This window comes from Pseudomonas sp. DF5 (genome assembly GCF_058148225.1).
In genome coordinates this window covers 1-115,343 of sequence record NZ_JBYVYM010000006.1, presented here as the reverse complement: position 1 = coordinate 115,343, position 115,343 = coordinate 1, and the positions used below count along the sequence as shown (strand labels likewise).

99 protein-coding genes, 2 tRNA genes and 1 pseudogene (1 of these 102 running past the window's edge) are annotated in these 115,343 nt (G+C 60.2%); 45 read left to right on the top strand and 57 right to left on the bottom strand.

The window, feature by feature from the left end; translation table 11 throughout:
• The 15 genes and pseudogenes from AC30D7_RS07860 to ureC form a co-directional block, all read left to right on the top strand.
• Positions 1-286: the 3' end of an ABC transporter ATP-binding protein gene (locus AC30D7_RS07860; protein ID WP_490133641.1), read on the top strand. 503 nt of this gene lie to the left of the window's left edge; the window shows 286 of its 789 coding nt (coding positions 504-789); its start codon lies off the left edge, out of view; its stop codon occupies positions 284-286.
• Positions 283-1,220 (top strand): annotated as a pseudogene (locus AC30D7_RS07855) (ABC transporter substrate-binding protein). The gene AC30D7_RS07860 and the pseudogene AC30D7_RS07855 overlap by 4 nt, the downstream one beginning before the upstream one ends.
• The gene (locus AC30D7_RS07850) at positions 1,217-2,227 is read left to right on the top strand and encodes a FecCD family ABC transporter permease (protein WP_086944057.1); all 1,011 of its coding nucleotides are present in this window, start codon (positions 1,217-1,219) and stop codon (positions 2,225-2,227) included. The pseudogene AC30D7_RS07855 and the gene AC30D7_RS07850 overlap by 4 nt, the downstream one beginning before the upstream one ends.
• Positions 2,228-2,754: 527 nt before the next feature.
• Positions 2,755-3,120, top strand: a complete 366-nt coding sequence (locus AC30D7_RS07845; RefSeq protein ID WP_490133640.1) for a DUF6124 family protein — start codon at positions 2,755-2,757, stop codon at positions 3,118-3,120.
• 323 nt (positions 3,121-3,443) lie between these two features.
• Complete coding sequence (urtA, locus tag AC30D7_RS07840; RefSeq protein ID WP_019582247.1) at positions 3,444-4,709, top strand: urea ABC transporter substrate-binding protein; 1,266 nt, start codon at positions 3,444-3,446, stop codon at positions 4,707-4,709.
• A 160-nt stretch (positions 4,710-4,869) separates the two neighbouring features.
• Positions 4,870-6,372, top strand: coding sequence for an urea ABC transporter permease subunit UrtB (urtB, locus tag AC30D7_RS07835; protein ID WP_490133639.1), 1,503 nt, complete (start codon positions 4,870-4,872; stop codon positions 6,370-6,372).
• Complete coding sequence (gene urtC, locus AC30D7_RS07830; protein WP_490133638.1) at positions 6,372-7,451, top strand: urea ABC transporter permease subunit UrtC; 1,080 nt, start codon at positions 6,372-6,374, stop codon at positions 7,449-7,451. Before urtB ends, urtC begins: the two co-directional genes overlap by 1 nt.
• Complete coding sequence (gene urtD, locus AC30D7_RS07825) at positions 7,448-8,317, top strand: urea ABC transporter ATP-binding protein UrtD (protein WP_018928448.1); 870 nt, start codon at positions 7,448-7,450, stop codon at positions 8,315-8,317. The genes urtC and urtD overlap by 4 nt, the downstream gene beginning before the upstream one ends.
• 139 nt (positions 8,318-8,456) lie before the next feature.
• On the top strand, positions 8,457-9,155 hold the full coding sequence (gene urtE, locus AC30D7_RS07820; protein WP_019582243.1) for an urea ABC transporter ATP-binding subunit UrtE: 699 nt from the start codon (positions 8,457-8,459) through the stop codon (positions 9,153-9,155).
• 31 nt (positions 9,156-9,186) lie between these two features.
• Entirely contained in the window at positions 9,187-10,026 is an 840-nt protein-coding gene (locus tag AC30D7_RS07815; protein ID WP_490133637.1) for an urease accessory protein UreD, read from the top strand.
• 156 nt (positions 10,027-10,182) lie between these two features.
• A complete protein-coding gene (gene ureA / locus AC30D7_RS07810) occupies positions 10,183-10,485 on the top strand; it encodes an urease subunit gamma (protein WP_007937143.1) in 303 nt (100 codons plus the stop codon).
• A gap of 9 nt (positions 10,486-10,494) precedes the next feature.
• Positions 10,495-11,028, top strand: coding sequence for a GNAT family N-acetyltransferase (locus AC30D7_RS07805; RefSeq protein WP_018928451.1), 534 nt, complete (start codon positions 10,495-10,497; stop codon positions 11,026-11,028).
• 6 nt (positions 11,029-11,034) lie between these two features.
• Positions 11,035-11,568: a GNAT family N-acetyltransferase gene (locus AC30D7_RS07800; protein ID WP_490133636.1), complete on the top strand. Its 534-nt coding sequence runs from the start codon at positions 11,035-11,037 to the stop codon at positions 11,566-11,568.
• Positions 11,568-11,873, top strand: coding sequence for an urease subunit beta (locus AC30D7_RS07795; RefSeq protein ID WP_008146494.1), 306 nt, complete (start codon positions 11,568-11,570; stop codon positions 11,871-11,873). The genes AC30D7_RS07800 and AC30D7_RS07795 overlap by 1 nt, the downstream gene beginning before the upstream one ends.
• 143 nt (positions 11,874-12,016) lie before the next feature.
• The gene (ureC, locus tag AC30D7_RS07790) at positions 12,017-13,717 is read left to right on the top strand and encodes an urease subunit alpha (protein ID WP_490133635.1); all 1,701 of its coding nucleotides are present in this window, start codon (positions 12,017-12,019) and stop codon (positions 13,715-13,717) included.
• Positions 13,718-13,784: 67 nt separating this feature from the next.
• On the opposite strand, the gene AC30D7_RS07785 is transcribed toward ureC, so the two are convergent.
• Entirely contained in the window at positions 13,785-18,704 is a 4,920-nt protein-coding gene (locus tag AC30D7_RS07785) for a dermonecrotic toxin domain-containing protein (protein ID WP_490133634.1), read from the bottom strand.
• Positions 18,705-18,943: 239 nt separating this feature from the next.
• Between AC30D7_RS07785 and AC30D7_RS07780 the strand changes: the two genes are divergently transcribed.
• Entirely contained in the window at positions 18,944-20,071 is a 1,128-nt protein-coding gene (locus tag AC30D7_RS07780; protein WP_490133633.1) for a sensor histidine kinase, read from the top strand.
• A gap of 164 nt (positions 20,072-20,235) precedes the next feature.
• Here AC30D7_RS07780 and AC30D7_RS07775 read toward each other — a convergent pair whose 3' ends face one another.
• A complete protein-coding gene (locus AC30D7_RS07775; RefSeq protein WP_018928457.1) occupies positions 20,236-20,541 on the bottom strand; it encodes a chaperone modulator CbpM in 306 nt (101 codons plus the stop codon).
• Between the two features lie 25 nt (positions 20,542-20,566).
• On the bottom strand, positions 20,567-21,514 hold the full coding sequence (locus AC30D7_RS07770) for a DnaJ C-terminal domain-containing protein (RefSeq protein WP_018928458.1): 948 nt from the start codon (positions 21,512-21,514) through the stop codon (positions 20,567-20,569).
• A gap of 296 nt (positions 21,515-21,810) precedes the next feature.
• Here AC30D7_RS07770 and AC30D7_RS07765 point away from each other — a divergent pair, with 296 nt between their 5' ends.
• Complete coding sequence (locus AC30D7_RS07765) at positions 21,811-23,085, top strand: Hsp70 family protein (RefSeq protein ID WP_490133632.1); 1,275 nt, start codon at positions 21,811-21,813, stop codon at positions 23,083-23,085.
• 130 nt (positions 23,086-23,215) lie between these two features.
• On the opposite strand, the gene AC30D7_RS07760 is transcribed toward AC30D7_RS07765, so the two are convergent.
• The 3 genes from AC30D7_RS07760 to AC30D7_RS07750 all read right to left on the bottom strand — a co-directional run bounded on the left by AC30D7_RS07760 (position 23,216) and on the right by AC30D7_RS07750 (position 25,576).
• Positions 23,216-24,229, bottom strand: a complete 1,014-nt coding sequence (locus AC30D7_RS07760; protein WP_018928460.1) for an AI-2E family transporter — start codon at positions 24,227-24,229, stop codon at positions 23,216-23,218.
• Between the two features lie 180 nt (positions 24,230-24,409).
• Complete coding sequence (locus tag AC30D7_RS07755; protein ID WP_490133631.1) at positions 24,410-24,715, bottom strand: PsiF family protein; 306 nt, start codon at positions 24,713-24,715, stop codon at positions 24,410-24,412.
• Between the two features lie 72 nt (positions 24,716-24,787).
• Positions 24,788-25,576, bottom strand: a complete 789-nt coding sequence (locus AC30D7_RS07750) for an AraC family transcriptional regulator (protein ID WP_490133630.1) — start codon at positions 25,574-25,576, stop codon at positions 24,788-24,790.
• A gap of 98 nt (positions 25,577-25,674) precedes the next feature.
• Between AC30D7_RS07750 and AC30D7_RS07745 the strand changes: the two genes are divergently transcribed.
• The gene (locus AC30D7_RS07745; protein ID WP_019582233.1) at positions 25,675-26,562 is read left to right on the top strand and encodes a DMT family transporter; all 888 of its coding nucleotides are present in this window, start codon (positions 25,675-25,677) and stop codon (positions 26,560-26,562) included.
• Between the two features lie 115 nt (positions 26,563-26,677).
• On the opposite strand, the gene AC30D7_RS07740 is transcribed toward AC30D7_RS07745, so the two are convergent.
• The 3 genes from AC30D7_RS07740 to AC30D7_RS07730 all read right to left on the bottom strand — a co-directional run bounded on the left by AC30D7_RS07740 (position 26,678) and on the right by AC30D7_RS07730 (position 28,621).
• The gene (locus tag AC30D7_RS07740) at positions 26,678-27,568 is read right to left on the bottom strand and encodes an alpha/beta fold hydrolase (protein WP_490133629.1); all 891 of its coding nucleotides are present in this window, start codon (positions 27,566-27,568) and stop codon (positions 26,678-26,680) included.
• A 108-nt stretch (positions 27,569-27,676) separates the two neighbouring features.
• Complete coding sequence (locus AC30D7_RS07735; protein WP_019582232.1) at positions 27,677-27,982, bottom strand: DMT family transporter; 306 nt, start codon at positions 27,980-27,982, stop codon at positions 27,677-27,679.
• Positions 27,983-28,621, bottom strand: coding sequence for an FMN-dependent NADH-azoreductase (locus AC30D7_RS07730; RefSeq protein WP_019582231.1), 639 nt, complete (start codon positions 28,619-28,621; stop codon positions 27,983-27,985). It lies immediately after the preceding gene.
• Positions 28,622-28,742: 121 nt separating this feature from the next.
• Here AC30D7_RS07730 and AC30D7_RS07725 point away from each other — a divergent pair, with 121 nt between their 5' ends.
• The gene (locus AC30D7_RS07725) at positions 28,743-29,687 is read left to right on the top strand and encodes a LysR substrate-binding domain-containing protein (RefSeq protein ID WP_490133628.1); all 945 of its coding nucleotides are present in this window, start codon (positions 28,743-28,745) and stop codon (positions 29,685-29,687) included.
• Positions 29,688-29,889: 202 nt separating this feature from the next.
• Here the strand turns inward: AC30D7_RS07725 and AC30D7_RS07720 are convergent, their stop codons facing one another.
• Complete coding sequence (locus AC30D7_RS07720; RefSeq protein WP_490133627.1) at positions 29,890-31,965, bottom strand: AsmA family protein; 2,076 nt, start codon at positions 31,963-31,965, stop codon at positions 29,890-29,892.
• A 378-nt stretch (positions 31,966-32,343) separates the two neighbouring features.
• Here AC30D7_RS07720 and AC30D7_RS07715 point away from each other — a divergent pair, with 378 nt between their 5' ends.
• The 7 genes from AC30D7_RS07715 (at position 32,344) to AC30D7_RS07685 (ending at position 37,619) form a co-directional block, all read left to right on the top strand.
• Complete coding sequence (locus tag AC30D7_RS07715) at positions 32,344-32,820, top strand: hypothetical protein (RefSeq protein WP_490133626.1); 477 nt, start codon at positions 32,344-32,346, stop codon at positions 32,818-32,820.
• Between the two features lie 161 nt (positions 32,821-32,981).
• A complete protein-coding gene (locus tag AC30D7_RS07710) occupies positions 32,982-33,614 on the top strand; it encodes a TetR family transcriptional regulator (RefSeq protein WP_490133702.1) in 633 nt (210 codons plus the stop codon).
• Between the two features lie 273 nt (positions 33,615-33,887).
• On the top strand, positions 33,888-34,388 hold the full coding sequence (gene ureE, locus AC30D7_RS07705; protein ID WP_105340446.1) for an urease accessory protein UreE: 501 nt from the start codon (positions 33,888-33,890) through the stop codon (positions 34,386-34,388).
• A complete protein-coding gene (locus tag AC30D7_RS07700) occupies positions 34,385-35,059 on the top strand; it encodes an urease accessory protein UreF (RefSeq protein WP_490133625.1) in 675 nt (224 codons plus the stop codon). The genes ureE and AC30D7_RS07700 overlap by 4 nt, the downstream gene beginning before the upstream one ends.
• Before the next feature lie 23 nt (positions 35,060-35,082).
• Complete coding sequence (ureG, locus tag AC30D7_RS07695; RefSeq protein ID WP_490133624.1) at positions 35,083-35,697, top strand: urease accessory protein UreG; 615 nt, start codon at positions 35,083-35,085, stop codon at positions 35,695-35,697.
• 28 nt (positions 35,698-35,725) lie between these two features.
• The gene (locus tag AC30D7_RS07690) at positions 35,726-36,298 is read left to right on the top strand and encodes a HupE/UreJ family protein (RefSeq protein ID WP_490133623.1); all 573 of its coding nucleotides are present in this window, start codon (positions 35,726-35,728) and stop codon (positions 36,296-36,298) included.
• A 193-nt stretch (positions 36,299-36,491) separates the two neighbouring features.
• Positions 36,492-37,619, top strand: coding sequence for an AGE family epimerase/isomerase (locus AC30D7_RS07685; RefSeq protein WP_490133622.1), 1,128 nt, complete (start codon positions 36,492-36,494; stop codon positions 37,617-37,619).
• A 120-nt stretch (positions 37,620-37,739) separates the two neighbouring features.
• On the opposite strand, the gene AC30D7_RS07680 is transcribed toward AC30D7_RS07685, so the two are convergent.
• From AC30D7_RS07680 to amaB, 8 genes are all read right to left on the bottom strand, one after another.
• On the bottom strand, positions 37,740-38,507 hold the full coding sequence (locus AC30D7_RS07680; protein WP_490133621.1) for an SDR family oxidoreductase: 768 nt from the start codon (positions 38,505-38,507) through the stop codon (positions 37,740-37,742).
• A 745-nt stretch (positions 38,508-39,252) separates the two neighbouring features.
• Positions 39,253-39,969 (bottom strand): ABC transporter ATP-binding protein, encoded by a 717-nt coding sequence (locus tag AC30D7_RS07675; protein ID WP_019582222.1) that lies wholly within the window; start codon positions 39,967-39,969, stop codon positions 39,253-39,255.
• Entirely contained in the window at positions 39,966-40,838 is an 873-nt protein-coding gene (locus AC30D7_RS07670) for an ABC transporter ATP-binding protein (RefSeq protein WP_018928477.1), read from the bottom strand. The genes AC30D7_RS07675 and AC30D7_RS07670 overlap by 4 nt, the downstream gene beginning before the upstream one ends.
• Positions 40,835-42,115: a high-affinity branched-chain amino acid ABC transporter permease LivM gene (livM, locus tag AC30D7_RS07665; RefSeq protein WP_018928478.1), complete on the bottom strand. Its 1,281-nt coding sequence runs from the start codon at positions 42,113-42,115 to the stop codon at positions 40,835-40,837. Before livM ends, AC30D7_RS07670 begins: the two co-directional genes overlap by 4 nt.
• A 3-nt stretch (positions 42,116-42,118) precedes the next feature.
• Positions 42,119-43,033: an ABC transporter permease subunit gene (locus tag AC30D7_RS07660; protein WP_007939055.1), complete on the bottom strand. Its 915-nt coding sequence runs from the start codon at positions 43,031-43,033 to the stop codon at positions 42,119-42,121.
• A 171-nt stretch (positions 43,034-43,204) separates the two neighbouring features.
• Positions 43,205-44,338: a branched-chain amino acid ABC transporter substrate-binding protein gene (locus AC30D7_RS07655; protein WP_018928479.1), complete on the bottom strand. Its 1,134-nt coding sequence runs from the start codon at positions 44,336-44,338 to the stop codon at positions 43,205-43,207.
• A 363-nt stretch (positions 44,339-44,701) separates the two neighbouring features.
• On the bottom strand, positions 44,702-45,985 hold the full coding sequence (amaA, locus tag AC30D7_RS07650; RefSeq protein ID WP_018928480.1) for an L-pipecolate oxidase: 1,284 nt from the start codon (positions 45,983-45,985) through the stop codon (positions 44,702-44,704).
• A 93-nt stretch (positions 45,986-46,078) separates the two neighbouring features.
• Positions 46,079-47,569 (bottom strand): L-piperidine-6-carboxylate dehydrogenase, encoded by a 1,491-nt coding sequence (gene amaB, locus AC30D7_RS07645; RefSeq protein WP_019650675.1) that lies wholly within the window; start codon positions 47,567-47,569, stop codon positions 46,079-46,081.
• Between the two features lie 187 nt (positions 47,570-47,756).
• On the opposite strand from amaB, the gene AC30D7_RS07640 reads away from it, so the two are divergent.
• The 3 genes from AC30D7_RS07640 to nadE all read left to right on the top strand — a co-directional run bounded on the left by AC30D7_RS07640 (position 47,757) and on the right by nadE (position 50,998).
• Positions 47,757-48,668 carry a LysR family transcriptional regulator gene (locus AC30D7_RS07640; RefSeq protein ID WP_007939046.1) on the top strand — a complete coding sequence of 304 codons (912 nt, stop codon included), beginning with the start codon at positions 47,757-47,759 and terminating at the stop codon, positions 48,666-48,668.
• Positions 48,669-48,939: 271 nt separating this feature from the next.
• A complete protein-coding gene (gene pncB / locus AC30D7_RS07635) occupies positions 48,940-50,166 on the top strand; it encodes a nicotinate phosphoribosyltransferase (RefSeq protein ID WP_019582217.1) in 1,227 nt (408 codons plus the stop codon).
• Between the two features lie 4 nt (positions 50,167-50,170).
• Positions 50,171-50,998, top strand: coding sequence for an NAD(+) synthase (nadE, locus tag AC30D7_RS07630; RefSeq protein ID WP_019582216.1), 828 nt, complete (start codon positions 50,171-50,173; stop codon positions 50,996-50,998).
• A gap of 73 nt (positions 50,999-51,071) precedes the next feature.
• Here the strand turns inward: nadE and azu are convergent, their stop codons facing one another.
• Positions 51,072-51,518, bottom strand: coding sequence for an azurin (azu, locus tag AC30D7_RS07625; RefSeq protein ID WP_019582215.1), 447 nt, complete (start codon positions 51,516-51,518; stop codon positions 51,072-51,074).
• 345 nt (positions 51,519-51,863) lie between these two features.
• On the opposite strand from azu, the gene AC30D7_RS07620 reads away from it, so the two are divergent.
• Together AC30D7_RS07620 and AC30D7_RS07615 are read left to right on the top strand one after the other, a co-directional pair.
• Positions 51,864-52,451, top strand: coding sequence for a cytokinin riboside 5'-monophosphate phosphoribohydrolase (locus AC30D7_RS07620; RefSeq protein ID WP_019582214.1), 588 nt, complete (start codon positions 51,864-51,866; stop codon positions 52,449-52,451).
• 68 nt (positions 52,452-52,519) lie between these two features.
• Entirely contained in the window at positions 52,520-52,711 is a 192-nt protein-coding gene (locus tag AC30D7_RS07615; protein ID WP_018928487.1) for a hypothetical protein, read from the top strand.
• Positions 52,712-52,840: 129 nt separating this feature from the next.
• Here the strand turns inward: AC30D7_RS07615 and AC30D7_RS07610 are convergent, their stop codons facing one another.
• The 13 genes from AC30D7_RS07610 to rnr form a co-directional block, all read right to left on the bottom strand.
• Positions 52,841-53,731, bottom strand: a complete 891-nt coding sequence (locus tag AC30D7_RS07610; RefSeq protein WP_019582213.1) for a transglutaminase family protein — start codon at positions 53,729-53,731, stop codon at positions 52,841-52,843.
• On the bottom strand, positions 53,731-56,217 hold the full coding sequence (locus AC30D7_RS07605; RefSeq protein WP_490133620.1) for a circularly permuted type 2 ATP-grasp protein: 2,487 nt from the start codon (positions 56,215-56,217) through the stop codon (positions 53,731-53,733). Before AC30D7_RS07605 ends, AC30D7_RS07610 begins: the two co-directional genes overlap by 1 nt.
• Before the next feature lie 88 nt (positions 56,218-56,305).
• On the bottom strand, positions 56,306-59,581 hold the full coding sequence (locus AC30D7_RS07600) for a transglutaminase family protein (RefSeq protein ID WP_490133619.1): 3,276 nt from the start codon (positions 59,579-59,581) through the stop codon (positions 56,306-56,308).
• Between the two features lie 188 nt (positions 59,582-59,769).
• Positions 59,770-60,219, bottom strand: a complete 450-nt coding sequence (locus AC30D7_RS07595; protein WP_490133618.1) for a hypothetical protein — start codon at positions 60,217-60,219, stop codon at positions 59,770-59,772.
• On the bottom strand, positions 60,216-61,136 hold the full coding sequence (gene ssp4 / locus AC30D7_RS07590; RefSeq protein WP_490133617.1) for an Ssp4 family T6SS effector: 921 nt from the start codon (positions 61,134-61,136) through the stop codon (positions 60,216-60,218). Before ssp4 ends, AC30D7_RS07595 begins: the two co-directional genes overlap by 4 nt.
• Positions 61,137-61,346: 210 nt before the next feature.
• Positions 61,347-63,650, bottom strand: coding sequence for a YgiQ family radical SAM protein (locus AC30D7_RS07585; RefSeq protein WP_204123904.1), 2,304 nt, complete (start codon positions 63,648-63,650; stop codon positions 61,347-61,349).
• 259 nt (positions 63,651-63,909) lie between these two features.
• Positions 63,910-65,307 (bottom strand): replicative DNA helicase, encoded by a 1,398-nt coding sequence (gene dnaB, locus AC30D7_RS07580; RefSeq protein WP_490133616.1) that lies wholly within the window; start codon positions 65,305-65,307, stop codon positions 63,910-63,912.
• Between the two features lie 136 nt (positions 65,308-65,443).
• Positions 65,444-65,890, bottom strand: a complete 447-nt coding sequence (gene rplI, locus AC30D7_RS07575) for a 50S ribosomal protein L9 (RefSeq protein ID WP_007939577.1) — start codon at positions 65,888-65,890, stop codon at positions 65,444-65,446.
• A gap of 19 nt (positions 65,891-65,909) precedes the next feature.
• Positions 65,910-66,803 (bottom strand): hypothetical protein, encoded by an 894-nt coding sequence (locus tag AC30D7_RS07570; protein ID WP_490133615.1) that lies wholly within the window; start codon positions 66,801-66,803, stop codon positions 65,910-65,912.
• Positions 66,804-66,839: 36 nt separating this feature from the next.
• Entirely contained in the window at positions 66,840-67,070 is a 231-nt protein-coding gene (gene rpsR / locus AC30D7_RS07565; protein WP_002551829.1) for a 30S ribosomal protein S18, read from the bottom strand.
• A gap of 28 nt (positions 67,071-67,098) precedes the next feature.
• On the bottom strand, positions 67,099-67,521 hold the full coding sequence (gene rpsF, locus AC30D7_RS07560; protein ID WP_037015709.1) for a 30S ribosomal protein S6: 423 nt from the start codon (positions 67,519-67,521) through the stop codon (positions 67,099-67,101).
• Positions 67,522-67,839: 318 nt separating this feature from the next.
• On the bottom strand, positions 67,840-68,607 hold the full coding sequence (gene rlmB, locus AC30D7_RS07555) for a 23S rRNA (guanosine(2251)-2'-O)-methyltransferase RlmB (protein WP_018928494.1): 768 nt from the start codon (positions 68,605-68,607) through the stop codon (positions 67,840-67,842).
• Entirely contained in the window at positions 68,604-71,234 is a 2,631-nt protein-coding gene (gene rnr, locus AC30D7_RS07550; protein ID WP_490133614.1) for a ribonuclease R, read from the bottom strand. Before rnr ends, rlmB begins: the two co-directional genes overlap by 4 nt.
• A gap of 226 nt (positions 71,235-71,460) precedes the next feature.
• Here rnr and AC30D7_RS07545 point away from each other — a divergent pair.
• From AC30D7_RS07545 to AC30D7_RS07530, 4 genes are all read left to right on the top strand, one after another.
• Positions 71,461-71,547, top strand: a tRNA-Leu gene (locus AC30D7_RS07545).
• A 166-nt stretch (positions 71,548-71,713) separates the two neighbouring features.
• Positions 71,714-71,800, top strand: a tRNA-Leu gene (locus tag AC30D7_RS07540).
• 329 nt (positions 71,801-72,129) lie between these two features.
• Positions 72,130-73,140 carry an iron ABC transporter substrate-binding protein gene (locus tag AC30D7_RS07535; protein ID WP_490133613.1) on the top strand — a complete coding sequence of 337 codons (1,011 nt, stop codon included), beginning with the start codon at positions 72,130-72,132 and terminating at the stop codon, positions 73,138-73,140.
• The gene (locus tag AC30D7_RS07530; protein WP_490133612.1) at positions 73,140-74,705 is read left to right on the top strand and encodes an ABC transporter permease; all 1,566 of its coding nucleotides are present in this window, start codon (positions 73,140-73,142) and stop codon (positions 74,703-74,705) included. The genes AC30D7_RS07535 and AC30D7_RS07530 overlap by 1 nt, the downstream gene beginning before the upstream one ends.
• A gap of 96 nt (positions 74,706-74,801) precedes the next feature.
• On the opposite strand, the gene AC30D7_RS07525 is transcribed toward AC30D7_RS07530, so the two are convergent.
• The 12 genes from AC30D7_RS07525 to AC30D7_RS07470 all read right to left on the bottom strand — a co-directional run bounded on the left by AC30D7_RS07525 (position 74,802) and on the right by AC30D7_RS07470 (position 89,799).
• Positions 74,802-76,736 carry a methyl-accepting chemotaxis protein gene (locus AC30D7_RS07525; RefSeq protein ID WP_490133611.1) on the bottom strand — a complete coding sequence of 645 codons (1,935 nt, stop codon included), beginning with the start codon at positions 76,734-76,736 and terminating at the stop codon, positions 74,802-74,804.
• A 138-nt stretch (positions 76,737-76,874) separates the two neighbouring features.
• Complete coding sequence (locus AC30D7_RS07520) at positions 76,875-78,167, bottom strand: adenylosuccinate synthase (protein WP_018928499.1); 1,293 nt, start codon at positions 78,165-78,167, stop codon at positions 76,875-76,877.
• Between the two features lie 54 nt (positions 78,168-78,221).
• Complete coding sequence (locus tag AC30D7_RS07515; protein WP_007939588.1) at positions 78,222-79,409, bottom strand: ATP phosphoribosyltransferase regulatory subunit; 1,188 nt, start codon at positions 79,407-79,409, stop codon at positions 78,222-78,224.
• Between the two features lie 317 nt (positions 79,410-79,726).
• Positions 79,727-80,596: a protease modulator HflC gene (gene hflC / locus AC30D7_RS07510; protein WP_007939589.1), complete on the bottom strand. Its 870-nt coding sequence runs from the start codon at positions 80,594-80,596 to the stop codon at positions 79,727-79,729.
• The gene (gene hflK, locus AC30D7_RS07505; RefSeq protein ID WP_105340474.1) at positions 80,596-81,768 is read right to left on the bottom strand and encodes an FtsH protease activity modulator HflK; all 1,173 of its coding nucleotides are present in this window, start codon (positions 81,766-81,768) and stop codon (positions 80,596-80,598) included. The genes hflC and hflK overlap by 1 nt, the downstream gene beginning before the upstream one ends.
• A 96-nt stretch (positions 81,769-81,864) precedes the next feature.
• Positions 81,865-83,166, bottom strand: a complete 1,302-nt coding sequence (hflX, locus tag AC30D7_RS07500) for a ribosome rescue GTPase HflX (protein ID WP_253417031.1) — start codon at positions 83,164-83,166, stop codon at positions 81,865-81,867.
• A gap of 12 nt (positions 83,167-83,178) precedes the next feature.
• Positions 83,179-83,439 (bottom strand): RNA chaperone Hfq, encoded by a 261-nt coding sequence (hfq, locus tag AC30D7_RS07495; RefSeq protein WP_007902656.1) that lies wholly within the window; start codon positions 83,437-83,439, stop codon positions 83,179-83,181.
• 93 nt (positions 83,440-83,532) lie between these two features.
• Entirely contained in the window at positions 83,533-84,504 is a 972-nt protein-coding gene (gene miaA / locus AC30D7_RS07490; protein WP_490133610.1) for a tRNA (adenosine(37)-N6)-dimethylallyltransferase MiaA, read from the bottom strand.
• Positions 84,504-86,414 (bottom strand): DNA mismatch repair endonuclease MutL, encoded by a 1,911-nt coding sequence (mutL, locus tag AC30D7_RS07485; protein ID WP_490133609.1) that lies wholly within the window; start codon positions 86,412-86,414, stop codon positions 84,504-84,506. Before mutL ends, miaA begins: the two co-directional genes overlap by 1 nt.
• Positions 86,411-87,841 (bottom strand): N-acetylmuramoyl-L-alanine amidase, encoded by a 1,431-nt coding sequence (locus tag AC30D7_RS07480; RefSeq protein WP_019582199.1) that lies wholly within the window; start codon positions 87,839-87,841, stop codon positions 86,411-86,413. The genes mutL and AC30D7_RS07480 overlap by 4 nt, the downstream gene beginning before the upstream one ends.
• Positions 87,842-88,312: a tRNA (adenosine(37)-N6)-threonylcarbamoyltransferase complex ATPase subunit type 1 TsaE gene (gene tsaE / locus AC30D7_RS07475; protein ID WP_490133608.1), complete on the bottom strand. Its 471-nt coding sequence runs from the start codon at positions 88,310-88,312 to the stop codon at positions 87,842-87,844.
• Positions 88,300-89,799 carry an NAD(P)H-hydrate dehydratase gene (locus AC30D7_RS07470; protein WP_490133607.1) on the bottom strand — a complete coding sequence of 500 codons (1,500 nt, stop codon included), beginning with the start codon at positions 89,797-89,799 and terminating at the stop codon, positions 88,300-88,302. The genes tsaE and AC30D7_RS07470 overlap by 13 nt, the downstream gene beginning before the upstream one ends.
• Before the next feature lie 63 nt (positions 89,800-89,862).
• Between AC30D7_RS07470 and queG the strand changes: the two genes are divergently transcribed.
• Complete coding sequence (gene queG, locus AC30D7_RS07465) at positions 89,863-90,927, top strand: tRNA epoxyqueuosine(34) reductase QueG (protein WP_490133606.1); 1,065 nt, start codon at positions 89,863-89,865, stop codon at positions 90,925-90,927.
• Between the two features lie 2 nt (positions 90,928-90,929).
• On the opposite strand, the gene AC30D7_RS07460 is transcribed toward queG, so the two are convergent.
• A complete protein-coding gene (locus AC30D7_RS07460; RefSeq protein ID WP_490133605.1) occupies positions 90,930-91,541 on the bottom strand; it encodes a trimeric intracellular cation channel family protein in 612 nt (203 codons plus the stop codon).
• Positions 91,542-91,741: 200 nt separating this feature from the next.
• Positions 91,742-92,284 carry an oligoribonuclease gene (gene orn / locus AC30D7_RS07455; protein WP_019582197.1) on the bottom strand — a complete coding sequence of 181 codons (543 nt, stop codon included), beginning with the start codon at positions 92,282-92,284 and terminating at the stop codon, positions 91,742-91,744.
• Between the two features lie 107 nt (positions 92,285-92,391).
• Between orn and rsgA the strand changes: the two genes are divergently transcribed.
• The 4 genes from rsgA to AC30D7_RS07435 all read left to right on the top strand — a co-directional run bounded on the left by rsgA (position 92,392) and on the right by AC30D7_RS07435 (position 95,492).
• Positions 92,392-93,423, top strand: a complete 1,032-nt coding sequence (gene rsgA, locus AC30D7_RS07450) for a small ribosomal subunit biogenesis GTPase RsgA (protein ID WP_018928510.1) — start codon at positions 92,392-92,394, stop codon at positions 93,421-93,423.
• A gap of 214 nt (positions 93,424-93,637) precedes the next feature.
• Positions 93,638-94,045: a TIR domain-containing protein gene (locus AC30D7_RS07445; RefSeq protein ID WP_413697137.1), complete on the top strand. Its 408-nt coding sequence runs from the start codon at positions 93,638-93,640 to the stop codon at positions 94,043-94,045.
• Positions 94,046-94,047: 2 nt separating this feature from the next.
• Positions 94,048-95,007, top strand: a complete 960-nt coding sequence (locus AC30D7_RS07440) for a caspase family protein (protein WP_490133604.1) — start codon at positions 94,048-94,050, stop codon at positions 95,005-95,007.
• Positions 95,007-95,492 carry a toll/interleukin-1 receptor domain-containing protein gene (locus tag AC30D7_RS07435; protein ID WP_490133603.1) on the top strand — a complete coding sequence of 162 codons (486 nt, stop codon included), beginning with the start codon at positions 95,007-95,009 and terminating at the stop codon, positions 95,490-95,492. Before AC30D7_RS07440 ends, AC30D7_RS07435 begins: the two co-directional genes overlap by 1 nt.
• 48 nt (positions 95,493-95,540) lie before the next feature.
• On the opposite strand, the gene AC30D7_RS07430 is transcribed toward AC30D7_RS07435, so the two are convergent.
• From AC30D7_RS07430 to motA, 4 genes are all read right to left on the bottom strand, one after another.
• Positions 95,541-95,996, bottom strand: a complete 456-nt coding sequence (locus tag AC30D7_RS07430) for a type VI secretion system amidase immunity protein Tai4 (RefSeq protein ID WP_490133602.1) — start codon at positions 95,994-95,996, stop codon at positions 95,541-95,543.
• 93 nt (positions 95,997-96,089) lie between these two features.
• A complete protein-coding gene (locus AC30D7_RS07425) occupies positions 96,090-97,256 on the bottom strand; it encodes a sterol desaturase family protein (RefSeq protein ID WP_490133601.1) in 1,167 nt (388 codons plus the stop codon).
• Positions 97,257-97,366: 110 nt separating this feature from the next.
• Positions 97,367-98,413, bottom strand: a complete 1,047-nt coding sequence (gene motB, locus AC30D7_RS07420; protein WP_490133600.1) for a flagellar motor protein MotB — start codon at positions 98,411-98,413, stop codon at positions 97,367-97,369.
• Between the two features lie 3 nt (positions 98,414-98,416).
• On the bottom strand, positions 98,417-99,268 hold the full coding sequence (motA, locus tag AC30D7_RS07415) for a flagellar motor stator protein MotA (RefSeq protein ID WP_490133599.1): 852 nt from the start codon (positions 99,266-99,268) through the stop codon (positions 98,417-98,419).
• Between the two features lie 166 nt (positions 99,269-99,434).
• Here motA and AC30D7_RS07410 point away from each other — a divergent pair, with 166 nt between their 5' ends.
• The 4 genes from AC30D7_RS07410 to AC30D7_RS07395 all read left to right on the top strand — a co-directional run bounded on the left by AC30D7_RS07410 (position 99,435) and on the right by AC30D7_RS07395 (position 104,684).
• Positions 99,435-100,967 (top strand): HDOD domain-containing protein, encoded by a 1,533-nt coding sequence (locus AC30D7_RS07410; RefSeq protein WP_490133598.1) that lies wholly within the window; start codon positions 99,435-99,437, stop codon positions 100,965-100,967.
• 96 nt (positions 100,968-101,063) lie between these two features.
• The gene (gene rhdA, locus AC30D7_RS07405; RefSeq protein WP_490133597.1) at positions 101,064-101,879 is read left to right on the top strand and encodes a thiosulfate sulfurtransferase; all 816 of its coding nucleotides are present in this window, start codon (positions 101,064-101,066) and stop codon (positions 101,877-101,879) included.
• Between the two features lie 18 nt (positions 101,880-101,897).
• Positions 101,898-102,758, top strand: a complete 861-nt coding sequence (asd, locus tag AC30D7_RS07400) for an archaetidylserine decarboxylase (protein WP_490133596.1) — start codon at positions 101,898-101,900, stop codon at positions 102,756-102,758.
• Positions 102,759-102,893: 135 nt separating this feature from the next.
• On the top strand, positions 102,894-104,684 hold the full coding sequence (locus AC30D7_RS07395) for a cyclic-di-GMP receptor FimW-related protein (RefSeq protein ID WP_490133595.1): 1,791 nt from the start codon (positions 102,894-102,896) through the stop codon (positions 104,682-104,684).
• A 116-nt stretch (positions 104,685-104,800) separates the two neighbouring features.
• On the opposite strand, the gene serB is transcribed toward AC30D7_RS07395, so the two are convergent.
• On the bottom strand, positions 104,801-106,015 hold the full coding sequence (serB, locus tag AC30D7_RS07390; protein WP_007939616.1) for a phosphoserine phosphatase SerB: 1,215 nt from the start codon (positions 106,013-106,015) through the stop codon (positions 104,801-104,803).
• Between the two features lie 134 nt (positions 106,016-106,149).
• Between serB and AC30D7_RS07385 the strand changes: the two genes are divergently transcribed.
• A complete protein-coding gene (locus AC30D7_RS07385) occupies positions 106,150-107,679 on the top strand; it encodes an AhpA/YtjB family protein (RefSeq protein ID WP_490133594.1) in 1,530 nt (509 codons plus the stop codon).
• 310 nt (positions 107,680-107,989) lie between these two features.
• Here the strand turns inward: AC30D7_RS07385 and AC30D7_RS07380 are convergent, their stop codons facing one another.
• From AC30D7_RS07380 to AC30D7_RS07355, 6 genes are all read right to left on the bottom strand, one after another.
• Positions 107,990-108,703: a PqiC family protein gene (locus tag AC30D7_RS07380; RefSeq protein ID WP_490133593.1), complete on the bottom strand. Its 714-nt coding sequence runs from the start codon at positions 108,701-108,703 to the stop codon at positions 107,990-107,992.
• A gap of 176 nt (positions 108,704-108,879) precedes the next feature.
• Complete coding sequence (parC, locus tag AC30D7_RS07375) at positions 108,880-111,144, bottom strand: DNA topoisomerase IV subunit A (protein ID WP_064616004.1); 2,265 nt, start codon at positions 111,142-111,144, stop codon at positions 108,880-108,882.
• A gap of 10 nt (positions 111,145-111,154) precedes the next feature.
• Positions 111,155-111,676: a retropepsin-like aspartic protease family protein gene (locus AC30D7_RS07370; protein ID WP_490133592.1), complete on the bottom strand. Its 522-nt coding sequence runs from the start codon at positions 111,674-111,676 to the stop codon at positions 111,155-111,157.
• Complete coding sequence (locus tag AC30D7_RS07365; protein WP_490133591.1) at positions 111,673-112,662, bottom strand: esterase-like activity of phytase family protein; 990 nt, start codon at positions 112,660-112,662, stop codon at positions 111,673-111,675. The genes AC30D7_RS07370 and AC30D7_RS07365 overlap by 4 nt, the downstream gene beginning before the upstream one ends.
• Positions 112,662-114,569 (bottom strand): DNA topoisomerase IV subunit B, encoded by a 1,908-nt coding sequence (gene parE / locus AC30D7_RS07360; RefSeq protein ID WP_007939624.1) that lies wholly within the window; start codon positions 114,567-114,569, stop codon positions 112,662-112,664. The genes AC30D7_RS07365 and parE overlap by 1 nt, the downstream gene beginning before the upstream one ends.
• A gap of 42 nt (positions 114,570-114,611) precedes the next feature.
• A complete protein-coding gene (locus AC30D7_RS07355) occupies positions 114,612-115,220 on the bottom strand; it encodes a YqiA/YcfP family alpha/beta fold hydrolase (RefSeq protein WP_490133590.1) in 609 nt (202 codons plus the stop codon).
• Positions 115,221-115,343 lie beyond the last annotated feature (123 nt).

Sequence of the window (115,343 nt, the reverse complement as noted above, 5' to 3'; positions counted from 1 at the left end):
CCTCGACGAACCGACCAACCACCTCGACCCGCGCTATCAACTGGAACTGCTGCAGCTGGTCAAACGCCTGCAGATCGGCACGCTGGCGAGCATCCACGACCTCAATCTGGCGGCGGCCTTCTGCGATCGGCTGTACGTGATCCATCACGGTCGCATCGTGGCCTGCGGCACCCCCAAAGAAGTCCTGACCACACACCTTTTGCACAACGTGTTCGGCGTCGATGCCCTGATCGATGACCATCCCTTGCACGGCTACCCTCGAATCACCTGGATAACCCAACCATGACATTGCGTTCCCTGCTTTGCATCGCGTTGTTGCTGGGCAGTGCCCATGCCTTCGCCGAGGCCACGAAATACCCGCTGACTGTCCAGAGTTGCAACCGCGAAGTCACCTTCAAGCAAGCGCCGAAACACGCGGTCAGCCACGACATCAACATGACTCAGATGATGCTCGCCCTCGGTCTCAAGCCCAGGATGGCCGGCTACAGCGGCGTGACCGGATGGAAATCGGTGACGCCCCAAATGCAGACCATCCTCGACGGTTTACCGGAACTGGCGGCCAAGTACCCGTCGGTGGAAACGCCAACGTCGATTTCTTCTTCGCCGGTTGGGATTACGGCATGCGCGTCGGTGGTGACCTCACGCCGCAAACCCTGCAACCGCTGGGCATCAATGTCTATGAGTTGACCGAATCCTGCGCGTTCGTGATGAAGCGCCCGCCGGCCAGTCTGGAAGACACCTACAACGACCTGCGCAACCTCGGGAAAATCTTCGACGTGCAGGACCGCGCCAACGCCGTGATCGCCCGGATGCAGGCGCAAGTCGCCGAGGTGCGCCAGGATCTGCCAGCGGACAAGCCTCGGGTATTTCTCTACGACAGCGGTGAAGACCGGGCCATGACCTCCGGGCGCCTGGGCATGCCGCAGGCGCTGATCGACGCGGCCGGCGGGCGCAACATTCTCGACGACGTCGAGGCGAGCTGGACCCGGGTCAACTGGGAGAATGTGGTCGAACGTAATCCGCAGGTGATCGTGATCGTCGATTATGGCGAAGTCACCGCCGAACAGAAGGAGCAGTTTTTGCTGAATAACCAGGCCCTGCAATCGGTGGACGCGATCAAGAACCAGCGCTTCATCGTCATTCCTTACGTGCAGGCCACGCCGGGGATCGACAACGTGCTGGCGGTCGAAACCCTGGCCAAGGGTTTCCACGGCGAATGATCGACCGTCGCTATGCCTTGTTGCTGATCGGCCTCGGCGTGCTGTTGCTGATGTCGTGTGTGGTGTCGCTGGGTTTTGGCCCGGCGCGGGTGCCGGTGGACGTGGTGTGGCGGATTCTGCTGCATAAGGCGTTCGGTGTTGGCGAGCAGAACTGGACGGCCGGCCAGGAACACATCGTCTGGCTGATCCGCGTGCCGCGCATGTTGCTCGGCGCGCTGGTGGGCGCCGGCCTGGCGTTGATCGGCGCGGTGCTGCAAGCGGTGACGCGCAATCCATTGGCTGATCCGCACTTGTTGGGCGTGACCTCCGGCGCGACCCTCGGCGCGGTGATTGTGGTGCTGCATGTCGGTGAGATCGTCGGCCTGCTGACCTTGCCCATCGCGGCGTTTATCGGCGCGCTGCTGAGCATGCTGGTCGTGCTGATGATCGCCAACCGTCATGGGCGGCTGGACAGTGATCGGCTGCTGCTGTGCGGTGTCGCGGTGTCATTCGTGATGATGGCAATCGCCAACCTGCTGCTGTTTCTGGGCGACCATCGCGCCAGTTCGGCGGTGATGTTCTGGATGCTCGGCGGCCTCGGGCTGGCGCGCTGGGAATTGCTCGCCGTGCCCGCCGCGAGTGTGTTGCTCGGGTTGGTGTTGCTGCTGGGCATGGCCCGGCCGTTGAATGCGTTGATGGCCGGTGAACAGACCGCCGTGACCCTGGGCCTCAATGCCCGCACCGTGCGCTTGCGGGTGTTTTTGATCGCCTCATTGATGACCGGGGTGCTGGTGTCCATCAGCGGCTCGATTGGTTTTGTCGGGTTGATGGTGCCGCACATTGCACGACGGTTGGTGGGGGCCGAGCATCGACGGTTACTGCCGGTGTGCGTGTTGTTGGGCAGCCTGTTCCTGGTCTGGGTCGACGTAGCCGCACGCACCCTGATCGCCCCGGAAGACCTGCCCATCGGCGTCGCCACCGCCGCGATTGGCGGGCTGTTCTTCATCGGCCTGATGCGCCGCCGCTAATTTCCAAAAGAACCACTGCATCTGTGGGAGCTGGCTTGCCTGCGATGACGGCGGCACATTCAACATCACCGTGACTGACCCTCCGCTATCGCGGGCAAGCCCGCTTCCACAGGATTTGTGTCGTACACAAATTTGGGGATTGATCGTTCCCACGCTCCCGCGTGGGAATGCCGCCAGGGACGCTCCGCGTTCCGCTTTTGAATGTTTAACGGATGTGTCAAAACAGGGAACTTTCCCACGCCTTTTTCAGGTTGTTCGTCGGACGCGAGCCCTCTAGTCTTGGGCTGTCGCTGACAACTCAGCGATCGGGTGTGAGAAGCCCGGCAACTTATGGTCATCCAGTGTCTGTACACGCATAATTGCCGCCAGCTTATTAGCTGCCTGCAAATGTGTTATGGCGGCTGTGTGCGGGCGGACTTCGGTCCGGCCGGGTGTCCATAACCGGTCTTCTCACCTCGCACATAGCTGCCACCTCTTCCCGTGTGAGAAGCGGCAAGTGGAGGCTCCAACGCTGGAGAAATTTTTCAATGGACAAATTAATTCCTGACCCACCCTTCAACACCACCACCAACGCCGAAGCCTCGCGCAACGAAGAATTACTCAAGGATCGCGAAGCCATCAAACGCGCCCTCGACTACTACCTCGATCCCCCGGCCCCCTACACCGAAAAACCCCGCCGTCCCAGCACCATGTTCTTGGTCGCCCCGAATATGGACACCGAAAGCCTCCTGGCCCACGCCTACGAATCGTTAGCCACGGCGAGTGTCCTGGCCAGCGATTTCGCTAACTCCCTGACCGGCCCACAGCGCTACACGGTGCTGGCGATTCAACAGAGCATCATGCTGGCGGAGCTGGCGGTGAACCGGGCGCTGGATAACGTCGACCCCGCATAGCCTTCAACACACCGCAAGACTGTAGGAGCGAGGCTTGCCCGCGAAAGCGGTGGGGCAGACACATTGATGCTGGATGTGCCGCCGTCTTCGCGAGCAAGCTTCGCTCCTACAGGAGTGAGACAATATCTGCGCCCCAATGTGGCGCACCTTCTCGCACCAACGCGCCAGACGCGTCCCTTCATGGTGCGCCACCCACTCCCCGTAACCGCTCTAATACGACATTTCCTTGCCCGTCCCCGACCGGGCACAGCCCTTGCAAAACAGCCTTCAGTCGTCCGCATCTGCCAACCATAAAAAACTTTAACGTTCATGGAGATCGCACAATGAAGCGTCGCAGTTTGATCAAGGCTTTCACACTCACGGCAAGCATTGCCGCGATGGGCATGACCTGGACTGTCCAGGCCGCCGAGACCATCAAGGTCGGTATTCTGCATTCGTTGTCCGGGACCATGGCGATCTCCGAAACCTCGCTCAAAGACATGGCGTTGATGACCATCGACGAAATCAACGCCAAGGGTGGCGTGAACGGCAAGATGCTGGAACCAGTGGTCGTGGACCCGGCATCGAACTGGCCGCTGTTCGCCGAAAAGGGCCGGCAGTTGCTGACCCAGGACAAAGTGGCGGTGGTGTTCGGTTGCTGGACCTCGGTGTCGCGTAAATCGGTGCTGCCGGTGTTCGAAGAGCTCAACGGCCTGCTGTTCTACCCGGTGCAATACGAAGGCGAAGAGATGTCGCCGAACGTGTTCTACACCGGCGCCGCGCCCAACCAACAGGCGATTCCGGCAGTGGAATACCTGATGAGCGAAGAAGGTGGCAGCGCCAAGCGCTACTTCCTGCTCGGCACCGACTACGTTTACCCGCGCACCACCAACAAGATCCTGCGCTCGTTCCTGCACTCCAAAGGTGTGGCGGACAAAGACATCGAAGAGGTCTACACCCCATTCGGCCACAGCGATTACCAGACCATCGTGGCCAGCATCAAAAAATTCTCTGCCGGTGGCAAGACGGCGGTCATCTCCACCGTCAACGGCGACTCCAACGTGCCGTTCTATAAAGAGCTGGCCAACCAGGGCCTGAAAGCCACCGACGTACCGGTCGTGGCGTTCTCCGTGGGTGAAGAAGAACTGCGCGGCATCGACACCAAACCGCTGGTGGGCAACCTCGCGGCGTGGAACTACTTCGAATCCGTCGAGAACCCGCAAAACAAGAAATTCGTCGCCGACTGGAAAGCCTACGCCAAGAAACACAACCTGCCGGGCGCCGACAAAGCGGTGACCAACGACCCGATGGAAGCCACCTACGTTGGCATCCATATGTGGGCGCAAGCCGCCGAGAAGGCCAAATCCACCGACGTCGACAAAGTCCGCGAAGCCCTGGCCGGCCAGACCTTTGCTGCACCGTCCGGCTACACCCTGACCATGGACAAGACCAACCACCACCTGCACAAGCCAGTGATGATCGGCGAGATTCAGGCCGACGGTCAGTTCAACGTGGTATGGCAGACCGAAGGGCCGATCCGCGCCCAACCGTGGAGCCCGTTCATCCCGGGTAACGACAAGAAGCCGGAGTATGCGGTGAAGAGCAACTAAGCCACTGGGTGTCGGGCCTGGGCACTTCATTCAGGCTCGACACAAATCCCTGTGGGAGCTGGCTTGCCTGCGATGGCATCACCTCGGTGCATCAGACGCACCGAGTCGTCTGCATCGCAGGCAAGCCAGCTCCCACAATGTCCGCGCAAGGCGACTTTCTATGCCCACTGCCCTTTACCGCCTCATTTTCGCCATCGCACTTTTGCTGCCGATGGCCACCCACGCCGGCGACGCCGAAGACTTCGTCGCGGCCAATCCCGTGCAGCAAGCCAAGCTTCTGGAAACCTGGGCCGCGCAGCCCGATCCGGCCCGTATCGAACTGATCAACGCCCTGCAACAAGGCGAGCTGACCATCGATGGCCAACCGAAAACCCTGCGCCTGAACAATCGCCTGCGGGGTCTGATCGACACCGCTTTGGCCAGCCACCAATTGCTCGCCGCCGATGCCAAAACCCGTCTGGCCGCCGCGCAGCAATTGCAGAAAAGCGCCAAACCGGCGCAGTTGAAATTCCTCGACCAGCAACTGGCTAACGAACAAGACGAAAGCGTTCACGCCGCCCTGAGCCTGGTGTTGGCCAATCTGCAACTGGTCGACAGTGACCCGACCGTGCGCCTCGCCGCCGTGCGTTTGCTCGGCGAAACCGGCGACCCGCTGGCCCGCACCCGCCTCGAAGGCTTGCTCGAACCCGGCGTCGAAGCCGACGCCAGTGTGCACACCGCCGCCGAAACCAGCCTGGCCCAGGTCAAACGCAAACTGCTGATCGGTGAGATGCTCGGCCAGGCCTTCAGTGGCATGTCCCTGGGTTCGATTCTGCTGCTCGCGGCATTGGGCTTGGCGATCACCTTCGGCCTGCTCGGGGTGATCAACATGGCCCACGGCGAGATGTTGATGCTCGGCGCGTACTCGACGTACGTGGTGCAGCTGATGTTCCAGCGCTTCGCCCCACAAGCCATCGAGTTCTATCCGCTGATTGCGCTGCCGGTGGCGTTTTTCGTTACCGCCGCCATCGGCATGGCGCTGGAGCGCACGGTGATTCGCCACCTCTACGGCCGCCCGCTGGAAACCCTGCTCGCCACGTGGGGCATCAGCCTGATGCTGATCCAGTTGGTGCGTCTGGTGTTCGGTGCGCAGAACGTCGAAGTGGCCAACCCGGCGTGGTTGTCGGGCGGGATTCAGGTGTTGCCCAACCTGGTGCTGCCATACAACCGCATCGTGATCATCGCGTTTGCCTTGTTTGTGGTGGTGCTGACCTGGCTGCTGTTGAACAAGACGCGCCTTGGCTTGAACGTGCGCGCCGTCACCCAGAACCGCAACATGGCCGCCTGCTGCGGCGTACCCACCGGGCGTGTGGACATGCTCGCCTTCGGCTTAGGCTCGGGCATCGCAGGGCTCGGTGGTGTGGCGCTCAGCCAGATCGGCAACGTCGGCCCGGACCTCGGCCAGAGCTACATCATCGACTCATTCCTGGTGGTGGTGCTCGGCGGTGTCGGTCAATTGGCCGGTAGCGTGTTGGCCGCATTCGGCCTGGGCATCGCCAACAAGATTCTCGAACCGCAGATCGGTGCGGTACTCGGCAAGATCCTGATCCTCGCGTTGATCATTCTGTTCATCCAGAAACGTCCGCAAGGCCTCTTCGCACTGAAAGGACGGGTGATCGACTGATGAACCAGCCTCTGCTCGTTACCGCGACAAAAAAAGCCGGCCCCAAAGTCACCATCACTGTTGGCGCGGTGATTCTCGTTTTGCTACTGGCGTTGCCATTGCTGTCGTTGTTGTCGCCGGACAGTGCGTTTCATGTCTCGGCCTACACGTTGACCCTGGTGGGCAAGATTCTTTGCTATGCCATCGTCGCCCTCGCCCTTGATCTGGTCTGGGGTTACGCCGGCCTCCTGTCCCTCGGTCACGGTCTGTTCTTCGCCCTCGGCGGTTATGCGATGGGCATGTACCTGATGCGCCAAGCCTCGGGTGATGGCTTGCCGGCGTTCATGACGTTCCTGTCGTGGACCGAATTGCCGTGGTACTGGACCGGCACCAACAACTTCCTCTGGGCCATGTGCCTGGTGGTATTGGCGCCGGGATTGCTGGCGCTGGTGTTCGGTTTCTTCGCCTTCCGCTCGCGGATCAAGGGCGTGTATTTCTCGATCATGACCCAGGCCCTGACCTTCGCCGGGATGCTGCTGTTTTTCCGCAACGAAACCGGGTTTGGCGGCAACAACGGCTTCACCAACTTCCGCAGCATTCTCGGGTTTGGCATCACGGAACCTGGGACTCGCGCAGTGTTGTTTTTCGCCACGGTACTGCTGCTGGTGGCGAGTTTGTTCATCGGCTGGCGGCTGGCACAAAGCAAGTTCGGCCGGGTATTGACCGCGTTGCGCGATGCCGAGAACCGCCTGATGTTTTGCGGCTACGACCCGCGCGGCTTCAAGCTGTTTGTCTGGGTGTTGAGTGCGGTGCTGTGTGGCTTGGCGGGGGCGTTGTATGTGCCGCAAGTCGGGATCATCAACCCGAGCGAAATGTCGCCGACCAACTCGATCGAAGCGGCGGTCTGGGTTGCCTTGGGGGGGCGCGGCACGCTGATCGGCCCGCTGCTGGGTGCCGGCGTGGTCAACGGGATGAAGAGCTGGTTCACCGTGGCGTTTCCGGAATACTGGCTGTTCTTCCTCGGCGCGCTGTTCATCGTCGTGACGCTGTACCTGCCTAAGGGTGTGATCGGTCTGCTGAAGAAAAGGGGCGAACAATGAGGATCACTGCAACGGCTGAATTCATGCTCGAACCGGCCTTTTTTCCACCGCAGCCCAACAAGGACGCCGGCAGCAGCCGCGACGCCATCGGCCTCGGCCAACGTGTCGGCCCCGGCCTGAATACACGTCACGGCACCATCCTGACCCTGGAAGACATCAGCGTCAGCTTCGATGGTTTCAAGGCCCTCAACAATCTGAACCTGTACATAGGCGTCGGCGAATTGCGCTGCATCATCGGCCCCAACGGCGCGGGCAAGACCACGCTGATGGACGTGATCACCGGCAAGACCCGCCCCAGTCACGGCAAGGCCTGGTTCGGTGAAACCCTGGACCTGACGCAGATGAGCGAAGTGCAAATCGCCCAGGCCGGTATCGGTCGCAAGTTCCAGAAACCAACCGTGTTCGAAGCCCTGAGCGTGTTCGAAAACCTGGAGCTGGCGCAGAAAACCGACAAGTCGGTGTGGGCCAGCTTGCGGGCTCGCCTGAGTGGTGAACAAAAAGATCGCATCAGCGAAGTGCTGGAAACCATTCGCCTGACCAGTTCGGTCAATCGCCCGGCAGGATTGTTGTCCCATGGGCAGAAGCAGTTTCTGGAAATCGGCATGCTGCTGATGCAAGACCCGCAACTGCTGTTGCTCGACGAGCCGGTGGCGGGCATGACCGACGCCGAAACCGAATTCACCGCCGAGCTGTTCAAGCGCCTGGCCGGCAAGCATTCGCTGATGGTGGTGGAACACGACATGGGCTTCGTCGGCTCGATCGCCGACCACGTCACCGTGTTGCACCAGGGCAGCGTGCTGGCCGAAGGGTCGCTGGAGCAGGTGCAGGACAATGAGCGGGTGATCGAGGTGTACCTCGGTCGCTAGACCTGCAAATAAAGAACCTGTGGGAGCGGGCTTGCCCGCGATGAGGCCTGCACATCCAACATCTTTGTTGAGAGACACACCGCGATCGCAGGCAAGCCAGCTCCCACAGGGTTCTGTGTGGAACAGAAGGAATTTGAACATGCTGCAAGTCGACAAGCTGCACCAGTACTACGGCGGTAGCCACATCCTGCGGGGCCTGACGTTTGAGGTGAAGGTCGGCGAAGTCACCTGCCTGCTCGGGCGCAACGGCGTGGGCAAGACCACCTTGCTCAAATGCCTGATGGGTTTGCTGCCGGCCAAGGAGGGCGCGGTGAACTGGGAAGGTAAACCGATCACCACGTTCAAGCCGCACCAACGGGTGCATGCCGGTATCGCTTACGTGCCTCAGGGCCGGGAAATCTTCGGCCGATTGACCGTGGAAGAAAACCTGTTGATGGGCCTGTCGCGCTTTCCGGGTTCCGAAGCCAAAGAGGTCCCGGCGTTCATCTACGAGCTGTTCCCGGTGCTGCTGCAAATGAAGCAACGGCGTGGCGGTGACTTGTCCGGCGGTCAGCAACAGCAGCTGGCGATCGGCAGGGCACTGGCCAGTCGTCCACGGCTGCTGATTCTCGATGAGCCCACCGAAGGCATCCAGCCGTCGGTGATCAAGGAAATCGGCGCAGTGATCAAAAAGCTCGCAGCCCGTGGCGACATGGCGATTTTGCTGGTGGAGCAGTTCTACGATTTCGCCGCCGAGCTGGCCGATCAGTACCTGGTGATGTCCCGGGGCGAGATCGTGCAGCAAGGTCGCGGCGAAAATATGGAAGCCGAAGGTGTGCGTGGGCTGGTTACGATCTAACCTGCAGCCTTCTGACGATAAATTAGACGATATGAATTTACCTCTCCCCACTGCGCTGTTTACCCCGAGCTGGCATGCCGAGCTGGAGCTGGGCTACGCCCGTTTCGGCGCCAGCACCCGCCCGGTGCAGCGCCGTCATCAAGGCCCGCTGCGGGTGCAGAAGCACTTGTATGCCGAAGGCCCCGAGGTCTGTCAGCACATCATCGTCCACCCGCCGGGGGGGATTGCCGGCGGTGATCGGCTGGACATCTCGGCCAGCGTCGGCACGCACGCCTGGGCGCAAATCACCAGCCCCGGCGCTGCCAAGTGGTATCGCGCGGCCGGGCCGGCTTATCAGAAACTCGACTTGCGCGTTGCCGCCGGTGCTACGTTGGAGTGGCTGCCGCAAGAGACGATTATCTTCAGTGCCGCTCAGGCTGAACTCAGCACGAGCATTGATCTTGAGGGCGATGCCCGGCTGTTCTACTGGGACGTGGTGGCGCTGGGTCGCCCGGCCAGTGGCGAGCGTTTCGACCTCGGGCACTTCCAGGCCCACCTGGATATCCGCCGCGACGGCCAGTTGCTCTGGCACGAACGCCAGCGCATTGCCGGGGATGACGGTTTGCTGGACTCGCCGATCGGGCTGGATGGGCAACCGGTGTTTGCGACGTTGCTGGTGACCGGAGAGATTGATAGTGAATTGCTGGAGAAGTGCCGCTCGCTGCCCAATGAGGTGCGCGGGGATCTGACGCAGCTGCCGGGGCTGTTGGTCGCCCGGTGCCTGGCCAGCGAGGCGCTGTTGGCACGGGGCTGGCTGATTGATTTATGGCGCTTGCTCCGGCCTGCATTGCTCGGCCGCGAAGCCGTCCCGCCACGAATATGGAGCACCTGAAATGCTTTTCTGTGGGAGCGGGCTTGCCCGCGATGGCGGTCTTACAGCCAACATCTCTATTGGATGTGATGGCCCCATCGCGGGCAAGCCCGCTCCCACAGGGGATCTGTGCAAGCAGATCCAACTCTTTTTTATCTGCCCAGATGGATTCCAACAATGGACCTGACCCCACGCGAAAAAGACAAGCTGCTGATCTTCACCGCCGGCCTCGTGGCCGAGCGGCGTTTGGCTCGCGGCGTGAAACTCAATTACCCGGAGGCCATGGCCTACATTTCCGCGGCGCTGCTCGAAGGCGCGCGTGACGGCCAGACCGTAGCCGAGCTGATGCACTACGGCACCACCCTGCTCAGCCGCGAACAAGTGATGGAAGGCATCCCTGAAATGATCCCGGAGATCCAGGTCGAAGCGACGTTTCCCGACGGCACCAAACTGGTCACCGTTCACCAACCGATCGCCTGAGGCTGCGCCATGACTTACCACATCCGCGATGCGCTGCACGCCGATCTGCCGGCGATCCGCGACATCTACAACGACGCGGTGCTCAATACCACGGCGATCTGGAACGAACAGGCCGTGGACCTGGGCAACCGCCAGGCCTGGTTCAGCGCGCGGCAAGCCCAGGGCTATCCGATTCTGGTGATCGTCGACGGCGACGACAACGTACTCGGCTACGCTTCATTCGGTGACTGGCGGCCGTTCGACGGGTTCCGCCACACGGTTGAGCACTCGGTGTACGTGCGCAACGACCAACGCGGCAATGGCCTCGGCCCGCAACTGATGGCAGCGCTGATCGAGCGCGCCAAAGGCTGCAACAAACACGTGATGGTCGCCGCCATCGAAAGCGGTAATAGCGCCTCGATCCGGCTGCACGATCGGGCCGGTTTTGTCGTCACCGGCCAAATGCCGCAGGTGGGTACCAAGTTCGGCCGCTGGCTGGACCTGACCTTCATGCAACTGATCCTCGATCCGGGCGCAATGCCACCCGATCCCCACAAGGAGTGATGCCCCATGAACGCCGCCCAACTGCGACGCGTCAATGTTGAAAGCTTTGCGCACTATCGTCAGGGATTGATTGATCTGCTGCTCGACGCCGTCGGCTATGGCGCCAGCGTCGGGTTCATGGCGGATCTGGACGCCACCCAGGCCCGAGCCCATTTCGATGAAGTCCAGGACAACCTGAACAAAGGCAACGTGCTGCTGTGGGTGGTGGTCAAGGACGAACAGGTGCAGGCCAGTGTGCAACTGAACCTGTGCCAGAAAGCCAATGGGCTGAATCGCGCCGAAGTGCAGAAACTGCTGGTGCGTGAACACGCCCGTCGTCGCGGCCTGGGCCAGCAGTTGATGAATGCCCTTGAGCTTACGGCCCGCCAGCACAAGCGCGGCATGCTCTACCTCGACACCGAGGCCGGCTCCCCCGCCGAAGACTTCTACAAGGCCTTGGGTTACACCCGTGCCGGCGAAATTCCGGACTACGCCTGCGACCCGCACGGGCGCTACAAACCGACCGCCCTCTACTACAAGATTCTCCAAGGAGCCCAGTGATGATTCCCGGTGAGTACCAGATCCAGCCCGGCGACATCGAGCTTAACGTGGGCCGACGCACTGTCAGCCTGAAGGTGGCCAACAGCGGCGACCGGCCGATCCAGGTCGGCTCGCATTATCACTTCTTCGAAACCAACGACGCGCTGACCTTCGACCGCGCCGCCAGCCGTGGCATGCGCCTGAACATCCCCGCCGGCACCGCGGTGCGCTTCGAACCGGGGCAGAGCCGCGAGGTCGAGCTGGTGGACCTGGCCGGGCATCGCCGGGTGTTCGGGTTTGCCGGCAGGATTATGGGCGACCTGTAAGTAATGCGTTGTCCGCACCGGCCCCTTCGCGGGCAAGCCTCGCTCCTACAATTAATCGCATCCCCCTGTAGGAGCGAGGCTTGCCCGCGAATCTGTGAGCGAAGCGAACAGTCTCAAACCCAATTGAATCCCAAGGCAAGCGCATGAAAATCTCAAGACAAGCCTACGCCGACATGTTCGGCCCCACCGTTGGTGACAAGGTCCGCCTGGCCGACACCGAACTGTGGATCGAAGTGGAACAGGACTTCACCACCTACGGCGAAGAAGTGAAATTCGGCGGCGGCAAAGTCATTCGCGACGGCCAGGGCCAAAGCCAACTGCTGGCCGCCGAGGTGGTCGACACCCTGATCACCAACGCGCTGATCATCGACCACTGGGGCATCGTCAAGGCCGACGTCGGCCTCAAGGACGGGCGCATCGCCGCCATCGGCAAGGCCGGCAACCCGGACATCCAGCCCAACGTCACTATCGCGGTCGGCGCCAGCACTGAAGTGATCGCCGGTGAAGGCATGATCCTCACCGCCGGCGGCATCGACACCCACATCCACTTCATCTGCCCGCAGCAGATCGAAGAAGCGCTGATGAGCGGCGTCACCACCATGATCGGCGGCGGCACGGGGCCGGCCACCGGCACCAACGCCACCACCTGCACGTCAGGGCCATGGCACCTGGCGCGCATGCTCCAGGCCGCCGATGCGTTTCCGATGAACATCGGCCTCACCGGCAAGGGCAACGCCAGCCTGCCGGAACCGCTGATCGAACAGGTCAAGGCCGGCGCCATCGGCCTGAAGTTGCACGAAGACTGGGGCACCACGCCCGCGAGCATCGACAACTGCCTGAGCGTCGCTGATCAGTACGACGTGCAAGTGGCGATTCACACCGACACCCTCAACGAGTCCGGCTTCGTCGAAACCACCCTCGCCGCCTTCAAGGGCCGCACCATCCACACCTATCACACCGAGGGTGCCGGTGGCGGTCACGCACCGGACATCATCAAGGCCTGCGGTTTCGCCAATGTGCTGCCGAGTTCCACCAACCCGACCCGGCCGTTCACCCGCAACACCATCGACGAACACCTCGATATGCTGATGGTCTGCCACCACCTGGACCCGAGCATTGCCGAAGACGTGGCCTTCGCTGAAAGCCGCATCCGCCGCGAAACCATCGCCGCCGAAGACATCCTGCACGACCTCGGCGCGTTCTCGATGATCAGCTCCGACAGCCAGGCCATGGGCCGCGTCGGCGAAGTCATCACGCGCACCTGGCAGACCGCTGACAAGATGAAAAAACAGCGCGGCGCGCTGCCGGGAGATGGCGAAGGCAACGACAACTTCCGCGCCAAACGCTACATCGCCAAGTACACGATCAACCCGGCGATCACCCACGGCATCAGTCATGAAGTGGGCTCGGTCGAAGTGGGCAAGTGGGCGGATCTGGTGCTCTGGCGTCCAGCGTTTTTCGGGGTAAAGCCAACGCTGATCCTCAAGGGCGGTGCCATTGCGGCCAGCCTGATGGGTGACGCCAACGCGTCTATTCCAACGCCGCAACCGGTGCACTACCGCCCGATGTTCGCCAGCTATGGCGGCTCGCTGCACGCCACCAGCCTGACTTTTATCAGCCAGGCGGCACAGGAAGCCGGTTTGCCCGAAGCCCTGGGCCTGAAGAAGAAAATCGCGGTGGTCAAAGGCTGCCGCGATGTGCAGAAAACCGATTTGATTCACAACGATTACCTGCCGAACATTGACGTTGACCCGCAGACTTATCAGGTTAAGGCCGACGGTGTCTTGCTCTGGTGCGAGCCAGCGGATGTGTTGCCGATGGCCCAGCGCTATTTCCTGTTTTGAGATTCGGTCAGGCATAAACCCGGCACGAGGGGTGTCATTCTTCGTGCCGGGTCAGCTGTTTCTCAGGTCAATCCGTTGCTGGTGCGTTCATAAAGGCAATGTCCGCCCTTTGCAGTTTCGCCCGGTCCATCGCCTGCTGGGTCAGGGTTTTAAGCAGCGCTTTCCTCTCGATATCGATCTGGTTCAGCTCGGCGGCATAAGCCTCGTCAGTCATGACCTGTCCCGGGGCAATGTCGCTTTCCGGCTTACCCAACTCTGCGGCGAGTACCCTGAGCTCCTGCTTCAGGTCGGCCTTTGCCTGCGACGAAAGGTCCGGTTCAGTGGCCCTCTTTTCAAGCGCCATGTAAAACTCCGTCGTGGCATCGATTCGGCGCCTGAAGACCTTGAAGGCGCTTCGATTCGAGCCCTGGAGATACGTTTCCCAGAACGGCTGTTCGATGATCGAATCACGCAGCAAATCGCCGGTTTCCAGTTCCAGGACCCGCCGATATGCACTCTCGATCATCTCTGGAGTAACACCGGTGTACGTGCGAAATTGCATGTCACGGGACTGCCACGGCAGGTCCAGTCGCTCCGCCAGATCCGTCATGTAAGCCAGGTGAACCTCGACCTCATCGATGCTTCCCCAGACTCGGCCGTTTGCATCGACATCCCTGAATTGCTCACCATTCTCCAGACGCTCGGCGACCACTTTGTGAGCGATCCGGCTCAACTCATCAAGCCGCGATTTGCCCCTGGCCAGCTGCACCAGTTCAACCTCCACAAGGCCAGGGTTAGCCAATGCGTAGGCTTCATGGATCAGCACTTCTACGCCCATTGCATTGAACAACTGCGCCCCGGCATCCACACAACGAGTGACCTCGTCCCGGCCCATGACAAAAAGATTGCGCCGCAGCGTGCTGTCCTCGGACATGGCTTCCAGCATTCGCCACAGTTTGCTCGTCATATCCGCCCGGAAGACCTTGTCGTTCTTGAAATGGACAGATTCGGTCAGTTTCCTGATCTGATTAAAAAAGGGCACCGAGCCGAACTCATCCTCAATGCTGTTCCAGACCTCTTGCCTGGCGACCCATTCGGGCCGCGTCAGGCCTTCCTCCCAATCCAGACTGTCGCGAACGCCACGGGGCGGGTAAGGGCGATCAGGGTCCATGCCGACAGACTCGATGTACTCTCTGAGCGTCTGCAGAGTGCGACTCGGCAACCATTGCTCATCGCGACTCAAGAGGGTGCGAGCCAATAGCTCCGCTTCAACGGAGCCACGCCTGACCATGGGAATATAGGTCAGCTCGTTACGCCGCAAATCCAGGTAAAAGTGGCGATACCGCGGCTGGGAAAACAGCCCGTCAGGCCAGGTTCTAATACCGGTATTGGCAAGCAGCACTGAATGTAAATTGCGCATGCTGCCAATATCAGGAACCTGCCTCAACGGGTTTCCTTGCAGGTCCAGGGTTTCAAGGCGGGAAAGATTCCTCAGACCGGCCCTCGACTGCGCATTCAACTCGATTCGATTGTTCCTGAGGCGTAACTCGGTCAGTCCCCGTGCTCGCCCCACCGCATGGGGAAGTTGTGTGAGCTGGTTGTCGCTCATGTCCAGCGAACACAAACGGGGAAAATGATCGAGAAACGACACCTGAGCATCGGCAAACCCAGTCCCGGAAACATGGAGCCTGGTGACATGGGCAAAATTGCCTTCCAGGGCAGGCATCGTCTGCAGAAGGTGCCCCAGTGGCATGCTTCCGAGGTTGAGCACATCGCCTCGCAGATTGCCGAGCGGCCCCCTATCGCGTAACCCGGTTCGCTGCCAGCACTGCCGAATGGCTTTGTACAGTGTGTTTCTGGACTGCCACTCAGCCCTCCCGGCCGAGCTATACCTGAAGGCCTCGGTCGGCGAATCCAGCCAGCGCTGGAAATTGGCGTTGAGGCGATTGAATTCGGCTTCAAGTGCACTTGCTCGCTGCTCTGGGTGGCTACTCTGATCGCCTGCCTCCAGATAAGCCTGAGCTTCGGCCTCCGTCCAACCCGGGCGCACACTCCTGACCCGCTCCTGTGGTGTCAGTCGCCCGGTGAGTCGCTCAATGCCTGAAGAAGCCTGCATGCCACCGCGCAGCTTCATTGTCTCGGGGTCGTAGGTGGGCTTGCGCAAAGGATTTTCAACCAACATCAGACGCAGCTTGTCCCGCGCCAATGGTGCATTTTGAACAGTGCGCTTGAGCATCGCGCCCTGACTGATCTCATAACCCAGTGCTCTGCGCTCAACGTCAGGCAGAGCGTGCAATACCGATGAAAACAGATCATCGGCGCCATGCAGGTGCTGACCATCGGCATCCCGAGCTTCATACCCCTCGTCCGTGCTGATCAGCACTTTGCGCACCGGCGCGTCTTCAGGGCCTACACTGTCGCGCAGACGGCCAGTCAGTGAATGTTCGCGAATTTCGATGCGCACATCGCTCGGCCAGTTTGGCAAGGTCTCCAGGGTGTGTAGCGCCAGCCTCTCTGTGTCCAAAGCATGCAGCGAGTCAAGGAAAAGTCCTTCATAGGCACGTGCCAGACGCAACTCCAGCAAAGCGGCTCGCACCTGTTGCCGCAAGTGCAACCCAATGCGCTTGTGCTCGGCAAGCGCCTTCAAGTCAGCGGGTTCAGCGTTGCTCAGCAGTTCCTCGGCCATGCGGGTGGGCAATTGGGCATAGGCATCCTGAAGCACCAACACACCGGCATTGCTTGAGCGTGGCAGGCCATTTCCGGGCAGCTTTCCCGTGTCCATCCATGTTTTGAACCGGTTGATCTCATCGATCAGCAACGCTGGCGGCGCTTCGTTTTCGACATGCAGCCGACGCAACATCGCTTCTTCAACACCACTGGCAATACGGATGTGTTCAAGCATCGCATCATCGAACGCATCGACGACTGTCCCCAAGCGTCGCATGAGTTGGGCCTTGGTCCATTCAACGGGACGGTCGAACTCGGTGTGCCAGGTACCGGAATTGTTGTGCTCAAGTTTTGGCTTGTAGGCCGTCGGTCGGTCGGGATGCTGGATTCGCGATTGCCCCGTCCGCGGATCGTCTTGTACGGCGAAATATTTGCTGTCACGCGACAGAAACTCCTGATCGTCATGCCGATGCAGGCCTCGCTCGTTAAGCGTTGAATCCGGAGCCAGATCGACCTGACGCTCGTAAGGGCTCAAGTCAGGATTCCATAAACGGGTCTTGCCATCGTCAAGCACGACCGGTTTCAACTGGTCGACAAAAGTCGAAGGTTTGACCGCTGCCGCCGCGCCCGTCGGTAGCACATGCCCCGCCCCCATGATTGCCAGCTGGGCAGCATTGATCAGGACACTGCTCAGGAGTGCCGCCGCTTCATCCTTGTCTCCCTTGCTCCAGTCCTCGATACCCTCCATGGTTTCGAGCACCATTTGTCCGACCATGATGCCCAGCATGGCTTCTCCCAAACCCGGTACCAGCATCGCGCCGAAGTTGAATACGTTCCAGCCGATGCTCGCGTAACTGCTCAGTCGCGCCCAACGGGCGTTGGCATCTTCATCGTCAGTGGGAACGGCAATGTGTCGCGCATCCGCGATGGCCTTGTCACGCCGCCATCGACCGAGCGCAGGCCAAAGCAAGCCATCGATCACGTTGGTGACCGGCTCCGCATCGGGGTTCTCCACCGCCGTCTCCCGCCACCACGGCCCCATATTCAAAGGTTCACGCTGTTGCCAGGTGAAGGTGGAAAAGCGTTCTTTGACGCGAGTGAAAAACCTGCCCTTGTCTTTTTGCGGCACGAAGCGGCTGAAGAATTGTTGATAGTCCGGGGAGCGCAGCTGACTCGTCAGTTCCTTCATGAAATCCGTGAAGGAGCCGTACTCTTTCAGGGGATGATCGGGGTCATCGGGCACATAGGCAATCAGCGGGCCTTCAAGCCGACTTTGCTTATAAACATCTTCCCTGCGCAGCATTTCCTCGACAACACCGCTAGGGCCGTTGGCAAAAAAGGCTTTGAGTCGTTTGAACTGGTCAAACTCTTGCCCAGGCAAAATTGCCAATCGCCGCGACCACTCCATCATTGTTCGTTGATGTACCGGAACCAGGCTGTCGTAAAGTTTTTTTATTTGTGTTGGATCCGCCACGGCACTGAACAGCACAACACCGGTTAACTTCACACCCATCAGTGTCAAACGATGAGACTGCAAAGGGCGATGCCCCATCAAGACAGTTGCCTGATCATCCCGCAGTTGCTTTAGTTTCCCGTATGCCGTGGAGGTGATATCGCCCTTCAAATACGCAATTAATGCCGATTCATTGAGCGCAGCCTTTTCGGTCCCGATGAAGTGCTGCTCGAGGGACGCCTTCGCATCAGCCCGGACAGGGTCCAGCAACCCGGTAATGTGCCGTTGATACTGCGCACCGAGATCCAGTTCCCGGCAAAGACTCGCGAAACTTTCGACGGTCAACGGATGGCGCTTCAGCGCACCTTCGGCATCGGTAACGAAAATGCCGGAGCCGTCGCGAAAGGCACCTGCACGGGTGTCAGCGTCCTCGAAGTTGTGCAGCGCGGCCTCCATCAGGGTGGACTGCCTGAGCCGGCTGGCCTGGGTATCGATGCCAAAACCCAGCGGGGCTGGAATATAGAGCCGTACTGTAGTTGCCTGGACATCCAGTTCCAGGTTCCGCTTTTCTTTCAGAGCTTGAATGAGCAAGGGTTCAGCGAATGCATGGATGTCCTTTTGTAAATCCCCCAAGACGTCATCAAGATTGTCTTGCAATCGCCAGCGCTCACTAATGAGTTCCTTCAGATACTGACGGTCGATAGCGCTGGCCTTGACGTACCACTCGGGAAAATCGGGTGGTTGGTTTACATTTGATACAAGTCTTGATACCGATGGTTTCCTTATTAAGGCCGGAACTTTGGTTGCAAGATAATTCAGATAAATGTTTTCGCCGACAGCGAGTTCTGGAGAAGTGCCCGACACAGATCCTTCTGATATTTCATTCATTACGCATGTATCCCTATGCGATCAACAGAACGCCTAGCTTATTCAATAGTGGCAAAAACAAAAGCTCAAATAGTTGTTGGAAAACAGCGACAAAACAAACAACACCCCTGAACTTGAGAATATAAAAAACAATTAAATACCACCCGCAAGTTCACAAGCCTGATCCGCCTTGCCAGCGGTAGTTTTTACCCGCTGGCAAAGGGGCTAAGATGCCAAGAACTTCCAATCAGGTACCGGCCATGCGCTTATCCGAATTCATCAGGCAACACGTGGACCGTATCGTCGATGAATGGGAGCAGTTCGCCAGAACGATCGCCCCGGCGGCCGAGCATATGGATCAAGCAGCCTTGCGTGATCACGCCAAAGCAATTCTGCTGGCCGCCGCGCGAGACATGTCCACCGCACAAACCGCCAGCGAGCAACAGGCCAAAGCCAAGGGCGAAGGCCCGGATAAGACCCCGAGCCTGGACGAGGCGGGCGCCAGCCATGGCGAGCTACGCCATACCGTGGGTTTCGACCTGGTGCAGATGACCAGCGAATTTCGCCATTTGCGTGCCTGCGTGATCCGCCTGTGGGTCAACAGCCTGGACGCCCCCGACATTGCCTATTTCCAGGACATGATCCGTTTCAACGAAGCCATCGACGAAGCCCTGGCCGAATCCACCGAAGCCTATGCCGAGCAGGTCAATCGCTCCCGGGACATCTTTCTGGCGATCCTCGGCCATGACCTGCGCGCGCCGCTGCAAGCAGTGAGCATGTCCACGGAAATGCTGCTGCGCAAAGCCGCTCTCGAAGGCGACGCGCTGACGTGCGCAATCCATATCCAGCGGGGCGCGCGGCACATGGCAGTGATGGTCGGCGATTTGCTGGAGCTGGTCCGCAGCCGACTGGGCAAGCGCCTGCCGATCGAACCGGAACCCATGGACCTGGCTGAGACGGCGCACGAAGCGATTGCCCAAGCCTGCGCTGCTCATCCGCAATGCGATCCGACACTAAGCGTCGAAGGCGATACCCAGGGTGTATGGGATGGCCGAAGGCTCGCTCAAATGCTGCAGAACCTGCTCGGCAATGCGTTGCAACACGGTTCGAATCACCGCGCAGTCAAACTGACCCTCAGGGGTGAAACGGACAGCGTTCGCCTAACCGTGCACAACGACGGTACGCCGATTCCACCCGAGGCGATCGGCACGATCTTCGATCCGTTGGTACGCAGTGCCGACGAAGAACTCGGCGGACCGAGCACCAGCCTAGGTCTGGGGCTGTTCATCGTCAAGGAAGTGGTTGATGCCCATGAAGGCACGATCGAGGTCAGCTCCAGCGCCGAGCAGGGCACGCTGTTTACCGTGGTGTTGCCCAGGAAGGTGTGACGGCACAAGACCGCGTTGTGGCGAGGGGGCTGCCCCCGTTCGACCGTGAAGCGATCGTAAAAACGGCGCATGCGGTCAGCCTGAAGAGCCGCGATGACCGGACTTGGGGTCGCTACGCAACCCAACGGGGGCAAGCCCCCTCGCCACAGGTTTAGTGTTTACAGCTATTCGATCACCAAGCGCCCCAACCGCTGCTTGAGCATGCGGTTCTCGGCCCGCAGTTGCTGGACCTCGTCAAGCAGGTCCAGCGCCAGGGCGACACCTTCCCATTCCAGCTCCAGGTCGCGCCGCAGCTTGGCGGCGCGCTTGGCCAAAACCAGTTCGTAGTCGGTGAAACGCCAATCCTTGGGCTCTGTACCCTGTGGTTCGAGGATGCCGTGTTCGACTATCTCGATCACATGCACGTCCGACAACTCGGTCGCCTCACAGAATTCTGCCAGGTCCAATAGAACGATCACGGGGTCGCTCATGATTGGGCTCCTCCTTATCTCGGAATCAAAAATTCTCTCGCGGATCGAAAGCGGCTTTTTTCGCCAACTCCTCCCACAACGCCTTGACGTCATGGTCGAGTTTTTTCGGCATCACCGCCTTGAGCTGCACGAACAGGTAACCACGGTGCCCGGCCTTGTGCATCAGGCCGTGGCCCTTGGCGCGCATGCGCTGGCCATTCTGGCTGCCGGCCGGCACCTTGAGGTTGATCTTGCCGGTCAGGGTCGGCACCGCGACTTCGGTCCCCAGCGCCAGTTCCCACGGCGCCAGTGGCAAGGTGATGATCAGGTTTTCGCCTTCGACATCGAATTTGGGGTGCGGCGCAAAACGAATGGTCAGGTACAAGTCGCCATTGGCCCCGCCACCGATGCCCGGAGCACCCTGGCCCTTGAGGCGGATGCGCTCGCCGTCGGTCACGCCGGCGGGGATCTTCACGTTCAGGCTTTTGCTGGTGTTGCTGACATGCTGGCCGGCAGCGTTGTACTGCGGCACCTGGAAGCTGACCTTCTTCGATTCGGTCGAGAGGGTTTCTTCCAGAAAAACCGGTAATTCCATTTCCACGTCTTGCCCTCGACGCCCGGCGCTATGGCCCGACCGTCCACCACCACCGAAACCCGAACCACGGTTGCCGAAGATCGAACTGAAGAAGTCCGAGAAATCGCCCGTGTCCTGACCACCGCCACCGAAACCACCACGACTCTGCCAACCCGGCGGGCCCTGGAACGGCTGGCCGTGGTGACCGTATTTGCGCAAGTCGTCGTATTCGGCGCGCTTGTCGGCGCTTTTCAGCGCTTCATAGGCTTCCGACGCATCCTTGAACTTGGCCTCGGCGTCCTTTTCCTTGCTGACATCGGGATGGTATTTGCGCGCCAGCTTCCGATAGGCGGCCTTGATCGCCTTATCGTCCGCGGTCGGCTCCACGCCGAGAATCTTGTAATAGTCTTTGAAGTCCATCGAGGGAATCACCATCCATTATCGAAATCGCGCCGCTCGGTACAGCATGCTCTGGTTTACAGCGTTTGAATTGATCAATCTCAACTTTGTGACCGGGCAGCGCATCAGTAGTTTATCGGCAGCCGGGCGCAGTTCTTGCTGTCGCCCAAGGATTGCCAAACCTATGCAGGGAAGTTTGGGGGCGATGGCCCATCTTTCAAGCGCAGATCAATGCGATTTAACAGATAGTCGGCCTTCGAATCTGCGCCGCACTGACATACACTGCGCGGCCGTTTTTTAACCGGAACTTGAAAGACATGAAAAACGCATCTCCAGCCCGTGCCTGCGGTATCGACTTCGGCACGTCCAACTCCACCGTCGGCTGGCTGCGCCCCGGCATGGAAACGCTGATCGCGCTGGAGGACGACAAGATAACCCTGCCCTCGGTGGTCTTCTTCAATATGGAAGAACGCCGCCCGGTGTACGGTCGGCTGGCGCTGCACGAGTACCTGGAAGGTTACGAGGGCCGCTTGATGCGCTCGCTCAAGAGCCTGCTGGGCTCCAAACTGATCAAGCACGACACCAGCGTCCTCGGCACGGCGATGCCGTTCAAGGACCTGCTCGGGCTGTTCATCGGCCAGCTGAAGAAGCGCGCCGAAGCCGCCGCCGGTCGGGAGTTCGAGGAAGTGGTGCTAGGCCGTCCGGTGTTTTTCGTCGACGACGATGAACTGGCCGACCAGGAAGCCGAAAACACCCTGGTGGACGTGGCCCGCGCCATCGGCTTCAAGGAAGTCTCGTTCCAGTACGAACCGATTGCAGCGGCGTTCGACTATGAATCCACCATCGAAAAGGAAGAGCTGGTACTGATTGTCGACATCGGCGGCGGTACGTCCGACTTCTCGCTGGTGCGCCTGTCCCCTGAGCGACGCGGACATGACAACCGTCATGACGACATCCTCGCCACCGGCGGCGTGCACATCGGCGGGACCGATTTCGACAAACAGCTGAGCCTGCAAGGCCTGATGCCGCTGTTCGGCTACGGCAGCCGGATGAAGAGCGGCGCCTACATGCCCACCAGCCACCACATGAACCTGGCGACCTGGCACACCATCAACTCGGTGTACTCACAGAAGTCGACCCTGGCCCTGGGCAGCATGCGCTACGACATCGAAGACACCGGCGGCATCGATCGCCTGTTCAAGCTGATCGACCAGCGCGCCGGGCACTGGCTGGCGATGGAAGTGGAAGAAACCAAGATTCAGCTGACTCATGCCGACAGCCGCCATGTGCCGCTGGACCGCATCGAGCCCGGTTTGAGTGTGGAACTGACTCGTGCGCTGTTCGAATCAGCCATCGACAACTTGCTGGAGCGGGTGCGCAACAGCGTGACCCAGTTGCTGAACGACGCCAATGTGCGGGTCGATCAGGTGGATACGGTGTTCTTCACTGGCGGTTCGAGCGGGATTCCGGCGCTTCGCAACAGCGTCTCGGCGATGTTGCCGAACGCGCAGCATGTGGAAGGCAACATCTTCGGCAGCATCGGCAGCGGGTTGGCGATCGAGGCGGCCAAGCGTTACGGCCCGATGGATTGACCTGAAACCCTGTGGCGAGGGAGCTTGCTCCCGTTGGACTGCACAGCAGTCCCTTCTTTTGGAGATAAGGGGGGCCGCTTCGCGCCCCAACGGGAGCAAGCTCCCTCGCCACAATTAGATCAACACTGGATCAAACCATCCCCACCTGCTTCAACTCACTCTTCAGGTACGCGTAATAAATCGGCCCCGCCACCACCCCCGGCAGGCCGAACGCAGCTTCGAACACCAGCATCGCCAGCAGCAACTCCCACGACTTGGCACTGATCTGCCCGCCGACGATGCGCGCGTTGAGGAAGTATTCGAGCTTGTGGATAAAAATCAGATACCCCAGTGCCGCCACCGCCACCCAGATCGACAGTGACAGGCCGACGATGGTGATCAAGGTGTTCGACATCAGGTTGCCGATCACCGGCAACAAGCCGAGCAGGAAAGTCAGCACGATCAGGGTTTTGGTCAGCGGCAGCTTGATCCCGAACATCGGCAGGACCACCGCGAGGAAAATCCCGGTGAAGAAGGTGTTGAGCAGCGAAATCTTGATCTGCGCGAAGACGATGTTGCGAAACGCCTGGACCAACAGGTGCAAGCGGTCGAACAGTGCCGCAGCCAAGGGCTTGCGCTTGGTCAGGTCCGGCACGCGCTGCAAGGCGATGATCGCCCCCAGCACCATGCCGATCAGCAGCGTCACGAACATGTGCGCCGCGTCCTTGCCCACCAGTTGCAAGTCGCTCAAGTGCTTGCTCATCCACTCACCGATGGCCACCCGGAACTCGGCGGCACTGGCCGGCAGATAAGCGTCGATGAACGGCGGCAGCTGCCCGCGTGCGCGGTCGACCACGCCCATGAATTTATCGAGGGAAGCACCGGGGTTTTCCGCCTCGTGCAGCAGAAAACTGATCGCACCGGCAAAGATCAGCGCCAGCACACTGACCACCAAAGTCCCCAGTAACGCCACCGCCAGCCAGCGCGCACGGCGGCCTTCGATCAGCCGTTGCAATTGCGGCGTGAGCATGTTGACCAGTTCGAACACCAACAACCCGGCCAGCAGGCTGGGCAGCAATCGCAGAGGGATCACCAGCAGCAAACCGCCAAAAATGATGACCCAACTGATGAGCAACAAGACCTGACGCTGAGAAAACGCTGACATACAGCCTCAAAACGAACGACGTGAAAGGATTGGCAGTCTGCCAGCGTTCGGATGCCAGCACTAGGGATTGTGCATAACCTGTAGGAGCGAGGCTTGCCCGCGAAGAATGCACCGCGATTTTTCAGGTATTACGCGTCATCGTTCTTCGCGGGCAAGCCTCGCTCCTACAGGAGAAGATGTTTATTTTTTCTTCAGGCACTCACTCATGAAAGCTTTGCGCGCATCGCCCTTGAGGCCCTGGGTAGTGGCATCGGCGTTACAGGTCTTCATCTTTTCTTGTTGAGGTGTCATGGGCTTGGCGGCATCGGCGGCCGGCGCGGCTTTGAGGCAGGTACTCATGAAGGCTTTGCGCTCATCGCCCTTGAGGCTCTTGGCGGTAGCTTCGGCATTGCAGGTAGTCATTTTGTTCTGCTGGGCAGTGGCAGCAAAACCCTGGGAGCAGAGCAGCAGACCGATCATCAACAACGGGGCATGCAACATCTTCATGGAGTGTTCTCCTTGTTACCGCACCGATGGGTACGGCCTCGCTCTGGAGTGTAGACAAAGCCTGTTACACGTTCACCTGCTATCAAGGTGGCTGCGCCGATACTGTTCCGGCGTGCACCCGGCCTGGCGCTGAAACATCGCGATAAACGCCGAGCCGGTGCTGTAACCCATGTCGAAGGCGATTTCCTGAATGCTGCGGTGGCTGTCCAGCGCTTCGATCGACGCCAGAAACCGCAACCGTTGCCGCCACTCACCGAAACTCATGCCCAACTCGCGGACAAACTGCCGTGCCAAGGTGCGTTCGCTGACGTGAATCTGCGCGGCCCAATGCGCCAACGGCCGGTTATCCCCAGGCTCGGCCTGTAAGGACTCAAGGATGCCGAGTAACCCGGGACTGCTGGCGTAGGGCAAATAACACTCATGCATTGGCGCCTGTTGCAGTTGGTCCACCAGCACTTGAGCCAGACGCTGGTCCGCATCGCGATCGGGAATTTTCACATCACGCGCGGCGAAGTCCTTGAGGATCGCCTTGAGAATGTCGCTGATCGCCAAGGTGCACGCCTGCTGCGGCAAATCGCGACACAACGCCGGCACGAGGCAAACCGCGCGGTAGTTGATCGGCTGATGGCTATAGAAACTGTGTTCGGTTCCGGGCGGCACCCATACCGCGTACTGCGGCGGCGACATGAAGCGGCTGCCGTCGACATCCATGTGCAACACACCATGGGCCGCGTACTCCAGCGTGCCCCACGGATGTCGGTGAGGTGCGGCGTATTCGTGGGCGTTGAAGTCGGCATAGCGGAAATACACCGCCGACGGCAGTTCGCTGAAATCCAGCAGGTCGATGTGTTTACTGTTCATGCTGTCCGGAATCAGGGGCAGATTGTCTGGATCGCAGTATAGGCTTGCATCCAGACAGACGGATAATTGCCCCTCATTAACGTTCTGGCTTTTTACCGATGCAATACGCTTATCCCCTGCTGGCCATTTTCATTTGGGCCGGCAACACCGTGATCAACAAACTCGCGGTGGGCGCAATCTTCCCCGCCGAAATCGGCTTCTACCGCTGGCTGCTGGCCGGGATTCTGTTCACGCCTTTCATGCTTAAGCCAGTGATCGCCCATTGGCCGGTCATACGCCCAAACCTGGGGAGGATCTTCATCCTCGGCGTACTCGGCATGGCGGTTTATCAGAGCCTGGCCTATTTCGCTGCAACACTGACGTCGGCCACCAACATGGGCATCATTTTGTCGCTGATGCCATTGATGTCGCTGGCCATGGCGATGGTCAGCCTCGGCCAACGCCTGACCGCCGGTGCGCTGGCCGGTGCGGTGCTGTCGTTTGCGGGGGTTTTGGTGGTGGTGTCGTCCGGCAGCCTCGGCGCATTGCTCGAACACGGGGTGAACCTGGGCGACGCGATGATGCTGATCGCCACGCTGGCGTATGCGGTTTACAGCACCTTGCTGAAAAAATGGCAGCTGCGCTTGCCGCCGCTGGTGTTGCTGTATTTACAGGTGCTGGTGGCGGTGGTGGTGCTGTTTCCGCTGTTCCTCGCCTCACCGAAAATCGGCCCGACCCTGCATAACATTCCGCTGGTGCTTTACGCCTGTCTGCTGGCCTCGATGCTTGCGCCGCTGGCGTGGATGCAGGCCGTGGTGCGCCTGGGCCCGAGCCGGACCACGCTGTTTTTCAATCTGCTGCCGTTGATTACGGCGCTGATTGCGGCGGTGGTGCTGCATGAGCAGTTGGCGCTGTATCACCTGGTGGGTGGGGTGTTGACGTTGGGTGGGGTGATTTTGTCGGAGCGCTGGACTACCGTGCTGGGCCGCAAGAACAGCGTTGCCTGACCGGACGCCTTCGCGGGCAAGCCACGCTCCCACAGATTTTGTGTCGGACGCTGGCAATGGGCACGACGCCAAACCTGTGGGAGCGTGGCTTGCCCGCGAAGAACGATAACGCGGTCTAAACCCCCGCCGCCTTCAACCGCGCGGCATGCTCGACAAACAACCGCACCGGCTCCGCCCCTTTGCCCACCAGCCCCAGGGATTGGTTGACGATATCGAAATGATCCATCGGGTATTGATCGCCAATCACCGTCCCGAGATGCGAGCTGTAACGCCCGACCATCCCGTCGCACTGCCCGGCTTCACGCACGAAGGTTCTGGCAAACAACCGGCAACTGCGGTTAGTGCCGTCGAACAGGTTGCACCCGCGATCGGTCTTGCCCGGCTGCAAAGTCCCGGACCAGGAGTAATAGCGCACGCCATTGACCACTTCCGGGCCATGCCCACCCCAGGTGTCAGGCAGCCCCTGTGGATAACGCTGATTGAACAGCGCCACGCCGGCCGTGGTCAGCGATTGGTGCGAAGCCGGGATATCCACCGGCAGTCGCGGCCCGCGATAACCGGTTTCCAGCAGGCACATCAACGCGCTGATCAACCACAAAAAAAAGGTGAGCAATCGGCCCTTGGTGCTGTCTGCCGGATAGTGATCGTGCAGGTAGTCCGCCAGCTCCGAACCGTGATTGGGCCCGGCCACCGAGGTTACCGACGCCACCTGGTCCGGGCGTTTTGCCGCGGCATAACGAGCGGTCAGCGAGCCCTGGCTGTGGCCGATCAGGTTGACCTTCTCGGCCCCGGTGTCGCGCAGGATTTCCTCGATTCGTGCCAGCAATTGCTCACCACGCACCTCGGTTGAGTTGAGCGGCGAGACCTGCACCGCGATCACGGTTGCACCGTCCCGGCGCAACGCCGAAATGATCCCGAACCAATACGGATAGAGCAGCAGACGAATAAACCCGAGCATCCCCGGGACCAGCACCAACGGGTAACGCGTGGCGGAGCCTTGCGACATGGATGAACATCCTTGTGGTCGGTGAGATGAAGCAAGGCTGGATGCAAGGCCTCAGCCAAGCATCGCCACCCAAGATGACAACCCGGTGACCCATCTATGACATCCACCCTACTTCAACCCCACCACGCCCGCCACAATCAGCCCGACCGACACCAGCTTCAGCGCAGTCAGGCTTTCGCCTAGCAGTGCAAAACCGAGGAACACCGTGCCCAATGAACCGATGGCGGTCCAGATCGGGTAGGCGATGCTCACCGGCAATTCGCGCATGGCCAGGGTCAGGAAGTAAATCCCGCCCACGGCCGCCGCCACCGTCATCACTGATGGCCAGAGCCGGGTGAAGCCTTCGGCGTACTTCATGCCCATGGCGAAGGTGACTTCAAACCCGGCGGCAATCAGCAAGAACAGCCAGGCCATCTAGAACTCCCTGGCCAGCGCCAGCAAGCGCTGTTCGGCCTCGGCTACGGAAACCTGGAAGGTGCGCTCGGCGGACTCTTCACCCTCGGCGGCGACAACCGTGACGTCAGTGATGCCGATGAACCCCAGTGCCGTGCGCAGCAACGGGTCGGCATGGTTCATCGCTTCAAGCTCGCCACCGGGGCCGAAGCCAAACCCGCCGCGACTGGTGACGATCAACGCCTTCTTGCCCCGCACCAACGGTTCGTACTGCGCGATGCCGTTGTCCAGGGAGTGATTGAACGTCAGCCCGAGCCGCACAATCTGGTCGATCCAGGCCTTGAGGCCGCTGGGCACGCTGAAGTTATACATCGGCGTGGAAATCACCAGCAGATCATGACCGAGCAACTCCCCCACCAACTCATCGCTGAGTGCCAGGTCGGCCTGCATCGACAACGGTCGCGCTTGAGGCTCCGGATGAAAAGCAGCCGCTACGAAGGCTTCGTTGACGGCCGGGATCAACGCCCGGCCGACTTCACGGCGGGTCAATTGCGACTGCGGGTTACGGACCTGCCAGGCTGAAAGAAACACCTCGGCCAACCGCCGCGAATGAGAGCGTTCGCCACGGGGGCTGGCGTGAATGGCAAGAATTGTGCTCATCTGAATCTCCTTGAGGGCTAAACTGAAACGGCTTGTGGTTGCAGCTTGAAGCGCACAGCCACCTGCCTTCAAATGAGCAAAAATCAGTCTGGATGAATCTATTTCACCCATGGAGTTTTAAATGTTTGCCTCGTTGCCATTGACCGCCCTGCGGGCCTTCGAATCCGCCTCGCGCCTGCTGAGTTTCAAGGCGGCCGCCGAAGAGCTGTCCGTGACGCCGACGGCCATTTCCCATCAGATCCGCTCCCTGGAGAACTGGCTCGGCGTGCCGCTGTTCGAACGACTGCCACGCCAGGTGCGCCTGACCGAGTGCGGCGAACGGCTGTTCCGTAGCCTGCATGGCGCCCTGCTGGAAGTGGCGCAAAGCGTCGATACCTTGCGCCCGCAACGCAGCGGCACGAGCCTGACGATCTCCACCACCGCCGCTTTCGCCGCCCTTTGGCTGGTGCCACGGCTGGGACGGTTTTATGCCCGGCATCCGCACATCAGCGTGCGGCTGGACACTCACTGCGAAGTCATCGATTTGCATCAGGATGCCAGCGTCGATCTGGTGCTGCGCTACAGCCAAGACGACTACCCGAACCTGTATGGGTTGTGCCTGTTCGACGAATCCTTCGGGGTTTATGGCTCGCCTGAACAAGTGGCCCTGGCGACCAGTCGGGTACCCACCCTGATCAGCGTGCAGTGGCATAACTCCAAACTGTATGCCCACGGCTGGGAAGCCTGGTGCGCGCAATCCGGCGAAACCTGGCTGGCCGGACAGCCAGCGGTGCGTGAATACGACGAAGAGCATTACGCCCTGCAAGCCGCCATTGCCGGGCAAGGTTTGGTGCTGGCGAGCAATATTCTGGTGTCGGAGAGTGTGGCCAGCGGTCTGTTACTGCCTTATCGGGGTGAGATTCAGGTCGATGGGGCCGGATACAGCGCACTGTGTGTACCGGGACGCGAACGGCATCCGCCGGTGCGGGCGTTTTTTGCGTGGTTGCAGGAGGAGGCTCGATTGTCCGGTCTGTTGCCAAGATCGCAGCCTGCGGCAGTTCCTGCAGGGGAACGCATTCCAATGTAGGTGCATCAAAGACATCCTGGCCTGGGACATAGAGCAGGCAGATGACTCGCCGATATTCTGAAAGATCTATAGCGACTCTTGAACCGCCTTCGCGAGCAAGCCACGCTCCCACAGGTTTCGTGTCGCATGCCGACAATAGGCACGACGCAAAACCTGTGGGAGCGTGGCTTGCCCGCGATGGCGTCTTTACATACGCCGGAAATTACTTGGTGGGCTTGACCGTCACCGGCGCCTTGCCCGCCTTCATTTGCTCCAGCAACGGCGCACACTGATTCGGATCGCCAGCACTCGGTGCAATCAGTGCCAGCAGGCCCGCCGCCGGCGCGGCAATCACACCCAACGCCACCATCCCGGCCCCGCGCAGCATCAGCGGCACCGCTTTCACCCCCGCATCCGGCTTGATGAACTTGCCCCGCACATACAGTGGCGAACGCAACGAAATCAAGCGCCAGCCCTTGGATTCCGGGCTGATGGTCAGGTCCAGTTGCTCGGTCGCCATGTTCGCCGTGCCATCGATGTAGACAATCGCGTTCTCGGTATCGAAGACGAACAACTGCGTGGTCGCCAGACCGCTCTTGATGTCGAAATTGGCCGCCGCGCAGTTGATCTTCACTTCCTTGTCGCCAAAGATTTTCCCGACCACATAGTTGCCGACATTGAGCCCGGCCAGCTCCATCAACTCGCGACTGATGGCGCCATCATTGATCAGCATCTTCAAATTGCCGTCGGCGGTGCCCAGCAGCTTGGCCACCGAGTTGCCACGACCGACAAGGTCGGCATCGCCATTGAGCTCACCGAAACTGGTTTTCATACGTTCAATGGAGGGGAACAACTGTTTGAGCTTGAACTTGCGCGCGGTCAACTTGGCCTGGCCTTCCAATGGCTCGGTGCGCCCGTTCAGGCGAATCTGCGCATCCAGATTGCCGCCCGCCACGCCGAAACGCAGGGGCTCAAGGCGGAGCACACCGTCGGTCAGCACCAAATGGGTGTAGAGATCGTTGAACGGCAGTTTTTCGCTTTGGACGATGCGCTTGCCGGTGAATTCGACGTCAGCATCCATGTCGCGCCAGCGCTCGGTCTTGAATTCCTCGACCGGCAGTATCTTGTCCGCCGGCTGTTTGCTTTCACCGCCGCGGGCCTTTTGCTTGGCATTGGAGTCGGCGCCGATCAGTGGGGCCAGGTCGGCAAACAACAGTTGATTGGACTCCACCGCCCCGCTGAGCTTGGGCCGCGGCTGGCTCGCGACAAAGGCCAGGTTGCCGTGGATGTCACTCTCGCCAATCTTGCCGTTGAAGTCCTCATAGCGGTAAACCGCCCCGCCCGACTCATGCAACTTGGCGGTCAAATGCCCATCCGTGGCGTACGGCGGGGTATCCGGCAGGGTCACGCCGATCAGCGGATAGAGATTGCCCAGGCTGGCACCGGCCAGTTTCAGGCGCAGATCCAGGGCGCCGAGGTTCAATGGATCGGTGAGCGTGCCGGCCAGTTCGACGCTGGTGTCGGCAATCTTCATTTGCGCATGAAGCGGGAACGGCTTGGTGGCGTCCTGCAAGGCCAGCAGACCGCCAATTTTGCCTTGGCCGGCGAGATTCTGGCCGTGGTATTGCCCTTTGACCTTCAAGCCAAACGCGTAATCCTGCGGTGAGCCGCCCTTCTCAAGCGCGGTTTTCGCCGCTTTGTCACCGACGATGTCGCTGAATGGAATCGGTTTGCCCAATGGATCGATAAGCAGATCCAGTTGAGTCTTCAGGTTCTGGTCATCAAGCGTGACATGGCCCTTGTCGAATCCAACGGCTCCGATGTCCAGCACCCAGCTCGAAGGCTCGGCGTTCGGGTCTTTGGGGTCGAACTTGAACGTCCAGTTGGCACGGCCGTCGGCCAGACGCTGCAAGTCGGCATTGGGTTCGGTCAGGTCGATGCGCGGGATCACCACCCGTTGCATCAGCAAGGCCAGCGGTGAAATGCGCAGTTCGACGCGTTTGAGGGTGGCCATCTGCGGTTGCTTCGACCAGTCCGGGTTGCCCAGGCTCAGATCCTCGGCCACCACATGCGGCCACGGCACCCAGGCCCGCCAGCCACCCTCATCGGGCTCGCGCTGCCAGATCACCGCGAGGTTGCCATTGATGGCGAATGAACGATGCAGTTCTTCGGACACTTTGGCGTTAAGGGGCGGCTTGATCCGGTTCCAATCGAAGAATGCGATGAGCAGCACCAGGACGGCTAGCAGCACAACGAGGCTGGCAAAGGTCCAGGCAAATATTTTACGAGTGCGCGTCATTGCACAGGGCTCCTGAATACGACTGAGCGCCCGGACAGCGACGCACGGATGAAACGTTAGGCCAGAACCGGCCTGCCATGAAATGTACGACTGGAAAACGGCCCGCAGGTTTAACCCGAAGGCCGATCGAACGCAAATAGCCGTCTCGCCCCTCTCTTTTTAGCGTTACCGACCCCGCACTTTCGCGAGGCGAAAATGAGTCGAAACTACCCACCTCAGTGCAAAAACGCTCGCCGGAAACGCCCGGTCTAGAGCCGCTCGGCCAAACAATCAATTCCGTTGATTATTACCATTGCGTTTATGAACTTTTATATCGACTTATCGAGAGTAGCATTGCCCTCGTACCCACTTTATCGCCCTCCCAAGGAGCAACCCATCATGAAACGCGAATTACTGCTTAGCCTGACCCTCTCGATGTTAGCCAGCACCGCTTTTGCTCTGCCGGCTGCCGATCAGGCCACTCCACAAGTCAAAGACAGCCATTCGGTGTTCAGCCAGACCGTTGCCGATGGTGCCAACGGTAACGAGCGCCTGAAAGAAAAAGGCTTGATCACTCAAGATGGTTCGGATCGTACTCCACAGGGCCAAACCCTGGCGGCTGACGGTGCCGATCATACTCCACAAGGCCAAACCCTGGCGGCTGACGGCACCGACCGTACTCCACAAGGCCAAACCCTGGCCGCCGACGGCACCGACCGCACTCCACAAGGCCAAACCCTGGCCGCTGACGGTGCCGACCGTACTCCACAAGGCCAAACCCTGGCGGCTGACGGTGCCGATCGCACTCCACAAGGCCAAACCCTCGCTGAAGGTGGTGGTGACCGTGTGATCGAACGCAACAGCGCTGTGAGCTAAGCCCATGGCGGCCTGGAAAAAAAGCCCAATCCCCGGATTGGGCTTTTGACTTTATAGAAGCTGCATTAGCCCCCGCGTGATCCCCCGACAGTCCGTTCGACGCCAGCGAAGCCGATTTGCTAGAGTGCGCCGCTGTCCCTGTCCAGAAAACACCCTTGCGAATGCTGCCCCGCGCCGAACAGAAACAACAGACCCGCAACGCCCTGATGGACGCTGCCCGCCACCTGATGGAAAGCGGCCGAGGATTCGGCAGCTTGAGCCTGCGCGAAGTGACGCGAACCGCCGGGATCGTGCCCACTGGTTTCTACCGGCACTTCGCCGACATGGACGAATTGGGCCTGGCGCTGGTGTGCGAAGTCGGCCAGACCTTCCGCGAAACCATTCGCCTGGTGCGCCATAACGAATTCGTCATGGGCGGCATCATCGATGCCTCGGTGCGGATCTTTCTCGATGTGGTAACGGCCAATCGCTCGCAGTTCCTGTTTCTTGCCCGCGAGCAGTACGGTGGTTCATTGCCGGTGCGCCTGGCCATCGGCCGCTTGCGCGAAGACATCAGCTCGGACCTGGCGGCCGATTTGTCGCTGATGCCGAAACTGCAGCATCTGGGCATCGCCGACCTGAGCGTCATGGCCGATCTGATCGTCAAAAGTGTGTTCGCGACCTTACCGGACATCATCGATCCGCCGGCCGAAGCATTGCCGCTGCACCTGACACCACAAGCGAAGATCACCCAGCAATTGCGGTTTATCTTCATCGGCCTCAAGCATTGGCAAGGACTCGGCAGTACCGAGTAACGCCCTCACCCGGTGGGAGCGGGCTTGCTCGCGAAGGGGCCATCACATTCAACATCTGAGTAGCCTGTTACTCCGCCTTCGCCAGCAAGCCCGTGCCCACACAGGTATTCGCCATAATTTGGTGCGCACAAAAAACCGAGTGCACCAAAACCTCTCAAAACCCTGCAACATCCAGAAACATTCGCTACGCTCTGACAGGGTTTTCCTACACATCACCCGATTGGCAAGCCCCTTGCTCTAGCCTGAGCATTGTCCATTGCTGGAAGCCTTCCGATGCTGGTGATTCATCGCAGAATCGACCCTCAACCCGTCTGGGCCGCCGAGTTGCACCTGACCTTCGAAGCCAGGAGCAAAAGTCGCTTGCGCTGTTTCAGTGCCGAGGGTGAAGACGTCGGCTTGTTTCTGGAGCGCGGCCAGCCGCCGCTGTATGACGGCGAATGCCTGCAAGCCGAAGACGGGCGCGTCGTGCGCGTCTGTGCTCGCCCCGAACAACTGCTACACGTCACCTGCGCCAATGCGTTCGAACTGACCCGCGCCGCCTATCACCTGGGCAACCGCCACGTGGCCCTGCAAGTCGGCGACGGCTGGTTGCGCCTGCTCGACGATTACGTGCTCAAGGCCATGCTCGAACAGCTTGGCGCCAAGGCCGAGAACATCGAAGCGCCGTTCCAGCCGGAACACGGTGCCTACGGCGGCGGCCATCACCACTCGCGCCACGGTGACGAGGACTTCAACTACCCGCCGAAACTGCATCAGTTCGGCGTGCGTTTATGAACCCGGCCTGGGCGCTGCTGCGCCTGGCCAGCCCGCAGTTGCCGATTGGCGGCTACAGCTATTCCCAGGGTCTGGAAATGGCGGTGGATAACGGTCGGGTCAATGATCCCGACAGCGCGCGACGCTGGATCAGCGATCAGTTGCTGTTGAACCTGGCGCGTTTCGAAGCGCCACTTCTGCTCGCGCATTGCACCGCCGCCGCCGAAGAAAACTGGACCCAATTGCTGCAACGCTGTGAAGAGCATCGCGCCAGCCGCGAAACCCGCGAGCTGCATCAGGAGAGCCGGCAGATGGGCTATTCGCTGCAGCAACTGCTCAACGGCTTGCCGGAGCTGGACGAGCCTGCTCGCGCCTTTCTCGAGCAACGCCCTGAACCGCACTTGGCTCTCGGCTGGGCGCTGGCGGCTCGCGCCTGGAACATCAACCCGCAAGATGCGCTGGCCGCCTGGCTCTGGAGCTGGCTGGAAAACCAACTGGCGGTGTTGATGAAAACCCTGCCGCTGGGCCAGCAAGCCGCACAACGCCTGACCAGCGAACTGCTGCCGTTGCTGCAACAGGCGCAGCAAGACGCCAGCCGAATCAATCTCGAACACGTTGGCAGTGCCGCTTTCGGTCTGTCCCTGGCGTGCATGGCCCATGAGCGCCAGTACAGCCGTCTGTTCCGTTCCTAGGGCCTTTTAGTTTGGAGAATCACATGAACACACAACCCCTGCGCGTCGGCATCGGCGGCCCGGTCGGCTCCGGCAAAACCGCCTTGACCCTGGCCCTGTGCCTGGCCCTGCGCGAGCGCTACAACCTGGCCGTCGTGACCAACGATATCTATACCCGCGAAGACGCTGACTTTCTGGTGCGCAACGAAGCCTTGGCGCCGGAGCGTATCATCGGCGTGGAAACCGGCGGCTGCCCGCATACGGCGATCCGCGAAGACGCCTCGATCAACCTCGAAGCCGTGGATCAACTGAACCGGCGCTTTCCGGGGCTGGATCTGATTCTGGTGGAGTCTGGCGGCGACAACCTCTCGGCGACCTTCAGCCCGGAGCTGTCCGACCTAACTATCTACGTGATCGATGTCTCCGCCGGCGACAAGCTGCCGCGCAAGGGTGGCCCCGGCATCTGCAAATCCGACCTGCTGGTGATCAACAAGATCGACCTGGCGCCGCTGGTAGGCGCGTCGCTGGAGATGATGGACAGCGACACCCGACGCATGCGCAACGGCAAGCCGTTTGTCTTCAGCAACCAGAAAACCGGCCAGGGCCTTGAAGAAATCATCGCCTTCATCGAACGCCAGGGCTTGCTGACTGCGGCCTGATCACACTTATCAACAAGGAAGCTTATCCATGACATTGAAACGCATTCTGGGCGCCATGGCCCTGCTGCTGACCCCAGCCATTGCCTTCGCCCACCCGGGCCATGGCGACAACGGTTTGATCGCCGGCATCAGCCACCCGATCGGCGGCCTCGATCACTTGCTGGCGATGGTTGCCGTGGGGTTGTGGGCGGCGCAGCAGAAAGGCGCTGCGCGCTGGGCCCTGCCGTGCACATTCGTGGGCACCATGTTGATCGGCGGCTTGCTGGGTTTTGAAGGACTGAACCTGCCGGCGCTGGAAAGCGGGATTGCGGCATCGGTATTGGCGCTGGGCCTGGCGGTGGCGTTGGCAGTGCGTCCGCCGTTGAGCCTGGCGGTGGCGGCGACCGCGTTGTTCGCGCTGTTTCATGGCGTGGCGCATGGTCTGGAATTGCCGGACATGTCCAGTCCCTGGGCGTATGCCGCAGGGTTTGTGGCAGTGACAGCGGCGTTGCATGCCGCGGGTTATGCGGTGGTTCGCGTCTTGCCTCAGGCCGCGGCACCGTTGGTTCGGCTGGCGGGGGCGGCGTCGGCGGCGACCGGAGCTTGGTTATTAGCGGGTTAATTCTCTAGCGTCTGGACTGACCTCTTCGCGGGCAAGCCTCGCTCCTACAGGATTGTGTTTGACCCCGCAATTCGTGTCATGACACGAAACCTGTAGGAGCGAGGCTTGCCCGCGAAGGCGGCCTGACAGACACCGCATCTCTAAGGCCTGCTAACATGTCGCGCAATTAACCCTGCCGTGACGACGCCAGCCAATGCCGCATGTTTCCCGCTCCGCCTCCCAGCCTGAATTGACCGCCCTGTTCGCTTCGGTGCAACAGCACTTCCAGGACGTGATCGTGCCGCTCTGGCAGGGCCCCGGCTGGAACGCCGACATGGCGTTGCCTTATGAGGCGCTGGATGCCGAGCATAAACCGCTGCCCCCTCAGCGCTACCGGGCCATGGCCTGCGCGCGGCAGCTGTATTTGTTCTCCAGCCTGATCGGCCAGGTGCCCAAGGCTGAAGAGCGCGCGGCGGCGCTGTTTCGTTCCTTGCAACGGCATTTCCACGATGCCGAGCATGGCGGCTGGTTCTACAGCATCGACCCGCAAGGTACGCCGCTGGACCAGCGCAAAGACCTCTACACCCACGCCTTCATCCTGTTCGCTTGCGCCCATTATTGGGACAAGGTTCGCGAACCGCTGGTGGAGTCGGTACTCAACGCCGCGCTGGAAGTGGTGGCGCAGCGTTTCGCCACGGGCGACGGCCTGTACGAAGCCAGCCTGGACCGTGATTGGTCCTCGCTCGACTCCGGTCCATTACAGAACCCGCTGATGCATTTGGCCGAAGCCTTCCTCGCCACCCTGTCGGTGCGCGAAGACGCGGCTGTGCAGAACGCGCTCATCGAGTTATGCACAGCCATGCAAAAGCGTTTCATCGACCCGCGACATGCGGTGTTGATGGAGAAGCCGCTGGGAGCTGTGGATAACTGGTTCGAGCCGGGCCATCAGTTCGAATGGTATTTCCTGCTGCAATCCTCGCCATTGCTGCGCGGCTCGACACTGCATGCCTCGCTGGAGCGCGCGTTTGCGTTCACCGAGCAACGGGGCGTCGATCAGCAGACCGGCGCCGTGCGAGCAATGCTTGAACTGGACGACCGCCCTCGCGACGCAACCCAACGCATCTGGGCTCAAGCCGAATACCTGCGCGCCCTGACCTTGCGCCCGGGCAGCGAAGCATCGGTGCAACGCCAATTGCAGGCGTTGCAACAGCGCTTTCTGCACGCGGGCGGTTGGTATGAGTGTCGCGATGAGCAGGGCGAAGTGAGCCGCAAGGACATGCCTTCGACCACGCCTTATCACTTGGCAACCTGCTATCGCGGGCTGGCCGAGTATTTGCGCTGACTGAAAAATTGTTTTCGCGGGCAAGCCTCGCTCCTACAGGTTTTATGTTGAATCGCGACTCTGCGAACAACACATAATCCGTAGGAGCGAGGCTTGCCCGCGAACAGCCGTTACTCGGTCTTACACCTTGGCATTACGCTCAATGGCAAACCCACTCCAGGTCTGGCTCACCGGCATCAGCTCGAGGCTGTTGATGTTGATGTGGGCCGGTGCGTTGAGCACCCAGAAAATGGTCTCGGCGATGTCTTGCGGCTGGATCGGGTCGGCACCGGCGTAAGTGGCGTTGTAACGCTCCTGGTCACCGGCAAAACGCACCAGCGAGAACTCGCTCTCGCACAGGCCCGGCTCGATGTTGCTGACCCGCACGCCCGTACCTTGCAGGTCGCAGCGCAGGTTCAGGGAGAACTGTTTGACGAACGCCTTGCTCGCGCCATACACGTGGCTGCCCGGGTACGGGTAGTTGCCGGCGATGGAGCCGAGGTTGACGATACTGGCGCCACGGCCATGAGCGATCAAACGCGGCAGCAACAGGCGGGTGCTGTACATCAGGCCTTTGATGTTGGTGTCGACCATGGTGTCCCAATCATCGAGATCGCACTTGGGCGCCGGATCCACACCGAGGGCCAGGCCGGCGTTGTTGATCAGCCCGCGCAGCTTGGCGAAGGACGGCGGCAGGTTGGCAATCGCCTCCTCCATGGCCTTGCGATCCCGTACGTCGAGCACCAGGCCATGGACCTCGGTCTGCTTCGACAACTCGGCGCACAGGGCATTGAGGCGCTCTTCACGACGACCTGTCAGCACCAGTTTCCAGCCGGCCTCGGCAAAACGACGGGCACAGGCTTCACCAAAACCGGAGGTCGCGCCGGTAATAAACAGGGTGTTGGACATCGTGTTCTCCTTGCTTCGGCTGACAGTCAGCCCTTGGAATAGAAAATCAACCGGCAGCATGCCCGGCCTTGCCCACAGCGGCAACCATGGCAAAAACCGTACAAAAAACGATCAATGCTGGCAACAGCCCATGCCCCGCGGCTTGCAGCCATGTACGCGCACCTTATCCACAGGCCGGTCCACAGTTTCCGGGGGCAAGTGGAAAAGCTGCAAGCCGCTATCCACAAGGCTTTGCGGGTAGATTTGAAAGTTTTTTTCTTGACCCTGAGGCATCCGCTGTGTAGTCCAGGGCAATTTGCACGACCGAGTGGTCATAGCGACGATGGCGCCAAGCCAGCAACCACGGCCCTCAGCCGAGTCTTTCCAGAGTTTAACCACAGACTTATCCACAGGCTTGTCCACCTCGGCTCATACCGTGTTCGCTCATAACAAAAAGGTTGACAATGCCCACTTCAGGCTCGCCAAAAGCACCTGATCAAAAAACAATCATCTCTCTGCAAGCCACGTATTCAAAGGCTTACAGCCAGCTACTCCCACGTTATTCACAGCCAGCTCCACAGCAAACGGGGACAAGTCAAAACCGTGACAAAACAGCAATTTGCAGCGGCTTTATGTCGCGCTTTGAGAGGTCATGAATATTGTTTTCCACAATTTCCCTTTACCTCAAACCACAGCCTCGTGTAGGGATTGTGCGGGCATAAAAAAACGCCCTGAGTTCGTCAGGGCGTTTTCCAGGCTCTTCGGTTTAGTGCCCGCCAAGATAGGCGTTACGCACCTCCTCGTTCACCAGCAGCTCCTTGCCGGTGCCGCTGAGGCGGATCTGCCCGTTGACCATCACGTACGCCCGGTCCGACAGCTTGAGGGCGTGGTTGGCGTTCTGCTCCACCAGAAAGATGGTCATGCCCGTCTTGGCCAGTTCCCGCAGGGTCGCGAAGATCTGTTTCACCACAATCGGCGCCAGCCCCAGGCTCGGCTCATCGAGCAGCAACAGCTTGGGTCGGCTCATCAACGCCCGGGCGATGGCGAGCATTTGCTGCTCGCCACCAGACATGGTCATGGCCCGCTGGTTACGCCGTTCCTTGAGCCGCGGAAACAGCTCGAACATGCGCTCCATGTCCTCGGCGGCGTACTTGTCACCGATCGGGATGGTGCCCATCAGCAGGTTTTCCTCGACGGTCATGTCGGGGAACACCCGGCGGCCTTCCGGCGACTGAGCGATACCGTTGGAGGCGATGTAGTGGGACGACTTGTGAGTGATATCCACACCCTGATAGACGATTTGCCCGTCAGCCGCCCGTGGCTGACCAAAAATCGACATCAGCAGGGTCGACTTGCCGGCACCGTTGGAGCCGATCAGGCTGACGGTCTCCCCTTCATTGATGTGCAACGAGACTTTCTTCAGAGCCTGGATCGGTCCGTAGAACACGTCGATCTCTTTCAGTTCGAGGATCGGTTGACTCATACCAGTTCCTCTTCGTCGGCGCCCAGATAGGCGGCAATCACTTTCGGATCGTGTCGGATCGCATCAGGCCCGCCCTCGGCGATGACAACGCCGTGGTCCAGCACCACGATGTGGTCGGAAATGCTCATGACCATGCCCATGTCGTGTTCGATCAACACCACGGTCAGATCATGCTCGTCACGCAGCAGCCGGATCATCGCGCTCAGCGCTTCGGTTTCCTGAGGGTTGAGGCCGGCGGCCGGTTCGTCGAGGCAGATGATCTGCGGCCGGGTACACATGGCCCGGGCGATCTCCAGACGGCGTTGCTGACCATAGGACAGTTCACCGGCCAGACGGTTGGCGCAGTCCACCAGGTCCACCACTTCCAGCCAGTAGAAGGCGTGGTCCAGCGCATCGCTTTCGGCCTTGCGATAACCCTTGGTGTTGAGGATGCCGGCCAGCATGCCGCGGTTGACCCACATGTGCTGGGCTACCAGCAGGTTTTCCAGTACCGACATCTCCTTGAACAGGCGAATGTTCTGGAAAGTCCGCGCCAGACCGGCACGGTTGATCAGGTGCGTGCCACCGAACATCTTGTAGTGGAGCCGGCTGATGAAGCTTTTCGGCGAAACGAAATCGGTTGCCTTGAACGGCTCCCCGAGCATTTTGATGACGTTGGTCTTCACCCCACGGGTGTTGAGCTCGATATGCCCGCCGGACGCTTTATAGAACCCGGTCAAGCAGTTGAACACAGTGGTCTTGCCCGCGCCGTTGGGGCCGATCAACGCGAAGATCGAGTTGCGCTTGACCTTCAGGCTGACGTCACTCAACGCCTTGATGCCACCGAAGTGCATCATCAGGTTCTCGACCGAGAGTACGACTTCACTCATGGCGCTACTCCTTTACGCGGGGTCACACCGGTACGGCTGATCCGGATCAGGCCGCGCGGTCGCCAAATCATCATCAACACCATCAGGATGCCGAACAGCAGCACGCGATATTCAGCGAAGCCGCGCAGCAGTTCCGGGGCGACGGTCAACACGAATGCTGCCATCACCACGCCGATGGTCGAACCCATGCCGCCAAGTACCACGATGGCGAGGATCAATGCCGATTCGAAGAAGGTGAACGAGGTCGGGTTCACAAAGCCCTGATAGGTCGCGAAGAACACGCCGGCCAGGCCCGCCGTCGATGCGCCGATGGTGAACGCCGACAGTTTGACCAGTACGTGATTCAGACCCATGGAGCGACAGGCGATTTCGTCTTCACGCAAAGCTTCCCATGCGCGACCGACCGGCATGCGGGTCAAGCGATGCTTGATGTACAGCACGGCCAGCACCACCAGGAACAACACCGCATAAATGAAGTAGTACTTCACGTCCGGGTTGTAGGCGATGCCGAAGAACTCATGAAAAGGTACCCCGCCGTCCTTTGCCCGCTTTCCGAATTCGAGACCGAAGAAAGTTGGCAACGGCGCCGCCATGCCATTCGGGCCACCGGTCAGGGACAACCAGTTGTTGAGGATCAACCGGATGATTTCACCAAAGCCCAGGGTCACGATTGCCAGATAGTCGCCGTGCAGACGCAGCACCGGGAAACCCAGGATGCACCCCGCCAGCCCGGCAGTGATCGCCGCCAAAGGCAGCACCGTCCAGAAGCCCAGCCCCAGATATTGGTAACCGAGCGCCAGGCCGTAAGCGCCGATGGCATAGAACGCCACATAACCCAGGTCGAGCAGGCCAGCCAGACCGACCACGATGTTCAGGCCCAGGCCCAGCAGCACGTAGATCAACCCAAGGATGACTACGCCCAACAGGTAAGAGTTGGAGAAGAACGGGAATACCACGGCGACAACGATCACCAGCGGGACGACCCAGCGCAACCGGGATTTGTAATCAGGCGCCAGAACATGAACACCGGAACCGGTGCTCTCGAAGCCTTCGAGAATTCTCAGGCCTTTGGGGGTTTGCAAGAATAGGCTCAGGGCAAAGCGGCCAGCCATAACGATGGCGACTATCCATGCCACGCGCGTCGGCTGCAGGTTGAAGCCGTAGCCGTCGAGGACCACACCAACAATCGGGCCGAACACAATCAGGGCGATGAGGCCGGCAAGAATCGCGTCAACCAGGCTTTTTTTGACATCAATGGTTTTAGTGGTTGAAGACATCGCTTACACCTTCGACACAAGAGGACGGCCAAGCAGGCCTTGAGGCCGAAAGACCAGAACAAGAACGAGCAGCGAGAAGCTGAAAACGTCTTTGTAATCCGAGTTGACCAGCCCCGAGAACAGCGACTCGGAGATCCCGAGAATGATCCCCCCCAGCATGGCGCCGGGCAGTGAGCCGATCCCGCCGAGCACTGCCGCGGTGAACGCCTTGATCCCGATGACAAAGCCTGCATAGAAGTCGAACGTGCCGTAGTTCATGGTGATCAGCACACCGGCCAGGGCCGCCATCGCCGCACCGATGATGAACACGTAGGAAATCACCCGATCGGTATTGATCCCCAGGATCGAAGCCATCTTGCGGTCTTGCTGGGTGGCGCGGCACATGCGGCCGAGTTTGGTGTACTTGATGACATAGGTCAGCAAGCCCATGCCGACGAATGCGGCAACCAGAATGAAGATTTTGGTGTAAGTGAGTTGAACGAAGCCGCTCCCGACTTCAACTCGCCATGCACCGGTCAGCAGTGTTGGTACACCTTGTTGACGGGCACCCTGACTGATCTGTGCATAATTTTGCAGGATCAGGGAAATACCGATGGCGCTGATCAGCGGTGCCAGTCGGGTGGAGTTGCGCAGCGGTTTGTAAGCGACACGCTCAATGACCCAGCCATACACCGCGGTGACGATGATGGTGAAAACCAGGGTGCCGAGCATCAGCAGCGGGAAGGATTCAATACCGAAGTAAGCCAGCAGAGCCAGACTGATCGCCGCGAGGTACGCAGAGATCATGTAAACCTCGCCATGGGCGAAGTTGATCATGCCGATGATGCCATAGACCATTGTGTAGCCGATGGCGATCAGGCCATAGACCGACCCGAGGGTCAGGCCGTTGACCAGTTGCTGCAGGAAAATACCATCCATAACGCAATCTCACGCACTTGAGAGACTGCACAGAAGCCGGGGGCGACGGACCGGGGTTCAGCCGCCGGCGCAACTCGGTTGTGTGCAGCTCTACGAGAAAAGACAGGTACTGCACGGACATGTTTCAGGACTGCCCGGCGCGCAAGGCGCCGGGCAGATCAACCGCTCATATCACTTCTGTTTTTCCAGCTGGTGGTATTTGCCGTCCTTGTCCCACTTGTAAACCACGTAGTCGGAGACTTTCAGGTCGCCCTTGCTGTCCCAGGTCTTCTCGCCCATGACGGTCTTGACCGGGTTGGCTTTCAGCCATTTGGCAGCGTCTTCGCCCTTGTTGGATTTGGCGCCATTGAACGCTGCGGCCAGGGTCTGGACCGAAGCGTAAGCGTACAAGGTGTAGCCTTCAGGTTCGGTGCCGGCCTTGCGGAAGGCGTCTACCACGGTCTTGCTGTCTGGCAGCAGACGTGGGTCGGCGCCGAAGGTCATCAGTACGCCATCAACGTTCTGTGGGCCACCGGCGGTGGTCACCAGTTCGTCAGTCACGATGCCGTCATCGGACATGAACTTGACGTCTTTGAGGCCCTGTTCACGCAGTTGCCGAACCAGTGGACCGGCTTCCGGGTGCAAGCCGCCGAAGTAGACCACGTCGGCACCGGCCGCACGGATCTTGGTGACGACGGCGCTGAAGTCTTTCTCGCCGCGAGTCAGGCCTTCATACAGCACTGGCGTTACGCCGCGCTTGATCAGTTGAGCCTTGGTGGCATCTGCCAAGCCTTGGCCATAGGTGTCCTTGTCGTGCAGCACGGCGACTTTCTTGCCCTTGAGCACGTCGACGATATAGTCGCCAGCCACGATACCTTGCTGGTCGTCACGCCCGCACATGCGGAACATGGCACTCAGGCCGCGCTCGGTCACCTTGGGGTTGGTGGAACCTGGGGTGATCGTGATGATGCCGGCTTCATCGTAGATCTCGGAGGCAGGGATGGTCGACGAGGAGCAGAAGTGACCTACCACACCAACGACTTTCTTTTCAGTCAGGTCTTTGGCGACCGTCACAGCCTGCTTCGGCTCGCAGGCATCATCGCCTTTGACCAGTACGATTTTTTCCCCGTTGACACCGCCGGCGGCGTTGACCGCATCAGCGGCTGCCTGTGCACCCTTCATGTACTGCTCGCCAAATGCCGCGTTGGCGCCTGTCATAGGGCCGGCCACACCGATTTTCACATCAGCCTGTGCAAACGCAGAAACACCCAACGCAGCTGCCACTGCGAGGGCCAGAAAGCCTTTCTTGTAAAACGTCTGGGACATGAGGTGGTGCTCCAAGGTTTTTTTTAGTTGGCACTGCGACTTCACTGAATGCTCAGAGCAAGGGCCGTGCCATCGGTTTTTTATTCTGAAAAAAGTCGCTGCTTTCTTGTTATTTCGACTGTTTCGATCCCATTTTCATTGGGTGTGCAACCGTCTAAACCGCGGGAGGTGAAACCTTATATTTTTTGAGGCGCAACCCGCATGCGCCATCATTGCAACCATGGCACCAAACGATGTGCAACCTGCCTGTAACAGCCTGCGTCACCGAACTGCACACTGCTGGTGCGCAACTGCTACAACCCGCACCATTACAGGCTAGCCGCTTCGCCAAAAAGCGCCGCTTCCGGCAACATATTTCAACAATCAGATCACGATCCGCAGGCACTGGCCCGCGTGATACAGCGAAAAACCAGCCTCATACAGGCAGCTTCGCAGCCCCACACCCGCCAATGGCTGCATGGGTGCAAAGGGAATCGGCAAGGCCTGAGGATTTCCGTTACACAGATAATCGGCAAAGGCTTTGCCGACCACTGTACCGGTGGTTACCCCTCGACCGTTGTAACCGGTAACGGCCACCAGACCCGGTGCTGGCTCGAACAGGCGCATCAAATGATCGGGGGTGAAGGCGATGCAACCGGTCCAGGTGCATTCCCATTCCACCGGTTTCAGGTAGGGGAAATAATGTTGCTGAACCCGGTCGGCCCAGGCTTTGAGGAACCAGGTCGGTTTCTGGTTGCCATTGCCGAGACTGCCGAGCAATAACCGCCCTTCGGCATCGCGACGGATGCTGCTGAGCACTTGTCGGGTATCCCACGAACCTTGGCCACCGGGCAGAATCTGCTGCGCGGCATCTTCGGTCAGCGGCACCGAGGCCACTTGATAGTAATAACCGGGGAAGAAGTTGCGACGCAGCTCCGTCCAGTCGCCTTCGGTATAGGCATTGGAGGCGATCACCACCTGTTCGGCCAGCACCGAACCCTGGGCGGTCTGCACTGACCAGCGCTGGCCCTGACGTTCGAGTCGGGTCACCGGGGAATGATCGAACAACTGCCCCCCAAGGCCGATGGCCGCATTGGCCAGCCCTGTGGTGTAGGCCATCGGGTTGATCGTGCCGGCACGCCGGTCGAGCAGCGCGGCGGCGATCTTCCTGGTGCCCGTGGCTTGCTCGCAGGCAGCTCCGGTCAACAATTCCACCGGTGCCCCACGACGTTTCCATTGTTCTTCGCGACTGCGCAGGTCCGCCTCGCCACGCGCGTTGTGCGCCATGTGCAGCGTGCCTTCGCGGCGCAACTGGCAATCGATGTTGTATTTGTCGACCAGGCTGAACACCAGCGACGGCGCCGCTCCGAGCATACGGTTGAGCTGACTGCCGACCGCCTTGCCAAAACCGGCTTCGATTTCGTCCGGAGGAATCCACATCCCCGCGTTGACCAGCCCGACGTTACGCCCCGAACCGCCATGGCCAGCACGATGCGCTTCCAGCACACAGACACTTTTGCCTTGCTCCAGCAGATGCACCGCCGCCGACAGCCCGGTGAAACCGGCACCGATGACGCAGACATCCACCGTCACCTCACCCTTGAGCGCCGCATTGTCGGGCCTTTGCGGCGTCAGTTTTTCCCACAGACACTCTTCGCGTAACGGCATTGCCAGACTCCGAAAATGAAACCTAACCAACACACCATCGATCGTTCCCACGAGAGCGCGGGAACGATCGATCAACAGCTTGCAGCCTGCTGCTTAATCGAACGTAATCCCCTGAGCCAACGGCAACTCCAGCGAATAGTTCACGGTGTTGGTCTGGCGGCGCATGTACCCGCGCCATGCATCGGAGCCCGACTCACGACCGCCGCCCGTTTCCTTCTCGCCGCCGAACGCGCCGCCGATTTCCGCGCCGCTCGGGCCGATGTTGACGTTGGCGATGCCGCAATCGCTGCCCACCGCCGACATGAACCGCTCGGCTTCACGCACGTCGGTGGTGAAGATGCACGACGACAGGCCTTGTGGCACGGCGTTGTTCAGGCGCAATGCCTCTTCGAAATCGGTGTAACCGATCACGTACAGAATCGGCGCGAAGGTTTCGTCGCGCACCACATCGCTCTGTTCCGGCATTTCGACGATGGCTGGCGAAACGTAGTAAGCGTTGGGGAATTTGTCTTCCAGCTGACGCTGGCCGCCAAACACCCGGCCGCCTTCGCTCAAGGCTTGCTCCAGCGCGTCCTGCATGTTGTCGAAGCTGTGTTTGTCGATCAGCGGCCCGACCAGGTTGCCTTCCAGTGGATGGCCGATGCGCACCTTGGAGTAAGCGGCTTTCAGGCGGGTAACGATTTCTTCTTTGACCGATTCGTGAGCGATCAGGCGACGCAAGGTGGTGCAACGCTGACCGGCAGTGCCGACGGCGCTGAACAGAATCGCCCGCACAGCCATGTCCAGATCGGCGCTTGGGCCAAGGATCATCGCGTTGTTACCGCCCAGTTCCAGAATGCTGCGGGCGAAGCGTGCGGCGATTTTCGGTGCCACTTCGCGGCCCATGCGGGTGCTGCCGGTGGCGCTGACCAGCGCGACACGCGGGTCATCGACCAAGGCTTCACCGGCATCGCGACCACCGATGATCACCTGGCTCAGGTGCGGTGGGGCGTCGCTGAAGTTCTTCAGGACGCGGTCGAACAGCGCTTGGCAGGCCAGCGCGGTGAGCGGGGTTTTCTCCGACGGTTTCCAGATCACCGGGTTGCCGCACACCAGCGCCAGCGTCGCGTTCCAGGCCCAGACGGCGACCGGGAAGTTAAACGCGCTGATCACGCCGACGATGCCCAGCGGGTGCCAGGTTTCGCGCATGTGGTGGCCAGGGCGCTCGGAGGCGATGGTCAAACCGTACAACTGACGGGACAGACCGACCGCGAAGTCGCAGATGTCGATCATTTCCTGAACTTCACCCAGGCCTTCCTGAGTGATCTTGCCGGCTTCCCAGGAAACCAGCTCACCGAGATCGGCCTTGTACTCGCGCAGGATGTCGCCCAATTGACGAACCAGTTCGCCACGGCGCGGCGCCGGCACCTTGCGCCACAATTCGAACGCATGATCTGCGCGACTGATGTGCTGCTCGACTTCAGCGGCGCCTTCCCAGTTCACGGCGGCAATCCGACTACCGTCGATGGGCGAATGCACCGGCACTTTGCCGTTCTGGTACAGGGCCGGGTTCACACCAAGACGATCAAGCAATGCGGCAACCATGGGTCACTCCTCGAGCAGAAACAGAAATCGTGCAGCCGGATTAATTCGACTGATCTGACCTGTAGTTTTAGCGCTCCCGAGGTTCTCCAACAAACGACGATTAAGCGAGATATCATTCCGTTTATTCATGCTGCGAATCTGCCGGTAACACGCGTGCCACGTAGAGAGACAAGAACAAGGAGAACCGATGCTGAATAAACGCTACTTGCCGTCGATCACTGCGCTGCAGTGTTTCGAGGCCGTGACCCGGCATTTGAGCTTCACCCGCGCCGCCGAAGAGCTGAACCTGACCCAGAGCGCCGTGAGCAAACAGGTCGCGCAACTCGAAGAGTTGTTGCAGCACCTGTTGTTCCGCCGGGTGCGCCGACGCCTGCAAATGACCCCCGCTGGCGATTTGTATTTGGTGGAGGTGCGAAAAATCCTCACCCAAGTCGAAATGTCGACCCATTACCTGCGTTCCTACGGCGGAGACACCGAAGTCTTGCGCGTCTCCACGCCTCCGACCTTCGGCGCGCGCTGGCTGGTGCCACGCTTGAAAGGCTGGCGCCTGCGTCATCCGTCAATCCATCTGGACCTGTGCAGCGAACAGGAAGCAGACGATCTGCTGCAAGGTCGCAGCGACCTGGCGTTCTACTTCGGCCAGGGCTCACGGCCCGGCACCGAATGCCTGAAGCTGTTCGGCGAAGAGCTTGTTCCTGTGTGTGCCCCAGGCAGTCTGCCGGACACGCCATTCACCGATCCGACGCAGCTCACCGACCTGGTCCTGCTGCAAAACGCCTCCCGGCCCCAGGCCTGGCACGACTGGTTCGACAGCCAGGGCTACCACACTGAACACAGCTACCACGGCCCGCGTTTCGAAACGTTCTATATGTGCATCCGCGCCGCCCAGGTTGGCTGTGGTGTGGCGCTGCTACCGAAGTTTCTGGTGGAAGAGGAATTGGCCGACGGCAAACTGGTCATTCCCTGGCAGCATGCAATGCCGAGCACTGACGCCTATTACCTGGCGTATCCGGAGCATTCGGCGGAAGTGCCCAAGGTGCGGGATTTTGTGAAGTGGATGCTGGAGCAGATGGACAATCCGAATACACCGCAAAGTTGAAATATCATGCAAAACTCTGTGGCGAGGGGGCTTGCCCCCGTTGGGTCGCGTAGCGACCCCAAAACCTGCAATCGCGGTCCCTCAGACAGATCATGCATGCGGAATTTACGACTGCTGCGCAGCCGAACGGGGGCAAGCCCCCTCGCCACAGAGATCTCTAGCGTCTAAAAAATTGCTGGCAATCCTCACCGCTGATATGCGCCACTAGCCCCATTCATTGAAACAGTTGCAACGTCGCTGCCACGGGCTGCGACCCGCCTGGAGACCCGTTATGAGCGAGAGTGTGTTTGCCGATCGCATCGTGCAGAACCTGCTCGACACCGACTTCTACAAACTGACGATGATGCAGGCGGTGCTGCACAACTACCCTAACGTGGAAGTCGAATGGGAGTTTCGTTGCCGTAACAGCGAGGATCTGCGCCCGTACCTGGCGGAGATCCGTTTCCAGATCGAGCGCCTGGCCGAGTTGAGCCTGAGTGCCGATCAGTTGAGCTTCCTGGAGCGCATCAGTTTCCTGAAACCGGATTTCCTGCGCTTTCTCGGTCTGTTCCGTTTCAATCTGCGCTATATCCACACCGGCATTGAAAACGGCGAGTTGTTCATCCGCCTGCGCGGGCCGTGGCTGCACGTGATTCTGTTCGAAGTGCCGTTGCTGGCCATGGTCAGCGAAGTGCGCAACCGCTATCGCTACCGGGAAATCGTCCTGGAACAGGCCCGTGAGCAGCTCTATCGCAAGTTCGACTGGCTGACCGCCAACGCCAGCAGCGATGAATTGTCCGAGTTGCAGGTAGCCGATTTCGGCACTCGCCGGCGCTTCTCGTACCGTGTGCAGGAAGAAGTGGTGAACGTGCTCAAGCACGACTTCCCCGGTCGTTTCGTCGGCACCAGCAACGTGCACCTGTCCCGCGAGCTGGATATGAAGCCGCTGGGCACCATGGCCCACGAATGGATCATGGCCCACCAGCAACTCGGCCCACGGCTGATCGACAGCCAGATCGCCGCCCTCGACTGCTGGGTCCGCGAGTACCGTGGCCTGTTGGGGATCGCCCTGACCGACTGCATCACTTCCGATGCGTTTCTCGGCGATTTCGACCTGTTCTTTGCCAAGCTCTTCGACGGCTTGCGTCACGACTCCGGTGACCCGGTGCTCTGGGCGGAAAAGGCCATCGCCCACTATCACAAGCTGGGCATCGACCCGATGAGCAAGACCCTGGTGTTTTCCGACAGCCTGACGTTGCCCAAATCTCTGGAGATTTTTCGGGCGTTACGTGGTCGGATCAATGTCAGTTTCGGCATCGGCACTAACCTGACCTGCGATATTCCGGGTGTCGAACCGATGAGCATCGTGCTTAAAATGACTGCATGCAACGGCCAACCGGTGGCCAAGATTTCTGATGAGCCTGGCAAGACTCACTGCAAAGACCCGAATTTCGTCGCCTATTTGCGACACGTTTTCCAAGTACCTGCCACCCTTTCCAGTACATCAAGCAAGGAGTGAATTCATGCAAGCCGTACAGCGTGAGATTGCTGAACAGCTCAAGGTCCAACCGCCGTTCGTGGATCAACTCGCCCTTGAGGCTGAAGTCGCCCGGCGAATCACCTTCATTCAGGATTGCCTGGTCAATTCCGGGCTCAAGGCCCTGGTGCTCGGTATCAGCGGCGGCGTCGATTCCCTGACCGCCGGCCTATTGGCCCAACGCGCCATCCGTGAACTGCGTGAGCGTACCGGTGATAACAGCTACAAGTTCATCGCCGTGCGCCTGCCGTACCAGACGCAGTTCGATGAACACGATGCCCAGGCCTCGGTGGACTTCATCGCACCGGACGAACGCCACACGGTGAACATCGGCCCGGCAGTCAAATCCCTGGCCGGCGAAGTGGCAGCCTTCGAAGGCAAAGAAGCCGTCTGGGTGGATTTCGTATTGGGCAATACCAAGGCGCGGATGCGCATGGTCGCGCAATACACCATCGCCGGTGCGGCTCATGGCCTGGTGATCGGCACCGACCACGCGGCAGAAGCCGTGATGGGTTTCTTCACCAAGTTCGGTGACGGCGCCTGCGACCTCGCACCGCTGAGCGGCCTGGTGAAAAACCAGGTCCGGGCGATTGCCCGCAGCTTCGGCGCGCCAGAGTCGCTGGTGGAGAAAATCCCGACCGCCGACCTCGAAGACCTGTCGCCGGGCAAACCGGACGAAGCGTCCCACGGCGTGACCTACGCCGAGATCGACGCCTTCCTGCACGGCGAACCGGTGCGCGAGGAAGCGTTCAAGATCATTTGTGATACGTACAAGAAAACACATCACAAGCGTGTGATGCCGTTCGCGCCTTGATTCTGCCCCCCTGTAGAAATGAGCACAAAAAAAAGCGTCCCAAGTGGACGCTTTTTTTATGCGCTTGAATCGATTACTTCAGTGTAACCGTGCCTTTCATCATCGAGATGTGGCCCGGGAACGAGCAGAAGAAGCCGTATTTTTCGGCTGCATTGAGCTTCGACACATCGAATGTCACAGAATCCTTTTCACCAGCGCCGATGACTTTGGTGTGAGCGATGACGCGGGCATCACCTTCTTTCAGGTAATTTTTGTCGATGCCAGCCGACAGGCCGTCGGTGGCGATCGGCTGCATGTCAGCCTCTTTGCTGATCACCAGGTTATGGCCCATGACGTTTTTCGGCAGGCTGCCGGAGTGGGTCAGTTCAACGGTGAAGGTCTTGCAGCTTTTGTCGATTTCAATGGCCTTGGTGTTGAAGGACATCTGATCGGTGGAGTCGATGGTCGTTTTGCACTCGGCAGCCATCAATTGGCTGCTGGCCAGTGTCAGCAGGGATACCGCAACAAGTTTGGCAAACATGGTGAATCTCCAAGGCAGGGTTAACAAAAGTGCGAATGGACAGAAGACTGCCTGAAATCTTCGCAAGTTCCTATGACCTGAATCAAAAATTGTATACAACTTTCGGGCTATGACACCCATCGAAACAATCTACCAGCCAGACGTCTGGGACGGCCCTATCATCAGGGTCATCATTACTCACCTGGAGCGCCTGTCATGTCTTTCAGCAGCTTGTTGAGCAGTTTGTTGGCCGCCTACGCCTGTGGCGCCAGTGGCACTTACGAAACACCTGAACGCGCGGTTTAACCCTTGGAACGATGCGAGCCTGCCTTTACTCTGTGGTCCTGATTGACCATGGAGCAAGGCATGTCTTTAACGTCCGTTTGTGTATTTTGCGGTGCCAGCACCGGCACCAATCCGGCTTATCGTGAAGCGGCTATCGCCCTGGGGCGAGCATTGGCCGAGCGCAAGCTGACCCTGGTTTATGGCGGCGGCGCTGTCGGGCTGATGGGAATTGTGGCTGATGCCGCACTGGCGGCCGGTGGCGAAGTGATCGGGATCATTCCGCAGAGCCTCAAGGACAAGGAAATCGGCCACAGCGGCCTGACCCGCCTGGAAGTGGTCGACGGCATGCATGCGCGCAAGGCGCGAATGGCCGAGCTCAGCGATGCCTTCATTGCCCTGCCCGGCGGTCTGGGCACGCTGGAAGAGCTGTTCGAAGTCTGGACCTGGGGCCAGCTCGGTTATCACGGCAAACCGCTGGGTTTGCTGGAAGTGAACGGTTTCTACAGCAAGTTGACGTCTTTTCTCGATCATATCGTCGGCGAAGGCTTCGTTCGCGGGCAGCACCGTGACATGCTGCAAATGAGCGAATCACCGCAAACCCTGCTCGATGCACTGGACGCCTGGCAACCCTCGGTACCGCCAAAATGGACCGAGCAAAAACCCAGCTAACGGCTCGGTGCCGATACAGGGCAGAATATGCGCCGCTCAACCTCACCTTCGACCCCAGAGGATCGCCCATGGCTAAACCTAATTATTCCTTCGCCAAACGTCAGAGAGACTTGGCCAAGGAGCAGAAGAAAGAGGAAAAGCTTCAGCGCAAGAAAGCTACAGCTGAAGAAGAAGCAGCAGCACTGAACCCGGATGCAGAAGGTGAAGTGGCGGCAGAAGATGATGTTGAAGCACCGAAAGATCAGGCGCCCGACGCCTGAGACCCTCAGGGCCCGATGATCTGATCAGGCCCACCGGATCTGTGTCCAGGGTCAGCAACGATGTTGCTGGCCCTCACAGGCCAATTTGAAACCCTCCTCCAAAAAACACATTCCCGCATGGGGTCTGCGCTATTCCAATGGCATCACTGTCACCCGAACTTCGGGATCATGGCTGCCACCGCCCAGAATCACCCCGCGCAACGGCGACACATCGGAAAAGTCCCGGCCCCAGGCCAGGGTGATGTGCTCCAGCGCCGGTTGCACATTGTTGGTCGGGTCAAAATCCACCCAACCCAACACCGGGCAAAACACCGATACCCATGCATGCGATGCATCGGCGCCGATCAGCCTTGGCTGGCCCGGTGGGGGCTGTGTCAGCAGATAGCCACTGATGTACCGCGCCGCCAACCCACGGGAGCGCAGGCAAGCGAGCATCAAATGCGCGAAGTCCTGGCAAACCCCACGACGCCTCTCCAGCACTTCCACCAACGGCGTCGCCACTTGGGTCGCCTCGGCGTCGAAGGTGAACTCGCTGAAGATCTTCTCCATCAACGCTTGAACACCCAGCAGCAATGGCCGGCCAGCAGGAAAGCAACTTTCGGAGAACTCGACGAAACTGCGTTTCAAATGCACGTAGGGCGATTCGAAGCGGTAACGGCAGGCTTCCAGCAACGCAGGCGAGAGTGGCTGACCGCTGTAGGTCAGCGCGTTGCAGGTCGCTTCCCAGGCCGGCGATTGATTGAAGTCCAGCGACGGACGTTCCAGCACTTCGACGGTGAGCCGAGCGTTGACCAGCAATTCATCGTGGGGGCGCTCGAACGCCAACCGGGTCAGCGGATTGCCGAACACATCCAGCTCATCCCGGCGTGAAGTCGGCTGGGGACTGATCTGCAACTGCTGTTCGGTGCAGCGCTGCCAGGCACAGGCGCGCGGCCACAGGTGCGCCAGTTGCTGGGCCAGGGACACCGGGCTGTCGTAGTGATAATGGGTGTCGTGGAAAATCTGGTAATGGGCACTCATCAGACGGACACCGTGCGCTGGCTGACATCATCGACATGGGCGAAATGGCGCAAGGCCAGGCGATCCGACACCTGTCCGCTGGCATCAGCGATCTCTTGCAGCAGATCCGCCAGCCCCTCTACGGCGGCGTGAACACTGGCTTCGCCGAACAGCGAGTTCTCCAGACAGCCCAGATCGAAGTGCGCCAGCCGCTCCACCAACTGCAGCAGACCTGTTTCGCGCGGCGCACCGAAGTCGTCATTCAAGCGCTTCAACGTACGGGTCACCAGTTTCAACTGGAACAGCACCGCGTGCGGGTTCTGCTCGTCGAGCAGCAGCAGGTCGAGCACCGGGATCAATTGCGCCACCGCCAGGTACCGCGATCGGTAGGTGATGCTGCTGTTACCCAGTTCCAGCAGCCACTCCAGCCCGGCCTGATCGAAAGCCCCTGCGCCGCGCAAAAACGCCGCCAGACTGCCGCTGAGAAATTGCAGCCGTTCGATTCGCCGACCGATCATCAGGAAACGCCAGCCCTCATCCCGGGTCATGTCGTCGAGGGCAAAGCCGGACAGCGCCGCCAGCGACATCACCAACCGGTTGAGGAAGTCCAGCAACTCGCCGAAATCCGGCTCTTCGGTTTCCAGCCCCATAGCCTCGCGCTGCAACTCCACCAGCGCTTGCCAGTTCTCTCGCGAGAGCTTGCCGCGTACTTGCGACGCCGCCCACTGCAAACGCTGCAGATTGGAGCGCAGGCTGAACGGCCAATCATCGCCGAGCAGCGCCGCCAGCAATCGTTCCGGCAACTCACCCTCCTCCGGCAACAGATTCAGGCGTTCACCGAGATCGACCGCCGCCTCCAGGGCTTGCGGGTCATCGCCATCGACATAGCGCGCGAGCATGACCCGCAGCAGCCGCGCGCTGTCATCGCAGCGCTCGCAATAACGGCCAAACCAGAACAGGTTCTCGACCACCCGCGATGGCAGATACGGATCTCGACGTACCAGATCGTGAACACCAATGTTGCGCTGGGCTTTCCATTGTTCGCCGCTGGGCGGGCGGTCGCCCAACACCCAGGTGTCCTTGCTCGCACCGCCGCGTTGCATCGACACCGCTTCGGCATCGGCCTCGGCGGCAACCCGGGTCAGGCCACCAGACAGCACTCGATAACCGTCCCGACTGGCCACCGCATACACGCGCATGCCGATGGCCCGAGGTTGCAACTGTCCGCCTTCGGCCTGCCAGATCGGCGCCTGGGACAGTTGCGCCAATTCTTGCGCAACATAGGCATAAGGCCGTGCCTGCATGCGCTCGGCCAGAGCCTGGCGCTGTTTTTCACTCAAATCACGCCCAAACACCGGTGCAAAACTCTGCGACGGAAACGCCGGCTTGATCAACAGTTCCGGCAGTTTTTCCAGGGCCTGGGCCAGCACCGGCGCTTCGCCGCACCACCAAGTTGCGATGGACGGCAGGATCAACTCTTCGCCGAACAGGAATTGATTGATTTTCGGCAGAAAGCCCAGCAAACCCGGCGACTCCAGCACACCGCTGCCGAGGGCGTTGGCCACCAGCACCCGGCCCTGACGCACCGCTTCGAGCAGCCCTGGCACGCCAAGGGCCGAGTCGGTGCGCAGCTCCAGCGGGTCGCAGAAATCATCGTCGAGCCGGCGCATGATTGCGTGAACCCGGCGCAACCCGCTCAAGGTTTTCAGATAGACCGTGGCATCGCGGACGGTCAGATCGCCGCCTTCCACCAGCGGATAACCGAGCTGACGAGCCAGGTACAAGTGCTCGAAATAGCTTTCGTTGAAACGCCCCGGTGTCAGCAGGACCACCAGTGCTGCCTCGTCATCGCTCGGCGCCTGCCGGGCGAGGGTTTCCTGAAGTGTGCGGAAGAACCCGGCCAGGTGCCGCACCTTCAAATCGCGGTACAGCTCGGGGAAGGCCCGAGACACGATGGTGCGGTTTTCCAGGGCGTAACCGGCACCGGATGGCGCTTGAGTCCGGTCCGCGGTCACCCACCAGCGACCGTCAGACGTACGCGCCAGATCTACGGCATACAGATGCAGAAAGGCCCCGTCGGGCGGGGCTATGCCCTGGCAAGGCCAGAGGAAGTTGTTGTGACCGAACACCAGTTCAGCTGGCAACAGGCCTTCGGCGATCAAGCGTTGAGGACCGTACAGATCCGCCAACACAGCATTGAGTAACCGCGCCCGTTGAGCGATCCCGGCCGATAACTGCTGCCACTCATCGGCTGCAATCACATGAGGCAACAAATCCAGCTCCCATGGCCGATCAGCGCCCTTGGGGTCGGCGTAGACGTTGTAGGTCACGCCGTTTTCCTGGATCTGCCGGGTCAGCAGCGCCTGACGCTGCACCAGTTGCGCTGGCGTGCTGCGTTGCAATTGATCGAACAGCCGCCGCCAGTGCGGACGCACGGCGCCGCTGTTGTCGAGCAGTTCGTGATAGGTGCCCGCGGTCAACGGGTAGCGGTCAAGCAGGTCAGGCATGGAAAGCTCGGCAGACAGCAAAGAACGGTCAGACTAACGCAGGCTCATGACGCCCGGATAGACGAAAAATCCGAGCGTCGCGTACGGTTTAAAAGCGTCGCAAATCGAGCGTCATCGGCAGCTCGTCGTTGATTTCCAGATTCGGTACAGGAAGTTTCCCCGGCGTGTGTCCGATGCGGAAGAAACGCGCCATCCGCCGGCTCTCGGCTTCATTGGCGTTCACCGGCAGGCTGTCGTAGTTGCGCCCGCCCGGATGGGCGACGTGGTACTGACAACCACCCAGCGAACGCCCCATCCAGGTGTCGAGCAAGTCGAACACCAGCGGTGCGTGGACCGGGATAGTCGGTTGCAGACAGTTGTACGGTTGCCAGGCACGGAAACGTACACCGGCGACGAACTCGCCGACCCGACCGGTAGGTTGCAACGGCACCGGGATGCCATTGCAGGTCAGCAGATAACGTTGCGGCGGCAACCCCGTCAGCTTGACCTGCAAACGTTCCAGGGACGAATCCACATAACGCACCGTACCGCCCGCGCTGCCCTCTTCGCCCAACACATGCCAGGGCTCCAGCGCCTGACGCAATTCCAGTTCGATGCCGCTGACGGCGTAGTCGCCGACCTTGGGAAAACGGAACTCCAGATGCGCCGCGAACCACTCGGCCCGCACCGGATATCCGGCGGCATTCAGGTCGACGATCACATCGGCGAAATCTTGCTCGATAAAGTGCGGCAGCAGGAACCGGTCGTGCAGTTCGGTGCCCCATCGTGCCAGCTTCGGCGGCGCATAAGGCTCGCGCCAGAACCGCGCCACCAGCGCCCGCAACAACAACTGCTGAGCCAGGCTCATGCGCGCATGGGGCGGCATTTCAAAGGCTCGCAGTTCCAGCAAGCCAAGGCGTCCGGTGGCGCCGTCCGGTGAATAGAGCTTGTCGATGCAGAACTCGGCGCGGTGGGTGTTGCCGGTCACGTCGATCAGCAAATTGCGCAACAAGCGATCCACCAGCCATGGCGGGCATTCTTCGCCCGGCTTCGGCATCTGGGCGAAGGCGATTTCCAGTTCATACAGCGAATCGTTGCGCGCTTCGTCCACCCGCGGTGCCTGGGATGTCGGGCCGATGAACAGCCCGGAAAACAGGTAGGACAAGGACGGGTGGTTATGCCAGTAGCTGATCAGGCTGCGCAGCAGGTCGGGACGACGCAGAAACGGCGAGTCAGCCGGGGTCGCGCCACCCAGGACGAAATGGTTACCGCCGCCGGTGCCGGTGTGTCGGCCGTCGATCATGAATTTCTCGGTGGTCAGCCGAGTCTGGCGCGCCTCTTCGTAAAGAAACTCGGTACGTTCCACCAACTCGTCCCAGGTAGCGGACGGCTGGACGTTGACCTCAATCACGCCCGGATCCGGGGTAATGCGAAAGTTACTCAGGCGCGGATCGCTCGGTGGTTCATAGCCTTCCAGCAATACCGGGCAATGCAGTTCCTCGGCGGTGGCTTCGATGGCGGCGACCAGTTCCAGGTAGTCCTCGACCCGCTCCAGTGGCGGCATGAACAGGTACAACCGACCTTCACGTGCTTCGGCGCAGAACGCGGTGCGGGTCAACCAATCGGCAGACTGGTCGATCTCGGGCACACGTTCGTCGGCCGTTTTCGGTTGAGTGTGATTCTGTAGCTGGTCGGTGTCCGGTAGCGCCGGGAAATCCTGATTCGGGTCCGTGGGATGAATGAACGGGTACTCCGCGGCTTTCACCCAAGGCTGCGAACCGAGTGGCAAGCGATAACCCAGTGGCGAATCCCCCGGCACCAACCGGCAGTGTTCCTCGCGCAAGTACCAGCGACCGCTCTGCCATTGATCGCCCTTGGCGGTGCGCGCCAGCGGCAGGACCTGACCGATGACCTTGTCCAGGCCTTGGCTGAAGACTTTGCGCAGGCGCGCACGCTCCAAAGGTTCTTCCAGGCGTGAGTCTTCGGCGCTGACGTTCTGCGGTAAAGCGCCTTCGCGCCAGAGGTAATAGAAATTGTCTTCGTAGGCAGGGAACACGAAGCGTGTCGGAATTTTCAAGCGTTCGGCGACGCTCGCCAGAAAACGCCCGGCCAGTTCACCATCGGCGCCGTAATCTTCCTGCTCATCGGCGATCAGCGCGCTGTTATGCCAGATCGGCACGCCATCGCGGCGCCAATAACAGTTCAGCGACCAGCGCGGCAGTTGCTCGCCGGGGTACCACTTGCCTTGACCGAAATGCACCAGGCCCTTGGGCGCGTAATGTTTGCGCATGCGCTGGAACAGTTCGGCTGACAGCCGACGCTTGTCTGGCCCGAGCGCGGCGGTGTTCCACTCCGGGCCGTCCGGGTCATCGATGGAAACGAACGTCGGCTCGCCGCCCATGGTCAGGCGCACGTCGCCTTCGAGCAAATCGGCATCGATCTGCCGGCCCAATGCCTGAATCGCCAGCCATTGGTCTTCGGTGTAGGGTTTGGTAACCCTTGGCGCTTCCCAAATCCGCTCGACCGACATTTCGTGGGTGAATTCGCACTCGCACGGTTCCACCAAACCACTGATCGGTGCCGCAGAGGATGGGTCGGGGCTGCACGCCAACGGGATGTGTCCTTCACCGGCAAACAACCCTGAGGTTGCGTCCAGGCCGATCCAGCCGGCACCGGGCAAATAGACTTCGCACCAGGCATGCAGGTCAGTGAAGTCCACTTCGGTGCCCGAGGGACCGTCGAGGCTTTTGACATCGGCGGTCAGCTGGATCAGGTAACCGGAGACGAATCGCGCCGCCAGGCCGAGGTTGCGCAGCAATTGCACCAGCAACCACGCCGAGTCGCGGCAGGAGCCGGAGGCCTGTTCGAGGGTGTATTCCGGAGTCTGTACGCCCGGCTCCATACGAATCAGGTAACCGATGTCTTCGCTCAGGCGCTGGTTGATCGCGACGAGGAAATCCACGCTGGGCAGCGGCGTGCGGTCGATGCCGTCCAGATAGGCCTTGAATGTCGGCGTCAGCGGCAAGGTTTCCAGGTACGGCGCCAGCTCTTTGCGCTCATCCGCTGCATAGGCGAAAGGGATCTTCTCGGCGTAGGGCTCGAGGAAGAAGTCGAAGGGATTGAAGACTGCCATCTCGGCCAGCAGGTCGACCTCGATCCTCAGTTCATCGGTTTTCTCCGGGAACACCAACCGCGCCAGGTAATTGCCCTGAGGGTCTTGTTGCCAGTTGATGAAATGCTGCTCGGGCGAGACTTTCAGCGCATAGGACAATATCCGCGTGCGGCTGTGGGCGGCCGGACGCAGGCGAACGATCTGCGGACCAAGCTCGACGGCGCGGTCGTAGCGGTAATGCGTGACGTGATGCAATGCGACATGAATCGACACGGCGGCCTCCTGCGAGCCAGGGCATAGACACAAAGCGCGCAAGACTTATGCCAGAGCGGCGGTCATTGCGCTTTATCAACAGACCCGGTGCAGTACAGCACCAAAACGGCGCCGTGGCTGCGGTTATGGTGCGAGAGTTGCACATATTTGTGGCGCACGTGTGAAGAGCGGGGCCCGAATCTACCCAACTAACGGGCTTTGTGCTTTGCAATAACAGCTTGGCGCAAGTGACGTACTTCAAGCAGCTTCTGGCGCATCTCGCGGTGACGCTTGCTGTTGAGCAGCAATAGCGCCAGCAATGGGAACAACAACGTCACAGCGTAAATCAGGGGATGCACCTCATATGCAATGGTGGGCAATACCCCAAGAAAACAAAGGGCCAGAAGCACGACCAGAGGCCGCACCCAATGCGGACGACCGCGCGCGACCATGAAATGGCAGTGCACGACGATGAGGGTCAGCGCGATCCCCCCGAAAAACGAGTACTTGGCGTTGTCAGCCAACGGAAGGTTTCGAAAATAGCTTTCGAAAAACAAAGGCACCGCAAAGACCAGGGTAAAAATTGACGCGAATATTGCCCCCATGAAGACCGGGAAATACTTCGATAGAAAATTGCGAATGCTGGGCAGCTCATTCATTGCTCAGCCTCCTCGTACAGACCTACGGCAATGGTGCGGGCATTCCCCAAAATTGCACTGCCGGTAAAACCGATAGCGGCGCCCAAGGCGTCTTTTATCTGAGTGACCGTTGCATTCTTGACCTCGGTGGGTGTGAAACGCTTGGGCAATTCGCCCGACAACTGCTTCAACTTGATCATCTTCGACGTCAAGCGCGGGTCGTTGATGCTCAATAGTTCTTTGGTCAGTTTGGCACGTTCCTGTCGATTCAGCCCCCTGAGCACTTCCCTGACACTTTTCCCGGTCGTGGCCTTATTCAGCCTGACCAGTTTGAGCGTTGTCAGCGTGGATGCGCCTACCCCGACCAAGGACGCAGCGTCCAGCGCAATCATGGTGTACTGGTACCACTCTTCGCTGTCGAGCTCATCGTTACGGGCGGGGTTGACGATCTCATTGCGGGTCCGATAGCCGCTGGCAAAACACTGCACTGAGCTGGCAGCCGCAGCGGTATAGCCGAGCGCAGCGACCACCGTACTTGCCCCTGCCGAAAACGGAATAGCCACGGAGCCACTGAGCACTACGATCCAGCCGATCACTGCACCCGCGCACGATAAGCTGGTGTTGACTGCCTCACCAACCAGGCGCGATTCGCGCGGATTGTCCTGCACCTGCTGAGCGAATTGAGCAGGCGCAATGTACTTCTGCGCCTCGCGCAAAATGATCCGCTTGGGCTTGATGCTGCAAATCGGCTTGAACTCGCGCAGGGTCACTACGTTGAATTCAGCGTCAATGTACACCACGCCCGCGCCGACGATTCCGGGGGCGTCGTCGATGGCGGCGAACAGGCGTGGCAGGTTGATCTGGCTTTCGATGCGTTGGCGGGCCATGAACTGGGAGGGGCTGTAATCCATGCCGATGCCCGGTAACGGGTTGCTCATGTGAATCGTCCTTGAGAATCGGGGGTGAGATCTTTATTGCCTGTGCCGCCGTCATCGCGGGCGAGCCCGGCGCCCACAGGATTGGGCGCTATACAGGGAAATCGGTTGTCCGGGCAGCCGTTGAAGTGCGCGCCACCTTAGCAGGCCGCACGCTCGCTAGAAAACAAAACGCCAGCACTAAGGCTGGCGTTTTGCGATATGGCGCGGAGATTAACGCGGCACAACCGGCTTGCGCGCAGGCTTCGGCCCCTTGCCTTTGGCCGCATCCTTGCGCTCCTTGGCCGCCTGCTGGTTGCGGGCAAATGCCGCTGCCTTGGCTTGTTCACGCTTGTCCCACGGGTTACCGCCATCGCTGGCACGCGGTGGCAGGCCGGTGTGCTGGGTCAGGATCTTGGTGGTCGTTTCCTTGGCTACTTTGTGGCTGCCAGCCGGCGTCGAGTTCTTGCGACGGGCGCTCTGGTAGCTGTCGGTCGCTGGCTGATGCAACGGGATCAATTGGTTCTTGCCCGGCCCGATCAGGTCGGCGCGGCCCATGCGGGTCAGCGCTTCACGCAGCATCGGCCAGCCTTTCGGGTCGTGATAACGCAAGAATGCCTTGTGCAGGCGACGCTGCTCTTCGCTCTTGACGATGGTCACGCCGTCGCTCTTGTAAGTGACCTTGCGCAGCGGGTTCTTGCCCGAGTGGTACATCGCGGTGGCGGTGGCCATCGGCGACGGGTAGAACGCCTGCACCTGGTCGGCACGGAAACCGTTGCCCTTAAGCCACAGGGCCAGGTTCATCATGTCTTCGTCAGTGGTGCCCGGGTGAGCGGCGATGAAGTACGGAATCAGGTACTGCTCTTTCCCGGCTTCCTTGGTGTACTTCTCGAACATGCGCTTGAACTTGTCATAGCTGCCGATGCCCGGTTTCATCATCTGGTTGAGCGGACCTTCCTCGGTGTGTTCCGGGGCGATCTTCAGGTAACCACCGACGTGGTGGGTCACCAGCTCCTTGACGTACTCCGGCGACTCGACCGCAAGGTCGTAGCGCAGGCCGGAGGCGATCAGGATCTTCTTCACACCCGGCAAGGCCCGAGCGCTGCGATAGAGCTGGATCAGCGATGAGTGGTCGGTATTGAGGTTCGGGCAAATGCCAGGGAACACGCATGAAGGCTTGCGGCACGCGGATTCGATTTCCGGGGTCTTGCAGGCGATGCGGTACATGTTCGCGGTCGGGCCGCCGAGGTCGGAAATGACGCCGGTGAAACCCGGAACCTTGTCGCGGATCTCTTCGATTTCGCGAATGATCGACTCTTCGGAACGGTTCTGGATGATCCGGCCTTCGTGCTCGGTGATCGAGCAGAAGGTGCAGCCGCCGAAGCAGCCACGCATGATATTCACCGAGAAACGGATCATCTCGTAGGCCGGGATCTTTTCCTTGCCGTACGCCGGGTGCGGAACTCGCGCGTAAGGCATGCCGAACACGTAGTCCATTTCTTCGGTGGTCATCGGAATCGGCGGCGGGTTGAACCAGACGTCTACCTCGCCGTGCTTTTGCACCAGAGCGCGGGCGTTGCCCGGGTTGGTTTCCAGGTGCAACACGCGGTTGGCGTGAGCGTAAAGCACCGCGTCGCCACGGACTTTTTCAACCGACGGCAGACGAATGACGGTCTTGTCACGGGTCATTTTCGGGCTGGCCAGGATCTGTACGACCTTAGCCTCGCTCGGATCCTCAACCGGCCCCTTTTCCTGCTCGATGGCGCAGGCGGCGGTGTCTTGGGTGTTGACGTACGGGTTGATGATCTTGTCGATCTTGCCCGGACGGTCGATGCGCGTGGAGTCGACTTCGTACCAGCCTTGCGGCGTATCACGGCGGATGAACGCGGTGCCGCGCACATCGGTGATGTCTTCGATCTTGTGACCATAGGACAGGCGCTGGGCGACTTCGACGATCGCACGCTCGGCGTTGCCGTAGAGCAGGATGTCGGCGCAGGCGTCGATCAGGATCGAGTTACGCACCCGATCCTGCCAGTAATCGTAGTGGGCGATGCGGCGCAGGGAGGCTTCGATACCGCCGAGCACAATCGGCACGTGCTTGTAGGCTTCCTTGCAGCGCTGGCTGTAAACCAGGCTCGCGCGGTCCGGACGTTTGCCCGCCAGGCCACCGGGGGTGTAGGCGTCGTCGGAACGGATTTTCTTGTCGGCGGTGTAGCGGTTGATCATCGAGTCCATGTTGCCGGCCGCGACACCGAAAAACAGGTTCGGCTCGCCGAGCTTCATGAAGTCGTCTTTGGACTGCCAGTTTGGCTGCGCAATGATCCCGACGCGGAAACCCTGGGCCTCCAGCAGCCGGCCGATGATCGCCATGCCGAACGACGGATGGTCGACGTAGGCATCACCGGTGACGATGATGATGTCGCAGGAATCCCAGCCGAGCTGATCCATCTCCTCCCTGCTCATGGGCAGGAATGGCGCTGGCCCGAAACATTCGGCCCAGTACTTGGGATAGTCAAATAACGGCTTGGCTGCTTGCATGTCGATAACCGGTGTTGGCTTTCATTGAATTTCGCGGGCGCGGAATATAGCACAAATTTTGACCAATTCCGACGGCTATGGTCGGAAATCAGCGAGCGATATACGCAACCTCTGTGGCGAGGGAGCTTGCTCCCGCTCGACTGCGAAGCAGTCGCAACATATGCAAATACGGTGCACCTGAAACAGGATGACTCAGGTTTTGGGGTTGCTACGCAACCCAGCGGGAGCAAGCTCCCTCGCCACAAAGTCCCTGCGCAGGTTATTCATCGTCGTCGAAGTTGTAGCTACCTGGCGCCAGGTTTTCAAATCGGGTGTATTTGCCGATGAAGGCCAGGCGGATAAAGCCGATCGGGCCGTTCCGCTGCTTGCCGATGATGATTTCGGCGATGCCTTTGTGTTCGGTTTCCGGGTGATACACCTCGTCCCGGTATACGAACATGATCACGTCGGCGTCCTGCTCGATCGCTCCCGATTCCCGCAAGTCGGAGTTCACCGGGCGCTTGTTCGGACGTTGTTCCAGGGAACGGTTGAGCTGGGACAGTGCCACCACCGGGCAGTTGAATTCCTTGGCCAGGGCTTTCAGGGATCGGGAGATCTCGGAAATCTCGTTGGTCCGGTTGTCACCGCTGGAACCCGGAATCTGCATCAGTTGCAAGTAGTCGATCATGATCAGGCCGATATCACCGTGTTCACGTACCAGACGCCGGGTCCGGGCACGCATTTCCGACGGACTGATACCCGCCGTGTCATCGATGAACAGCTTGCGATCGTTGAGCAGGTTGACTGCCGAGGTCAGGCGCGGCCAGTCGTCGTCTTCCAGCTGACCGGAACGCACCTTGGTCTGGTCGATACGACCCAGGGACGAAAGCATACGCATGATCAGCGACTCACCTGGCATCTCCAACGAGTAAACCAGTACGGCCTTCTCACTGCGTAACACGGCGTTTTCCACCAGGTTCATCGCAAAGGTGGTTTTACCCATGGACGGACGACCAGCGACGATGATCAGGTCGGACGGTTGCAGGCCGCTGGTCTTCTCGTCGAGGTCGGTATAGCCGGTGGACAGACCGGTAATGGCGTTATCCGTATTGAACAGCGTGTCGATACGGTCGATGGCCTTGGTCAGCAGGTCGTTGACGCTCACCGGGCCGCCGGTTTTCGGACGAGCTTCGGCGATCTGGAAGATCTGCCGTTCGGCCTCATCGAGGATTTCGGCGGCGGTGCGGCCTTCAGGGTTAAAAGCGCTGTCGGCGATTTCGGTGCTGATGCCGATCAACTGGCGCAGGGTTGCCCGTTCGCGAACGATCTGGGCATAGGCCTTGATGTTGGCGACCGACGGCGTGTTTTTCGCCAGTTCGCCAAGGTAACCGAGGCCACCGACTTGCGAGGTCTGACCTTCCTTGTCCAGTTGCTCGGACAGGGTCACGACGTCGATCGGCATGTTCTGATCGGCCAGTTTGGCGATCGCGCGGAAAATCAGGCGGTGGTCATGTCGATAGAAATCGCCGTCGGAGACTTGATCGAGCACGCGTTCCCAGGCGTTGTTGTCCAGCATCAGACCACCGAGCACGGCCTGTTCGGCCTCGATGGAATGCGGCGGCACCTTCAGGGCAGCGGTTTGCAGATCGTATTGCTCGGGAGCGGAGATATCGTTCATGGCCACTTGGTTTATTCAGGAAAAGCAGGGATTGTGAAAATCAGGAACTGCAGAAAGACAAAGGGCACGACCTGTAAACAGGATCGTGCCCGATGTTACCGGCAAGCACCCGAGGGTGCCAGCCGACAAGTGCTGCTTAAGCTGCTACCACGACAACGCGTACGGTGGCTTCAACTTCGGCGTGCAGGTGCACGGCCACGTCGAATTCGCCTACGTTGCGGATGGTGCCGTTCGGCAGACGAACTTCGCTTTTTGCAACTTCAACGCCGGAGGCGGTCAGTGCATCAGCGATGTCGTGGGTGCCGATCGAACCGAACAGCTTGCCTTCGTCACCAGCGGTGGCAGTGATAGTCACTTCCAGCTCAGCCAGTTGGGCGGCACGGCTTTCAGCCGATGCTTTACGGTCTGCTGCGGCTTTTTCCAGCTCAGCGCGACGCTCTTCGAACGCAGCCAGGTTGGCTGGGGTCGCAGCGGTAGCTTTGCCGTAAGGCAGCAGGTAGTTACGGCCGTAACCAGCCTTAACGTTCACTTTGTCACCCAGGTTGCCCAGGTTGGTGACTTTTTCCAGAAGGATCAGTTGCATGTGAAAATCCTCTTAACTTTTAACCTTCACCGTTCGCGCTATCGGCATCTTTCGGTGCCGAACGACCGCGAAAATCAATCAGGCTGTCGACGATGGCCAGGACCACCAGCAACGGATAGATCAGTTGCATGAACAGCAACAGCGTGACGTACAACCCCACCAGCCAGAACCTGGCCAGTCGCTTTTGCGCCACCAGCCCGTGAATCAGGGCCAGCCCGGCGAACACCAGCGGTACGCTGCACAACGGCGTCAACATGGCCATCTGCGGGCCCAGATTCGGCCCCAGAAGCATCAACACCAGCAGCAACATCGCCGGTCCCAGCGGGATTCGGATGGCGCGAAACTCGCGACCAAAACCACCCGGGTTGTACAACAACGCCTGCCAGTAGCGCCCGACAATCAGGCTCAGCACACTGACGATTTGCAACAAGGCCGCAATCAGGCCGGTCAGGACCGGTGCAATCAGGGACGCGAAACGCGCTTGCTCGTCTACCGACAATTGCTGGTAGACATCACCGAGTAGCGACGGCATGACTTTTATCAAAGCCTGCGCCAGCATCTCGATCTGGGGCGCAAAAGCCGCCCCCAGCACCACTGAAAACACCAATCCCATCGCTATGCTGACCAGCAGCACGCGGTTCCAGGACTCGCTTGCGCGCAAAACCAACGCAAGGCTCGAAGACCCCAGCAGCACCAGAAGTGCCCGTGGATCGTCGGAGTAAAGCCACCAGATCAACGCCGGCAGCAGTCCCAGAGCAAGTACGCCAACGGCGTCCTTCAATCCGCGCCGCAGGAGCACAAGGCATCCGGCGGCAGCACCCAACCAATACAACAACGGCAATGTTGCGCATCCAGCCACTACCAGAGTGGCCTGCATACGGCCGCGCATGATGAACTCAGCTAAGGCGCGCATGCATTCAATCCTTTGCTACGTGTCGACTGCCCGGTCTCAGCGGCCGTGGCTGTCGGTGTAGGCCAGCAGGGCCAGGAAGCGGGCGCGCTTGATAGCGGTGGCCAGCTGACGCTGATAACGTGCTTTGGTACCGGTGATGCGGCTTGGAACGATTTTGCCGGTCTCGGATACGTAAGCTTTCAGAGTGTTGAGATCTTTGTAATCGATCTCTTTCACGTCTTCAGCGGTGAAGCGGCAGAATTTACGACGACGGAAGAAACGTGCCATGTAATAGGCTCCTCAAAAGGTCCGTGGATTACTCGTCAGCGTTATCGCTGTTGTCGCTGTCATCACCGTCAACGCCTTCAGCGTCGGAGTGCTCAGGACGGTCGCGACGCTCACGGCGCTCACTGCGGTTTTCTTCAGCCTTGAGCATCTCGGATTGGCCGGTAACGGCTTCGTCGCGACGGATGACCAGGTTACGGATCACTGCATCGTTGTAGCGGAAGTTGTCTTCCAGCTCGGCCAGGGCCTTGCCAGTGCACTCAACGTTCAGCATCACGTAGTGAGCCTTGTGAACATTGTTGATTGCGTAGGCCAGTTGACGACGGCCCCAATCTTCCAGGCGGTGGATTTTGCCGCCGTCTTCTTCGATCAGCTTGGTGTAACGCTCAACCATGCCGCCGACTTGCTCGCTTTGATCCGGGTGGACCAAAAAGATGATTTCGTAATGACGCATGAATGCTCCTTACGGGTTGTAGCCTGCCGCTCAAAAGCGGTCAGACAAGGAGTGAATGACACTTATGGACTTGCTTGCGATAGACACATGCGTGCCTGCCGTCACAGCAAGGGGCGCAATTGTAGAGAAGGGTCGAGAGAGGTGCAAGGCAATTGGTGATTATTTGAACAGCTCGTTAACACCATCGACCTGCACCATGGCGCAGAGCCAATGTGGGAGCGGGCTTGCTCGCGAATGCGGCATCACATCCAACATTTTTGCTGAATGACACACCGCTTTCGCGAGCAAGCCCGCTCCCACATTTGGATCATGTCCAGCTTAGGACTTTTTGGCGGTCCCGGCGGCTTTGACGCCGCGCTGGCGCAGCGCTTCGAACAGGCAGACGCCGGTAGCCACGGAAACGTTGAGACTGCTGACGCTACCAGCCATCGGCAGGCGCACCAGATAGTCGCAAAGATCGCGAGTCAGACGGCGCATACCGCTGCCTTCCGCCCCCATGATCAGGATGGTCGGGCCGGTCAGATCCTGTTGATACAGGTCCTGCTCAGCCTCGCCCGCCGTGCCGACGACCCACAGGCCGCGCTGCTTGAGTTTTTCCAGGGTGCGCGCCAGGTTGGTCACCGCAACCAACGGAATCACTTCCGCCGCGCCACAAGCAACTTTTCGAACCGTCGGGGTCAGCGTGGCTGACTTGTCCTTCGGCACGATCACCGCCAGCGCGCCGGCCGCATCGGCCGAACGCAGGCAAGCGCCGAGATTGTGCGGATCGGTCACGCCGTCGAGCACCAGCAGCAACGGTGCACCTTCGGTGCGATCGAGCAATTCGTCGAGCATCGCCTCGCCCCAGACCTGGCTCGGACTCACGTCCGCCACCACGCCCTGGTGCACGCCTTCAACCCAGGCGTCCAGCTCACGGCGCTCGGCCTGACCGACGGCCACGCGATTTTCGGCAGCCAGCTCGATTAGCGTCTGAACCCGCGGATCACTGCGGCCTTCAGCCAGCCAGATCTGCTTGACGCGCTTTGGGTGGTGACGCAACAACGCTTCTACTGCGTGCACGCCGTAGATCTTTTCCAACTGACTCATGACTTGGCCTTAGGTTTACGCGCCCCGCCGCTTCTGGCGGCTGGAGCGGAACCCGCTTTTGGCGGGCCTTTACGGTGTTTGCTCGGTTTGGCTGGCTTGCCGCCGGAAGCCTTGTCAGGCGCCGACCGCCCGGTCTTTCCCCCAGACGCCGCTTTACCGCCGCTTTTCGCTTCAGCCAGCAACGCCTGTTTCATTTCACGACTTTTGCGCAACTCGGCATTTTTTGCCGCCGCATCGCTCGGGCGATAGGCCTCAACGACCTTTTCCTTGGCAGGACGACGACCGACCTTGGCCGGTGCCGGCTCGGCAGCTGTCTTGGTAGCAGGCGCTGCGGTTTCAGTACCGCGCTTTTTGCGGCCGATCGGCGCACTGATGGTTTTTTCGGCCATCTCGAAGTCGATCTTGCGCTCGTCGAGGTCGACGCGCATCACGCGCACTTCAACGGTGTCGCCCAGGCGGAAGCTGCGACCGGTACGCTCACCGGCGAGGCGGTGGTGCACAGGATCGAAGTGGTAGTAGTCGCCCGGCAGCGCGGTAACATGCACCAGCCCTTCGACGTAAATATCGGTCAGTTCGACGAACAGGCCGAAACCGGTCACGGCGGTAATCACACCCGGGAACGATTCGCCCACGCGGTCTTTCATGAACTCGCACTTGAGCCAGTTCACTACGTCGCGGGTCGCTTCGTCGGCACGGCGCTCGCTCATAGAGCACTGTTCGCCGAGCTGCTCCAGGGTCGCTTCGTCGTACGGATAGATCCGCGCCTTCGGAATAGTCATCGCGCCGGCACGGCGAACGTGCGGAGTGTCCATTTTCGAATGGATGACGCTGCGGATCGCCCGGTGCGTGAGCAGGTCCGGGTAGCGACGGATCGGCGAAGTGAAGTGGGTATAGGCTTCGTAATTCAGGCCGAAGTGGCCCTGGTTATCGGCGCTGTACACCGCCTGACTCAACGAGCGCAGCATGACGGTCTGGATCAGGTGGAAATCCGGACGATCCTTGATGCCCGCGAGCAAAGCCTGGTAATCCTTTGGCGACGGACCGTCCTTGCCTTTGTGCAGGGACAGGCCGAGCTCGCCGAGGAAGGCGCGCAATTTTTCCAGACGCTCCGGTGGCGGGCCGTCGTGGACGCGATACAACGCAGGGATTTCGTGCTTTTTCAGGAATTCGGCGGTGGCCACGTTGGCCGCCAGCATGCACTCCTCAATCAGCTTGTGAGCATCGTTGCGAACGGTCGGACGGATTTCGGCAATCTTGCGCTCGGAACCGAAGATGATCCGGGTTTCCTGGGTTTCGAAATCGATCGCGCCGCGCACATGACGAGCCGCCAGCAGAACCTTGTACAGCGCATACAGCTGTTTTAGGTGCGGCAGGACGTCGGTGTATTCGCCACGCAGTTGACGCGCCTCGGTGACTTTCGGCGTCTCCAGCATGGTGCTGACCTTGTTGTAGGTCAGGCGGGCATGGGAGTGAATCACCGCTTCGTAGAAGCAGTAGTCGGTCATTTCGCCGGATTTGGAGATGGTCATCTCGCAAACCATGGCCAGGCGATCGACGTGCGGGTTCAGCGAGCACAGGCCGTTGGACAGCTGTTCAGGCAGCATCGGCACCACGCGCTCGGGGAAGTACACCGAGTTGCCGCGAACCTGGGATTCGTTATCCAGCGCCGAACCGATTTTCACGTAACTGGAGACGTCGGCAATCGCCACGTACAACTTCCAGCCACCGGAGAACAGGCGCAGCTTACCTGGTTTGGCTTCGCAGTAGACCGCGTCATCGAAGTCGCGCGCATCTTCGCCGTCGATGGTCACGAACGGCAGATGACGCAGGTCGATGCGCTTCTCTTTGTCTTTCTCTTCGACTTCAGGCTTGAGCTTGGCGGCTTCTTTCAAGACCGCTTCAGGCCAGACGTGCGGAATATCGTAGGTGCGCAGGGCAACATCGATTTCCATGCCCGGAGCCATGTAGTTGCCCACGACCTCGACCACATCGCCTTGCGGCTGGAAGCGTGGCGTCGGCCAGTGAGTGATCTTCACTTCGACGAACTGACCGATCTGTGCGTTGGCGTTGCGACCTGGCGTCACCAGCACTTCTTGCTGGATCTTCGGATTGTCTGCGACGACGAAACCGATACCGCCTTCCTCGAAGTAACGACCGACGATGCTCTCGTGGGCGCGGGACACCACTTCGACAATCATGCCTTCGCGGCGACCGCGACGGTCGAGGCCGGAAACCCGTGCCAGGGCACGGTCACCATCGAACACCAAGCGCATTTGCGCCGGGCTCATGAACAGGTCGTCACTGCCGTCGTCCGGGACCAGGAAGCCGAAGCCATCACGGTGACCGCTGATGCGGCCCAGGATCAGGTCGAGCTTGTCGACCGGCGCATAGGTGCCGCGACGGGTATAGATCAGTTGAGCATCGCGCTCCATGGCGCGCAGGCGGCGGCGCAGGGCTTCGATCTGGTCTTCCGTGGTCAGACCAAACTCTTCGACCAGCTGCTCGCGGTTAGCAGGCGAACCTCGATCAGCAAGGTGCTGAAGGATCAGTTCACGGCTAGGAATAGGGTTTTCATATTTTTCCGCTTCACGAGCGGCCTCGGGATCGAGGGACTGCCAATCGGCCATTAGAGAGTTTTCACCTTGTCTATATGCGGGTTAGTTTGGCATAGGCGTAATGAAACGGGAAATTTCAGGCTATGACAGCCCATCTAAAGCCCTTTATCGACACCGCAAAGCTGATTTGAATGCCGCCGGTAAAATTTTCCAGGTTTTTTTGATGGCAGGGGTTTACAGTTAAAAAGACGCTCCGTATAGTGCGCGCCATCGACGACGCACTAGCGCTGCCGATACTGCCCAGATGGTGAAATTGGTAGACACGCCAGCTTCAGGTGCTGGTGACCGCAAGGTCGTGGAAGTTCGAGTCTTCTTCTGGGCACCAATTTCGAGCTTGAGATTAGATCAATTTCAAGGCTCACACAAAAACCCGCGAAAGCGGGTTTTTTGCATTTAACGCTTCTGAATTATTAAAATTAAATCAGGGGTTTACAGATCAAAATGCTCTCCGTATAGTGCGCCACATCGACAGCGGCAACGCTGAAGATCATGCCCAGATGGTGAAATTGGTAGACACGCCAGCTTCAGGTGCTGGTGACCGCAAGGTCGTGGAAGTTCGAGTCTTCTTCTGGGCACCAATTCAAATTCAAGGTTACGATCTTGAATTTCACAAAAACCCGCGAAAGCGGGTTTTTGCGTTTCTGGCCTTTGAAGCCATCGCCGACCTTTGTGGCGAGGGAGCTTGCTCCCGCTGGGCTGCGAAGCGGCCCCCTCATTCTTTCAGTCAAACCTTATTGCCCGATTTTGCGACTGCTCCGCAGCCGAACGGGAGCAAGCTCCCTCGCCACAAATATCTGCACCAGCCCCCTCTAGCAAACCCTCACCCGCCCTGCAAGGCGCACTTGAGAAACAATATCGTTTATCATTGTTTCAAGTTTTTGCAATGCGACAGTGAGGAACCCTGCGAATGATGCTTCGAAATACCCTGCGCCGCGGCCTGACCATCACCCTCCTTGGCCTGACACTCGCCACGCCCCTCACCCAAGCCGCCGACCCGGTTTCCCTGACGCTCTATAACGGTCAACACAAGGAAGTCGGCGACGCCGTCGCCAAAGCCTTCGAAGCCAAGACCGGGATTCACGTCAATGTGCGCAAGGGCAGCAGCAACCAGCTCGCCAGCCAGATCGTCGAAGAAGGCGACCGCTCCCCTGCCGATGTGATCTACACCGAAGAATCGCCACCGCTGAACAAGCTTGGCGAACAAGGCCTGCTGGCGAAAGCCGATGCCACCACGCTAGAAGTCCTGCCCAAGGACTACGTTGCCGGTAACGGTACCTGGATCGGCATCACCGCGCGGGTCCGGGTTGTCGCCTTCAACCCTAAACTGATCGACGAAAAAGACCTGCCCAAGTCAGTGATGGAGTTCTCCGATCCAAAATGGCAAGGCAAGGTCGGCTTCGTGCCTAGCAGTGGCGCCTTTCAGGAACAGGCCGTGGCGATTATCAAGGTCCACGGGATGGATGCCGCCGAAGAATGGCTGACCGGCCTGCGTGCGTTCGGCAAGACCTACAGCAACAACATGGTTGCGCTGAAAGCCGTGGAAAATGGCGAAGTCGCCACCGTACTGGTGAACAACTATTACTGGTTCGCCTTGCAACGTGAAAAAGGCCAACTCGACTCGAAACTGCATTACTTCACCGGTGGTGACGTCGGCGGACTGATCACCGTTTCCAGTGCTGGCGTACTGAAATCCAGCAAACATCCAAAAGAAGCCCAGCAATTGCTCGCCTACATGGCCAGCGAAGAAGGTCAGCGCGTGATCACCCAGACCACCGCCGAATACCCGTTGCACAAGGGCATGGCATCGGATCGCGGTCTCAAGCCGTTCGGCGAGCTGCAAGCGCCGAACGTCACGCCAGCCGATCTCGGCAACGCCGAAGAAGCCCTGGACCTGGAACGTGACGTTGGCTTGAACTGATGAGCACCTCGTTATCCGCCCCCGCTTCGCACGGGGGCTACATGCCAAGGCGCAAGCGGCCGTCGATCTGGCTGCTGCTACCGGTTCTGCTGCTGGTGGTACTCAGCCTGTTGCCGCTGGCCTATGTCGGCCTCAAAACCTGGCAAGCCGGCTGGGCCGAGGCGCTGCATCTGCTGTGGCGGCCCTACGTGTTTGGCCTGCTGCGCAATACCCTGGCGCTGATGCTGGGCGTCACATTAGCCTGCGCAGTGATTGGCCTGTCACTCGCCTGGCTGCTGGAGCGCAGCAATCTGCCGGGACGGCGGTTATGGGGCGTGATTCTGTGCCTGCCGTTCGCGGTGCCGGCATTTGTCAGCAGCTTCACCTGGGTCTCCCTGAGTGCTCACTTCGAAGGGCTGGGCGGGGCGATACTGGTGATGACCCTGTCCAAGTACCCGCTGATCTTTCTGCCGGTCGCGGCAACGCTGCGCAATCTCGACCCCTCTCTTGAAGAGTCTGCCCGCACCCTGGGGCAGAATCGTTGGGGTGTATTCTTCAAAATCACCCTACCCCTGCTCTGGCCGTCACTGCTGGCCGGTTCACTGTTGATTGCGCTGCACATGCTGGTGGAGTTCGGCGCGCTCTCGATCATCGGCCTGCAAACCTTTACCACGGCGATCTATCAGCAGTTCGAACTGGAATTCAGCAACGCCAATGCAGCGATGCTTTCTGCGGTGTTGCTGGCGCTGTGCCTGGTGCTGCTATGGCTTGAGTTACGCGTGCGCGGCAAAGGCCGTCACGTACGCACCGGCCAGGGCGCTGCTCGGCATGCGGAGCAGGTTCGCCTCGGGCCGTGGGCGGCTGTGGGACAACTTTACTGCTTGCTGCTGGCGATCATCGGCAGCGGCATTCCACTGGGAATGCTGGCGTACTGGTTGATGGTGGGTTCGTCGGCAGCGTTCCCGGTAGCTGCGATCAGCGAGGCACTGTTGTCGTCGCTGGCGCTGTCGCTTGGTGGAGCAGCGCTGTGCCTGGTGCTGGCGGTGCCGGTGGGGTTGCTGGTGGTGCGCCATAAAGGCCGACTGGCAATCTGGGCCGAGCGCTTGCCGTATCTGCTGCATGCACTGCCGGGATTGGTGATTGCACTGACCCTGGTGTATTTCGCCCTGCATTATGTGCCTGTGCTGTACCAGACCTCGGCGCTGCTGCTGATTGCCTATGCGCTGTTGTTTCTGCCACTGGCGCAGGCACCGATTCGCACTGCACTGAACAAGGCCGCGCCGCAATTGGAAGAAGCCGCACGCACACTGGGCGCGTCGTCTTTCAGCGCGTTTTGTCGGGTGACCCTGCCTATTATCTTTCCCGCCCTGGGCGCTGCGTTTGCGCTGGTGTTTCTGGATGCAATGAAGGAACTGACAGCGACGCTGCTGCTGAGCCCGACCGGGCTCAATACATTGGCGACGGAAGTCTGGGCGCATACCGCGAATGTGGAGTTCGCGGCGGCGGCGCCTTATGCGGCGTTGTTGATTGTGGTGTCGGGGTTGCCTGTGTATCTGCTGACGACGCGGATGTATTTGAGTCGTTGAAAAGCTTCGCGGGCAAGCCTCGCTCCTACAAGGATTACGTAGCCCTTGTAGGAGCGAGGCTTGCCCGCGAAGGCACCAGACCTGCGAACGAGAAACCTAAGCCCTGAACTGCCCCAGGCTCGCCTTCAGCTGCGCCGCCAACCCATCCAGCACCTTGCCGCTGGCCGTGGTCTCCACCACCGCCTGAGCCGCTTTTTCAGCTTGGGCATGAATGGTCTCAACCCGCCCACGCACAGCCTGCGCACCTTGCGCCTGATGCGCCGCGGCCTGGGTCGCCAGGCCAATCGCCGCATGCACCTGCTCGACCGACGCCTGCACCGACTGTTGCAACCGCGCGCTATCGCGCAACACCAGCAGGCCTTCGCTGGCCTGACGCCCAGCCTGCCCGATTGCCGCGACGGCCTCGCGCGCGCCCTGCTGCAGCGCAACAATGTGCGCCTGAATATCGCCGGTAGAGCTCTGCGTCTTGCTCGCCAGCGCCCGTACCTCGTCCGCCACCACAGCAAACCCGCGACCGGTCTCGCCGGCACGCGCCGCTTCAATGGCCGCGTTCAGCGCCAGCAAGTTGGTTTGTTCGGCGATCCCGTGAATCACCGTCAGCACCACTTCAATCTGCTCACTCTGCTGCGCCAGACGCTCGATGACTTTCGCGCCGGTGTCGACCTGTCCGGCCAATGCCTCGATGAGACTACCGACCTTCGCCGAAGTCCGGGTGTTCTCATCCGTGGCCTGACGAATGCCCACCACCTGCTGCAAAGCGGCCTGCATGGCGTGGCTTTCAGACTGGGCCTCGTCAGCCATTTGCGACAACGCGCGCAAGCTTTCGGCCACTTCATCGCGCTGCATGCCAGCCGCCGCATCGGCACCGGCATTGCGCAGGGTCATGGCGCCGATTTCCACACCGGTACGCTGGGCTACATCGCCCGCCTCACGCACGATCGGCTGCAACTTATCCACAAAGCGATTGACCGCCGAGGCCATGTCACCGATCTCATCCTGGCTGCTGATCTGCACGCGCTTGGTCAGGTCACCCTCGCCTGCCGCCAAGTCATCCATCGCGGCAATGAGCATTTTCAGGCGGTTGACCACTCGACGCCCCAGCACCACCGCCAGCAACAGCAGCACACCAAAACCCACCACCGCCAAGCCCATGCCGATGCGCCAGCGCAAAGCCCCCGCAGCTTCCTGCACGGCGCCCGTGGTGTTGGCTTTCATTTCAGAAGCGGTGGATTGCGCCGATTGCAGACGCCCGCGCATCGCCGTTGCGCTGTCGGCCGCCGCACCCTTGAGGCTGTCACCCACCAATTGATCGCTGCTGGCGATCAGCGCCGAGAAGCGTTTGTCCAGGGCCGCCAGATCGGTTTCCACGGAAGCAGTTGAGACCCCCATCAAGACCTTGCCGATTTCCACCCCATTGGGACTGATCGAGGCTTCGAGGTAGTAGACCGACGGATCGCTCTTCGCAGCATCCAGCACCTTGTCCAGCGCCCGCTCACCCTGGCCTTTCTCCAACAGCATCTTGTTGATCGGGTTCTCCCGGTTGAGGTAGCGCGTCAGGTGCTGACCCGTGGCGTCGTCATAGACCACGAACAACACGTTGGGATTGCGCTGGGCGCGGCGAGCGAATTCGGACAGGGTGGGAATGTCGCTGTCCCACATGGCACGGGGTGCGACCGAAGCCAGAAGCTGCGCCATGTCGTTGGCGGACTCCTTCAGATCCTTCTCCAGCGTCGTACGCAGTTGAGCCTGCTCGTCTTTCAAACGTGAAGACAGCCCGGCGGTCAGGCGCTGGCGGGTACTGCTGGACAGGTTATCCAGGCTCGATGTGACTTCACGCCCCGCCTGCTCCAGCTCACCGGAGAGCTTTTGGCTATCGGCGCCCAGGCGCACGCCCAGATCGGTTTCCAGCGCAGTCACCGTGCTCCGGGTCAGAGCGACAGCCACCAGCACCTGCACCAAAAGAGCGATACCAAGGGTAACGAACACGGGCCGCAACAAACGGCTTTGTAACAGTGAGAGAACGGCCGACACAGGAAATCCCTCTACTCTAACGCCATTAAATTGATGGCATTCTGAAGGCGATATTCACAGCAAAGGTCATGCCGTCCAACAGGCATAAACGACAAAGGCCCCGATTAAGGGGCCTTTGTGTTTTACATCAACAACTTATTAAGCGAACGGGTGACGCAGAACGATGGTTTCGTTGCGGTCCGGGCCCGTCGAAATAATGTCGATCGGCGCGCCGACCAACTCTTCGATGCGCTTGATGTAGTTGCGCGCAGCCTGAGGCAGCTCTTCCAGGGTCTTGGCACCCAGGGTCGACTCGCTCCAGCCAGGCATCTGCTCGTACACCGGCTCCAGGCCGATGTAGCTGTCAGCGTCGGTCGGTGCGTCGATCACTGCACCGTCTTCGTTCTTGTAGCCTACGCAGATGTTGATGGTTTCCAGGCCGTCCAGCACGTCCAGCTTGGTCAGGCACAGGCCCGAGATGCTGTTCACATCGATAGCGCGACGCAGGATCACGGCATCGAACCAGCCGCAACGACGGGCACGGCCGGTGGTGGCGCCGAACTCGTGGCCACGCTTGGCCAGGAACGCACCAACGTCGTCGAACAGCTCAGTCGGGAACGGACCGGAACCGACGCGCGTGGTGTAAGCCTTGGTGATGCCGAGGATGTAATCCAGGAACATCGGCCCCACACCTGAACCGGTGGCGATGCCGCCAGCGGTGGTGTTGGAGCTGGTAACGTACGGGTAGGTGCCGTGGTCGATGTCCAGCAGGGAGCCCTGGGCGCCTTCGAACATGATGTCCTTGCCGGCACGACGCAGGTTGTGCAGCTCTGCGGTGACGTCGAGCATCATCGGCTTGAGCAGCTCGGCGTATTCCATGCACTCGTCGAGTGTCTTCTGGAAGTCGATCGCTGGCTCTTTGTAGTAATTGACCAGTACGAAGTTGTGGTAATCCAGCAACTCGCCCAGCTTGGCGGCGAAACGCTCACGGTGGAACAGGTCACCGATACGCAGACCGCGACGGGCAACCTTGTCTTCGTAAGCCGGGCCGATGCCGCGACCGGTGGTGCCGATCTTCAGCTCGCCACGGGCCTTTTCACGGGCCTGGTCCAGCGCTACGTGGTAGGACAGGATCAGCGGGCAGGACGGGCTGATACGCAGGCGCTCACGCACCGGTACGCCTTTCTCTTCCAGCTTGTTGATTTCCCGCAGCAGGGCGTCGGGTGCAACCACCACGCCGTTACCGATCAGGCACTGCACGCCTTCGCGCAGTACGCCAGACGGGATCAGGTGCAAGACGGTTTTTTCGCCGTCGATCACCAGAGTGTGACCAGCGTTGTGGCCACCTTGGTAGCGCACTACGGCGGCAGCATGTTCGGTCAGCAGATCAACGATCTTGCCTTTGCCCTCATCACCCCATTGGGTGCCCAGGACTACGACATTCTTACCCATAACACTTGTCCTCATTCGCGCAAACTTGGTGCCGGCGGCGGCCGGCAGGAAAACTCAAGAAGCCAGTGGCGATACTTGCCAAAGCCCGTTCTGCTGAATCAATTGCCGGTCGCAGTCCGCTTCACGGGCGGCGGCCAAAGGTTGCCCAGGCAATGCCTGAACGACACGCTGACCCTCACTGCGCAACTGGCAAACCTGCTGCCAGAGTGCTGCATCCGTACTGTCAGGCATCCAGATACCGCCAGACGGTAGCTCGATCTCAGCACGCCCCAGGGTCACCAGGGTTTTCAAATCGGTGGAGAAGCCTGTCGCCGGGCGGGCGCGACCGAAGTCGGCACCGATGTCGTCGTAACGACCGCCCTGAGCGATGGACTGGCCAACACCCGGCACGAACACGGCGAACACCACACCAGTGTGGTAGTGGTAGCCGCGCAATTCGCCCAGATCGAAGTACAGCGGTAACTCCGGGAAACGCGTGGACAGACGCTCGGCAATCGCCAGCAAGTCGTCCAGCGCCGCCAGAACAGGCGCCGGCGCATTGGCCAGACGCTCGCGGGCAGCGCTCAACACTTCACGACCGCCACACAGGTCGACCAACGCTCGCAGCATGCCCGACAGATCGGCAGGCAGGCCTTCGGTCAAGGTAATGACCTCGTCGATGGCTTTACGTTGCAATGCATCGAACAACTGTTGCTCGACTTCTCCGGACAAACCGGCGGCGCGGGCCAGGCCGCGGTAGATGCCGACATGCCCGAGGTCCATGTGCACATCCGGCACATCGGCCAGTTGCAACATGGCCAGCATCAGGCTGATGACTTCCACGTCGCTGCTCGGGCTGGCATCGCCGTACAACTCGGCGCCCAGTTGAATCGGGCTGCGCGAGGATGACAACGCACGTGGCTGAGCATGCAGCACGCTACCGGCATAGCACAGACGGCTCGGACCTTCGCGACGCAGGGTGTGCGCATCGATGCGCGCCACTTGTGGCGTGATGTCGGCACGGAAACCCATCTGCCGGCCCGACTGCGGGTCGATGACCTTGAAGGTGCGCAGATCGAGGTCCTGGCCTGCGCCGGTCAGCAGGGATTCCAGGTACTCGATATGGGGAGTCACGACAAACTCGTAACCCCAGCTCTGGAACAGATCCAACACCTGGCGACGCGCAACTTCTATGCGCGCAGCCTCCGGTGGCAGTACTTCTTCGATGCCATCTGGCAGCAGCCAGCGGTCTACCGTTGCCATTACGCCATTCCCCTATGATCCGGGCAGCAAGCCTTTGGGCGAGCCTTGAGTGAAGCAGAAAATGATCGGTCCATGTGCATAAACCCCGCGCATGAACAACGTGGCGAAAAGCCTGGAACCGGCTTCGCCAACCACTTTCCTCGAAAAACCTGTCGAGTCATTCAACTCGGGCGCCTGCATAAAAACAGCAATCAAACGTGCAGACGCAAAAAAGCCGGGAATTTCCCGGCTGCCGCATCATACACACGTTTTCCCAAAGGATCACCCCGCCCGAGGCTTTAGCCGCCAGGCGGGGGATGATTCAGGTCAACGTCGTATCAAGGCTTGGCTTTTTCCAGGTAACGGAAGAAGTCACTGCTCGGGTCCAGGACCATGACGTCGGATTTGTTCGCGAAGCTTTCACGGTAGGCACGCAGGCTACGGTAGAACGCGTAGAACTCCTGATCCTGGCCGTATGCCTTGGAGTAGATCGCAGCAGCCTGGGCGTCACCATCACCACGAACCTCTTCGGATTCACGATAGGCTTCAGCCAGCAGCACGCGGCGTTGACGGTCGGCGTCGGCACGGATGCCTTCAGCCAGCTCGTTACCCTTGGCGCGGTGCTCGCGAGCTTCACGCTCACGCTCGGTGCTCATACGCTCGAACACGCTGCGATTCACTTCCTTCGGCAGGTCGATGGCTTTGACCCGGACATCGACAACTTCAATGCCCAGCTCTTTTTCTGCCATCTTGTTCAGCGAAGCGGTGATGTCTGCCATCAGAGCATCACGCTCACCGGACACCACTTCGTGCAGGGTGCGTTTACCGAACTGGTCACGCAGGCCCGACTCCAGACGACGGGACAGACGCTCGTCGGCAATCTGCTTGAGGCCGGAAGTCGCGGTGTAGAAGCGCTCGGCATCTTTCACGCGCCACTTGGCGTAGGCATCGACCATCACGGCTTTCTTTTCCAGCGTCAGGAAGCGCTGTGTCGGTGCATCCAGCGTCATCAGGCGCGCGTCGAATATGCGCACCTTGTTAACGTAAGGCACTTTCACATGCAGGCCTGGCTGAACATCGGCCTGGACCACGCGACCGAACTGCAGCAACACCGCGCGCTCGGTCTGAGCCACGATGTAGAAGCAGTTCCAGGCAACGATCGCCACGACGACGCCGACAATAAGGGCGATCAGCGATTTATTGCTCATCAGCGACTCTCCCTGGTACGTGCCTGCTGTTGCTGCAGATCAGCTGCCGCACGCACATTCACTTCATTGCTGCTGGCTGCCGCGCCGGTCACCGGAGCGCTGGTGCGGCGACCATCCTCGACCATCTTGTCCAGCGGCAGATACAGCAGATTGCTCTGGCCATTCTTGTTGCCGGTCACGAGAACCTTGCTGGTGTTGCTGAAGATTTCCTGCATGGTGTCCAGGTACAGACGCTGACGGGTAACTTCAGGCGCCTTGCGGTACTCGGCCACCAGCTTGGTGAAGCGGTCGGCCTCACCCTTGGCGCGGGAGACGGTCTCGTCGCGGTAACCGTTGGCATCCTCGAGGATGCGCTGGGCCTGACCACGGGCTTCCGGCACGACGCCGTTGGCATAGGTTTCAGCCTGGTTACGCGAACGCTGCTCGTCTTCACGGGCGCGGATCACGTCATCGAAGGCTTCCTGGACTTCACGCGGTGCAGCAGCGCTCTGTACGTTGACCTGAGTGACGGTGATACCGGTGCGATAGGTATCGAGGAAACGTTGCAGACGTTCCTTGATTTCGCTGGCCATCAATTCACGACCTTCGGTCAGCACCTGGTCCATGGCGGTAGAACCCACCACGTGGCGCAAGGCACTGTCGGTCGCATGCTGCAGGCTGATTTCCGGCTGATCGACGTTCAGCACGAAGTCCTGCAGGTTGCTGATCTTGTACTGCACGGTCAGCGGCACTTCGACGATGTTTTCGTCTTCAGTCAGCATTTGACCCTGCTTGGTATAGGCACGCTCACGCGTGACGTTTTCCAGGTACTTGCGATCGATCGGCGGGAAATAGATGTTCAGGCCCGGGCCGACGGTTTCATAGTATTTGCCGAAGCGCAGCACCACGGCCTGCTCCTGCTCGTCGACCACGTAGACAGCGCTGTACAGCCACACGGCCGCCAGCACGGTCAGACCGATGCCGAGCAGGCCGCCAAAGCCGCCACTCTTGCCCGGACCACCGCCCTCGTCACCGCGTTTCTTGCCACCACCGAACAACCCGTTCAGGCTTTCCTGCAGCTTTCGGAAGGCCTCGTCGAGATCCGGTGGTCCCTTGCGGTCGCCGTTATTGCGGCGCTTGCCACCCCAAGGATCCTGATTATTCGAGTTGCCACCCGGCTCATTCCAAGCCATAGCGCTCTCCATCTGATAAAGCAAAGACGCACCCACGGCGCGCCGACCAATGCTACAGAATGCCTGTCACCGCGGCACAACCGCTTTCTCAGGCTTTTATTGCAAAGTGTGTTGCTCGATGAATTCCATCGGTTGCAGACCTTCGCGACTCACGAGTCGATTCAATTCGATCCGTGGCAAGCGAACGGCCAGCAGGCTGATGCCTTCTTCGTCGTGTTCTTCTTTTTGCACCGCACCGAGTTCGAAAAACTGCGCACGCAGTCGAGCAAAACGTTGCGGCAAGCGCAAGGTGCCAACAAACAAATCGCTGCCCAACAGTTCCGCCACTGCCTGCTTGAGCAAGTCCAGGCCGGTACCGTCCTTGGCCGACAACCAGACCCGCTGCGGCTTGCCATCGGCATCGCGCTGGATCTGCGGCTCAACCCCCTCGAGCAAATCGAGTTTGTTGTATACCTCAAGGATCGGCAAGTCTTGTGCCCCGATCTCCCCGAGCACCACCATGACCTGTTCGATCTGGGCCATACGATCAGGCTCGTGCGCATCGATCACGTGCAGCAGCAGGTCGGAGTTGCTCGACTCTTCGAGCGTAGCTCGAAATGCTTCGACCAGTTTGTGCGGCAGGTGACGAATGAAGCCCACGGTGTCGGCCAGCACGATCGGCCCGAGGTCATCGAGCTCGAGTCGGCGCAAGGTCGGGTCAAGGGTCGCGAATAGCTGGTTGGCGGCAAAAACGTCGGAATCGGTGACCGAATTGAACAACGTCGATTTGCCGGCGTTGGTATAACCCACCAGTGAAACCGTCGGAATGTCAGCACGCTTGCGCCCGCGACGAGACTGCTCGCGCTGGCTGCGGACCTTTTCCAGGCGCCCCTTGATCTGACGCAGACGAATCCGCAACAGGCGCCGGTCGGTTTCCAACTGGGTTTCACCCGGGCCGCGCAGGCCGATACCACCCTTCTGCCGCTCAAGGTGAGTCCAGCCGCGAACCAGTCGCGTACTCATGTACTCAAGCTGGGCCAGTTCGACCTGGAGCTTGCCTTCATGGGTGCGAGCGCGTTGCGCGAAAATATCGAGAATCAGACCCGTGCGATCGATCACGCGACACTCGAAAATACGTTCGAGGTTACGTTCCTGACTGGGCGTGAGGATGTGATTGAAAATCACCAGATCGACCTGTTCGGCTTTGACCAGGTCGCGTAACTCTTCGACCTTGCCGCTGCTGATCAGGGTTTTGGCGGTTGGCCGATGACGCGGCACGTTAAAAAACGCGACGGTCTCGGCACCAGCCGAAATTGCCAACTCCTGAAACTCCTGCGGATCTTCGCGCGCCTCAGGGTCCTGACCATCCAAGTGAACGAGAATTGCCCGCTCACCACCACCGTGGCGCTCAAAGAACAAAGGAGACTCCTATCAGGCGTTACCTGGCTCAGCGTCGCCTGCTTCGGATTCGGTTGCGCTAGGCAGACGAATTGGACGAACCGGCACCACTGTAGAGATAGCGTGTTTGTAAACCATCTGGCTAACGGTGTTTTTCAGCAGGATAACGAACTGGTCGAAAGACTCGATCGTGCCTTGCAGTTTGATCCCGTTGACCAGGTAGATGGAAACCCCCACTTTCTCTTTACGTAAAGTATTCAAGTAAGGGTCTTGTAGCGAATGCCCTTTTGACATGTGCCGCACTCCTTTAAGGATTCAATATAAAAATAGGTAAACAGATGGCTTGGGGCCGTCACACCCCCAAGGATAGACGGCAATTGCAAGGACTCAGCTCAATATGGAGATGGTCCCGAGGTATTTCAAGGCGCGCGGCAGATTGTCGCAATCGAGGCTGTCCAACCAGTGTAAATCAGCCCAACTGCGCAGCCAGGTGAACTGGCGCTTCGCCAATTGGCGCGTGGCAATGATTCCACGCTCCTGCATCTCGGCTTGCGTCAGCTTGCCATCCAGGTAATCCCAGACTTGTCGATAGCCTACAGCACGTATAGACGGCAACCCGGAATGCAAGTCACCTCTATCTCGCAGGGCTACGACCTCGTCGATGAATCCCTGTTCCAACATATTTGTGAATCTTTGTTTAATGCGCTCGTGCAGTACCTGGCGATTTGCCGGAGCGATGGCCAAGTTCGCGACAGTATAGGGCAATTGTTGCAGTCCCGAAGCGGCTGCTTCAGTACTTTGCGCAGATTGTCGCAAGCGTAGCTCAGTCATGCTCTGACCGCTGACGCGATAAACTTCCAGTGCACGACTGAGGCGCTGCGGATCATTCGGGTGAATTCGCGCCGCGGATTGCGGATCGATCACTGCCAATTGATCGTGCAGGGCTTGCCAGCCAAGGCGTGCAGCCTCTTCTTCGATTTGCGCACGAACGTCCGCATCGGCCGCCGGCATGTCTGCCAGACCCTCGAGCAAAGCCTTGTAATAGAGCATTGTGCCGCCCACCAGCAGCGGAATATTGCCCCGCGCGGTGATCTCGCTCATGGCTTGCAACGCATCGCGACGGAAATCCGCGGCGGAATAACTCTCGGCCGGGTCGAGAATATCGATCAGACGATGGGGGAATTCGGCCAGGATGTCTTTGGAGGGTTTGGCGGTGCCGATGTCCATGCCGCGATAAACCAGCGCCGAATCGACACTGATCAGCTCGCAGGGCAGGACCTTGGTGAGTTCGATGGCCAGGTCGGTCTTGCCGGCAGCCGTCGGCCCCATCAGGAAAATCGCGGGAGGGAACTGGCTCATCAACGACCGCGCAAGAACAGTTTGTCCAGATCGTCCAGGCCCAGTTGGGTCCAGGTCGGTCGGCCATGGTTGCATTGACCGCTGCGCTCGGTGTTTTCCATGTCCCGCAGCAGGCCGTTCATTTCCGGCAAGGCCAGGCGCCGATTCGCGCGAATCGCGCCGTGGCAGGCCATGGTGCCGAGCAGTTCGTTCAGGTGCGCCTGAATCCGGTCGCTGGTGCCGTATTCCATCAAATCCGCCAGCACATCGCTAACCAGTCGGTTGGCCTCGGCCTGTTTCAGCAACGCGGGGATTTGCCGGATGGCCAGGGTTTCCGGGCCAAGGCGCTGCAATTCAAACCCCAGACGCTGGAACCAGGCGACGTTTTCTTCGGCGCAATCGGCTTCGCGCTGGCTGACCGCCAGGGATTCCGGCACCAGCAACGGCTGACCGCTCAATCCCTCGCTGGCCATGGCGACTTTCAGGCGCTCGTACATGATCCGCTCGTGGGCGGCATGCATGTCCACCAGCACCAGGCCCTGGGCATTTTCCGAAAGAATGTAGATGCCCTTGAGCTGCGCCAGTGCATAGCCCAACGGCGGAATGTCATCTTGCCCGGCCGGCAGCGCGACCGCATTGGCCTCGGGCAACGGCGCGAAGAACTCACGATAGGCCGCCTGAGCTTCGGCGACGGGCACGCCGGACTGAGGCCGCGGGGTGTATTGATACTGATAACCGGCACCGGCGCCAGAACCCGCCGGGGTATTGAAGGACGGCTGGGCCTGGGGCTGCTCCAGCAGCGCATTGGCCGCCAGACGCATCTCGCCCTGTGGCCCGAACTCTCCGGCTTCGATACCGGTCGGCCGGACCATGGCCGTCGCGACAGGCGCGGCCAGTTGGTCTTCCGGCCGCACATCGCCCAAGGCCCGGTGCAAGGTGCCGTATAGGAAGTCGTGGACCATGCGCCCGTCACGAAAACGCACTTCGTGTTTGGTCGGGTGTACGTTGACGTCGACGCCCGCCGGGTCGACTTCGAAAAACAGCACGAATGTCGGGTGCCGACCGTTGAACAGCACGTCGCGATAAGCCTGACGCACCGCGTGGGCCACCAGTTTGTCGCGCACGGCACGGCCATTCACAAAGAAATACTGCAAATCCGCCTGGCTGCGGTTGAAGGTCGGTAATCCGACCCAGCCCCACAAATGCAGGCCATTGCGCTCGATTTCGATCGGCAGCGCCTGCTCCAGAAAGCCCGCCCCACAGATCGCCGCCACACGCCGGGCGCGGGCCGCGTCATCATGGGCTTCGTGCAGACTGAGGATGGTTTTGCCGTTGTGACGCAGATGGAACGCCACATCGAACCGCGCCAGCGCCAGACGCTTGATCACTTCTTGCAGGTGATCGAATTCGGTTTTTTCGGTCTTGAGAAACTTGCGGCGCGCCGGGGTATTGAAGAACAAATCGCGCACTTCCACCGAAGTGCCCACCGGATGGGCCGCTGGTTGCACGCGAGCCGCCATGTCCCGGCCTTCGGTTTCCGCCTGCCAGGCCTGATCGGCGTCGCGAGTGCGGGAAGTCAGGGTCAGACGCGCCACGGAACTGATGGAGGCCAGCGCCTCACCACGAAACCCCAGGCTCATGACCTGTTCGAGGTCTTCCAGGTTGCGAATCTTGCTGGTGGCGTGACGGGCCAGGGCCAAAGGCAGGTCATCGGCGGAAATGCCGCTGCCATCGTCGCGCACCCGCAGCAGTTTGACACCGCCCTGCTCCACATCGACATCGATGCGTTTGGCGCCGGAGTCGAGGCTGTTTTCCAGCAACTCCTTGATCACCGAGGCCGGGCGCTCAACCACTTCACCAGCAGCAATCTGGTTCGCCAGCCGCGGGCTGAGTAGCTCGATACGCGCCGTGTTGGTCAGCACCTGGTTCATTCTTTGGCCGCCAGTTCAGTGCCTGGAATGGTCAACGTCTGACCAATCTTCAGTTCGTCACTTTGCAAGTTGTTGGCACTGCGCAAGGTGGCCGCAGACACCTGATAACGCACAGCGATCATCGCCAGGGTTTCGCCGGGGCTCACGCGATGGTCACGCGGGCCTTGGGCGATCTTGCCGGAATCGCGCAGCCAGGCAATGTAGGTGCCCGGCGGTGGGTTCTGCTGGAAGAACTGCCGCACGCCGCTGCTGATGGAGCGCGCCAGCGCCTGCTGGTGGCTCGATGCCGCGAGTTTCGAGGCTTCGTTGGCGTTGGAGATGAACCCGGTTTCCACCAGGATCGACGGGATGTCCGGCGACTTCAACACCATGAACCCGGCTTGCTCGACACGTTGTTTGTGCAGCGGCGTGACGCGACCGATGTTGCTCAAGACTTTCTGGCCAACGTTCAGACTGGAAGTCAGGGAAGCGGTCATCGACAGGTCGAGCAGCACGCCGGCGAGCATCCGGTCCTTGTCGTCGAGGCTGACGTTACCGGCACCACCGATCAAGTCGGAACGGTTTTCGCTGTCGGCCAGCCAACGGGCGGTCTCCGACGTAGCGCCGCGGTCAGACAAGGCAAACACCGAGGCACCGAACGCAGCGGCTGACGGCGCGGCGTCGGCGTGGATCGAAACGAACAGGTCGGCGCCCTTCTTGCGGGCGATTTCGGTACGGCCGCGCAATGGAATGAAGTAGTCGCCGGTACGGGTCAGTTCGGCGCGGAAACCTTTCATGCCATTGACCTGACGCTGCAGTTCACGGGCGATGGCCAGCACCACGTCTTTTTCACGCTGACCGCGAGAGCCCGAGGCGCCCGGGTCTTCGCCGCCGTGACCGGCATCGATCACCACGATAATGTCGCGCTTGCCAGCCGGTGCGGGTGGCAGCTTGATCGAAGGCTCGGACGGCGTGACGGGTACGGCGGGTACCGTGGCCACAGACGGTGTTGGCGCAGGCGGTGGCGCGGCGTCGGCCGCGTTGTCGAACAGGTCGACTACCAGGCGATTGCCGTATTGGGCGTTCGGCGCCAAGGTGAAGCTTTTCGGCGTTACGGCTTTTTTCAGGTCGATGACCACCCGCAAATCGGTCGGCGTACGCTGAGCCGAACGCATTGCCGTGATCGGCGTATTGGCCGTGGAGACGTTCAGCGGCGAGCCGAGCGTCGCGCCATTGATGTCGATTACCAGCCGATCCGGTGCGGTCAGGGTAAAGACGCTGTGCTGGACAGGCCCCGTCAGGTCGAACACCAGCCGAGTGTTATCCGGCGCCCGCCACAGGCGAACACTGTTGACCTTCGTCTCGGCCACAGCGTCGACGGTCACCGCCAAAAACAACACCCCTACGGCAGCAACCAACGCGCGAAAGCGCATACCTAACCCCATCATTTAATTGGATTCCAATGCCAAAGCGGCACACCACGACTCGCCACGCGAGCCCTGGGACAAAATTCTCAGCGAACGCCCGCTGTCTTGCGGGCTAATGGTAATGGTCAGGTCGGGCTTTGGCAAAAAGCCTGCACCCTTCTGGGGCCATTCAATAAGACATAATGCGTCGTCATCGAAATAGTCGCGGATGCCGAGGTACTCCAGCTCCTCGGGGTCGACCAATCGATAGAGGTCGAAATGGAAGGCGCGGACAGCGCCGATCTCGTAAGGCTCGACCAGAGTGAAGGTCGGGCTTTTTACCGCGCCGGTATGCCCCAGGCCACGGATGATGCCCCGGGACAGCGTGGTTTTCCCCGCGCCCAGATCCCCTTCAAGAAAGATCAGACCGTGCCCTCCGGTGGTTTTGGCGATACGTGCGCCAAAATCGCTCATGGCCTGTTCATCGGCCAGGTACAGGGTTACTTCAGACACGGTACTTGCTCCTCCAACAACTGACGAATGGCTGGAATCAGATCACTGGCCGCCAGCCCGCGGCCGAATTTACCTTGTTGCTCACCGGCATTGGCGTGCAGCCAGACCGCCAGGCAGGCCGCGTCATACGCGTCCAGGCCCTGAGCGAGCAAGGCGCCCACCAGACCGGCCAGCACATCACCCAACCCGGCCGACGCCATGGCCGGATGGCCCTGATGACACAGCGCCAGACGCCCATCGGGGCAGGCGATCAGGCTGCCAGAGCCCTTGAGCACCACCACCGCTGTATATTTTTTGCTCAACGCATGGGCGGCAGCCGGACGGTCTGCCTGTACGGCAGCTGTCGATATCCCCAGCAATCGCGCCGCTTCGCCCGGATGCGGCGTGATGACACTACCTGCGGGCAAGCTCACGCCACCTTCGGCCAACAGGTTCAACGCATCGGCATCCCAGACTTGTGGCAGCGACGCATTGGCCGCCGCCGACAACAGACTGCGCCCCCAGGCGCCCTGCCCCAGCCCCGGGCCGACGACCAGCACCGTGGCCTTCTCCAGCAGGCCCATCAATTGATTGGCCGACGACGTGCCGAGCACCATGACTTCCGGCAAACGCGCCAGGGCGGCCGGAACGTGCTCGCTGCGCGTGACCAAGGACACCATGCCGGCACCGCTGCGCAGGGCACTTTGTGCACTGAGCAGGATGGCGCCGCCAAAACCGCGATCACCGCCGATCAGCAATACGTGGCCGAACTTGCCTTTGTGGGCGGTTGGAGCGCGGCCGGTGAGACGCGGCACATTACCGGCCGTCAGGCGACGCGCACTGATCTCGGCCCCAATAAATGTCTCGGTGGCGACGTGCAGATCGTTGAATACCAAATCGCCCACCACATCCGCCGCGTCACCGGTGAACAGCCCCACCTTCAAACCGATGAACGTCACCGTCAGGTCCGCTCGAACCGCAATGCCGAGCTGGCGACCTGTATCGGCGCACAGCCCCGAGGGGATATCCACCGCCGCAACCGGGAGCCCACTGGCATTGATCGCGGCGATGACGCTGGCGAACGGCTCGCGCACTTCACCGGTCAGGCCGGTGCCGAGCAAGGCATCCAGCACAATGCCGCGCAACTCGGAGTGCGGGGTCCAGCCTTGAATGGCCACGCCTTCGGCCACCGCCTCGGCATGGGCCGACGCGGCATCGCCCTGCAAACGCCCGGGGTCGCCGGCGGCCAGCACCCGCACATGCCAGCCGGCACGTCGGGCCAGCACGGCCACCAGATAACCGTCGCCTGCGTTATTGCCATGGCCGGCCACCACACTCAATTCGTGCGCCGCCGGCCAATGGCGGACCAACGCACGCCAGGTCGCCCGTGCCGCACGCTGCATCAATTCGAAGCCCGGTGTACCGGCCGCGATCACGCTCGCATCGAGCCCTCGGACTTGCGCGGCGCTATACAGCGCGTCGGGTAATTCATCTTTAGTGTGCGGCATGCGTCTTCAGGCTCCGATGTCTGGCAGAATTATACGCATCTCAGCTCCGGTTTCTCTCGCCTCATGCCCGCTATTACTACAGACCTGCCCGCCCTCGCCCAATCCATCAAGGACTGGGGCCGCGAGCTGGGCTTTCAACAAGTCGGCATCAGCGGCCTCGACCTGGCCGAGCATGAGCAGCACCTGGAGCGCTGGCTCGCCGCTGGCTACCACGGCGAAATGGATTACATGGGCGCCCATGGCAGCAAACGCTCGCACCCGGAAGAACTTGTACCGGGCACCCTGCGCGTGGTTTCGCTGCGCATGGACTACCTGCCGGGCGACACGCACATGGCGCAACGGCTGGCCCAACCGGAAAAAGCCTACGTCTCGCGTTATGCCTTGGGCCGCGACTACCACAAATTAATTCGTAAACGCGTGCAACAACTGGCGGAAAAAATCCAGGCAGTGGTTGGCCCGTTCGGCTACCGCGCCTTTGTCGACAGCGCCCCGGTGCTGGAAAAGGCCATCGCCGAACAGGCTGGCCTGGGCTGGATCGGCAAAAACACGCTGGTCTTGAATCGCAAGGCCGGCAGTTACTTCTTCCTCAGCGAACTGTTCGTCGACCTGCCGCTGCCGGTGGACCCGCCCCACGCCACCGAGCACTGCGGTCGCTGCACGGCCTGCCTGGACATTTGCCCGACCAACGCCTTCGTCGGCCCCTACGTGCTGGACGCCCGTCGCTGCATTTCGTACCTGACCATCGAACTGAAAAGCGCGATTCCTGAAGATTTACGACCGCTGATCGGCAATCGGGTGTTCGGTTGCGATGACTGCCAGATCGTCTGCCCGTGGAACCGCTTCGCCCGGCCTTCCGGGGAAAGCGATTTCAAACCCCGGCACAACCTGGACAACGCCGAACTGGCCGAACTGTTCATGTGGGACGAAGAAAAATTCCTCAGCAGCACCGAAGGTTCGCCGCTGCGTCGGGCCGGTTATGAGCGCTGGTTGCGCAATCTGGCGGTCGGCCTGGGTAACGCGCCATCGAGCATTCCGGTACTGGAAGCGCTGAAGGCCCGACGGGACTATCCGTCGGAACTGGTGCGCGAACACGTGGAATGGGCACTGAAACAACACGGACTCGCGTAGGGTCAGGCTTCGTCGTTATAAACGAACTTGGGCATTTCCCAGTGGAAACGGATCGCCAGCAAGCGCAGCAGGAAGCCGCCGAACAGGGTGATGAGAATTGCCTGTTCACCCGGCAATTGCAGATAGACACAGAATAAATAGCACCACGCCGCGGCAAACGAGACGCTGGCGTAGAGTTCGCGGCGAAAGATCAGCGGGATGTCGTTGCAGAAGATGTCCCGCAGGATGCCACCGAATACCCCGGTGATCACGCCGCTGACCGAGGCCACCAGCATGCCGTGACCCATTTCCAGGGCGGTCATACAGCCGATCAGGGTGAACGCCACCAGGCCCACGGCGTCGAGCACCAGAAACAGCGAGCGCAGATGGCGCATCCAGCGCGCCGCAAAGACGGTGAACATCGCTGCGATTGACGTCAGCACCAGGTATTCCGGGTGTTTGACCCAAGTCAGCGGGTAATGGCCAAGCAACATGTCACGCACCGAACCGCCGCCCAACGCCGTGACGCATGCAATCAATACCACGCCAAACCAGTCCATGCCGCGACGCCCCGCAGACAGGGCGCCAGTCATGGCTTCGGCGGTAATGGCGATCAGGTAGAGCATCAGTAACATGGTGGCGGTCCTTACAAGAAGGCGCGCAGTCTACTCACTTCACTGAAGCACCAAAAGAGCGCACCCAAGAACTTTCACCTCGCACGATCACAGGGTGACTGGGCGGACGCTATCGCGGGCAAGCCCGCTCCCACAGGGTCGGCGAACAACCTTGTGGGAGCGGGCTTGCCCGCGATGAGGCCAGTGCAGGCCCCGCTGAATCAGAACTTGATGAAATTCTTGCGGTAGTGCTGCAGCTCGGCGATCGATTCGCGGATGTCGTCCAGGGCCAAGTGGGTGCTGCCCTTTTTGAAGCTGTCGCGCACGTCCGGTGCCCAACGCGCGGCCAACTCCTTGAGGGTCGACACGTCGAGGTTGCGGTAGTGGAAATAGCTTTCCAGCGACTTCATGTGGGTATAAAGGAAGCGACGGTCCTGGCAGATGCTGTTGCCACAGATCGGCGACTTGCCCTTCGGCACCCATTTCTCCAGGAAGGCGATGGTCTCGGCTTCCGCTTCGGCCATGCTGATGCGGCTGTCGCGAACCCGTTGGGTCAGTCCGGAGCCGCCGTGTTGACGGGTATTCCACTCGTCCATACCGGCGAGGATCTCGTCGCTGTGATGGATGGCGATCACCGGACCTTCAGCCAAGGTGTTCAAATTACTGTCGGTGACGATGGTGGCCATCTCGATGATGACGTCGGTATCAGGGTTCAGCCCGGTCATTTCCAGGTCGATCCAGATCAGGTTCTGCGGGTTCTGCATATGTCGGCTCCTCGGCGTAGGTGCGCAGTTTAGCCTAGGCCGGCAGCAGGGCGTGCTAAACTCGCGGCCGTTTTACCTAATCGCTGCATTCTCGATACGGAACACCCATGGCCAAACGCCAACTCAATCGTCGTCAAAACTGGCGCATCGAAAAGATTCAGGGCGAGCGCGCTGCCCGCGCCGCCAAACGCGAGTCCTCGGCTGTCGAGGCACTTGAGGGTGGCGACCTGGGTCCGGAACAGACGGGCCTGGTGATCGCGCACTTCGGTGTACAGGTTGAAGTCGAAGCCCTCGATGGCGAGCTGGCCGGCCAGGTATTCCGCTGTCACTTGCGCGCCAACCTGCCGGCGCTGGTGACCGGCGATCAGGTCGTGTGGCGTGCCGGCAACCAGGGCATCGGCGTGATCGTGGCGCAACTGCCGCGCAAAACCGAGCTCTGCCGCCCGGATAGCCGTGGTCAGCTCAAGCCGGTGGCGGCCAACGTCGACATGATCGTCATCGTCTTCGCCCCACTGCCCGAGCCTCACGCCAACCTGATCGACCGTTATCTGGTCGCCGCCGAACACGCGGGTATCCGCCCGTTGCTGCTGCTGAACAAATTCGACCTGATCGACGAGCAGAACGCCCCGGCGCTGAATGCCTTGCTGGCGGTTTACCGCACGCTGGGTTACCCGGTGCTGGAAGTGTCGGCGCACCACGGCAACGGCATGGAACAACTTCAAAAACTGTTGGACGGGCACATCAGTGTGTTCGTCGGCCAGTCCGGTGTCGGCAAATCATCTTTGGTCAACAGCCTGTTGCCGGAAGTCGAAACCCGCGTCGGCCCGCTGTCCGAGCTGTCGGGCCAGGGCACCCACACCACCACCACCGCGCGGTTGTTCCACTTCCCCGGTGGCGGTGAGTTGATTGACTCCCCGGGTATCCGCGAGTTCGGCCTGGGTCACGTCAGCCGTGCCGACGTCGAAGCCGGCTTCATCGAGTTCAACGACCTGCTCGGCACCTGCCGCTTCCGCGACTGCAAACACGACCGCGAACCGGGCTGTGCCCTGCTCAAGGCCCTGGAAGATGGCCGCGTGCAGCAGCAACGGATGAACAGCTACCGGTCGATCATCGCCAGTTTGCCTGAAAACAGCTATTAAACAGACGCTCCAGCCGCCCCGACATCAATGGGACGGCTGGCTGCTCGTAACCACCTACAAAACAACCCGTCGACTTAAACATCAGATATTTCTGTAGGGCGTCCGCACGCCTGTTTGAAGGGCACTTCTCTTTCACCGCGAAGCCCTTGTTTCGGCCATTCAACTGCATACATTCAAAACCCTCTTCGCACATTGGCGATACCGAGGGACACCCATGCAAACCTATCATTTGTTCATCAGCCACTCGTGGAACTATTCAGACGCCCACGACAATCTGGTCCGCCTGCTGGGCGCACAGCCGGACTTCAGTTTCAAGAACTTCTCGGTGCCACCGCACAACCCGATCATGGGCGCCCGCACCGACAAGCAGCTCGAAGAAGCCATCGAAAACAAGATTCGCCCCTGCTCGGCAGTGCTGATCATGGCCGGGATGTATTCGACCTACAGCAAGTGGATCAACAAGGAAATCGAGATCGCCAAACGCATGGGCAAGGTGATCATCGCGATCAAACCGTTCGGCGCCGAGCGGATTTCCAACGTAGTGCGCGAGGCCGCACACGCCGAATGTGCGTGGAACACCAAGAGCATCGTCAGTGCGATTCGCCTGCATACGGCGGTGTGATCATGCGCAAGGGACTGTTTATCGGTATCAACGACTACACCCATGTTTCGCGCTTGAGCGGCTGCAGCAATGACGCCATCGCCATGGCTTCCGTGCTGAAAACCGACGCCAACGGCGATCCGAACTTCAAGAACATCGTGCTGACCTCTGCTGAGGATTACCTGAGCCGGGAAAAACTCGAAGACCAGATCCGCGAGCTGTTTTCCGGTGACTGCAATGTCGCGCTGTTGTACTTCGCCGGGCATGGCGGCTTTGACGCCGATACCGACGAAGGCATGCTGATCCCGCAGGACTACAAAAACGCCAAGGACGGAATTCGCATCAGCGACATCCTCAACTGGGCGACCAAAGCCACCAAGATCAAAAACAAAGTGATCATTCTCGACTGTTGCCAGAGCGGCTCGGCTGGCCAGGTGCGCGCGTTGCGCAGCGAAAGCAGCATGGTCGGCGAAGGCATGACGATTCTTACCGCCTGCAAAAAGGAAGAGCCGGCCATGGAGGGTGCGCAACACGGCGTGTTCACCGGGTTATTGCTCCAGGCCCTGCACGGCGGCGCGGCGAACATTCTCGGCAAGATCACCCCCGGCAGCCTCTATTCGTTTGTCGACAATGCCCTCGACGCCTGGGAGCAGCGTCCGGTATTCAAAACCAACGTATCGCAGTTCATTTCCCTGCGCGAAGTGTCGCCACTGATCCCCAAGGAGATCCTGCGCAAACTGCCCGACTGGTTCGCCGAAGCAGAGTCCGTGTTCCCCCTCGACCCCAGCTACGAGCCCACGGAAGCGACGTTCGACCCGGAGCACGGCGACGTCTTCAAGCAACTGCAAAAGTGCAACCGCCACAGTCTGATCGAACCGGTGGACGCCGAACACATGTACTACGCGGCCATCAACTCCACCGGTTGCCGCCTCACGGCACTCGGCGCCTATTACCGCGAACTCGCCCTCAAAGGACATTTCTGATGCCCGTATTCATCAGCTACCGTCACGTGGATCGCCCCCACGCGATCGCCATCAACAGCCGTCTGATACAGGCCAACATCAAGACCTACTTCGACGTGCTCGATCCGGAATCACAGACCACCGACGACATCACCGGGGTCATCACCCGCAACATCACCGCATGCACGCATCTGATGGCGGTGGTCTCTGACAAGACTGCGCTCTCGTGGTGGGTACCGTTCGAAATCGGCGAAGCGACCATCAGCAACCGGCGGATCTGCTCATTCAAGACCGAACCGGCGGAACTGCCGCTGTACCTCGATAAATGGCCAAAGCTCAGCACTGACAAGGATCTGGATTTTTTCATTGATGCCTACCGTGAAGAAGTGGCGACCAAGCGCTCCATGACGCTGGATTCGATCAGCGAATCCCTTTACGGCACCTACAGACGCAATGCTGAGCTCTTTCACGACCAGCTCAAGAGCCGCATTCGACGGGGTTTCTGACTGGCGCAAAAAAGCCGCGATGATCGCGGCTTTCTTGTATTTCGCAGTTCAATCCTTTTTGGGCCGTGGCGGGTTGTCCTGACGATAGGTGTGCTGGGGATTGATGACCAGTTGCCTGACCTGGCTGTCCAACTCTTTGCTGTGATACAGGTCCAGGCATTTGAGCAGCTCAAAACGAACACCTTTTCGCTCTGATTCGACCAGTGGATTGTGATAATCACGAGCCAGAAACTGGTCAACCAGAGATCTACCAGCTTGAGGTGCTTGCTCCAGGTCGAAATAGGTCCAATCCATAAGCGCACTGGCACTGCTTCCGGCATCCTGGGCGGCTTCAGGTTCGCTCTTGTAGGCTGTAGCGATGCAGTCTGCCAGCACCATATCCTTGTAATTTTGCGCGTAGGTGCGCCCGCCTGCCTGTGGGGAGTTGGTCGGATCATCCTTGGCCCAACTATTGGAAGGTACGACTGCCCAAGCCAGGACCAAAACCGCAGTCAAATATTTCATCACGGCAAATTCCAAAAGTTCGCGCGATCGGTTTGATAATTCACACCTGGCTCATTGAAATAGCAGTGGTCATAACACATTCAGGTCTAGACCTCAGGAAACCGCTGCCGGCGGTTTCGGTTCGACGCTCTTCAGCTCAGGCTTCTGAAACGGGTACAAGTGCTGACGCAGGATACCGCCCGGCAAGTCCTTGCCAAAAACCCCGTAGCGCGTCGGCCACTCCTTGGGGGGCAACTTGAAGGTGCCGAACAGCATATCCACCAGCGGCGTATGGATCGCATAGTTCTTGTAGATGTAATCCTTGTGCCGGGCATGATGCCAATGGTGATAACGCGGCAGGACCATCACATAGTTCAGCCAGCCGCCGTTGATCCGCACATTGGCGTGGGCCAGTACGGCCTGTACGCCGACCAGAATCACGTAGGCGTTCAACGCCTGGGGTGCAAAACCCAGCAGCATCAAAGGCACGAGCACGCCGGTGCGGGTCAGCAGAATCTCGATGAAGTGGACACGCGAACCGGCGAGCCAATCCATGTGCGTGCTTGAGTGATGCACGGCATGGATGCGCCATAACCACGGCACGACGTGATACAGCCGATGCAGCCAGTACTGACCGAGGTCGGCCACCAGCACCGCCAGCAAAAACTGCACAACGATCGGCAGGCTTTGTACGCTGGCCTGCAAATCCGTCGACACAGCCCAACCAGCCATAAAACTCGACGAGGCAGTGATGAAAATCAGGATGAACTGCACCAGCATATGACTGACGAAAAAGTAGGTCAGGTCAGTTCGCCAGTGTGGACGCAGAATGTTTTGCTCGGGGTCCTTGGAATAGAGTTTTTCCAGGGGGATAAAGACGATGGCCGACACCAGCAGAGCCAGGACGAACCAGTCCAGCCCCAGCGAGTACGGTGTCTGCCCAATCGAGCTGATCTGCACATTGGTGCCGCCGAGAAACACCGCCAGCCCCGAGGCGACAAGTCCGGTGATCCCCAAGCGCTTTCGCTTGTTGAGCAGGATATTCAGGGTGCCCAGACTGAAGGACAGTACCAGCCCGAGCAATAGCGTGGTGCGCGCAAACTGTTCGTCGTACACCTTGCGCAGTTCGGCGGTGGTCAGCCATTCGGGAAAGAGAAAGCAGAAGACCGCCAGCAGGCTCAATAGCCCGAGCGTGGCTGAGATGTAGCCACTGACCCGCCCTTCACCAAACTTGAAGGGAGCATTGCCATGCTGCTGAAAATAGGACTTGAGTCTTTCCATTACTGATCTTCCATGATTCCGAAAACAAACTTGCAGTGAGTCGAGTCATTGCGACGCTGCAGTGACGCAGCCAGAAACAGAAAAGCCACTCATGGTGGCTTTTCTGCAGGTTATTGCTTGGGCGGTAGAGCGGGTTTGGGCGGTTCGCCCGGCTTCGGCACCGGATTATCAAACAGATTCAAACGCTCACGAAGTTCGTGTGCCGGCAGCGGCTCTTTATCCGCCGGCAATGCGTTCGGATCGGCTGGCGGCGCCGGCACTTCGCCCGGACCACCCTGCCCTTGCGTCGGCGCTGGCGCCGGTTCGGCACCTTGTTCGCCTTCGATGGCTCGCTGGGCTTTCTTGGTCAGCACCACGATGTCGATCCGGCGGTTGACCGGGTTGAACGGGTTCTCCCGGTCGAACAGTGCCGACGAGGCATAGCCCACGACGCGCGCCACTTGTGCGTCCGGGTAGCTGCCGGCAACCAACGCACGACGAGCCGCGTTGGCACGGTTGGCCGAGAGTTCCCAGTTGCCGAAATCGCCGGTGCCCGAGTACGGCTTGGCATCGGTGTGACCGCTGATGCTGATCTTGTTCGGCACCGCTTTGATGGTGTCGGCCATGGCCAGCAGGATGTCTTCGAAGTACGGCTTCAGACGCGCACTGCCGGAGTCGAACATCGGGCGGTTTTCGGCGTCCATGATCTGGATGCGCAAACCGTCCTGGGTGATCTCGAAGAGAATCTGGTCCTTGAATTTCTGCAGTTGCGGGTTTTCATTGACCTTGTTCTGCAACTCTTGCAGTAACAACTCCAGGCGTTCCTTCTCGACCTGCTCGGCCATGCCTTCAACCTGCTCGGCGTCGATGGTCACCTTGTCTGGCTGCGGCTGAGATTTCACCTCCGGGTTGAGGGTGTTCTCCGGCGCCAGGGTCGGCGTGCCGCCCAGGTCGATGATGTACGGCGTACCGCTTTCGGAAAACCCGACCGGGTCCTTGAAGTAACCGGCGATGGCGATCTTCTGTTCAGGCGTCGCGGTGGACAGCAGCCACAACACCAGGAAGAACGCCATCATCGCCGTCGCGAAGTCCGCGAAGGCGATTTTCCAGGCGCCCCCGTGATGCCCTCCGGCGATGCGCTTGACGCGCTTGATGATTATCGGCTGGTTATTTTCCATGACTTAACGACCGCGAACCGCTTGTTCCAGCTCAGCGAAGCTAGGACGGTGCGCCGGGTACAGAACCTTGCGGCCGAATTCCACCGCCAGCGACGGCGGCATCCCGGAGGCCGAAGCCACCAGCGAGGCCTTGATGGCTTCGTAGACGTTCAGTTCTTCCTTGGCATCGTGAGCCAGGGAGTGGGCCAGCGGGCCAAAGAAACCGTAGGCCGCGAGAATACCGAAGAAGGTACCGACCAGTGCCGCACCCACGTGCAGACCGATGGATTTCTGGTCGCCTTCGCCCAGGGATGCCATGGTCACCACGATCCCCAATACTGCCGCGACGATACCGAAACCGGGCATGGCATCGGCGATGCCGTTCACTGCATGGGACGGGTGCTCGAGGTCTTCCTTGAGGCTGTAGAGTTCCATGTCGAACAGGCCTTCCAGCTCATGGGGAGCCATGTTGCCGGAGGACATGATGCGCAGGTAATCGCAGATGTACGCGGTCATGCGTTCATCTTTCAGAACCGCCGGGTACTTGGCGAAAATCGGGCTCGCGGCGGCATCTTCGATGTCGCCTTCGATCGCCATCATGCCTTCGCGACGACTCTTGTTGAGAATCTCGTAAATCAGCCCCAGCACTTCCAGGTAGAAGGTGTGGTTGAAACGCGAACTGAACATGCCCAAGGACTTCTTGAGCACGTGCATCGTCATGTGACCGGGGTTTGCCTGCAGGAAGGCGCCAAGGGCCGCGCCACCGATAATCATCACCTCGAAAGGCTGGATGAGGGCGGCAATCTTGCCGTGGGAAAGCACGTATCCGCCGAGCACGCTCGCGAATACGACGATGATGCCGATAATTTTAGCCATAGGTAGGAGAGCACTTACTGAGTCGGGTTCAAGGTCATATTCGGAAGTTAAAAAATCTCTTCTTCTACTTATCGGCAAAACTGCGCCAGACTATAGCCAGTTAAGGCGAAAAGCTAATTTGACCCGTTCAGGGCATAGGTAAAGCAGACGATGATCGCGTCCAGACATGGCTAACGAAACGAACGTCCCAACGCCAATACCAACCACGCTTGAAGGCTGGGTCAAGCTTCTCGATGGCGTGCGCCTGCCGGTACCGCAAGCCAGTCATGATCGGGTCTGCAAAGCTATCCGCGATAACCGCAGCTCGCTGCGCGACATCGCTGAACTGATGCAGGAAAGCCCGGCCCTGGCCTTGAGCGTGATTCGCGAAGCCAACCGCCACACCCATGGCAGCATGACCGAGCCTGCTGAAAACCTCGAGGTGGCGATCAATCGCCTCGGTTTGAAACGCACCGAAGAATTGCTCGAGCGCCTGCCCGCCGAACCCCAATCGCAGATCCCCGTCGCCCTGCGCCAGCTTCAACTGATCAGCCAGCACGCCACTCAACAGGCCAACGGTTTTTTCGCCAGTCGTCTGGCGCGACTGTGGCAGGACATCCACTGGGGCAGCTTGCTATTTCTCTCGCCGCTTTGGCCCATGGCATTGACCCATCCGCAGCTGCTCGAAGAGTGGGAGCTGCGGGTCATCCATAAAGGCGAATCGGCACGCAAAGTCGAGAAGCAATTATTCGGTGTTCGCCTGTTGGAAATCTGCCTGGCACTGGTGGACGTCTGGCGTCTGCCGATCTGGGTGCAGCAAGGTTATCGGTTGCTGCGCAGCGAGCAACGTGAGCTGGTGAAAGTCCTGCGTATCGCGCGCGACAGCGATCACCCATTGCGCCAACAAAACCGTCTCGATGACGACCCTACGTTGCGCCGCTGGCTCAATCAGCCCGCCAATACCGTGCTGCTGGCCAACGGTCTGGCGCTGGCGGCACAACAGGCCTGGGACAGTCCCCACTGCGAGCGCTGGCAATACCTGACCAGCCTTTACCTGCAAATGCCGATGGATGAGGTGCAGCAACAATTGCACCAGCAGGCTGCCAACAGCGCTCGCCAACACGCCATGCCGGACCTCTGGCACCCGGCCGAATCACTGATCTGGCCACCGGGTGCGCACCGCGTTCATGCCGGTTTGCTGCCCGCCCCGGCGCCGACCGCCGAAGACCTGGCGAAGTGGCGCAAGCAATGCGCCGAATTGCTGGTGGAGCCGAGCCGCTTCACCAATGCCATGCACTTGACCACATCGGCCCGGGACGCTCTGGTTGCGTGCGGCATGCGGCGGGTGATGATTCTGATGGCCGACCGCACGCACGCCAATTTGCGTGTGCACCAGACCGCCGGGTTGCCCAAGGAAGTGGCCGGCCTGAACCTGGTGGTCAGCCAGAGCACCGTGCTGCAACGCCTGCTCGCGCAACAGGCCCAGGTGCGCCTGACGCCAGCCAACAATGCACAGTTCTCGGCCCTGCTGCCAGCCAGCCTGCGTAACCAGTTCAGTGGCGAACACCTGCTGCTGCGCTCACTGGTCAACAACGGCCGGGTGATCATGATCGTGGTGGCGGATCAGGGCGGCGGGCCGTTCTCGGAAATCACCGTGCAGGCGTTCGGCAAAACCGCTCAATGCATCGAAAAGGCCCTGCACAGCTTTAGCCACCGCTAGGGCCTGTTTTCAGTTATTTCCCGCCCCAAAATAACTGATAACAGGCCCCCATGACGCTGCGCTACAATCCTCCCCTTTGTGCTCTGGAGACCTCACATGTCTGACTTCTCTGGCTTGGCGCTGGTGATCGAACCGAGCGACCTGCTCCCGCGTCTCGACTCCCGCGAACTGATTCTGGTAGACCTGACCAGCAGCGCCCGCTATGCCGCAGGGCATATCCCCGGTGCACGCTTTGTCGATCCAAAACGCACTCAGCTGGGTCAGGCGCCTGCGCCGGGTCTGCTGCCGACCCACGCTGCGCTTGAAACATTGTTCGGCGAACTGGGGCACAACCCCGATGCGGTCTACGTCGTTTACGACGATGAAGGAGGCGGTTGGGCCGGGCGCTTTATCTGGCTGCTTGATGTCATCGGCCACAAGAAGTACCACTACCTCGACGGCGGCCTGACGGCCTGGCTGGCAGAAGGCTCGCCCATGTCGATCCAGATCCCGGCCCCGGTCGGCGGCCCGGTTGCGTTGACCTTGCACGACGAACCCACCGCCACCCGCGAATACCTGCAAAGCCGTCTCGGCGCCGCGGACCTGGCGATCTGGGACGCACGTGGCCCGCAGGAATACTCCGGCGAGAAAGTGTTGGCGGCCAAGGGCGGGCACATTCCCGGCGCGGTCAATTTCGAATGGACCGCCGGCATGGATCAGGCACGCAACCTGCGTATCCGCACCGACATGCCGAGAATCCTGGAACAACTCGGCATTACCAAAGACAAAGAAGTCATTACCCACTGCCAGACACACCATCGTTCTGGCTTCACCTATCTGGTGGCCAAGGCGCTCGGTTATCCGCGGGTCAAAGGCTACGCCGGCTCCTGGGGCGAATGGGGCAACCACCCTGACACGCCCGTTGAGATTTAAGTTTTTCAAGGACAGTTAATGAATAAGCGTTTGTTTATCCTCAGCCAATACCTGCTGCCCCATCATTTGCTCTCGCGACTGGCCGGCTGCATTGCCGAATGCCGCGTGCGCTGGTTCAAGAACGCCTTTACCGCCTGGTTCGCCAAGCGTTATCAGGTGGACATGTCCCAGGCGCTGGTCGAGGACCTGACGGCTTACGAGCACTTCAATGCTTTCTTTACCCGCGCCTTGAAGGACGGTGCTCGCCCGCTGGATCAAACTCCAGGCGCGATCCTCAGCCCGGCCGACGGCGCCGTCAGCCAGCTCGGCCCGATCGAACACGGTCGCGTTTTCCAGGCCAAGGGCCACAGCTTCAGCGTGCTGGAACTGCTGGGTGGCGACGCAGCCAACGCAGCCCCCTTCATGGGCGGTGATTTCGCCACCATTTACCTGTCGCCGAAAGACTACCACCGCGTGCACATGCCACTGGCCGGCACCCTGCGCGAGATGGTCTACATTCCTGGCCGCATCTTCTCGGTCAACCAGACCACCGCTGAAAACGTGCCGGAACTGTTTGCCCGCAACGAGCGGGTAGCGTGCATTTTCGATACCGAGCGCGGGCCGATGGCCGTGGTGCTGGTGGGCGCGATGATTGTGGCGTCGATCGAAACCGTCTGGGCAGGTCTGGTCACGCCACCCAAGCGCGAACTGAAAACCTTCCGCTACGACGAAGCAGCCCGTGCACCAATCCATCTGGAGAAAGGTGCGGAGCTGGGTCGTTTCAAGCTCGGCTCTACGGCGGTCGTGCTGTTTGGGCCGGATCAAGTGAAATGGGCTGAAGGGTTGGGTGCCCTTTCGCCAGTGCAAATGGGCCAGGGCATCGGCTTGCCAGCAGCCTGATCCGTCGATTCGCCCCCACGCACATCTATCGTGGGGGCGAACACCTCCTCCCGCTGCGCCCCCTCCTCCAGCGTTCATAGCTGCTACAGTCAAAGTCATTCGTTGCCCATTTCCCGGTCGGAGTTTGTCCACGGCATGAATGACACCAATCCTGTCCTGCTGCTACGCGCACCGATCCCGACGCAGTCGCGCCTGTCTTTTTGCGAAGCCACGCCTCGCGACCTCAAGCGCTGGATCGCCAACCTGCCCAAAGCCAACATCGGCGAAACCGCTCGCCAGCTGTATCAAGGCTTGAGCGAACTCAACCAACTGCTCACACCCAGCGACAATCGCCTGCAATTGCTCGAAATGCTGCGACCCGAGGTGTATTACGTCTGCAAGCACCTGGAACGGCATTTCCTGCATCAGGCCATTGTGCTCGACGAACGCTCGCGCAAGGTTGCCAACCTTTGCCAGGCGCTGCAGAGCCACTTGGCGATTGGCTACAAACAGATTGTCATCCGCATCGCACCGCGCTTCAGCAAAGACCGTGCGCCGCTGCTGACCCAGGCGTTGCAACGAGCCATCCATTGCCTGAACGGAGCATTGATCCGCGCCACTGAGCTCTATTGTCCAGCCCCCGAAAGCCTATGGCTGGAACTGCATCAGCTGTATCGGATTGGCTGTCAGTTCCAACTGCAGAATTTGAGCGTGCATGATGAACTGGCCAGCCAGACGCAAAAGCTGAGCATCGAACAAACCTATGTCGTCGCCCTCCTACTGGGGGCTTCACGCTGCAATCAGCTGCGCCAGAATCAGATCGCCCGGCTCGCCGAGGTATTGGAACCCTGGAGCCAGTGGATCAAACTGCAACCAGACACACCGGACAACGGACTGTTCGCCGTCGCCCCGGATCTCGATACCGGCCCGCGTTACCGCTCCAAGTTCCTGCCCGAACAACAGGAGCGTTTGCTGGGGATCGACCCACAGCCGCTGGTCACGGCCATCGAAATCCATCTGCAGCAGTCGGCCGACAAGGGATCGCCATTGCCGGTTCCGATGGGGCTGAATCTGGACACGCTGCAACACCTGTATGCCGCCTGGGGCCAGGCCGCCGAGCGCGGTTTCCAACGTACCGTCGGTCACGGCACATTGACCTTGTGCGTGGGGATGAGTGCATTGCACTTTTATCTCGGCGGGCAACGCTCGTTCAGTGACATCCTGAAAAAACCTGGCACCCGTCCCGCAACGTTCTCGGCTGCCGAACCGGCCGGACGCACCAAAGACCAGTGGAACCAGGCCTTCGATGCCACCCCTCATGGCACGGCGGAGTCTCTGCTGCCCTACGAAGAGATTGAATACCCGCACCTCCAGAGCGACGACAGCCTCGAGGCATCCGACCGCCAGCAGCATTTCCCGACCTATGCGCTATCGGTGATCAATCACAGCCCTGGCGGTTATTGCCTGGCCTGGCCCGGCGCGGTGCCCGCCGAGTTGCAGGCCGGCGAAATGGTCGGCATCGAGGATGTCGCCGGCCAGGGCTGGAGCGTTGCCGTGGTGCGCTGGATTCGTCAAGTACGAGGCGGCGGCACGCAGATGGGTATCGAGCAAGTTGCCCCCTACGCCGAACCCTGCGGTCTACAATTGTTGCGTTCCAGCGATGAACACAGCCAATACTTGCGCGGGCTGTTGCTGCCCGCCATCAGCGCCATCGACCTGCCGGCCACCCTGCTCACGCCGCGCCTGCCGTTCCAGGAGGGGAATCAGGTGTTGATCAACACCAACGGCCAGGAACGCCGGGCTGAGTTGGAGCAACGGATGACGGGCACCAACAGCTTCAACCAGTTTGCCTACCGTTCGCTGGAAGCAGCCACTAACGAAAACGCCGCGCAAGGCGGCGTGGTCGGGGTAGCGCAAGAGTTTGATTCGTTGTGGAAGTCGCTGTGAGCGTAAGTCTGTAAAACCGCGGCGCGCCCTTCGCGAGCAAGCCCGCTCCCACATTGATCGTGTGATCTGTGGGAGCGGGCTTGCTCGCGAAGAGGCCCTGTCAGTCAATGCAAAACTCAGAGCTGCCCGTCGCGATCCCGGAAGCCCAGCAGATACAGCACGCCATCCAGCCCAAGCGTGGAAATCGCCTGCTTCGCCGATTGCTTGACCAGCGGCTTCGCACGGAACGCCACACCCAGACCGGCAATCGCCAGCATCGGCAGGTCGTTGGCACCGTCACCGACGGCAATCGTCTGTTCCAGGCGCAAACCTTCCTTGTGCGCCAGCTCACGCAGCAGATCAGCTTTGCGTTGCGCATCGACAATCGGCTCGACCGCCACACCAGTGACTTTGCCATCGACCACTTCCAGCTCGTTGGCGAACACGTAGTCGATGCCCAGCTTGGCCTGCAGTTGCTTGGCGAAGTAGGTGAAGCCGCCCGACAGAATCGCGGTCTTGTAGCCCAGGCGCTTGAGTTCGGCGAACAGGGTTTCGGCGCCTTCGGTCAGGCGCAGGGAAGCACCGATGGAGTCCAGCACGCTGACGTCCAGTCCTTGCAGCAAGGCCAGGCGTTCCTTGAAGCTGGCACGGAAATCCAGCTCGCCGGCCATCGCTCGCTCAGTGATCGCGGACACCTGATCGCCCACACCGGCGGCCTTGGCCAGTTCGTCGATGACCTCGGCTTCGATCAGCGTCGAGTCCATGTCGAACACCGCCAGACGACGGTTACGGCGGAACAGCGAATCTTCCTGGAAGGCGATGTCGACGTTCAGCTCCTGAGCGACGCTGAGGAATTCGGCCCGCAGCGCTTGCGGATCAGCCGCTTCGCCACGCACGGAAAACTCGATGCAACCCTTGCCCTTGTCAGCCGGGGTGTCCAGCGGCATGCGCCCGGACAGACGGTCGATATGGTCGATGTTCAGACCGTATTTGGCGGTAATCGAACTCACACGCTGCAATTGCTCGGCGGTCACTTTGCGGGTCAACAGGGTGACAATGTGGCGTTTCTTGCCCTGATTGCCGACCCACTGCTGGTAATCCTCTTCGGACACCGGCGTGAAACGCACCTGTTGCTCAAGCTCATAGCCTTTGAACAGGATGTCCTTGAGCACCGAGTTGCCTTGTTCGGTGTCAGGAATTTCAACCAGGATACCGAACGACAGGGTGTCGTGGATCACCGCCTGACCGATGTCGAGAATGTTCACACCACCCTGGGCCAGAACGCCGGTTATGGCCGCAGTCAGACCCGGACGGTCGACTCCCGTGATGTTTATCAGGACAATTTCGCGCAAGGCGCACCCCCGCAGGTGGAAAAAAACCGCATTCTACCCATTTTCAGTGACCATCGGGCACCGCGAGCGCTTTGACGGCCTAGGGCCTGTCGCTATACTGCGCGTCAACTTCACGGACAAAGAGCCGAGCTCAAGTGAACCGGCCCACGCCAGTAAAAACCGATAACTTCTTTCTGCTGATCTTCCGGGCACTGCGTCATCGCCGTGTACCGATCGCATTACGCATTGCCAGCCATAACGTGATCCTGGTCGCTCTGGCCCTGGTGATCTATGCCTGTGTGATGGGTTTGCAGTTCAAGCAGGCCATGCACGAGCAGGCGGATGCCCTGGGCGAAAGCCTGACCACCCAGACGGCTACGTCGGCCACGGAGCTGTTGGTGTCCAATGACATCCTCAGCCTCAATGTGCTGCTCAACAACCTGACCAAGAACAAGCTGGTGGCCCACGCCGCCATCTACAGCGTGGATAACCGTATCCTCGCCGAAGCCGGTCAACGCCCCAAGCACAGCCTGCTGGGCGAAGCCGAAGGCATGTACCAGAGCAAGATCACTTTCCAGGACGTGACCGCCGGGCAACTGCGCATCAGCCTGGACATGGATCAGTTCCAGCAGCCAATGACCATCAGCCTGCAAAGCATGGGCATTCTGAGCGCGATTCTGCTGGCCCTGTCTCTGGCCTTGAGCCTGCGCCTGGGGCGCAATATCTCCACGCCGCTGCTGCAACTGCGGGTGTGGCTGCGCAATATCGACGAATACACCCCGGCCACCGAGCGTCAGGATGAAGTCGGCGACCTGGCTCGTCAGCTGCACGCCAATTTCGCGCCGGAGCCGGCCGAACCTGAGCCCGTTCCGGAGCCTGAGTTCGACGACAGCGATGACGACGAAGAGGCCGATCCGGCCTTCGAAGTACGCAACCTGCGCGATCCGAGCTTCGATGAAACCCGACCGGTGGCGGGCCTCAAGCCAGCACCGCGGCGTATTGTCAGCACGGTCGAAGATGACGAGGACGACGAAGATCCGTTTGCCGACCTGCGTGACGACTCTACAGACAGCACGCCGAAACCCGTCGTAAAGCCGCAGGTATCGAACGTACCTCAACACAGTGCGGTACTGGCCGTGCAATTGGGCGCCCAGGACCAACTGCGGCGCCTGCCCCGCGCCCGCCTGGAAGAGCTGCTCAAACGCTACCGCGATTGCCTCGACCAGGCCGCATCGCTTTACCAGAGCGAATTGCACACCCTGAACGACGGCAGCACGCTGATGCTGTTCCACACTGAAGACAGCGGCGATGACTACCTGACCAACGCCATTTGCTGCGGTGAGTTGCTGCGCGCCCTGGGCCATCAGTTGCAGATCGAAGTCGCCGACAGCGGCATCACCCTGCAATTGCAACTGGGCCTGACGCTGGGCGACGAATTGTTTGGCTTGAGCCAGATCGACCTGCTGCTGACCGAAACCGCTCAGGATGCCTTGGCCCTGTCGCAACACAGCCGCAACCTGCTGCTGGTAGAGCGCAAGATCAACGACGACGCGCTGATTCGCCAGCGTGCGCGGATCCGCCCGATCGCAAGCCCTGAGGGTGCATGCTGCGTAGAACGCTTGATGGAGCCTTATCCGTCGATGCTGGAGCGGCAACTGGCGCGGATGCATGAGCGCCGGGCATAAGCCTTAGCCCTGCTGTAAAGAAGCCCGCAGATGAGTGATCGTCTGCGGGCTTTTTGTTGCCTGTTCTGGCCTCTTCGCGGGCAAGCCTCGCTCCCACAGGGTGCTCGGTAGCACACAAGTTTTGTATTCGCAGCGGTAAATGTGGGAGCGGGCTTGCCCGCGAAGAGGCCGGCACAGGCAACATATGAGGTGAGGCTGGAACGCGGAGCGTCCCTGGAGGCATTCCCACGCAGAGCGTGGGAACGATCAGTACGCGCCACAAACAACAAAGCCCGCACAAGGCGGGCTTTGTTCTGGACTCAATCCAGGCTTAGAACCTGAACACTTCCATATCCGTACGAATCGGCGAGGCCATCGGGATTTTTGGCTGTTTCTCTGGCCCTGCTGCCGGCGCCACAGGCTTGGCAGCCGGTTTGCGGGGTGCTTCAGCGATCGGTGGCTGGTTGGCCAGCGGCTTGAGTGCTGTGGACAGTTGTTCGGCCAGACGCTGCAGCAACACACCCTGGGCCTGAACCTGGGACGCCGTGCCGCCGGAGTGCTGCTCCTGCAGATGAATGATGCGGTTATCACGCACCTGACCACGACGATCGATCAGGCGCCATTGCGCATCCAGGATCGCCGGTTGCGACTCACCCGAGTCCAGACGGGTGATGGTCAGCAGAACCTGAACATCCGGCGTGAAGCCCACTGTCGCAGGTGCCAGGACAACGCGCTGGCTGTCCAGATGACCGGCGACCTGACGCAACAACAGCTGATCGATGTCCGACGACAGGCTGCCGGCCCAACGACCGTCGGCCGATGCTTGAAGGCTGCCATCCGGTTGACGTTGCAACAAGGTTTCGCGTTGCAGGTAATCAGCAACCGTTACCGGGCCCAACAATACCGCCATGCCCGCGCTTTGCGCAGGCTGAGCCGGACTTCCGCTGTCCAGCTGATACAGCGACACCGGCTGGTGCACGCTGCAACCCGCCAGGCCAAGAACGCCAGCGAGCATCAAAATAAAAGGAAGGCGCAGAGCAGTCATCGTCCCATCCAGGTGGCTGCCACAAGGCTCACCACAGTGAAAATACTCAAAAAATATGAAGAACACTCGGCTACGCCGGCGCTTGAAAGGCCATATCATCCGTGAATATGCGTTCCGACTCCAGCGCCAAAGCGTCGATCTACGCGTTAAATCGTAGATCGAGCGCTCTAGGACGCTTAATTGAGGTTTTCGACGAACAGCGCATCCACCCTCTGAAAGCCACGTGGCAGTTTGTTACCGCGACGTCCACGCTCACCTTTGTAGTGTTCGAGGTCGTCCGCCTTCAGCGACAAGGTACGTTTGCCGGCCTGCAGCACCAAAGTGGCGCCCTCCGGCAAAACAGCGATGTCCGTGACATATTCTTCGCGACTGGCAACACGCTCACCGGGAATCCCGATGATCTTATTCCCTTTACCTTTACCTAATTGTGGCAGATCGCTGATTTTGAAGATCAGCAGGCGACCCTCGGTGGTCACCGAGGCCAGCCAGTTGTGTTCACGGTCGGCCACTGGACGCGGCAGGATGACCTTGGCGTTGTTCGGCAGGCTCAACAGGGCCTTGCCCGCCTTGTTCTTGGCTTGCAGGTCTTCGCCCTTGACCACGAAACCGTAACCGGCGTCGGATGCGATCACGTACAGCGCATCGTCTTCAGGCATCAGCACGCATTCGAAGCTCGCCCCTGGTGGCGGCGTCAGACGGCCGGTCAGCGGTTCACCCTGGCCACGGGCCGACGGCAGTGTGTGGGATGCAACCGAATAACTGCGGCCGGTGGAGTCGATAAACACCGCAAACTGGTTGGAACGCCCGGCCGCCGAGGTCTTGAAGCCATCCCCGGCCTTGTAGGACAGCCCGGTAGCATCGATGTCGTGACCTTTGGCGGAGCGAACCCAGCCTTTTTCCGACAACACGACCGTCACTTTCTCGTTCGGCAGCAGATCGTGTTCGGTCATCGCTTTGGCTTCGGCGCGCTCGACGATTGGCGAACGACGGTCGTCGCCATAGGTTTCGGCGTCTTTGATCAGCTCGCTGCGTACCAGCTTCTTCAGCTTGGCTTCGCTGCCCAGCAGGGCTTGCAGCTTGGCCTGCTCCTTGAGCAGTTCGTCCTGCTCGGCACGCAGCTTCATTTCTTCCAGTCGCGCCAACTGACGCAAACGGGTGTCGAGAATGTAATCGGCCTGGATCTCGCTCAGGGCGAAACGCTCAATCAGACTGGCCTTCGGATGCTCCTCGGTACGGATGATGTGGATCACTTCATCCAGGTTGAGATAGGCAATCAGCAAGCCGTCCAACAGGTGCAGGCGACGCTCGACCTTGTCCAGACGGAATTGCAGGCGTCGACGCACGGTCCGCACGCGGAATTCCAGCCATTCCACCAGCAATGCGCGCAGGTTCTTCAGCTGCGGCTTGCCGTCGAGGCCAATGATGTTGATGTTGACCCGGTAGCTGGATTCCAGCTCGGTGGTCGCGAACAGGTGCTGCATCAGCGCTTCGTGATCGACCCGGCTATTGACCGGAATAATCACGATGCGGCAAGGGTTCTCGTGGTCCGACTCGTCGCGCAAGTCCGCGATCTGCGGGGCTTTCGACGGTTTGGCCTGCATCATCGCGGCAATCTGCTCGAGCACTTTGGCACCAGAGACCTGGTGCGGCAGCGCCGTCACGACGATGTCGCCGTCTTCGACGTGGTAAACAGCACGCATGCGCACCGAACCGCGACCGGTTTCGTAGATTTTCAGCAGGTCGGCGCGCGGCGTGATGATTTCCGCTTCGGTCGGATAATCCGGCCCCTGAATGTGTTCGCAGAGCTGCTCGACCGTGGCTTTTGGCTCATCGAGCAAGCGCACGCAAGCGGTCGCGACTTCGCGCAGGTTATGCGGCGGGACGTCGGTGGCCATGCCCACGGCGATACCGGTGGTGCCGTTGAGCAGGATGTTCGGCAAACGGGCCGGCAACACCAGAGGTTCTTCCAGGGTGCCGTCGAAGTTCGGGCCCCAGTCCGCCGTGCCCTGGCCCAGTTCACTGAGCAGCACTTCGGAATAACGCGACAGCCGCGCTTCGGTGTAACGCATGGCCGCGAAGGACTTCGGATCGTCCGGCGCACCCCAGTTCCCCTGGCCGTCGACCAGCGTGTAGCGGTAGCTGAACGGCTGGGCCATCAGCACCATGGCTTCGTAGCACGCCGAGTCGCCATGGGGGTGGAATTTACCGAGCACGTCACCGACGGTACGCGCCGACTTCTTGTGCTTGGAATCGGCGTCCAGCCCCAACTCGCTCATCGCATAGACGATGCGTCGCTGTACCGGTTTCAAGCCGTCGCCGATATGCGGCAAGGCACGGTCCATGATCACGTACATGGAGTAGTTGAGGTAGGCATTTTCGGTGAAGTCAGCCAGTGACCGGCGCTCTACACCGTCCAGGCTGAGATCAAGGGAGTCGCTCATGCGGGCCTCATTATTTCGTGGTCTGGCGCAGCAGCATGGTGCCACCGCGCTGGGTAAATTCAAGTTTGTTCAGTGCGCTCATGCCGAGCAGCACCTGATCACCATGCAGGCCGGGCGCCACCAGTGCGCGGACGTCGCGCAGCACGATGTCGCCCAATTGCAGGCGTGCGATTTTTGTTCGATAGCCCTGGCTCAGGCCATTGGCCGTGCTCAGGGTCACACCGAAACCTTCTTCCAGTTTCAAGCGCTTGGCCATTTCGGCCGGGATCGCTACATCGGTCGCACCGGTATCGAGCATGAACTCCACAGGCTGGCCGTTGATCTGGCCGGTGGCGACAAAATTCCCCTGGCTGTTGCCGATCAGCTTCACCTCGATAAAACCCTGGCCCTGCTCAGAGCTGACGACGGTGTTGGGATTCTGCTGCCGCTCCTCCCACTGACCGAAGAACCGCGTCGCCAGAAACAGCGCGGCACCCCAGGCCAGCACCATCAACACCCGACCGGCGCGTTTGCCCGGCGGTTGCTGACTCATGGCGTGGCACTCCAGCCACCTTCAGGCGCGGCAAAGCGCCACACAATCGGCCGTACTTCACCGTCGGCGCGCGCACCGTTATTGTTGTCGATACCGATCCAGGCACCATCGACGTCCACGATCAACGCTTCCGCCAGCCCAAAGGGCTGTGAATAACGACGGTTTTCCTGCAGGGCCTCGGCAGCAAACGACCAGCAGCGCTCGACCTTGGTCGTCACCGCATCACGGCGACAGATCTGAAAGGCGTTGCGCTCAAGGGTAAACAGCTTGCCGTCGAACAATGACAGATCAGCAAAATCCCGAGGGCGCGCTCTGGCGTGGGGAAATTGCGCTGGCTGCATTTCCATCCCACCTTCACTCAGCAACACACAACCACCGTCGCAGTCCCAGACCGTTTGCTGGCGCTTGATCAGCAGCAAACCGCGGCGCTCACGTTCGGCTGCCAACCACAGCGTGTCACCGGCCGGATTGATCGCCAGGCCTTCAAATAATGCATTGAAGTGCAACAACATGCCGCTGGCCCGCGCTTCGCGAACCAGCATTGGCGAGATTTTCAGCCAGGACGCAGGCCCGGTTGGCGGGACTTGCAACACCGCGGCGTGGCCTTCGCTGACGATGTAACGATTGCCCGCGCTGTCACAGGTGATGCCTTCGAAATCCAGATCTCCGCCCCGCACGAACGATGCCGCCCAGGTCCGCGCACGCAAGCCCCAAGGCAAACCGGTGTCGGGCACCAGGGGTACGTCAATGTGCACGGTTTCGGCTTGCCAAGTGGGGTTGCGGGTGTCGAGGCGATAGATTTGATCATCGTCGCGATCCGAAACGGTCCACAGCTCCTTGCCACACTGGGCCAGCCCCGACAGATTGCCGCCGCGCATGCCGTCGACGGCATGTTCGGACAACAGGCGCAGCTCTGGCGCGGGTTCCGCGCAAATCGTCACCGAAGTCAGCAGCAACGCACACGCCAGAGCCCAGCCAAAGCGCATCAGCCCAGAACCTCGGCCAGGTTGCCTTTGGATTCCAGCCAGGTTTTGCGATCGCCCGCGCGTTTTTTCGCCAGCAGCATGTCCATCATTTCCGAGGTTTCGGCGAAATCTTCACCCAGCGTCAGTTGCACCAGGCGCCGCGTGTTCGGGTCCATGGTGGTTTCGCGCAACTGTGGCGGGTTCATTTCACCCAGGCCCTTGAATCGGGTGACCTGCGGCTTGCCGCGTTTCTTCTCGGCCACCAGACGATCGAGGATGCCGTCGCGCTCGGCCTCGTCGAGGGCGTAGTAGATCTCTTTGCCCAGGTCGATACGGTACAGCGGCGGCATCGCGACGTAGACGTGACCGGCATCCACCAGCGGGCGGAAATGCTGGACGAACAAGGCGCAGAGCAAGGTGGCGATATGTAGACCGTCGGAGTCGGCGTCGGCGAGAATGCAGATCTTGCCGTACCGCAACTGGCTCATGTCCGCCGCGCCCGGGTCGACACCAATCGCCACGGCGATGTTGTGCACTTCCTGGCTGGCCAGCACTTCGCTGCCGTCGACTTCCCAAGTGTTCAGAATCTTGCCGCGCAACGGCAGGATCGCCTGAAACTCTTTGTCCCGCGCTTGCTTGGCCGAACCACCGGCGGAGTCACCTTCCACCAGGAACAGCTCGGAACGCATCGGGTCCTGCCCGGCGCAGTCGGCGAGCTTGCCCGGCAATGCCGGCCCTTGGGTAATGCGTTTGCGCTCAACCTTCTTGCTGGCCTTCAGACGTCGGCCGGCGTTGTTGATCGCCAGTTCGGCCAGCAACATACCGGTTTCCGGATTGGCGTTGAGCCACAGGCTGAAGGCATCCTTGACTACCCCGGAAACGAAAGCGGCCGCTTCACGGGAAGAAAGGCGCTCCTTGGTCTGGCCGGAGAATTGCGGTTCCTGCATCTTCATCGACAGGACGAAAGCGATACGCTCCCAGACGTCTTCCGGCGCCAGCTTCACACCACGCGGCAGCAGGCTGCGGAACTCGCAGAACTCGCGCATGGCGTCGAGCAAGCCCTGACGCAGACCGTTGACGTGAGTACCGCCCTGGGCTGTCGGGATCAGGTTGACGTAGCTTTCCTGGACGCTGTCGCCGCCCTCGGGCAACCACAGCAACGCCCAATCGACGGCTTCCTTGTTACCGGCCAGGCTGCCGCAGAACGGCTCGTCGGGCAGGCGTTCGAATTCGCTGACGGCATCTACCAGGTAGGAGCGCAGGCCGTCTTCGTAATGCCATTCGACTTTCTCGCCGGTGGCCTTGTCTTCAAAACTGACCAGCAGCCCAGGGCACAAAACGGCCTTGGCCTTGAGCACGTGCTTGAGGCGGCTGATGGAAAATTTCGGCGAATCGAAATACTTCGGGTCCGGCGCGAAGAACACACTGGTGCCGGTATTGCGCTTGCCGACGGTGCCGACCACTTCCAGTTCGGTTTTCTTGTAACCGTCGGCGAAAGTCATCTGGTATTCGTTGCCGTCACGTTTTACACGCACCCGGACTTCGGTCGACAAGGCGTTGACCACGGAAATACCTACCCCGTGCAAACCGCCGGAGAACTGGTAGTTCTTGTTGGAAAACTTGCCGCCCGCATGGAGCTTGGTGAGGATCAGTTCGACACCCGACACGCCCTCTTCCGGGTGAATGTCCACCGGCATGCCACGGCCGTCATCGCTGACTTCCAGGGAGTGATCGGCGTGCAGGATGACCTGCACCGACGTCGCGTGCCCGGCCAAGGCTTCGTCGACGCTGTTGTCGATGACTTCCTGGGCGAGGTGGTTCGGCCGGCTGGTGTCGGTGTACATGCCGGGGCGTTTGCGCACCGGGTCGAGGCCCGAGAGGACTTCGATGGCGTCTGCGTTATAAGAGCTAGCGCTGGGAGTGGCCATGGGGTCTCGTCGTCAGTGTTCAGTGAAAATAGGGGGCAATGATCACAGTGCTGTGAAATCGATCGCCCGATACAAATCTGCGCCGATGCCGGCAAAACTCAACATTGCCGGCAGTTGCGCGGCAAAACCCTGGAAACTATGGTCGCCGCCGGCCTGAATGCGCAAGGCACAGGCCCGGTAATATTGTTGGGCGAGGCGATAGTCCAGCGTTTCATCACCTGTCTGCAACCATACCTGAAACCGCTGCGGATCCTGGGGCGCCGGCACTTCCAGCGCGGCCAGGGCCGTCACGTGGTCGTGAGTCAATTCCCAGGTCTCATCGGTGTACAGGTTTTTCTGCGTTCCCAGAAATCCGTCGAACATCCGGTGCGGGCTGACGGCAGGGTTGATCAACAGGGCTTTCAAGCCATGGCGCTCGGCCAGGTGAGTCGCATAGTAGCCGCCGAGTGAGCTGCCGACCAGCAGTGGTCGCCCCAGCTCCACAATCGCCTGTTCCAGCTGAGCGATGGCCTCGCGGGGATGGTGATGCAGGGCCGGCACCCGCAATTGATCACTCATGCCCAGCCGTTCCATCACATTCATCAACTGACAGGCCTTTTTCGACGCCGGCGCGCTGTTGAAACCGTGGATATAAAGGATCGAACCAGACATTTGAGCTCCCTGTGCGTCGGGTAAAGAGGCGCAGTTTACAGGGTGTCGGGGGAATCGGGGATATGCGTGGAAATCATGTCGCCTGAGCAAACGCCATCGCGGGCAAGCCCGCTCCCACAAGGA

Bases quoted from the DNA above. Each gene is read 5' to 3' on its own strand.
- pncB (WP_019582217.1), top strand. From the start codon at position 48,940: ATGAGCGAGAGTGTGTTTGCCGATCGCATCGTGCAGAACCTGCTCGAC.
- AC30D7_RS07685 (WP_490133622.1), top strand. From the start codon at position 36,492: ATGCCGCATGTTTCCCGCTCCGCCTCCCAGCCTGAATTGACCGCCCTG.
- AC30D7_RS07700 (WP_490133625.1), top strand. From the start codon at position 34,385: ATGAACCCGGCCTGGGCGCTGCTGCGCCTGGCCAGCCCGCAGTTGCCG.
- livM (WP_018928478.1), bottom strand. From the start codon at position 42,115: ATGTCTTCAACCACTAAAACCATTGATGTCAAAAAAAGCCTGGTTGAC.
- AC30D7_RS07395 (WP_490133595.1), top strand. From the start codon at position 102,894: ATGAATGACACCAATCCTGTCCTGCTGCTACGCGCACCGATCCCGACG.
- AC30D7_RS07720 (WP_490133627.1), bottom strand. From the start codon at position 31,965: ATGACGCGCACTCGTAAAATATTTGCCTGGACCTTTGCCAGCCTCGTT.
- AC30D7_RS07615 (WP_018928487.1), top strand. From the start codon at position 52,520: ATGGCTAAACCTAATTATTCCTTCGCCAAACGTCAGAGAGACTTGGCC.
- AC30D7_RS07740 (WP_490133629.1), bottom strand. From the start codon at position 27,568: ATGTCGCAAGGCTCCGCCACGCGTTACCCGTTGGTGCTGGTCCCGGGG.
- AC30D7_RS07680 (WP_490133621.1), bottom strand. From the start codon at position 38,507: ATGTCCAACACCCTGTTTATTACCGGCGCGACCTCCGGTTTTGGTGAA.
- ssp4 (WP_490133617.1), bottom strand. From the start codon at position 61,136: ATGAGCAACCCGTTACCGGGCATCGGCATGGATTACAGCCCCTCCCAG.
- AC30D7_RS07585 (WP_204123904.1), bottom strand. From the start codon at position 63,650: ATGCAAGCAGCCAAGCCGTTATTTGACTATCCCAAGTACTGGGCCGAA.
- hflK (WP_105340474.1), bottom strand. From the start codon at position 81,768: ATGGCTTGGAATGAGCCGGGTGGCAACTCGAATAATCAGGATCCTTGG.
- ureC (WP_490133635.1), top strand. From the start codon at position 12,017: ATGAAAATCTCAAGACAAGCCTACGCCGACATGTTCGGCCCCACCGTT.
- AC30D7_RS07750 (WP_490133630.1), bottom strand. From the start codon at position 25,576: ATGAACAGTAAACACATCGACCTGCTGGATTTCAGCGAACTGCCGTCG.
- motA (WP_490133599.1), bottom strand. From the start codon at position 99,268: ATGGCTAAAATTATCGGCATCATCGTCGTATTCGCGAGCGTGCTCGGC.
- AC30D7_RS07570 (WP_490133615.1), bottom strand. From the start codon at position 66,803: ATGCGCGCCTTAGCTGAGTTCATCATGCGCGGCCGTATGCAGGCCACT.
- AC30D7_RS07365 (WP_490133591.1), bottom strand. From the start codon at position 112,662: ATGCGCTTTGGCTGGGCTCTGGCGTGTGCGTTGCTGCTGACTTCGGTG.
- asd (WP_490133596.1), top strand. From the start codon at position 101,898: ATGAATAAGCGTTTGTTTATCCTCAGCCAATACCTGCTGCCCCATCAT.
- AC30D7_RS07730 (WP_019582231.1), bottom strand. From the start codon at position 28,621: ATGAGCACAATTCTTGCCATTCACGCCAGCCCCCGTGGCGAACGCTCT.
- AC30D7_RS07775 (WP_018928457.1), bottom strand. From the start codon at position 20,541: ATGAGCGACCCCGTGATCGTTCTATTGGACCTGGCAGAATTCTGTGAG.
- AC30D7_RS07640 (WP_007939046.1), top strand. From the start codon at position 47,757: ATGCTGAATAAACGCTACTTGCCGTCGATCACTGCGCTGCAGTGTTTC.
- parC (WP_064616004.1), bottom strand. From the start codon at position 111,144: ATGAGCGACTCCCTTGATCTCAGCCTGGACGGTGTAGAGCGCCGGTCA.
- AC30D7_RS07520 (WP_018928499.1), bottom strand. From the start codon at position 78,167: ATGGGTAAGAATGTCGTAGTCCTGGGCACCCAATGGGGTGATGAGGGC.
- AC30D7_RS07715 (WP_490133626.1), top strand. From the start codon at position 32,344: ATGAAACGCGAATTACTGCTTAGCCTGACCCTCTCGATGTTAGCCAGC.
- ureE (WP_105340446.1), top strand. From the start codon at position 33,888: ATGCTGGTGATTCATCGCAGAATCGACCCTCAACCCGTCTGGGCCGCC.
- motB (WP_490133600.1), bottom strand. From the start codon at position 98,413: ATGGAAAATAACCAGCCGATAATCATCAAGCGCGTCAAGCGCATCGCC.
- AC30D7_RS07595 (WP_490133618.1), bottom strand. From the start codon at position 60,219: ATGAATGAGCTGCCCAGCATTCGCAATTTTCTATCGAAGTATTTCCCG.
- rhdA (WP_490133597.1), top strand. From the start codon at position 101,064: ATGTCTGACTTCTCTGGCTTGGCGCTGGTGATCGAACCGAGCGACCTG.
- AC30D7_RS07795 (WP_008146494.1), top strand. From the start codon at position 11,568: ATGATTCCCGGTGAGTACCAGATCCAGCCCGGCGACATCGAGCTTAAC.
- nadE (WP_019582216.1), top strand. From the start codon at position 50,171: ATGCAAGCCGTACAGCGTGAGATTGCTGAACAGCTCAAGGTCCAACCG.
- AC30D7_RS07710 (WP_490133702.1), top strand. From the start codon at position 32,982: ATGCTGCCCCGCGCCGAACAGAAACAACAGACCCGCAACGCCCTGATG.
- urtB (WP_490133639.1), top strand. From the start codon at position 4,870: ATGCCCACTGCCCTTTACCGCCTCATTTTCGCCATCGCACTTTTGCTG.
- AC30D7_RS07515 (WP_007939588.1), bottom strand. From the start codon at position 79,409: ATGGCAACGGTAGACCGCTGGCTGCTGCCAGATGGCATCGAAGAAGTA.
- ureG (WP_490133624.1), top strand. From the start codon at position 35,083: ATGAACACACAACCCCTGCGCGTCGGCATCGGCGGCCCGGTCGGCTCC.
- azu (WP_019582215.1), bottom strand. From the start codon at position 51,518: ATGTTTGCCAAACTTGTTGCGGTATCCCTGCTGACACTGGCCAGCAGC.
- AC30D7_RS07370 (WP_490133592.1), bottom strand. From the start codon at position 111,676: ATGAGTCAGCAACCGCCGGGCAAACGCGCCGGTCGGGTGTTGATGGTG.
- rplI (WP_007939577.1), bottom strand. From the start codon at position 65,890: ATGCAACTGATCCTTCTGGAAAAAGTCACCAACCTGGGCAACCTGGGT.
- rlmB (WP_018928494.1), bottom strand. From the start codon at position 68,607: ATGAGTCAGTTGGAAAAGATCTACGGCGTGCACGCAGTAGAAGCGTTG.
- urtD (WP_018928448.1), top strand. From the start codon at position 7,448: ATGAGGATCACTGCAACGGCTGAATTCATGCTCGAACCGGCCTTTTTT.
- rpsF (WP_037015709.1), bottom strand. From the start codon at position 67,521: ATGCGTCATTACGAAATCATCTTTTTGGTCCACCCGGATCAAAGCGAG.
- mutL (WP_490133609.1), bottom strand. From the start codon at position 86,414: ATGAACCAGGTGCTGACCAACACGGCGCGTATCGAGCTACTCAGCCCG.
- AC30D7_RS07425 (WP_490133601.1), bottom strand. From the start codon at position 97,256: ATGGAAAGACTCAAGTCCTATTTTCAGCAGCATGGCAATGCTCCCTTC.
- urtE (WP_019582243.1), top strand. From the start codon at position 8,457: ATGCTGCAAGTCGACAAGCTGCACCAGTACTACGGCGGTAGCCACATC.
- AC30D7_RS07845 (WP_490133640.1), top strand. From the start codon at position 2,755: ATGGACAAATTAATTCCTGACCCACCCTTCAACACCACCACCAACGCC.
- AC30D7_RS07760 (WP_018928460.1), bottom strand. From the start codon at position 24,229: ATGTCAGCGTTTTCTCAGCGTCAGGTCTTGTTGCTCATCAGTTGGGTC.
- AC30D7_RS07745 (WP_019582233.1), top strand. From the start codon at position 25,675: ATGCAATACGCTTATCCCCTGCTGGCCATTTTCATTTGGGCCGGCAAC.
- AC30D7_RS07410 (WP_490133598.1), top strand. From the start codon at position 99,435: ATGGCTAACGAAACGAACGTCCCAACGCCAATACCAACCACGCTTGAA.
- AC30D7_RS07805 (WP_018928451.1), top strand. From the start codon at position 10,495: ATGACTTACCACATCCGCGATGCGCTGCACGCCGATCTGCCGGCGATC.
- queG (WP_490133606.1), top strand. From the start codon at position 89,863: ATGCCCGCTATTACTACAGACCTGCCCGCCCTCGCCCAATCCATCAAG.
- AC30D7_RS07755 (WP_490133631.1), bottom strand. From the start codon at position 24,715: ATGAAGATGTTGCATGCCCCGTTGTTGATGATCGGTCTGCTGCTCTGC.
- AC30D7_RS07460 (WP_490133605.1), bottom strand. From the start codon at position 91,541: ATGTTACTGATGCTCTACCTGATCGCCATTACCGCCGAAGCCATGACT.
- AC30D7_RS07480 (WP_019582199.1), bottom strand. From the start codon at position 87,841: ATGATGGGGTTAGGTATGCGCTTTCGCGCGTTGGTTGCTGCCGTAGGG.
- AC30D7_RS07605 (WP_490133620.1), bottom strand. From the start codon at position 56,217: ATGCCTGACCTGCTTGACCGCTACCCGTTGACCGCGGGCACCTATCAC.
- AC30D7_RS07780 (WP_490133633.1), top strand. From the start codon at position 18,944: ATGCGCTTATCCGAATTCATCAGGCAACACGTGGACCGTATCGTCGAT.
- AC30D7_RS07530 (WP_490133612.1), top strand. From the start codon at position 73,140: ATGAGCACCTCGTTATCCGCCCCCGCTTCGCACGGGGGCTACATGCCA.
- AC30D7_RS07765 (WP_490133632.1), top strand. From the start codon at position 21,811: ATGAAAAACGCATCTCCAGCCCGTGCCTGCGGTATCGACTTCGGCACG.
- miaA (WP_490133610.1), bottom strand. From the start codon at position 84,504: ATGAGCCAGTTCCCTCCCGCGATTTTCCTGATGGGGCCGACGGCTGCC.
- hfq (WP_007902656.1), bottom strand. From the start codon at position 83,439: ATGTCAAAAGGGCATTCGCTACAAGACCCTTACTTGAATACTTTACGT.
- AC30D7_RS07445 (WP_413697137.1), top strand. From the start codon at position 93,638: ATGCAAACCTATCATTTGTTCATCAGCCACTCGTGGAACTATTCAGAC.
- urtA (WP_019582247.1), top strand. From the start codon at position 3,444: ATGAAGCGTCGCAGTTTGATCAAGGCTTTCACACTCACGGCAAGCATT.
- rnr (WP_490133614.1), bottom strand. From the start codon at position 71,234: ATGGCCGATTGGCAGTCCCTCGATCCCGAGGCCGCTCGTGAAGCGGAA.
- AC30D7_RS07620 (WP_019582214.1), top strand. From the start codon at position 51,864: ATGTCTTTAACGTCCGTTTGTGTATTTTGCGGTGCCAGCACCGGCACC.
- AC30D7_RS07660 (WP_007939055.1), bottom strand. From the start codon at position 43,033: ATGGATGGTATTTTCCTGCAGCAACTGGTCAACGGCCTGACCCTCGGG.
- AC30D7_RS07470 (WP_490133607.1), bottom strand. From the start codon at position 89,799: ATGCCGCACACTAAAGATGAATTACCCGACGCGCTGTATAGCGCCGCG.
- rsgA (WP_018928510.1), top strand. From the start codon at position 92,392: ATGGCCAAACGCCAACTCAATCGTCGTCAAAACTGGCGCATCGAAAAG.
- amaB (WP_019650675.1), bottom strand. From the start codon at position 47,569: ATGGTTGCCGCATTGCTTGATCGTCTTGGTGTGAACCCGGCCCTGTAC.
- rpsR (WP_002551829.1), bottom strand. From the start codon at position 67,070: ATGGCACGTTTCTTCCGTCGTCGTAAATTCTGCCGCTTCACCGCTGAA.
- AC30D7_RS07785 (WP_490133634.1), bottom strand. From the start codon at position 18,704: ATGAATGAAATATCAGAAGGATCTGTGTCGGGCACTTCTCCAGAACTC.
- AC30D7_RS07355 (WP_490133590.1), bottom strand. From the start codon at position 115,220: ATGTCTGGTTCGATCCTTTATATCCACGGTTTCAACAGCGCGCCGGCG.
- hflC (WP_007939589.1), bottom strand. From the start codon at position 80,596: ATGAGCAATAAATCGCTGATCGCCCTTATTGTCGGCGTCGTCGTGGCG.
- AC30D7_RS07535 (WP_490133613.1), top strand. From the start codon at position 72,130: ATGATGCTTCGAAATACCCTGCGCCGCGGCCTGACCATCACCCTCCTT.
- AC30D7_RS07725 (WP_490133628.1), top strand. From the start codon at position 28,743: ATGTTTGCCTCGTTGCCATTGACCGCCCTGCGGGCCTTCGAATCCGCC.
- urtC (WP_490133638.1), top strand. From the start codon at position 6,372: ATGAACCAGCCTCTGCTCGTTACCGCGACAAAAAAAGCCGGCCCCAAA.
- AC30D7_RS07655 (WP_018928479.1), bottom strand. From the start codon at position 44,338: ATGTCCCAGACGTTTTACAAGAAAGGCTTTCTGGCCCTCGCAGTGGCA.
- AC30D7_RS07850 (WP_086944057.1), top strand. From the start codon at position 1,217: ATGATCGACCGTCGCTATGCCTTGTTGCTGATCGGCCTCGGCGTGCTG.
- ureA (WP_007937143.1), top strand. From the start codon at position 10,183: ATGGACCTGACCCCACGCGAAAAAGACAAGCTGCTGATCTTCACCGCC.
- AC30D7_RS07435 (WP_490133603.1), top strand. From the start codon at position 95,007: ATGCCCGTATTCATCAGCTACCGTCACGTGGATCGCCCCCACGCGATC.
- AC30D7_RS07675 (WP_019582222.1), bottom strand. From the start codon at position 39,969: ATGAGTCAACCGATCCTCGAACTGAAAGAGATCGACGTGTTCTACGGA.
- AC30D7_RS07815 (WP_490133637.1), top strand. From the start codon at position 9,187: ATGAATTTACCTCTCCCCACTGCGCTGTTTACCCCGAGCTGGCATGCC.
- AC30D7_RS07380 (WP_490133593.1), bottom strand. From the start codon at position 108,703: ATGACTGCTCTGCGCCTTCCTTTTATTTTGATGCTCGCTGGCGTTCTT.
- AC30D7_RS07770 (WP_018928458.1), bottom strand. From the start codon at position 21,514: ATGGACTTCAAAGACTATTACAAGATTCTCGGCGTGGAGCCGACCGCG.
- AC30D7_RS07440 (WP_490133604.1), top strand. From the start codon at position 94,048: ATGCGCAAGGGACTGTTTATCGGTATCAACGACTACACCCATGTTTCG.
- AC30D7_RS07670 (WP_018928477.1), bottom strand. From the start codon at position 40,838: ATGAGTGAAGTCGTACTCTCGGTCGAGAACCTGATGATGCACTTCGGT.
- AC30D7_RS07610 (WP_019582213.1), bottom strand. From the start codon at position 53,731: ATGAGTGCCCATTACCAGATTTTCCACGACACCCATTATCACTACGAC.
- dnaB (WP_490133616.1), bottom strand. From the start codon at position 65,307: ATGAACGATATCTCCGCTCCCGAGCAATACGATCTGCAAACCGCTGCC.
- orn (WP_019582197.1), bottom strand. From the start codon at position 92,284: ATGCAGAACCCGCAGAACCTGATCTGGATCGACCTGGAAATGACCGGG.
- AC30D7_RS07690 (WP_490133623.1), top strand. From the start codon at position 35,726: ATGACATTGAAACGCATTCTGGGCGCCATGGCCCTGCTGCTGACCCCA.
- parE (WP_007939624.1), bottom strand. From the start codon at position 114,569: ATGGCCACTCCCAGCGCTAGCTCTTATAACGCAGACGCCATCGAAGTC.
- AC30D7_RS07430 (WP_490133602.1), bottom strand. From the start codon at position 95,996: ATGAAATATTTGACTGCGGTTTTGGTCCTGGCTTGGGCAGTCGTACCT.
- amaA (WP_018928480.1), bottom strand. From the start codon at position 45,985: ATGCCGTTACGCGAAGAGTGTCTGTGGGAAAAACTGACGCCGCAAAGG.
- AC30D7_RS07735 (WP_019582232.1), bottom strand. From the start codon at position 27,982: ATGGCCTGGCTGTTCTTGCTGATTGCCGCCGGGTTTGAAGTCACCTTC.
- AC30D7_RS07800 (WP_490133636.1), top strand. From the start codon at position 11,035: ATGAACGCCGCCCAACTGCGACGCGTCAATGTTGAAAGCTTTGCGCAC.